This window comes from Rhizobium sp. M10, assembly GCF_002531955.1.
GTDB classification, from domain to species: domain Bacteria; phylum Pseudomonadota; class Alphaproteobacteria; order Rhizobiales; family Rhizobiaceae; genus Rhizobium; species Rhizobium etli_C.
Genome location: NZ_NWTA01000020.1, coordinates 1 through 91,859, shown reverse-complemented (window position 1 = coordinate 91,859; position 91,859 = coordinate 1). Strand labels below are relative to the sequence as shown.

The following is a 91,859-nucleotide window of genomic DNA, read 5'->3' as shown; positions in this document are numbered from 1 at the left end:
GGAGGTTGGGGAGGGCCATCGGCAAGAGGCGCAACGCTGCAGCTGTTGCCTCACCATCGTTGGATTTGTCGCGACGCTCACCCCACTCTCCGTCGTCCTCGGGCTCGACCCGAGGACCCATGCCGGACTTCTCGGCTGCGGCCATGGATTCCAGGCTCAAGGCCTGGAATGACGGAGGTTGGGGAGGGCCATCGGCAAGAGGCGCAACGCTGCAGCTGTTGCCTCACCATCGTTGGATTTGTCGCGACGCTCACCCCACTCTCCGTCGTCCTCGGGCTCGACCCGAGGACCCATGCCGGACTTGTCGGCTGCGGCCATGGATTCCAGGCTTAAGGCCTGGAAGGACGGAAGTTGGAGAGGGGGCTTCGCCGAAGGTACCACGGCGAGGTAAAACCACCTCCTATAGTAGATATGTAACGTGATTACCGGTCTGTGGTAGTGTCCCGCCATTCCCATCGAAAAGACTGGAGCTGCCATGAGAAATCCGTTCCGCCGAGAGCCAAGCTCTGCCACAGCCGGCGCGCTTGCCTATGGCGATGAGAATTTTCTCAAACTCGAACAGTTCCGTACCGACGCGCGTATCGCCAAGCGGGTTCCCGTGGTCCAGGGAGAAGCAGGACATGGTTGGTACGGGGGAGAGCCGAGGATGCCCTCCTATTTCTCATGGCCGGTCGGACCGGACGGCGAGCCGCTGATTTTCGTGGCGCAACTGGATTGCCGGGCGTTTCCCGCGGGATTATGGGGCGGCGTAGGCCCGCGCGAGGGATGGCTGCTGTTCTTCATCGGGCACACATCATACATCGAGCCCGATTATCGCGGGCAAAGCTTCCCGGTTCGGGTGCTGCACACAATGGAACTCGGCCCCGAACGGCCACAGCGCTTTATCGGCAGCGTCGAATGGCTTACAAATTACCCTAAAAACCTCTCGGGCAACGCCCCCGTCATGCTGCCGCGATGGCCGATCACTATTTACGAGCACGAAACGGAAGCGGAAGAACGCTACAAACGGTTCGTCGGCACGGGAGGTCGGGACGATCAAGGCCGTCCGGCACCTTCTCTCTGTCGATGGCCGGGCGGCGCGGCGGGAAACCCGCTGACGTGGGACGGAGTGGCAATACTCTTCGGGGCGTTACGCAATCGGCTCGGTAAAGTTGAGCAGCGCAACCATGACCTTCTGGAGAGGTTTCACAAGCAGATCGCCGCATTCGAGGCCTATCAAGCCGGCACTACGACGGACATAGGGGATGCCGATCAACTCCAGTTCGAATATACCGTGGCCAAACGCCGCCTTGATGAAGTCGCTGCAACGCACGCGCTGAACAGCGCTGCCCGCACCCGGCTCGAGGCAGTCATTGCCGCCCATCCGGCCGAACGCCATTCGGAACTTCTTTCCCCGGCTGATTGGGAGGGCCTATCTGACGAACTGGCAGCCATCGAATTCGCCGATGTCGAAGAGTGTCATGTCGCCCTTCCCGTTTCGAACGTACTTGGCCAATCCTACAGCGAGCAACGCTTCGAGCTGGAGCAGGCTACGAGTCTTGAGGACCTAAGGCGGAAAGTTCTCGCAATCGCATACAAGATCATGCTCATTGCCAAAAAGCTGCAGATTGCGGCTTCTAACCGCCTTCACCTGCTGAACGGCCGCGGCAACATGACGGCACAAGCATTGGCATTCCAAAGCGCATGTCTGGAATACGCCGAAAGGACACTCGATCAGACCCAACGCTACGCAGCGGCGGCAAAAAACGCACGTGAAGAACTGGATGCGCTTGTAGGACGATTAAGCAAACCGAACACCTCGCTGGAATCGTCCATCAATGAGGCGCGGGCTCTTGTCGCCGGCATCGTCGTCATGGATTTCAACGTTATGGAAATATCCCGGGGAATACCGGCAAAGCTGGACTACGAGGTCCGAATGCGGAGCCTGATCGACACGGGTGGCAGCTTCGACAACTGGTCGACGGAACTGGAAATCCATCGGAGATTCCATGCCCGGTTTCTTTACTGCGCCGATCCGCTCACGCTCCCGGAGCCGGTGCGCAGCCATTTTGAGCCCACCTGGTCTTCGGCAGCGCTCGATTGCCATGACGGGATGGGAGGGGTGCCACGTTGGGATTGGGTTTCCTTGGAATACTTCAATGCGCAGATGTATTACAGCGCCCGCGATCGGAAGAGATTTCGCCAGGAGAATGCATTGCTCGCGTCCGCATACGCAGCAGAACCACCCTTTGACAGGGACAATGCAGTTCTCCTGCAGCTATTCCCGGACGCGATTTTCGGCTGGCGCTGGGGCCGCCACCTGACACTGATCGCTCCTCGCCATGAACTGGCCCAAAGCAGCTTCGAGAACATTCGCGTCGTCATAAGCGGTTGAGCACCGCCTGTCGTCGTTCGCTCAGCGCCGTTGAAGCTGCCGGTGTATCGGCACAAGGTCCACCCCACCCTCCGTCGTCCTCGGGCTTGACCCCGGGGACCCACGCCGGCCTCCTCGGCTGCGGCCATGGATTCCAGGCTCAAGGCCTGGAATGACGGAGGTTGGAGGGGCCATCGGCAAGGGACGCAACGCCGCTGAGGACGGCGAGGGTAGCTGTACCCTGCTGCCGGGTTGGATAGAGGGATTGACCGCACGGCGGATGGTTGCAAAGATCTCCGCCTGTCGGCAACGAGGGGTTGGCATGTCTATCGCGAGCTTACCTGCACCACCCTATTACGTCGTCTGCTTCTCATCGCAACGAACGGAGGTCGAAGACGGCTATGGTGATGTCGGCGCTGCGATGCTGGAGCTGGCAAAGCAGCAGCCCGGATTTTTGGGTTTCGAAAGCGCCCGCCGTGCTGATGGATTCGGCATCATCAACTCTTATTGGCGCGACGAGGAAAGCATCCGGGCATGGAAAGCGGTTGTCGATCACGTCGAAGCGCAACGCCGCGGCCGGGCAGACTGGTATACGCGGTATGAAATCCGTGTCGCGCTCGTTCAACGCGCTTATGGATTCGAAGCGGAACCCGTCAAACTGCGCTGATCGTCGCCCTCGGATTGGGTGCCGTCCATGACGGGATTTAGGGCCGGTTTCCCTCCAGCGCTTCCACAAAACCGATCACGTCACCGACCATATTATCGTTGAAGATGTCGTTGTGACCGGCGCGGTCATGGATCACCATCCGCTTGGGCTCGGGTGCGAGGTGGTAGAGCGCTTGGCCTGAAGAAAGCGGGATGCTGTCATCGAGGCGGCCGTGGAGGAACAGCTTCGGTTGTCTGACTTTGCCTATATTGAGGTCCGAGCGAAAGGGATCCTTGAGAAGAGCCCCGACCGGGAGGAACGGATAATGCGTCTGCGCCACCGACAGAACCGACAGGTACGGAGACACGAGAATGAGGCCCACGGCCGGCCTCTGCCCGGCCGTATTCACGGCAACGCCAGTGCCAAGTGACCGGCCCAGCACGACGATCCCGCTTCCGGCCTGTGCCGAAAGCCAGTCGAACGCGGCGATGCCGTCTGTCAGCAGCCCTTGCTCGCTGGGTGAGCCGGTCGATCCGGGATAGCCGCGATAGGAAATCGCCAGCAGTCCAATCCCCCGCGTGGCCAGCGCCTGTGCGAGAAACGCGTAATTGTCGACGCGGTCACCGTTTCCGAAAAACAGCAGCACGCAGGGCTTGTCGCTGTCGCCCCTGATGTAGAGCGCGTGCAGCAGCTCTCCGTCGGGCGTCTTGATTTGTACCGTCTCGCCCCAAGTCGCGGGCTCCGGAAGTGGTGCGGCGCCGGCTCCGGGATAGAGCAGGGATCGCTGAGAGAGATAGACCAGAGCGACGATCGCCATGTAGGCGATGACCGCCAGCAGCGGCAGGATCAGCAGGTACCTTGTAGCGCTCACGACAGAATAGACCCGCGGTTTGGCAATGCCCGGAACGCGTTGCAGCGACCGCGGCCCGTTGCGGCGTGGTGTGCTCAGCGTAGCGGCGATATTTGCACAAAGCCTTCCAGTGGAGAAGAGGCATCGGCGTCCGGCGCATGTGTTCGCCCGCGGCGCGTCAGCTCATATCTGTCACGGCGTGCCTGTCAGCCCGGGAAAGGGTTTTGCCAGGCATCCAGTTCTTCAAGCCGTCCGTACCAGGCTTGGATATGCCGAAACTCGGCGAGGGGAATCCCGGCGGCGGTTGCATAAGGAAGTGCGGCGGCCAGTGCGAAGTCCGCCACGGTCAGTGTCTCCCCGACGGCGACGCTGTTGGTGGCCAAATGATCGTCGAGCACGCGAGCATGGAGCCGAAAACTCGTCTTCGCATCTTCGATTATGGCCACGTCAGGCTTCTCGCCGAACAACGGCTTGATCAGGGTTTCAAACCACAGCGTTGCCCCGTGCCGGGTAAAATGACTGGCATCCCAGCTCAACCAGCGCAGCACGTCGATCTGCCGGTGGTCATGCGGCCAGAAATCCGATGCGACGCTGTCGGACAACCTGCACATGATGGCGTTCGCCTCCCACAAGGTTCCGGTATCATCCTGCAGCACCGGGACTTTGCCGTTCGGGTTCAGCGCCAGGAATTCTGCGGTGCGCTGTTCGCCGCTTGCCAGGTCAACCCGGACGAACTCGACGTCGGCTTGCAGAAAGCGCGCGGCGGCGCAGGCCTTCCGGGGATTGAGCGTCTCGCAATAATAGAGCTTCATCGCCGCCTTATGCATGGTTCGTCCTCTCGGATTCGGTTCGAAGAAAAACGCTCAACCGCTCGAAGCTTTGCGACCAGCCGGCTTCATGTCCCTCAAGCGACGATGCGCTCTCAAACCCAGTTTGGCGAAAGGTCATTTCCGTGCCCCCGTCGTTTTCCCTGAAGGTGATGGTGACGAGTGTTTCCGGGCTGTTTTCGCCGGTTGCGCGCTCCCAGGCATGGGTGAAGACAAGCCTGTGCGGCGGCTCGACCTCCAGATATTTTCCGCCGACCCAATGCTCTTCTCCATCTGGTGCAATCAGGCAGGCGCGGTGTCTACCGCCGGGCCAGGCTTCAAGTCTGTCGCCCACCGCCTTGAAACCGTGAGGACCGCACCATTGGGCCATGGCTTTCGGGTCGGTCCATGCCCTAAAAACGAGATCGCATGGGGCATCAAACCTCCGGACGATAACCAGGTCGCGGCTGTTGTCGGGGTCGGTCTCCGGATTAGTCATTTTCGTATCCTTGTACCTTGGACAGATAGTCATCGAGACGATCGAAGCTTTGGTCCCAGAAGCGCCTGTAATCGGCGATCCAATCCGCAATCGTCTTCAGCGCGGCCGGCTCGAGGACGCGCGGACGCGAATTCGCTTCACGGCCGGAGCGGATCAATCCGGCTTGTTCCAGGACTTTGAGATGCTTTGATATGGCGGGCTGAGACAACTCGAAGGGATCAGCGAGTTCGGCCACGGTCGCCTTGCCCTTCGCAAGACGCCCGAGAATTGCCCGCCTCGTGGGGTCGGCGAGTGCGGAAAAAATCGCATCGAGCTTGTCATTCATATATCACCATCTAGCTATATAGCCATGTGGATATATTCTCGGCGGCGCGATGTCAAAGGAAATTTGCGCCCCGTGACCGGCGGCTTTCGCTTCCGCCGGCTTCGCCCGCTCACGGAACAAAATCCCCATGGCGATGGTTGGTATGGCGATAAGCACAAGACCATGGGAGGAAACCATGCATAAGTCTCTTCAGTTCATACTGGTCGGCCTGGCCGCCATGAGCGGGCTCACCGTCGCGCCGACGCTCGCCGCCGCGCAGGATTTGGAATTGCGCATCGGCCCCGGTGGCGTCGGCGTTTACGACCGGGACCGCGACCGTTACGACCGTTACGACCGCCGCGGGCCGCGTGGCTGCGATCCCGATGACGCGCTCGACATTGCCCGCAGCGAAGGCCTTCGCCGTGCCCAGATCGTCCGCATGTCGCCGCGCAGCATCGTCGTCCAGGGAATGACGCGCCGCGGGCCGGAACGCATGGTCTTCGCCAACCGGCGCGGCTGCCCGGAAATCTGACCGTACGAAAATGAAACCGGCTGCCCGGACGCCTCAGTGCGACATTGCTTCTTGCAACGTCGGCTGGCCGAGCGTGGACGGAAGCGGTTTTCCCGTCGAATTGCCGAACAACAGATGGAGCGGTTCGCCTGAACCGCGCTGACAATCACCGGAGGAATGCATCATGATGAGTGGTCAATTGAAGGCGCTTCTCGCCGTTCTTGCCGTTGCCGGCTATCAGAACAGGGACAAGATCGGCGAGCTGCTGCGCGGCCTGCAGAACCCGCAGCAATCCGGCGCGGGAGGCCAGCAGCCGGGCGGGCTCGGCGGTATTCTCGGCAGGCTCGGCGGTTCCGGCGGCCTGGGTGGCCTTCTCGGCGGCCTGACCTCCGGCGGCATCGTCAGCGGCGGTCTCGGCGATCTCCTGAAGACGTTTCAGCAGAACGGCCACGGCGACAAGATGGAATCCTGGGTGCGCCCCGGCCAGAATGCCGACATCAATGACGGCGAGCTTGCCGAAGCGCTCGGCCCGGATGTTTTGAACGAGATCGCCAGGAACACCGGCCTGTCGCACGAGGAGATTCTCGGCCGGCTGCGCCGCGATCTGCCCAAGGCCGTCGACGATCTGACGCCGGAAGGGAAGGTGCCGAGCGAAGAGGAGGCGTTCTTGTCTTCGGCGAGCCAGGCGACAAGCTCCGGGCGGCCGAGCGGCGTCTAGGCGCTTTCATTCGGCCGTGCTGCGGGCATCGCTGAAAGGCCCTTGCGAGATCGCCACCGGCCTCTTCAGGTTTGGATCGCAGAGATCGGCTCATACACCGTCTTCCGCTGGCTTGACCCGAGGAGCCAAGCACGTCTCCCAGGCCACTGGGTATGGATCCCAGCTCAAGGCCTGGGATGACGGAGGGTGGGGTGGTGGGTGCCAGACACGGCTGGGATGCGAACATGACATCGGGCGACCGGCCTTGAACTGCCCTGACACGCAAAGAGCTCTACTTTCCCAAGTGCTTGCGAAGAAACGTGTACACCGTGCGGATGGATTTTCCTGCGGCGTCACGATCGTATTTTTCGATATGGCCCAATACCCGCTTTCCCCCGGTGAACTCCGGGGCATCGAAACCGTGATACCTGCCCTTGTAGATATTGAGCTCGATCGGTGGGCCATTGTCGCTCAGACGGGCGAGCCTCTTCTGGCATCGTTCGGGCCGGCTCCAATTGTCCCTTTCGCCTGTTAAAATCAGGGTTGGCACCGTCGCATCGCCCCGGTCTGCGTCACAGGCGGGATAATAGGCAATCGCCGCTCGGAATTTGCGCTCCACAAGCTGCTCGTATCCGTCGATTTTCGTGGCATCCAGCGTCGCGGTGCCGCCTGCCGAAAAGCCCATCAAGGCGATGCGTCGGGCATCGACAAAGCCTGATTGCGACAGGAATTCCAAAGCGCCATAGGCGTCGAAGACGCGATCGGGAACATGGCTTCGACATGCGTCCTTGATGTTGCGGCTGGTGAAGCTGTCGACAACAAGCACCACATAACCCCATGAGACCAGCCGTTTCGGCCAAAGCTCCCTGACGCTCGAACGCAGGTGATCGCATCCATGCATGACGACGATTGCCGGAAAGGGGCCATCGCCCCGAGGCCGAGACAAATATCCGAGCAGCGGCGTGCCTTGCGGCTGAGGGAGAATTTCCCCCAGTTCCCGGGCTTTGCGGATTCGAAACGGGCTAAGCTTTACGGGCACGCTTTCGAACCGCACCAATTCCTCGGCATCGGCCGGGCTTTCAGCCAGCGTGACGCCAAGAAAAGTGACGAAGCTCAGAAAAAGTCTCGCGGTTTTCACAGGCTCCTCCACCCGTGTGATCGACAGCCTGCTGCTAATATAATCCTCGATGACCATGGATGGTATTGCTTGCCGTCCAAGTCCATGCTGACGGCAAAGGACGATGGATCGAGCGCATTCGGCCTGAATCGATTTCCGATTGCAGGAGGTGTGCAGGCAAGGTCACTGCCTTGTTTTCTTCGGTGTCCCACCTAAGGTACCGGTGGATTTTGATAGCATGATTTGGGGTGGGGCGAGTGCGGTTCCTGACAGCTGCGGTGATAGCAATCCTGATGAGCGGGGAAGGGGCAGCCGCGTGTCCTCTCAATGACACGCTGAAGCTCTGCGTGTTGAACGGTCAAAACCTGGCTGCCCTGCACAGCGGCATCAATCGAGGCGATTGGACCGTCGACACGCCTTCTCCTCTCGTCAGTCCGATCTCTGAGCCTCGAACCGGCCGCGAGCTCTATGCCATGTCGAGCGGGCTGAAGTTCGCCCTGTATTATCAGGAATACCGAAGCCTGTTCTCTGCCACCTGCGAGCTTGATTATTTCGGCGCCCTGGCGGCGGATCGTTCGGAGGACTTGCGGTGTTCGAGCGCCGAGTTCGAAGCCTTCGAAGCGGGCCTCTCGGCAGCCTCGGTGGGTTCGGTAACGACGGAGCGCAAGGAAAGCGGCACGTCCTATCTGATCGAGGGCCAGAACACCTGGATGAAGGTCGTCGTCGTCGGCAAGCGGAACGACGTCTTGAACACCTGGGTCGAGACGTCGGTCCTTACGCGGCGATAGGACAGCGGCGGATGTAGAAAGCCCGGCGTTTTCCGCCATCTCGCGGCGGTGCGCGAACCCGCCGGTCGCCCGCGACCGGCTGTTGATCACGTCCTGATGCGCCAAATCGAGGCTGCGAATTTCGTTCTCGGCTATTTCGTCGCCTCGTCGTGCAATGCCCGATGCGTCTCGATCTCTCCCAGATGGTCCACCACCCACATCGCAAGCTGCAGCAGCGGCGGGGCGAGCGAATGACCGAGATCGGTCAGGCCGTACTCGACCTGCGGCGGTATTGTCGGAAAGACCGTGCGCGTCACCATTCCGTCGCGTTCCAGCGCCTTCAGGGTGCGCGTCAGCATCTGCTGCGAAATCCCGCCGATCAGCCGCTTCAGCTCGTTGAAGCGCCGCGGCCGCTCGGCCAGCATCGTGATGGCCATGATCGTCCACTTGTCGCCCATGCGGCCGAGGACCTCGTTGACCTTTCGGCAGCTGGGGTGCGTGCCGGGCTGGTTCGGAGGGGTAGGCATATGCATGTGACCAGGCCTTAAAAATATGCGTTCTTGCGGGAGTGATAGTCAGCATAACATATCTGGTCAGCAAAACATACCAGCCTGAGGAGTAGGTTATGACTGACAAGAAAACCATTGCGCTGTTCGGCGCCGGCACGGGCCTCGGCGCTTCGCTCGCATACCGGTTCGGACGCGAGGGCTATCGGGTCGCGCTCGTTGCGCGCCGCGCCGGCCCGCTCGAGGAACGGGTGGCCGAACTGGCGCAGGTGGGCATCGAGGCGGCGGCATTCCCGGCCGATCTCACCGATCTCGCCGGCATTCCCGCCCTCGTTCGTTCCATCGAGGCACGGTTCGGACCGATCGACGCGGCCGTCTACGCACCGGTGCCGTCCGACGTCAATTTCGTGCCCGCGCTGGAGCTCGATGCCGCCAAGCTGCGGTCGATGGCCGATATTTTCACCTTCGCGCCGATCGAAGTGTCGCACACGGTGCTGCCCGGCATGCTGGCGCGCGGCGACGGCGCTGTTGTCATCGTCAGTGGACTGACGGCCGTCGTCACTATGCCCGGCATGAGCGGTGTCGGCCCGCTGATGGCGGCGGCGCGCAATTATGTCTTCACCCTCAACGCCGAGGCGATGCCCAAGGGCGTCTATGCCGGCACGGTGAATATCGGCGCCGTCATCGACCGCTCGGCCGGCCTTCGCGCCATGACATCGAGCGGTGTCGCACTCGACCCGCGGTTTCCGGTGATCGACCCCGACGAGATCGCCGAGGAAATCTGGAGCCTCGTCACCAGGCGGGACCGGGTCGAAGCGATCCTGCCGCCGCTGCCGCAGGTCTGATCGGGAGAGGGTCGTCGAGCCACCGGGTTTGCCAGGGAGCTCACCCCTTGCTCCGTCTTCCCCGGGCTTGACCCGGGGATCCATGTTGGCCTCCATCAGGAGCGGCGTGGATCCCAGGCTCAAGGCCTGGGATGACGGAGGGTGGGGCTGGTGTTTGAGTTCTGCAGGCGAGCAATTGGTGGAATTCTGGGGCCCATTGCAATTTCGCGAGATCGACAATCAGCGCTTGATCACCTCCCGGCGGATCATTTATCAATACCGCAAATCCAAGCTGCGAAGATTGAATCCAGAGGTGACGTTGGCGAATACGTCGATACCGCTCTTTGATCGCATGCGTCCTTCGAGGGCTTTCCAGCCAGCTTTGCCGAGCAGGTTTGCCACAGAGTCCACCCCTTGCTCCGTCATCCCAGGGCTTGACCCTGGGATCCACGTTGACCTCCATCAGGACCGGGCATGGATCCCAGGCTCAAGGCCTGGGATGACGGAGAGTGGGGTAGCGTTTCACCAAATCCACAGCCGGAGCGGCGCGTGGAATTCTGGCGTCCACTTGGTCGAGAAGGCTCGATTTCACACTGGCACGAGACCGACAATCAGCGCTTGATCACCCCCCGGCAGATCATTTATCACTACCGTAAATCCAAGCTGCGAAATTTGAATCCCGAGGGATATCGACGCTCAGTCGGCGTCGCCCTTCGGCGTCGCGCCCCTCAGATCATCGTTGATCCCGCCATATTTGTCCGCCTGAGCCCCTCGTGTTCGATCACATCGGGATCGAGCCGCGTCGGCATGGATACCACCCCTCACAAGGAGAACTGCAATGGACGCCTCGATTGCGCCGGCCTCGCGGGCAGCGGTGGTCACACCGAATGACAGTGCGATTGTCGGCGCGCGTGCGCTTTATATCGGCACGGCCGGCGATGTGGCGATTGCGCCGCGGCGCGACGTGGATCCTGTGATCTTCAGAAACGTGCCGGCCGGGACGATCCTGCCGGTGCATGCGGCGATCGTGGCGCTGACCGGGACGACGGCGTCGAATATCGTCGCATTGTTCTGAGCCTTCAGACGCGGATCCCATGGGCAGACCGAGCAAGTTCAGCCAGGCGCTGGCCGAGAAGATTTGCGATCGCATTGCCGACCGGGAAAGCCTGCGGTCGATCTGCCGCGACGAGGCGATGCCGGCGAAATCGACGGTGCTCTCCTGGCTCGCCGACGAGGACAAGGCGGCGTTTCGGGCGCGTTATGCGCTGGCGCGCGAGATCCTCGCCGACGGCTTCGTCGACGAGCTGGTCGAGATTGCCGACGACAGCAGCAATGACTGGATCGAGAAGAAGAATGCGGCCGGCGAAACCACGGGCTGGCAGGAAAATGGCGAGGCGATCCGCCGCTCGCAGCTGCGCATCGCCACCCGCCAATGGGTGGCCGAGAAGCTGCGGCCGAAGAAATATGGCGCCAAGGCCGAGCCCGAACAGGGTGTCACCGGCGAAGTCTCGCAACTGCTGGAAGATATCAATGGCAAGACGCGCGGACTTCCAAACGGCGGTTGACCGGTTCTCCGACTGGCGCTGGCGGCTGAACAATCTCTACTGGATCACCGACAAGGCGGGCAAACGCGTCCGGTTCGAAATGAACCTGATGCAGATGACCTTCTTCGAGGAGATGCATTATCTCAACGTGCTGCTGAAGGCCCGTCAGCTGGGGCTGACCACCTTCATCCAGATCTTCATGCTCGATGCCTGCGTCTTCAACCGCGATATCAGGGCCGGCACCATCGCCCATACGCTCGGCGACGTGCAGACGATCTTCCGGGACAAGATCAAATATCCCTATGACAATCTGCCCGAAGGCATCCGCAACGCCGTGCCTGTCGTCAGGACCAACCAGAGCGAACTGCTGCTCGCCAACAATTCGAGCATCCGCGTCGGCACCTCGCTACGTTCAGGGACACTGCAGTACCTTCACATTTCGGAATATGGAAAGCTCTGCGCCAAATATCCCGACAAGGCGCGGGAGGTGCGCACCGGCGCGCTGAATACGGTGCAGGCCGGCCAGCTGGTCTTCGTCGAAAGCACGGCGGAAGGCCAGGAGGGGCATTTCTATTCGCTTTGCGAGGATGCGCAGGTCAAGCACCGCCAGGCGCTGGAGCTGACCGAGCTCGACTTCAAGTTCCATTTCTTCCCCTGGTGGAAGGAGCCGCACTATGCGATCGCGCCCGAGGGCGTCATCATTAGCGACGCCTTCGCCAAATATTTCCGAGAGCTTGGCGAGCAGGGCATCGAACTGACGGAGGGCCAGAAGGCCTGGTACGTCAAGAAGGCCGAGATCCAGCTCGGCGACATGAAGCGCGAATATCCCTCGACGCCGGCTGAAGCCTTCGAAGCGAGCGTCGAAGGCGCCTATTATGCCGATCAGATGGCGATCGCCGACGCCGAAGAGCGCATCGGGGTTTTCCCGCATGTCGACGGTTATCCCGTCCACACCATCTCCGACATCGGCATGGACGATGCCAACAGCGTCTGGCTGTTCCAGGTGCTGCCCGGCCGGGTCAGGATGATCGGTTATTTCGAGCATACCGGCACCGGCATGGACGGCATGCTCGACGAACTGGAGCGGCGCGCGGCCGACAATGGTTATGTCTATGGCGTCCACAACATGCCGCACGACATCAAGGTCAGGGAATGGACGCGCGGCGGCATGACCCGCATCGAAATCATGCTGACGGAGGTCAGGGCCCGCGGCCTCGGCACGGTGCGCAAGGTCGAGCGCGCCTATGTCCATGACCGCATCAACGGCACACGGCGCATATTGGCAAAAGTCGAGTTCGACCAGGCCGGCTGCGCCGACGGCATCAAATGCCTGCGCAATTACCGCAAGGACTGGGACGAGGATCTCGGCGTCTTCCGTGACGAGCCGCTGCACAACTGGGCCTCGCATGGGGCGGATGCTTTCGGCGGTCTCGCCATCATCTTCACCGGCCTGGCGCCGGAACCGCTGAAGCCTGAGCCCAAGCGGCTGCCGACCTTCCAGACGATGACCTTCAACGAATTTGCCGATGCCACCCCCAGATCTAGCGAGCGTGTTTGATGGAAGACGAGATAACGGCTTTTGAGGGCGGAGAGCGCTGGGATCCGGCAAAGGTCGGCGCCCATTGGCAGCAGGAGCTCGAACGCGCGCAGCGCTATTTCAAGTCCTGGCATGACCGCTGCGTCAAGATCGAGAAGATCTATCTCGACCAGCAGTCGGATCAGACGAGCGCCGCCAAGCGCCGCTTTCCGATGCTCTGGGCCAATACCGCGGTGCTGCAGCCGGCCGTCTATGCCCGCGTGCCGCAGCCGGTCGTCGAGCGCCGCTTCAAGGATGCCGAGCCGGTGGCCCGCATCGCCTCGGAAATCGTCGAGCGCAATCTCGCCTATACAGGCGACGAGGCCGATATCGATTCGATCATGCGGGCGGTGCGCGACGATTTCCTGCTCTGCGCCCGCGGCACCGTGTGGCTGCGCTACGAGGCCGATTTCGAACCGCTCGACATGGGCGAGGCGCCGTCGGACCCGCCGGCGAATGGCCTGTCCGGCGAGATGGACGGCCCCTCCATGGAGGCGATCGCCGACGAGCGCGTCTGCATCGATTATGTCCACTGGTCGGATTTCCTGCATTCGCCGGCCCGCCGCTGGAAGGACGTCACCTGGGTGGCGCGGCGCGTGCCGATGACCGAGGAGGAGATGGAAAAACGCTTCGGCCGTGAGGCGATGGCCTCGGGGGCGGCGCAGGCGGCAGCAGGCGGCAAGGGCACCAGCCAGGCCGAGCGGGCCGAAAACGAAGGCAAGACCCATGTCTGGGAAGTCTGGTGCAAGAGCGAGAATTACACCGTCTGGATCGCCGACGGTTCGCCTGTCGCATTGGAAGTGTCCGAGCCGCCGCTGGATCTCGCCCATTTCTGGCCTTGCCCGCGCCCGGCCTATGGCACGGTCTCGACCAGCTCGCTGATCCCGGTTCCCGATTATGTCTATTACCAGCAGCAATGCGACGAGATCGATCTCCTCACCAAACGCATCAACAAGCTGACCGACCAGCTGCGGCTGAAGGTGTTTTATCCCTCCGGCGACGGCGCGATCTCGCCGGCGATCGAAAAGGCGATGCGGCCTGAAAACGACATGGTGATGGTGCCGATCCCGGAATGGGCGGCTTTCACCGACAAGGGCGGCTCGAAGGCGGTCGTGACCTTGCCGATCGACGAGGTGCAGAAGGTGATCGTCGCCTGCATGGCGGCGCGCAAGCAGCTGATCGAGGACGTCTACCAGATCACCGGCATATCAGACATCGTCCGTGGTGATACCCAGGCGTCGGAGACGGCGACGGCGCAGCGGATCAAGAGCCAGTGGGGCTCGATCCGCATTCGCGACCGCCAGGCCGAGCTTGCCCGCTTCGCTCGCGACATCATCCGCCTTGCCGGCGAAATCATCTGCGATCAGTTCCAGCCGGAAACGCTGATGCTGGTGAGCGGCATCAAGCTGCCGACGATGGCCGGGAAGCAGCAGGTCGAGACGCAGATGCAGCAGATGCAGATGGCGGCGCAGCAGACGGCGATGCGGGCGCAGCAGATGGGCCAGCCCGCACCGCCGACCCCGGAACTGCCGCCGCAGCTGCAGCAGATGATGCAGCAGCCGACGATCGACGAGGTGGTGCAGCTGCTGCGCAATGACAGCATTCGCGGTTTCCAGATCGAGATCGAGACGGATTCGACGATCGAGCCCGACGAGGACGCCGAAAAGCAGCGCCGCATGGAATTCGTCCAGATGGTCGGCGGCTTCATGCAGCAGGCCGGCGCGATGGCGCAGCAGAGCCCGATGCTGGTACCTGTTATGGTCGAAACACTGCTCTTTGCCGCCCGCGGCTTCCGCGCCGGCCGCCAGCTCGAAAGCATGCTGGAACAGGTGGGAGGCCAGCTCTCCCAGGCGGCGAGCGCGCCGAAGCCCGAGCCGCAGCCTTCGCCGGGCGAGATGCTCAAGCTGAAGACGGCTGAAGTGAAGGCGGGCGCCGAGCAGCGCAAGGCCGAGCTCGGTGTGGCGCAGGCTGAGATCGAGCATCGCGCCGCGGTCGAACAGGCGCGCGGCGGGATGGCGGCGCAGACGATCGACCAGATGCGCGCCGCGCAGTCCCTCTACCCGGGAGCAACAGCATGAGAGAACGCTATTGCCGCGTCTGCGGCGGCTGGCACGAACTCGACAAATGGCCGCACAACTGCCTGCCGGCGCAAAATCTGGCACAGTCGGATCTGCCGGCGCCGCATTTCGTCAGCGACAGCATCGACATCCAGTCGATGCATGACGGCCGGCATTACACCTCCAAAGCCAAGCTGCGTTCCGCCTATCGGGCGGCCGGGGTGGTCGAGATCGGCAATGAGAAGCCGCAGCCGATCGAAAAACCCAAGGCGGACCGGAAGGCGATCCGCAACGAATTGCGGCGGGTCTACGCCGAATACAACGCCTGACGCGTGTCGCCCGGAAGTGTGCAGCGGTTCCGGGATAACGACATGCACAAAGGCTTAAACGGGCATCAATCCCCGAAATAGGAACTTTCCCCACATGGATATGGAAGACTTCAACGAGGCCGGCAGCGGCAGCGACGATTTTGATGCGTCCGGCGACAATTCAGTCAATGATGGGCCGGTCAGCATCCGCGACAGCCTGAAGGCGGCGATCGACACCGTCGAAGGCCAGGCGGACGATATCCCGGCCCGGCCGCGCGACGGCGAAAACGGCCGCTTCCTCGCCAAAGGGCAGGAGCAGGCCGCTGCCCAACAGACGCCGCAGGCGCAGAGCCGGGGGCAGGGCGGCGAGCAGCCGGCCGCCATCGGCAACCGGGTTCCGCCCGGCTGGTCGGCGGAGGCGAAGGCCCAGTTCGCAAGCCTGCCGAACGAGGTGCAGGCGGCGATCGCCAAGCGGGAGCAGGAGGTCGATCGCGGCTTCCGCGTGCTGCAGGATTACAAGGGGCTGGAGGAATTCACCCCGATCGTCCGTCGGGCCGGCATGACCCATGCCGATGTCATGCGCCGGGCGATCGACTGGGAAAACGCGCTGATCCGCGATCCCGTCAACACCGTCCTCCACGTCGCCAAGGTGGCCGGGGTCAATCTTCACGCCCTGGTCAATGGGCAGACGGGAGAGGCCCTGCAGCGCCAGCCGGCAGGGCGTGAGCTCCAGCGCCAGGCAGGACCCGTCAATGTCGAGGCCACGGTCGAACATGTTTTGCGCAAGAGAGACACCGAAACTCAAGTCGATGCCTTTCTTTCCGATCCGGCCAATGCGCATGCCGAAGACGTTCTCGACGACATGGTCGCCCTTATCAATGCGGGGCGGGCATCGACCCTTCAGGACGCCTACGACGCCGCATGCTGGATGCGTCCGGATATTCGCCAGCAGTTGATCAGCCAGACTGCACCGGCCTTCGTCCGAGAACAGCATGCCCAGAGGGCCGCAGCGGCAGATCAAGCCCGCCGTGCCTCGCGATCCATCTCTGGCTCTTCCGCGCCGGGCCCGACCCGCGATGCGGCAAGAGGCCAGCCCACTTCCATCCGCGACTCGCTGCGCGACGCCATGCGTTTTTCGCGCGGCCAAGTCTGATCAAAGGCCAAGTCTGATCAAAGGAATGATCTATGCCCATTTCCCCCAACCTCTCTGAAATCGTCACCACGACCCTGCGCAACCGCAGCGGCACGGTCGCCGACGACGTGACGAAGAACAACGGTCTTCTCACCCGTCTCAACAGCCGCGGCCGCAAGAAGCCGGTTTCCGGCGGCCGCACCATCGTCCAGGAACTGCAGTACCAGGAAAACAGCACCTTCAAGCGCTATTCCGGCTACGATATCCTGAACGTGCAGCCGTCCGACGTCATCACCGCCGCCGAATACGACCTAAAGCAGGCCGCGGTCGCCGTCTCCATGTCCGGCCTCGAACAGCTGCAGAACTCCGGCGAGGATGCGATCCTCGACCTGCTGGAGCAGCGCATCGAGAATGCCGAGACGACGCTGAAGAACAACATCGCGCTCGATTGCTATTCCGACGGCACGGCCGATGGCGGCCGGCAGATCGGCGGCCTGCAGCTGCTGATCTCGACCTCGCCGACTTCGGGTACGGTCGGCGGCATCTCGCGCGCCACCTGGGGTTTCTGGCGCAACCAGAAATTCTCGGCCTCGGCCGATGGCGGCGCGGCCGCCACCAACGCCAACATCCAGAGCTACATGAACCGGCTCTATATGTCCTGCGTGCGCGGCTCCGATGCCCCCGATCTCGTCGTCGCCGACAACAACTTCTTCCGCCTCTACTGGGAATCGCTGCAGGCGATCCAGCGCATCACCTCGGCCGACAAGGGCATGGCCGGCTTCCAGTCGCTGCAATACATGGGCGCCGACGTGATCTTCGACGGCGGCTTCGGCGGCGGCGCGCCTGCCAACCAGATGTTCTTCCTCAACACGAAATACCTGTTCTACCGCCCGCATCGCGACCGCGACATGGCGCCGATCGGCGACGAACGCATGAACACCAATCAGGATGCCTTCGTGCAGCTGATGGGTTTTGCCGGCAACCTCACCATGAACAACGCCTTCCTGCAGGGCGTGCTGTTCGCCTGATTGAACGAAAGGAACAAGCAAATGTCGATCGCAACCATCCAGTCCGATCGTCTTGGCGCGAACCCGTTCGTCGTCGAAGGCCCGATCGTCTCCGGCTCCGGTATTCCCGGGCCGAACTTCGCCCTCGGGGCGGTTGCCGGCGGCGACCGTGAAGCCGAATGGGTCTATTGCCAGCTGGTGCTGGCCGCGCCGACGACCCTTCAGCCCGGTCAGTGGTTCCAGTGGAACAAGGACTATGTCGCTTCGCTGCTGACCACGGCCGGCGCCGTCGTCGGCCAGCGCTGCGGCGTCTTTTCCGGTGCCGCCCAGCCGCCGACGCTGACCGGCGGCCCGGTTGGCGCCATCACCCTTGCCGCCGGCACCTATCACCTCTGGCTGCAGCGCAACGGCCAGGCGCCGTCGCAGGTGGCGACCGCAACGGCGGCCCTCGTCGTTGCCGAAACCACCACCACCGCAGGCCAGGCGAGCGCCCCGGCCTCGGCAACCGTCGGCACCAGGGCGATCGCCAACGTCAACTTCGCCGCCGCCAACCAGACGTTTACGGCCAACACCGTCAACGGCTCCAGCCTGCTGACCGGTCTCGCCGGCCTCAGCGCCGGTTCCGGGCCGTTCATCGGCGCGGCCGTCGCCGGCACGGGTATATCAGGCGGCACGACGATATCAGGCATCACCTACAGCCCGAATGGCGTCGTCCAGAGCATCACGCTGTCGGCCAATGCGACGGTCAACGGCACTGCTATCACCATCACGGCGACGGGCGTGCTCGAGGCGACGCTGATGCGGCCGTTTCTGTCGAAGGTGAACTAAGCCAAGCCAGCCGATGTTTCTATGCGTGGCATGCCCCTCATCCGGCTGCCGCCACCTTCTCCCCGTAAACGGGGCGAAGGGGGCAAGCCGCCACGTCTCCGTCCCTCGCCAACGTTCAGCAGGGCACGTCCCCTCTCCCCGTTATTACGGGGAGAGGGTTAGGGTGAGGGGCAGCCATCGCCACGAACATCGCAGCTGGCGTGTCCCGCGCGCCTATCCCCATTTCCCCCGCCATCAACAGCGAGACCAGCACATGCCCGACAACACCGGAATCTACGCCTCCTTCAGCCTCGAACCGGTCGAACAGACCTTTCTGACCGAGAAAGAAGGCCGGCCGATTTTTGCCGACAAGGAATTCGTCCGCATCTTCATCGCCGGCGACAAGCACACCGAAGTCTATCGCGAGGTGACCGACAACGACAAAATCCGCTTCGCCGACGCCTATAAGCGCTTCAAGGAGGGGGCGGCGGCCCGCGAGCAGCTGACCGGCACGCCGCTGGCGCAATGGCCCTATTTGAAGCCCAGCCAGATCAAGGAGCTGGAGGCGGTCAATATCTACACCGTCGAGCAGCTGGCAGCGCTTTCCGACACCGCCAAGCAGAAGATCGGCATGGGCGCCAACGAGCTCACCGCCGCCGCCCGCGCCTATCTCGCCACCGCCGAAAACTCCAGCGCCGCTTCCGCCTTTGCCGCCGAAAACGAGCGGCTGAAGGACGAGGTGAGCCGCCTGCAGGCGCAGATGAAGGAGATGGCTGCGCGGTTCGAGGCGCTCGAAAGCGAAAGCGGCAGCAAGTCCCGCGGTCGGCAAGCAGCCTGATGAAGCGCTGACACAAGCGGCCCCCTCATCCGCCCTACGGGCCACCGACCGGGGTTGAGCCACTGGTCTCAACCCGTCCTTCGGACCCCCGCTGGGGAGAAGAGGGAATCGAGACCTCGCGGCATAACCCCTTCGCCCCAGCGGGGAGAAGGTGCCGGCAGGCGGATGAGGGGGCCACACGGCACACCTGCCACGTCACACCCCACGCCCACCGCTCTGAACCGGAGACCCCCTGCATGTCGCTCCTGACCATCATTCAGAACGTCTGCGCAGAGATCGACCTCGATCCGCCGACGGCCGTCATGTCCTCGGCGGATCCGCAGATCATGCAGCTGCGCATCCTCTCCACCCGCGCCGGCCGCGACCTGATGCGGGCGCATGACTGGTCGGCGCTGATGCTGCGGCGGCAATTCCAGGCGACCGGCGCCAACCCGGAGCCGGACGAGCCGCCCGGCGACTGGGACCGCTTCGCCGCCAATGCCAGGATCTGGAACGTCTCGCGCCTCTGGTCGCTCAACGGCCCGGTGGAGCCGCAGAGCTGGCAGCGCCAGACGATCCTCAATGCCAATCCGGTGCCGCAGATCTGGCGCATGGCCGGCGGCAAGCTCGACATCTACCCGAATGTTGCCGGCGAGACGATGGAATATGCCTATATCTCCGGCTTCTGGGTGGCCGTGAACGGCGGCGCCACCACCGCCGGCAACTGGGCCAACGACACCGATACGGCCCGCTTTCCCGAAGAGCTTCTCGAACTCTCGCTGATCTGGCGCTGGAAGCGGGCCAAGGGCCTCGACTATGGCGAGGAGCTCGCCAGCTTCGAACGAACCAAGGAAGCCGCCATCGGCGCCGATCGCGCCGCAAGCCCTGTCGATCTCTCGCTGCCGGCGCGGGGTGAAGGGCTCGAGAATTATTGGCCCGGCACGATCACGGTGCAGACCCCATGACCCGCACACCCTTTCCCCCGAACGGCCGCACCCGCCGCGTTTCGCCAGGCAAAGACTGGATCGCGCCGATCGGCGGCTGGCGAACCGACGTCGAGATGGCTGATATGCCTGAAGACGCGGCCTTCCAGCTCGACAACTTCTTTCCCGAGGCAAACCGGGTGCGCGCCCGCTATGGTTTCCTCGCCTTTTCCACCGGGCTCGGCGCCGACGTGCAGACGGTCATTCCCTATTCCGGCGTGACCAACCGGCTGTTTGCCGCCGCCGGCGACAAGATCTTCGACGTCACGGTGGGCGGTGCTGCCGGCGCGCCCGTCGTCTCGGGCCTTGCCAGCGCCCATTGGTCGGTGCAGCAATATACCAACCCGGCCGGCCAGGAATTCCTGCGCCTCGTCAACGGCCTCGATACGCCGCTGATCTTCAACGGCACCTCCTGGACGAATAATTTCCTGGTGGGCACGGCGGCACTCGCCACCCAGAATGTCGCCGTGCGCAACACGGCCTATACGCTGAGCTTCTTCGGCACCGGCTCGGTCACGCTGTCGGGCGCCTTTTCGGGCAGCTTGAACGGCACCGGCGCCGGCAACCGCGTGTCGCTCTCCTTCACGCCTGCCGCCGGCACGCTTGTCGTCACCGTGACGGGAACGGTCACCAATGCGCAGCTCGAAAAGGGCGCGGCCGCCACGCCCTATGTCGCCTCGACGATGATAACAGGCATATCCGACGCCTCGCTGCTTGCCGCCGTCACCGCCTATCGCTCGCGCCTGTGGTTCATCGAGAAGAACTCGACCAATGTCTGGTACCTCGCGACCGACGCCGTCAGCGGCGCGGCGACGGTTCTGCCGGTCGGCGGCAACATGAAATATGGCGGCACGCTGGTGGCGATCAATGTCTGGACGATCCCGGTTGCGACAGGCCTGCAACAATGCCTGGTGCTGATCTCCTCGGAGGGCGAGGTGATCGTCTTCCAGGGATCCGACCCCTCGAGCACGGCGAATTGGGGCCTGATCGGCACCTTCAAGCTCGGCCGGCCGCTCGGCAGCGACCGCTGCCTGCTGTCGGTCGGCGCGGATCTGGCGATCATGACGACGGACGGGATCGTGCCGATCACCAAGGCGGTGCAGCTCGATCGCGGCGCCACCAGCCTCGGGGCGATCACCGCCCGGATCGGCCCGACCTGGCGCGAAACGGTGGCGGCATCAGGCACGAGCTCGCAGGAGTGGCAGCTTTCGAGCTTTCCGGCGCGGCAGATGGCGATCGTCAACCTGCCGTCCTCCTACGGCCCCTATCAGTATGTGATGAACACCGAGACCGGCGCCTGGTGCCGCTTCGTCGGCATGCCGGCCTCCTGCTGGGCGACATGGCAGGACCGGCTGTTCTTCGGCGCGGCCGACGGCACGCTCTACGAGGCGGAAGTCGGGGCGAACGACAATGGCGCGGCGATCGACGCGCTGATGGTCGGCGCCTGGAGCCGCTTCGGCGACGGGCTCTCGACCAAGCTCTCGAAGCTGATCGGCGTGACGGCGCAGATCGGCGTTTCGACGCTGATGTATGGCGGCATTTCGGTCGACTACCAGACCAAGGTGCCGACCGCGCTGCTGTCGTCGGTCGAGAACAATGCGGCGGCGAAATGGGGAACGGCGGTCTGGGGTGTCGCGAAATTCCCCGGCATTTCGCTCGTGCGCAAATTCGCCTCCGCCGGTGGCGCCGGTTCGGCGCTTGCGCCGACGATCCGGGCGCTGATTTCAGGCTCGTCGGGCTCCGTCTCGGAAGCCGCGGTCGTCGGCGGCTCGGTGCTCTACGAGAGGGGCGCGCCGATTTGATCGTCAGCGAACCCAGCGCCGAGATCGCCGCCTGGGTCGGAGCCAGGATCGGCGTGGAATTTCACCCGCCCTATACGGCCCTTGCCCATGTCGACCGCGGCCGGATCATCGCCGGCTTCGTCTTCAACGTCTGGACCGGGCACGATGTCGAGATCTCGCTCGCCGCCGACCGGCTGTCGCTGACGCTGATGCGGGCGGTGTTCGACTATGTCACCCGCCAGCTCGGCTGCCGCCGCGCCACCTGCCGCACCCGCGCCGACAACAGCAACGCGCAGACGCTGCTTGGCCGACTCGGCGCTGAGCCGGAAGGCCGCCAGCGCGGCTATTTCGGCGATTGCGACGGCCTGCTTTACGGAATCATCAAAGAGGATTTTCCCTATGGTCTCCACGCCAAAGGCCCCGAAGGCGCCTGATCCGACCCAGACCGCAGCGGCGCAGACGGCCACCAACGTCGACACCGCCATCGCCAATGCCGGCTTGAGCCACACCAACCAGTACACGCCGGATGGTTCGCTGGAATACAAGGTCACCGGCTACCAGACGATGAAGGATCAGAACGGCAAGAGCTACCAGCTGCCGACCTATTCCGCCTATCAGACCTATTCGCCCGAGAACCAGGCGATCTACGACCAGACGCAGCAGACGCAGCTCGGCCTTGCCAGGCTCGCCAACGACCAGACCGGCAAGATTTCCGGCATCCTCGGAACCAATGTCGATCTCAGCGCCGGCAATGTCGACAAATATGTCAACAATCACTGGCAGTCCGGCTTCAACAACCAGTGGGACCGCGATCAGTCGAGCCTCGAGCAGAGCCTGGCCGACAAGGGCATCTCGATGGGCTCGGCGGCTTACGACAACGCCATGCGCGATTTTTCCACCCGCAAGCAGGCCGCCTCCGACCAATATCTCGGCGACATGTATTCGAATGCGCAGAATTCGATCCTGACCGAGCGCAACCAGCCGCTGAACGAGATTTCGGCGCTGATGTCGGGCTCGCAGGTGCATCAGCCGAACTACGTCAACACACCGACGACGCAGCTGCCGAACGTCGACCAGGCCGGGCTCATCAACGAGAACTTCAACCAGAAGATGGGCCTCTACGACCGGCAGGTCGCCCAATCCAATGCCGCAATGGGCGGCCTTTTCGGCCTCGGCTCCTCGCTGCTCGGCGGCTGGGCGATGAAATCCGACCGGCGGCTGAAGGAAGACATCAGACGCGTCGGCACGCTGGAGAACGGCCTGCCGGTCTACGCCTTCCGCTACAAGGAGGGGGGGCCGATGCAGATCGGCCTGATGTCCGACGATGTGCGCAAGATCCATCCGGACGCGGTGTTTGAACACGCGGACGGCTTCGACCGCGTCGATTACGAAAGGGCCGTGGCATGATGGACTTCCTCTTTAGCGGCGATACCGGCAAGACGCAGGACGAGATCACCGACAAGCGCAAGCGGCTGGCTTACGCCATGCTGCAGCAGGGCATGGATACGAGCCCGGTGCAATCGCCGTGGGAAGGGGTGGCGCGGCTGGCGGAAGGCGGGCTCGGCGGCCTGGCGCTCCGCCAGCAGAAGCAGGCGCAGCAGCCGGGAGCCTATGCAGGGACCGCCGCGCCAGCGGCCGCGTCTTCCGCACCCGCGCCCTTTCCCGGCTTCCTGTCGCTGCTCTTCGGCGGCAAGCCGATGAAGCCGGCCGGCGGCTGAAGCATCCTCCACCGATAGAAGGACGGCCGCCCGATCTGGATCGGCCTCGTGTCCGACGATCTACACAAGATTCATCCCGACGCAGTGTTCGACCAAGCAGACGGCTTCGACCGCGTCGACTACGAAAGGGCAGTGGCATGATCCCAACCAATTTCGGCGGCAATACCGGCAAAACACAGGAAGACCTCAGCGACGAGCGCAAGCGGCTGGCTTACGCCATGCTGCAACAGGGCATGGATACAGGCCCGGTCAAATCCCCCTGGGAAGGAGCCGCACGTCTCGTCCAGGCCCTGATCGGCGGGCTGGCGATCCGCAGGCAGGAGCAGCAGGCGGCAGCCGGCGAGCCTGGCAGCGGCGACTTCCCGCCGTTGCCTGACAACCCGCCCATTCCCGGCGAGAGACCCCTCTATCCGGATCCCGCGGCGGCAGAGGGCCGCCCCAGAGAGGCTGCGCCCCCGGCCGCTCAGCCCGGCGCCGGCCTCTTCGCCCCACTGCCTGATAATCCCCCGGTTCCGACGCCGAAACCTTATCGCGACCCGCTGGTGACAACGGATTATCGCCAGGAACAGCCGATGGCGTCCGAGCAGCCTGGCGACGATGCTTTCGCTCCGCTGCCCGACAATCCACCCATCCCGACGCCGCGGCCTTATCGGGAGCCGCAGGGGACGACCGGCCATCGCCGTGGATCGGCCGCACAGCCTGTCGACAGCGCCGTCTATGACGACTTCATGAGGACGGTGAAAACCAAGGTCTCGAATCCCTTTGGACTCGCCGCCATTGCCTCGACGGGGCAGGCCGAAAGCAGCTTCTCGCCGAAGAGAGCCAACGGCTCATGGTCCGATCCGAGCCAGAGCGGGAAGCAGGGCACATCGGGCGGCATCATGTCGTGGCGCGACGCCCGCCTGCAGAACCTCTACAACTTCGCGGCCGCCAGGGGCGAACAGCCCGGTGCGATTAGCCCGCAGACGCAGGCCGAGTTCTTCCTGCAGGAGGATCCCCGCTTGGTCGCCAGGCTGAATGCCGCAAGATCGGTCGAGGAAGCGCAGCGCCTGATGAACAGTGCCTGGCGATTTGCCGGCTACGATCAGCCGGGCGGCGAGGCTGCCCGCAGGACCGAGCAGGCAAATGGCTTTCTGCAGCAGTTTCTGGTGGACGGCGCTGGCGATCCCCTTGCGCCGCCGGCCAATCCGCCCATTCCGACCCCGAGGCCCTATCGCGACCCGCTGGTGACGACCGACTATCGCCGTGAGCAGCCGATGGCGGCCGATCAGCCGGGTGACGATGTCTTCGCTCCGTTGCCTGACAATGGACCCATTCCCTCGCTGAGGCCCGGCTATCGCGCCCCGGAGATGACGACCGACGAGCGCCGCCAACAGCCCGCGGCGCCGGCTGCCGGCGGCGGTGCTGCCGGATCCGCCAATGATGGCGGCGAACTCGAAACCATTCTGTCCGATCCCGTTCGTCGCGCCGAGCTGCCGCCCGGCATGCGCAACAACAATCCCACCAATTTAAAGTACGCCGGGCAGCGTAGGCCGGGGATCATCGGCCCCTCCGAGAACACCGACCAGGGCGATCCGCAAGTCCTCTATGCCACACCGCAAGCGGGCATGGAGCACAATGTCTGGCAGATCATGAAGAAGTATCGAGAAGGCATGCTGACGCCGAACCAGATCATCGCTGGAAAAAAGGGATGGACGCCCGACTCTTTTACGGCGGCTGCCAACATCGCGCGAATGATGGGCATCGGTCCTGACGACGATATCCGCCTGGACGACCCGGTCATGGCAAAGAAGTTCGTTCGCGCCCTCATCACGCAGGAGCAGGGGACATCGGGCGCTCTTTATCCCGACAGCATGATTGAAGCGGCGATCGCGGCACAGCCCGCCGCACATGCTACGCCGACCAACGTGCCCATTCCGACGCCGAGGCCGGAATATCCCGATTCGCAGATGACGACGGACGAACGCCGCCAGCAGCCGGCGATCTCGCCCGCTCAGCCCGGCGACGATCCCTTCGCTCCGCCCGCCAACGGCCCCTTCGCCCCGCCCGGCAACGTGCCCGTTCCGACACCGAGACCCAACCGCAGCGACCGGCAGACGACAAGGGGCACTCCCAGCCAGCAACCCGTCGACGTCGATGTTTTCAACGGCTTCATGGATACGGTGAAGAACGGCTATAAGCAGCGGGATGGATCGATCATCAAGGTCACCAACCCTTACGGTCTGGCGGCCATCGCCTCGACGGGCCAGTCCGAAAGCCAGTTCTCGGCCAAGAGAGCCAATGGCTCCTGGTCCGACCGGAGCAAGAGCGGAAAGCCGGGCACATCAGGCGCCATCATGTCGTGGCGCAATTCCCGCCTGCAGGCACTTTTCGACTTCGCTGCCGTCAAAGGCGAAAAGCCGGGGGCGATCAGTCCGCAGACACAGGCCGAGTTCTTCCTACAGGAGGACCCCCGCCTGATCGCCAGACTGAATGCCGCTCAATCGCTCGAGGAGGCGCAACGCCTGATGAACAGAGCCTGGCAATTTGACGGTTACGATGTTCCAGGGAATAAGGAGGTGGCAAACCGGCTTGCGAGAGCAAAGAGCTTTCTGCCGCAGTACCAGACGGACGGCGCTGCAGATCCCTTCGCCCTGTCTGAAAACCCGTCCATTTCAACACCGCGGCCGGACTCTCGCAATCCGCGGCAGACGATGAACCAAACCCGCGAAGGGCAGGGGGCCGCCCTCGTGCGTGCACTCCTGGCCCGAGGGCAAAGCGGCCTGTGGTAGCCTGATCGAAGTTCAGAGGCAGCAATGCGAGAAAGCCCGGTCGGCACCGCGGAGGCGGCAGACCAATAGCAGGACGTCCCAATGGCCTCGCAATCGCGGGGCTTTTTTCCTTTCGGAGCTAAGGAAATGCCCAGAAATCCATCTACCGGCGTCTATTCGAAACCCGCCGGAACGACCCCTTCCGTCGGTCAGGTCATCGACCCGGCGCCATGGAACGCGCTGACGACCGATCTCGGCAACGAAATCACCAACTCGCTGCCGCGCGACGGCTCGGCGCCGATGGCCGCGCCGCTCAAGGCCGCAAGCGGCACCGTTTCGGCGCCGGGCCTCGGCTTCGCCTCGAACCCGCAGACCGGTCTCTATCTCAAGGGCGGCGGAGTGCTGGGTTTCACCCAGAACGGCGTCGACATCACCTTCGATAAAGCGTCGGTCTATGCGGCGAAGTCAGGCGATTACACCGCGCTTGCATCCGACGACAACGCCGTCCACCGCTTTACCGCGGCCGCCACGCTCACCCTGTCCGCGGCGGCAACGCTCGGCGCAAACTGGCACTATTGCATCATCGCCGATGGCGGCGACGTGACGATTGACCCGAACGGGTCGGAGACGATCGACGGCGCGGCCACGCTTGTCCTCAAGGACGGCTACAGCGTCGAAATCATCTGTTCCGGCGCCGCTTTCTTCACCAACAAGCTCTTCGCCAGGATCCAGAGCAAAGCAGACAGTTCCGCCGTCGGCGATTTCATCGTCGGGCTCGTCCTTTCCAATAACAGCAGCAGCCCAACCACCCATGTCGATTTTTCCGCGGGCTCCGCCAGGTCGGGGGCAAGCTTCGTTGCCAGCGCCGCCTCGTTCACCAAGCGCGTGACGGGAACATTTGCGGCGGGAACCGGCGCGGGCGGCCTCGACGCCGGCGCCGTTGCGGCAAATGCGACCTACTTCGCCTACGCTTTGCGCAAGGACGCCGACCTGTCTTTCGACGTGGTGCTTTCGACCTCGGCGACGATCGCCGGCGTCACCCCGACGCTGCTCACCGGCTATACCATCGTCAAATGCATCGGCGTGGTGCTGACAGACGCCACCTCGCTTATTCGGCAGTTCGTCATGTATCCGCGCGACGAATACACCTTCGTGACGCCGATCAAGGATGCTGTCGGTGCCGCGATCTCTACGACCTCGACGCTTCTGGCGCTGACAGTGCCAAATGGAGCGCGCGTTAAGGCAAAATTGAGATTCCAGTATACCTCCACGGCTACGACGGCCTCGGCGCTTTTTTCAGATCCCTCGCAGGGGATATTGTTTGCAAGCATCGGCAATGACGGCGGCAACGTCGGCACTGTCCAAGTCGCCAGCAATTATGCCGTCGGCTCAGCGGATATATGGACAAACACCAGCAAGCAGATCCGCCAAGTCGCGGGCGCAGCCGGCAGTTTTTGGATGTGGACCGATGGTTTCTATTTCCCGTGTGGGAGGGCTGCATGATGCTTGTTGAAATGCCGGCTAAGTGCTTCGTCGCACCGGACTGTTCGAGGCCGTGAAGCCATAGGTAGCCCAGCAGGACGGGAACGCACGCCACTCTGAGAAAATTGGGTCATCGGCCCAAAGGTCCGCTTCGTTTCCTTGCTTTCACGCAGGCACTCGCACATCCGCGTTGAACCAGGCGGACTTCCATCGTATAGCGGGACGAAATGTGGGGCAGTGGTGATCAAATGACTTCGGTTTTAGAACAGTTGTTGAGCGTGTTTTGGCTCCGGCCGGAGACCGCTATCTGGAGGTATTTGGATATCGAGGCGATGAAAAGCTTCGAATTCGAAGGCAGATCGCTGGACTTTGGATGCGGAGACGGGCTGTTTTCGTTCATTAGAGCGGGAGGTCGGTTTAGTGCCGAATTCGACGCCTTCCAGAAGACGGAACAACTCGACCGATTCTATGAAAACGCTGATGTGTACGACGCGTACGATGAGAGTTTCGACCCTCTAGTCACCATGCCAGCATCATATCAGATAAGCGTTGGCTTCGATCACAAGGCTAACCTGTTGCGGAAAGCGGCAGCGCTGGGATTCTACAAGGAAACTATTGAAGGCGATGGGAACGGCCCTCTTCCTTTCGATGACGATTCTTTCAGATCTATCTTTTCGAACATCGTTTATTGGCTCGACAACCCGATAAGCGTTCTCACGGAACTGAGAAGAATCTTGGAGCCGGGCGGCGCGATTTGCCTGATGCTCCCGAACGACACGCTTCCGGAGTATAGTTTTTACAACTCTTTGTATGTTGAGACAAAAGACGAACGATGGAAGTGGCTTGAGCTTCTTGATCGCGGCAGACTGAGCGACAATATCAAGCAATCGAAATCGGATGAAGATTGGCGAGAAATTTTCGCAAGAGCGGGGCTTTCGGTTTCACACCACTCGCAGCACTTGCCAAAGACGATAATCCAGACTTGGGATATTGGTTTCCGGCCGATGTTCCCGGCGCTCATGAAGATGGTTAATGGCGTTGATCGTCAGAAGATGCCCGGCATAAAAGCTGAGTGGCTAAACGCTCTCAAAATGTTTGCCACTCCCCTCGCGGCTATGGGCGCCATTAACGACGAACGCAGTGCATTCCACTGCTATATCCTGTCAAAATAGTCGGCTCCGACCCTCTCAAGTCAGAGAAGGCGGCTCTGTGGGGTCGCCTTTTGCATTACAGGGATTTTTCAGCACCAAAATCGACGCCTTCGTCCAAGCGGCGTCTAACCTCCAAGTGCTCCAGCTTTGCCTTAGCCCGGCGCGCGGCGGCATGGCACGGTTTCTCGATCCAACGATAGAACGGATAAACCAGCGCTAGCGAAAGGGTGCAGACGACGATCGGCGGCGTTACTAACCATTCAACAGCGGTCGCGGCGATGATGTGGACGAGATAAATCGAGAAGCAGGCGGCGCCTATGGCTTCAAGCGTCTTTACGGGGCCTCGGTCTGCCGCACTCCTGATCTCGGCCATGATCCAGCAGGCCGCCAGCGCGGAAAATGGCGTCATGGTCAGGTAGAAGCCAGCGGGCGTGTTGATCGTTGCCCAATATAGAACGGACGCAGTCGCCGCTGTGACAGCGCGCCAGAGCCACACATTGCCGGCGAGTTTCAGGCGGTCGAAATTTTCAGCGAGATAGCAGCCGATCAGCCAGGCGGGAAGGCCGACGATCCAATTTAGCAGCGGCCCATATGATTTGGCATTGCCGTAATGATCTGGGCCTACGCCGATCGCAATGCCATACGATGCGATGACCGACGCGGCGATGATCAGCGGCCACCCGATGCGTCGAGCCGCCGGCAGGAACAGCGGATAAAGGCAATAGTAAACCGCCTCGCAGACGACGGACCAGAGTATGAAGCCGTCGATGGGATTGTATGCCCTAATGCCCAGTGCTTGCGCCATGATGAACGCCACCGCGGACGGTGGTACGATGCGAAGGAACCGGCCGGCGAGGAACGGGGCGGTTCGGAGCTCCTGCCGCCGGTATGGGTAATGAATGCAGAAGCCTGAAACCACGAAGAAGGCGATAACGGCGGGGTGGCCTGTGAAGATGTAACGCGAAATGCCAGGCATCGACGGCCCAAGCAAATGCGCAAACACAACAGACAGAGCAGCAACCGCTCTGACAGTATCCAAGCCTGCGATTCTATTTGAATGTTGTGATGATCTCATTTCGCTAACGTAACCGTTAAGCGAAAACTTTAGCAATAGACAACTATTAGTGTACCTCGCGGTACTAATATTAAGCGCTGGCTATGAAGTCAGTCCACTCACGCCCCACGACAACCCGGAGCCCACCCCATGCTCGTCCATAACTGGCGCGCGGTGCTGCGGCGCGCCTGGAGCGTCCGCCTGATGGCGCTTGCGCTCAGCTTCATCGTCCTCGAGCCCGTCATCAATTTCGTCGCCGGCACCTGGATGCCTCGCAACGTCTACATCCAACTCGGCATGTCGGTCATGACCGGCCTCTTGGCCGCGGCGGCGATCGTCGCCCGTATCGTCTTTCAACAGCAAATCTCAGGAGAACTGAATGGCAAACCGCCTTCAGAAGGGTAGTGCTGCGGCTGCCATGGCCGTGGCACTCGTCGGCAGCTTCGAGGGGCTGCGGCAGAATGCCTATCCGGATCCGGCGACCGGGGGGCAGCCCTGGACGATCTGTTATGGCAGCACCAATGGGGTGAAGCCCGGGGATCGCAGGACGGTGGAGCAGTGCAAGGCGCTGCTGGCGCTGGAGCTTCAGACCTATGCGCGCGGCATCGAAAGCTGCGTGCGCGTGCCGTTGCCGGATGCGCGTTTCGTGGCGCTGACCTCGTTTGCCTACAATGTCGGCGTCAAGGCGGCCTGCGGTTCGAGCGCGGTCCGGCTTATCAATCAGGGCAGGACGGCCGAAGGCTGCGAGGCGCTGCTGAAGTGGAACCGCGCCGCCGGCATCACCTTTCCCGGCCTGACGCGCCGCCGGCAGAAGGAACGTGCCTTCTGCCTGGAGGGCGTCTGATGTTCGGCCTCCTCGATACGCTGAAGATGGGCGCCGGCATCGCCGCCGGGCTGCTTCTCTATCACCTCTATGCCGTTGCGATCGGCTATCCCTCCGCGGCGCGCCAGGCGCGCGCCGGTTATGTCGTGCTGGCCGAGAAGGCTGCGGCCGACGCCAGGGCCGACGAGATGGAGCGCCAGCGCGATGCGGCGGCCCGCGCCGGCGAAGAGCATCGCAAGCGCCTGGAGGCGGCCAAGGCCGCCGAGCAGGCCGCCAGAGACACATTGGAAAATGAGATCCGATCCTATGAACTCGAGCTTTCGGAAAAGAACCGCGCTTGCGCTGTCACTGCTGCTGATCGTCAGTGGCTGCTCCGCCACTGAGCGCCTGAACCAGGCGGCAGTCGCCGAGGGGAGGGCTGCGGCCGGCCTCGTGCTGCCGCCGCTGCCCGACGATCTGAGAAGGCAGGAAGCGCATGCGCCCGTGCGCGAAGGCGAGCCGCTGATCGCAATCCTTGCCCGCGAGCGCCAGGCGCTCGACCGCGCCAATGCCCGCCAGGGGCGCACAGTCGAATTCTACGACGACCTCACCAGCCGATACGGAACACGCCGATGATGAATGCGATTTCGCTTGCCCTTGCCAATCCGCTGCTGAGCGGGACGGGCGGCAGTGCCGGAGATCCCGACCGCTACATGTTCTTTGCCACCCGCAACCGCATGCCGTCGGGTGGCATTGTCACCGCCGCCGCCGGCACGAATTATGTCTGCAGCAAGATCGTCGTCAACACGCCGCAATATAAGACGCGGACCTTCCGTTTCCACCTTTCCGGCTTCGCCTCGACGGAAGGCGGAAACTCGCCGCAGGAAACTGTCGTCACCGGCACGATCGGCGCGCCCGGCAATTCGGTCATCGCCGATGCCATGTTCATCCGCGTCGCCGGCATCTTCTACCAATGCAGCTTCGCCGGCTCGAACACGGTGACGGTCGCCGACCAGACGAACGGCGCCTGGACGGACGAGCTGACGGTGCCGGATGTTGCGCCGGAAAGCGAAATCGAAATCTGGCTGTTTTATCACACCGCCGTCGGCGAAAAGGTGTGGCCGGTCTATCGCATCCAGAAGCATCGCGGCGAACGCGTCTGGGGTGCGAGCGATCTCGACACGCTGCTTGCTTTCAAGGACACGCCGCTCGCCGACAGCACCGCCGCCCTCGATGTGAGCTATGGCCTGCAGGCGCAGCCGCAATATTACGGTCCCGATTTCATGGTCGCCAAGGGCGATTGGGACGGAAGGCCGGTCGCCCTCGGTTTCGTCGACAGCATCGGCGAGGCGCGCCAGGAATATTCCGCCGCCGCCGACGCGCGCGGCAATCTCGGCTGGCTGCGGCGCTGGCTCGACAAGGACGGCGGCGCCGGACGCATTCCGCATTGCCTGATCGGCATGCCGGGCGCCGGATCGGTGCGCGAATACACCGGATCCGGATCGTCCATCGCAACCCGGCGAAGGGATATCGTCCGCGAGATCAAGGCGTTCAACGCCAACAAACTGCCCTTCACCGTCATCGCCAACCAGATGGGGCAGAACGATACCTCGACGTCCTACAGCACCTGGTTCAATACGAATTACAGGGCCTTGGTCGGGCGCCTCCGGACGGAATATGCCGGCATCAACATTGTGGCGTTCCCGCCGATCGGCCGCACCGTGACGACGCGCACCGTCACCTTGACCTCTGTCGGAACGGTGGTCACTGCGACGATTTCTTCCGGCACTAACGGTCTGGTGTCGGGTCAGACGGTTACGATCGCGGGCGCGACGCAAACCGAGTACAACGGAAATGTCGTCATCACCGTCACAGGCTCGACGACCTTCACATATAGCTTCGCGGGATCGGCAACTTCGCCGGCAACAGGCTCGATCACGGCGAGCAACCTGTATCTGCAGGCATCTTTCCAGAGCTATTCGGCAAACAACACCTGGCCGGCAGATGGAACCGATGCATCGGGCAAATGGCGTCTGCATGACGATATCATGGCGCGGACGTCCGCATGCTGCGACGCTGCGATCGACACCTATTCTGCGTGGGCGTCCGCTGTGAAGGGCGGCGCCTGGCCGGGCATGTTGGAGCTTGCCAGCACGACCGTCACCACGCAGGCAGGGACAGACGGTGTTGCAACCTATTCGACGATCGAGGTCGCGGATGCGAGCGTCTTTCGCCCCGAGCAGGAGATCAACACCTATGCCGGACCCGATGGCATGGCGCGGATTTCGACCACGACAATCGCAAGTATCGCCGGCAATGTCCTGACGATATCGCCGGTACGTGCTGCGGTGCTGCCGGTCGGGTCCGTCGTGCGGCCGAGCGTGACGTCTGATGGCGTGCACCCGTACCCGGTTATGATCGACCGCATCGCCGGCGGCATTCCGCAATCCGAAAAACTGAAATTCAATTCATAACGGGTGCCGATATGACATCGAACGACGATATCCTGCGCGCTCTCGGGCGCGTGGAAGGAAGGCTGACCGGGATCGAGGAAAACGTCGCGCTGCTGCGCCAGGAGATGAGCGACGAAAAGGCCAATGCCCATGATTTCAGCGCGGTGATCCACAAACGGCTCGACGAGCAGACAAGGCAGATCGCCCATCTCGATACCAAAGTGGCGATCAGCGGCGGCGCCGATGCGCAGGTCCGCGCCGAGTTCAGGACGCTCAAGGAAACCGTCGAGAAGAACCAGGAGACGGTCGGCCCGGCGCTCGAGGAATGGAAACGGATGAAATCGATCGGCTACGGGATTTCAGGCGTGATCGCCTTTGCCGGGCTGACGACCGGCGGCATCATCGCCTATGCCAGCGACGGGGCGGTGGCGGCGCTCAGGCATTGGTTGAAGATCAGTTGACGTGGGGGCGCCGATCGACAGCAATTCCAGGCAAACTGCGCCTGATATATTGGCGCCATCAACGACTAGATAAGATCCCTAAATTTTAGACTTCACTAACGAACCAAACCCACGCCTTGTTTGTTATCCTCTTATAGGAGGAAACAGACATGAAGAGCATGAACAATCGCCAAGTTCGCATTCCCGGGCCCCGGGAGCATGATGTTGCAGAGCATTGCCGCAAGTTTGGGATTGGGCCGGCGGAGGAGAAGAAGCTGAAGAAGCTGCTCGGGTCTCACGCGCCGTTGCATGAGATCCAGGCCAATGCGCCGCCGCGCCAGCCGAAATGGCGGTGAATGCATGCGGCCGAGCTGTCTGATTTCCGAAGGCGGAAGCAGAAAAGGCGGCCTGGATAGATTGTGCGACGAAGTTTTACTCGGGACGCGCGACTATCGGTAACGGAATATTTCCGCATCGAGAAATAAGTTAGGAAATACTCCGCCGTTCAAGTATCTCCGCCGGGAACTTCCGGCACGAGCCAGTGTTTTGATCGCAGGGCCGCGTGGCAGGTTTTCGTCTCCTGTGTACCCCTGCTACCCCTGCAGGCGCTGCGCGGCCCACTGATACCGGCATTTCCGGCTGACGGTGGCGTGCGGTCGCCCGCGCCGTTTAATGCCGCAGCTCGCGCGACAGCATCAGAATGTAATCATCGGCAATATCGGCGACCACCATGGCCGCTTCCGCCGGCGGAAAGCCCCAGCCGACGGCCTCGGCGACAATCTTCATCACATGCGGTTCAAGCGCCTCGCGGCAGTCGGACAGAGTTTTGACATGCGGGCATTTGGCACGAAATTCCACGACATTGCTCATGGCATACCCTCCGTTTGAAATGTTACGCCCTTGATGCATGAAGCCGATCTTTCCTGGGAAAGAGGGGCTGCGGGTCCGGTGAGCCATCCCGGACAATTAGTAATCGTGAAAATACGATGGCATAGGGCGGCACGCATTCAAGCTGATGCTGATATTAAGGTAAGCCGGTAGGGTTAATTCGTCCGGCGGCAGCTGGCCAGTTTCCGCCCGCCTGTCAGGTAATGGCGCAACCTCTTGTTTCCCTGTCGCTTTCCGGCACGAAAAACCGCCGGTCTCGCCGGATATTCGCCGGAAGTCTCGGAATTTACCATGCGCAGCGGCAGGAATGGCCCGCAGGCCGCAGCCTTGTGCCGGAGCGGGACGGAGACAAGGAAAAGCCCGTCTTCACGGGCTTCCCATCTCCAATTTCGGATGTCGCAACGCGCAGCCGTCTCAGGCCGCGGCAAATGGCACGGCGACGAAGGTCTTGTTGCCGTCGCGCTCGACGAGCAGCAGCACCGATTTGCGGCCGGCCTTGCCGGCTTCGGCGATCGCGGCCTTGACATCGCGGGCATTGTGCACCGGCCGGTCGTTGACCGCGACGATGACGTCGCCCGACTGGATGCCGGCGGCGGCCGCCGACTTGTCCGGCTTGACGTTGGCGACCACGGCGCCGCTGACCGAGCGCGGCAGGTCGAGCTGCTGGCGCACATCGGGCGTCAGATCGGCAAGGCCGATGCCGAGGCTTGGCTGGCTGGAGGCCTCGCCCTGCGCTTCCGGGCTTGTCGCCGCGGCCTGCTTCTGGCCGTCGGCATTGGCGCCGACGGTGACGTTGAGATCGATCGTCTTGCCGTCGCGCCAGACAGCGAGCGATTCCCGCGTGCCCGGCGAAAGATCGGCGACGAGCCGCGACAGGTCCTTCGGCGTCTTGACGGCCTCGCCGCCGACCGAGGTGACGATATCGCCGGGTTTCAGGCCGGCCTCTGCGGCCGGGGTATCGGCGGAAACGGCGGCGACCAGCGCGCCGCCGGTCTTGTCGAGGCCGACGGCATCGGCGACGTCCTTGGTGACCGGCTGGATCTGCACGCCGAGATAGCCGTGATCGATCGAGCCGTTCTTCTCAAGCTTGGCGACGATCGCCGTGGCCTCATCGGAGGGAATGGCGAAACCGACGCCGACGCTGCCGCCGTTCGGCGAATAGATGGCGGTGTTGATGCCGACCACCTTGCCCTCGCGGTCGACGAGCGGGCCGCCTGAGTTGCCGTGGTTGATCGGTGCGTCGATCTGGATGAAATCGTCATAGGGTCCGCTGTGCAGGTCGCGGCCGCGCGCCGAGACGATGCCGGCCGTCACCGTGGTGCCGATGCCGAAGGGATTGCCGATCGCCAGGATCTGGTCGCCGAGCTTCAGCCGGTCGGAATCACCCCAGGCGATGGTCTGCAGCGGCTTGCCGGCGGCGATCTTCAGGACGGCGACATCGGATTTCGGGTCGGTTCCGATCAGCTTGGCCGGCAGTTCGCTGCCGTCGTCGAGCGTCACCTTGATATCGAGGGCATTGTCGATGACATGGTTGTTGGTGACGATGACGCCGTCGGGGCTGATGATGAAGCCGGAGCCGAGCGCCATCGCATGCTGCGAGGGCTGATTGCGCGGCGCCTGCCGGGGCAGGGGGATGCCCTGATCCTCGAAGAACTGGCGGAACTGCTCGTCCATTGGCGATTGCTGATCGGCGCTGACATCGGTCGTCCTCATCGTCGTGGTGATGGTGACGACGGCCGGCTTGTCGGCCTCGACGATCGCGGCGAACGAGCCGCCTGCGGCGAGAATGCCGCCGGTATCCGAAGGCGCGGCAAAAGCCTTGGACGTGTTGATCGCAAAAGGCAGGCAGGCCGCGCCGGCGATGATGGCGGCTCCGACGAGCGCGGCGGTGCGGTGTTGGCGGAGGATAGGTGACATGGCGGTAATCCCGTGGGCGATCGCCCCTTGGAAGAATATTGGCTTTTGATGGCGTCGTGGTTCCATGTCATGGGACCTGGCGTCGGATGGCGTATGGCGCCAATTCCTCTTGGGGGCACGCGCAGTCGTCGGGCGGCGGCGGCCGGGCGAATGAAAGAATTCGCGCTCGCCTATGATATGATCCCGTCGAACCGATTTACAAATTAAATATCGATCATGTTTATATTGCCGATTTGTAAGGTTTGACTTGGGTTTAACCTTCGTTTCCGGCCGCGGCTCAAGGCGGCTGCGGCGCATCGGCAAATGCCGGCTGGTTCTCTCCGGCATCGTCGCTTCCGCTCGGATTTCCATCGAAAACAATAGGCCTATTGGCAGCTGACGATTCCGCCGCCTGCGCGGAATATGGCGTCATCATACGATGTTAGTAGACTCTAAATTATTTCTTCTGCAGAAAGTAAGGGCGGAGAATCGCCGAGTCCCGCAGCGGCAGACGGGGAGCGATGAGCAAGTCGGTGGAGCGGGGGAGGAAGCCCAGGCGCGGTGCGCCTGTGAAGCTCAGCGATGTGGCGAAGAAGGTGGGCGTCAGCCCGATCACGATCTCGCGCGCGCTGCGCAATCCCGAAATCGTCTCCGAGGATCTGCGCGAGGAGATCCTGCGCGTGGTCGAGGAGATGGGCTATATTCCCAATCTCGCCGCCCGGGCGCTGGCCGGCCGCCACAACGGCATCGTCGCCGTCATCACGCCCGCCTTGCACCAATACGGCTTTACCGGCTTGATGGTCGGTATCGAGGATCGTTTCCGCGACACCGATCTCACCGTGCAATATTCCAATACGCTGCATCATGCCGAGGGCGAGGCCGGCCTGTTGAAATCCTTCCTGACGCAGAAGCCGGCCGGCGTCATCATCGCCGGCGCCGAATCCTACCGCGATCTTCTGCCGCTGATCGAAAACGCTAACTGTCCCATCGCCCATATCACCGATCTCAGCCAGGAGCCGCAGAAGCTGGTCGTCGGCCTCGATCATTATACGGCGGGCGCCGAACCCACCCGTTTCCTGTTATCGAGGGGCTACAAGAGGATCTCCTTCTTCGGCCGCGGCGCCGATGTCCGCTCGCGCCGGCGCATCCAAGGTTATGAGGATGTGATGCGGGAAGCCGGGTTGTACCAGGAAGATCTCGTCATCGGCGGCGATGCGCCAAGCCGGATCGGCCTCGGCAGGGAGCTGTTTGCCCGCGTGCTCGAGCGCGTGCCCGATGTCGATGCCGTCTTTGCCCAGAGCGACGAACTGGCGCTCGGCGTCCTCATCGAATGCAAGGCGCGGGGCATCCGCGTGCCGGAGGATGTCGGCATCTGCGGCTTCAACGATCTGGAATTCTCCGCCTTCATCGAGCCGTCGCTGACGACGGTGTACATCCCGCGCCAGGACATCGGCTACCGCGTCGCCGACATGCTGCTGCGCGCCATTCGCGACGAGCCGCTTGACGAAGAGAAGGTCGATTGCGGCTTTTCGATCATCGCGCGCGGCTCGACGCGCTAAACTCCTAAGACACCGCGTCAACAGACGTGGAGCCGCGCCTTGCTGCTAGGCACAGTCAGGATTATTCCGTATATGGACGTAATGACGATCACTGTGCTGAAAAATGGATAAGGCGGGACTGTTTTTCGACAGGATGCGCACCTTTGTTCGCGTCGCCGAGCGCGGCAACCTGTCGATGGTCGCAAAGGAGCTGGGCGTCGGCCAATCCACCGTGACGCGGCATCTCAAAGAGCTTGAGGAGGCCGTCGGCGTGCCGCTTCTCAGCCGCACCACGCGTCGCGTCACGCTGACGGAAGAGGGCAGCCGCTATTATGCCAACTGCCTTCAGATATTGCGCCTGGTCGAACAGGCTGCCGAAGAAGCCAGAGATGCACGTCAGGCGCCGGCCGGCGCGGTTCGCCTTTCCTGTACGGCAGCACTCGGCGTCATGCATGTCACGCGAATGATCTTTGCCTTCCAGGACAGGCATCCCGATATCCGCATCGACCTCAACCTGACGGACGAGCGGATCGACCTGGTTCGCGAAGGCGTTGACGTCGCGCTTCGTCTCGGACCGCTCGCCGACAGCTCAATGAAACTTCATGCGGTCGGAGAGAGCCAGCGGCTGTTGGTCGGCGCTCCGGCTTATTTGTCCGCCCGGGGACGGCCGGAGCGTCCGGCCGATCTGTCACGCTACGAAACCGTCGTGATGTCCAACGTCGCAGGCAGCAATCAGCTCCTTCTTTCCGCTCCCGACGGCACCCGGCTGATCATTCCGGTCGGCGGCCGGCTGCGCGTCGACCACGGGCTTGCGGCGCGCGAAGCCCTTGCCGCCGGACGCGGCATTGGCCCTACCCATCTTTGGTTGGTGCACGATCTTCTGGACGATGGCCGGCTCGAGGTGGTGCTCGAAGACTATCGGCCTTTGCCGGTTCCGGTGAGCTTGCTGATTGTTCCCGAGCGTGCAGCCATTGCCCGCGTTCGCCTCCTCGTCGACTTTCTTGCCGCAGAGATCGCCAAGCTGCCGGGCATCCGGCCAACGTAAGGCTTCAACCGCCGAAAGACCGCTTGTCGCCGCGCCACCCCGACGTCCGCAGAAATTGCTCCCAGCTGAGCGTCTCGGGGTTCAGGCGACGGCTCCATTCGAGATCGTGTTCCTTGCCGAAATAGCCGTACTCGACAGCGTATTCGACCATCCCGAGAATCTCTCGAACGAGAAATTCGTTGGCGGCGAACTCCGGAAAATAGGTCAGCAGCCCCTCTCTGGTGAAAGCATTTCGATACTCGGCCTTACGGCCGGTCACGCGTTGAAAGGTTTCGACCATCTGCCGCGGAGAAATGATATCGCCGACGACCGGCAGCGTTTTGCCGTTATAGCGCTCGGGGTTTGAGAAGATCTCGAGGACAACAGGCCCCGTCGCGGTCAGCGGATCGACGAAAGGCGCTGCGAAATCCTCGGGGAGATAAATCGGCAGGAGCAGGGTGTCGCCTTCCATGCGCGGCGCATAATATTCGAGAAGGTTGGTGTAGAAGAATGCCAGCATGATGAAGGAATGCGAGACCGGCAGGCCGCGAATGTGATCTGCCACGCGGGCTTTGTCGGTGAAGTGCGGCGCATATTTCGTCCCGCCGGTGATCTCCTCGACATTCTCGAGCGTGCTGAACACAATGTGCCCGACGCCGGCCTCCACGGCCGCATCCGCCAACTGCCGGCCGAGAGGCGCCTCGATTGCCTCCGGCGGGGCGATCGGCGGCGTCATCACAAACGCGCCATCCGCGCCCTTGAAGGCCGCAACGAGATCCTTCTGATGGCCGAGTTCGAGCGGCACGGTGACGATCTCAGCGCCGAGTTTTTTCAGACGCAAAGCTTCCGGCGAATCCTGTCTGCGCGTGAAAGCACGGACGCGGAAGCGCTGGCTTTCAAGAAGTGTCGCAACGACGCTGCGTCCCTGTTTGCTCGTTGCACCGGTAACCGCGATCAGCGGCTTGGTGTCTGTAGACATGGCTTTCATCCTTTCCTGTCGCTCGCCGCCGAGGAAATCGGCCGGCGTCTCTGCAAGGAAGGGCGGGTGGTCCATGCCGAACGCCCTGCCTCGACGCTGGGGACACTATCGAAACAGGAACTATGGTTACAGACGGCTGAAATGCATAAGATAATGCCATTTTATGGATAAATGGCGGCGTGGCCAGGCGGCAGTTCGTTGCGGCTGGTCGGAATGACCGTGTGTGAGGCAAGGATGGCCGGTGCTCTATCTCTGCCGAGCCACATCACTTTTCGCAAAGCCGTCGGCTGCCGGAATAGGGCTGATAGGTACAATCGGATGGGCGGAAGGAGCGGTAACTGCGCGAACAGGCGGTGATGTTGCAGGACTGCGGGGCGCCTTGACTGTCGACCACTGCTTCGCTCGATCGCACGCCGTTCAGCGTCGGTTCGCTCGCCGCCTCGCGCATGAAGTCCCGCCAGATATGCGCCGGCAGGCTGCCGCCCGTCACCCCCTTCATCGGCGCGTCATCATCATTGCCAACCCAGACACCGACGACGAGCGTGTCCGTGAAGCCGACGAACCAGGCATCACGATTGTCCTGGCTCGTGCCGGTCTTACCGGCCGCAAAGGTGCCGGGATCTGCGCCACGTCCAGTGCCGTGCTCGACCACCAACTGCAGGAGGCCGAGAAGATCGGACTGGTAGGGCGAAAGATCGACATTCGGCTTTGATTGCTGGCCAACGCGAAACGTCGTGGGCTGCCCGGCCGCCTGGAAGTCGATGATGCCCCAGGGCTTGACAGGGGCCTTGCCGAGTTGGACGGACGCATAGGCGCTGGTGAGGTTAAGCAGATTTACTTCGGATGTGCCAAGTGCCAAAGACGGCGTGTTGGCCAAGGGCGCATCGATGCCGAGTTCGCGCGCTGCGGCAATCACATTGTCCAGACCGACCTCTTCGGCAAGCGCCACCGACGCGGCATTGAGCGATCGCGCGAAGGCTTCGGCAAGCGTTACCCAGCCGCGAAAGTCGCCGCCGGAATTGTCCGGCGACCAGCCGTTGATGTCGATTGGCGCGTCCAGAACCCGGTCGGACAGAGTGAGCCCGGCCTTCAATGCTGCGTAATAGACGAACAGCTTGAAAGTGGAACCCGGCTGGCGCATCGCCGTGACGGCACGGTTGAACTGGCTCGCCTTGTAGTCGCGCCCGCCAACCATCGCGACGACCGCGCCGTCCGGCGTCATCGCAACCAAGGCGGCCTGCGATGCGCCGACCGTCTTTCCCTCACTGTCCAGGGCTCTTTTCACGACCCGTTCGGCGATCTGCTGCAACTGCGGCACCAGCGTGGTGCGCACCGAAGTCGAACCTGGCGAGGCGCCGGCGATTTCGCTTGCCTGCGGCGAAATCCAGTCGGCAAACCAGCTTCCGGAGCGCGGCGTGGGCGTCGTTGGGTGCAGCCTGGTAAAGCTCGTCTTGGCCTCGGCCGCCTGCGGCGCGGTGATCTTGCCATTGGCCGCCATGGCGTCGAGAACGACCATGGTGCGCTGCCGGGCGCCTTCGAAATTGTCGATGGGATTCCATTGGCTCGGCGCCCGCAGCAATCCCGCCAGCATCGCCGACTCCGGCAGGTTGAGGGCGCCGATGTCCTTGTTGAAATAGATGCGCGCGGCGGCAGGCATGCCGGTGGCGCCGGCGCCAAGATAGACGCTGTTGAGATAGCGCGTCAGGATTTCCGCCTTGCCGAGCTTCCACTCCAGCCAGAAAGCGATGACGACTTCCTGGATCTTTCGTTTTATGGTTCGGTCGCTGTCGAGGTATTGCAGCTTGATGAGCTGCTGGGTGATCGTGCTGCCGCCTTCCACCACCGAGCCAGCCTCGAGGTTGCGCAGAAGCGCCCTCCCGATGCCCCTGGGGTCGACGCCGAAATGATCCATGAACCGGCGATCCTCGATCGAAAGGACGGCATCGATCAGATAGGGCGGAAACTGGTCGTATCGGGCATACGGCCCTTGATAAGGCCCCTGTCTGACCAGCGGCGCACCGTCGGCGGTTTCCAGCACGACGACCGGCTTTAACGTGCCATCCCGGATTTCGCTCCAGGGCACGTCTTTCAATGCCCACACCAGCACGCTTCCGACGAGGAGGCAGACAAGAAGGATCGACCCGAGAGCGAATTTCCGCCAGCCCGCAATAAGCGATGCGCTCCGTCGACCTTCACGCGGCTTTGAACGCCAATCGCGAATACCGCGCCCGGCTTTGACCAAGGCTGTCGTCATCCATTTGTGGGGCGCCGACGCTATTCCAGGCCGCGTCGACCTCCGGAGCTTCGCCCTCCAAGACAATGCGGCCGTCTTGATCTTTGCCAAGGCAGAACTTGCCTGCACATCCTGGCGTATCGCACGCAACAGAGTTCTGGCGGCCTGCCTGGTTTGGTCGAAGGATCCATGGGACGGCTTCGCGTCGTCGCCTTGGGTGGTCGGCGAATCCGGGGCGGCCGGCGGCGCTGCCGAATCCAGGTTCTGATCGCGACCCGAGCTCGAACTGCTAACGCTTTCACCTGAGGATTCGGGAGAATTGGGCATCGGTTACCGCTAAAAAGGCCACGCAGCACGAGCTTTATAGCCGGGTGCTGCCGCGTGTTCTACCGCAAAAGGCCTCGACGGACTGCTCCTATGACATTGACGGCTCAAAGGGCGACTCGGGAAGCGACCGAGATCAATTCCTGGGAATTCGGTGCCTTGTATGTCTGAAGCCCAGCCTCCAGAACTTCAGTGAAGCTCCAGCGCACGATGCCCTCCCGGTCGATGAGGAACTGACCGACAAGCTGCCCGTGGTCGGCCGTCATCATCTGCTGATCGGCTTCCGTAATTTGATATCCTTCCTTCTTGTTAATAAATTCGTCCATTGCCATCGGGTTCATGGGCTCGGGCAACTCGCCCGGAAGATCGATCCGTATCGCCATGACCGTATCGATCCCGACCTCGCGCAAGCCGAAGGCTTGGTGCGAAGCCCGTACCGGGTCGGAAGCAGCGAGAAGATCGGGTATCGGATAGTACCGGAAATAAAGCCGCGCGCGTTCGACCGGCGTGTTTACAACAGCCAGGGATTGGACGCCTTTCTCACGCAGCATCGGGTTGAGATATGCCATGGCCGCGACATGGCGCCGGCAGAACGGGCAATGCAGGCCTCGAAACAAACCGATCAACAATGGGCTGCGGCCACGAAAATCATCAAGGGCGATCTTCCCCTCACGCGAGATCGCATCAAGCACAACGTTCGGAACCCGGTCGCCCGGTTGCAGCGGATGGTCGACAGAGAGCGTGGACATGGAGAACCTCCTCGCTCGGGGATCAGTCGAGAAAAGGCGCCACGTGCTTCGAGGTCGAGATTGAGCGTTGCAAGGCCTGACCTCTCGTCTTACCGCATCGCCAGGATCCGATCTAAGAATGGTCCCACATTGGCCCGCGGGCAAGCGTAAACAGCCAATCGTGGACCGAAAAAGCCCGTTTTCTGAAAACTCTGATTTTGTCGGCCGTAGAGGCCGTCACAGCAAAATGAGCTGAGTGAGCAGCCACACGGCACCTCGATCAGCCCTCATCCTGAGGTGCGCAGGCCAAAGCCGAAGCCTCGAAGGACGGGGGCGGGTGATGAGCAGCACTACGGGCGCATCTATTGTGAGGAGATGCCGGTGGCCGACCTCGTCCTTCGAGGCCCCTGCGGGGCACCTCAGGATGAGGTCGGAGAGAGGGCGTAGCCAGACTTATCGGAGGGTGGAGCGGACATCTGTCGAGCAGCCCACAGCGATCAGCCACCAACCACACGGCATCACGATCAGCCCTAATCCTGAGGTGCGCAGGCCAAAAGGCCGAAGCCTCGAAGGACGGGGGCGGGTGAGGAGCCGCACTCACTCCATCCGCTACCAGAGGAGATGCGGGTGGCCGCCCTCGTCCTTCGAGGCCCCTGCGGGGCACCTCAGGATGAGGGCGGAGGGAGCCCCTCAATCCCTATCAGATATCGCTTGCAGCACTCGACCAGAGCTCTGCCGCTTCGGCCGCCGTCATGCGGCGCACCTCGGCCTCGTGGCTGCGGCTGGCGAAGAGTTCGCTGGCCATGATCTGCTCGGCAAGATCGGCCGGCAGCGAGAGGATGACGCGGCCTTCGCCATTGTGCAGGCCGCCGAGTTCGCTGCGCTTGCCCGTCACCATGCCGCCGGCGACCGTGTTGTTGGTCTCCGGGTCGATCAGGATAAAGGAGCCGGACTGGCGGTTCTGCTCGTAGGGATCGAAGATCGCCGACTCGTCGAACACCAGCCGGACTTTGCCGATGGCGTTCATGTAGAGCCGCTGGGCGGCAGTCCAGCTGCCGGTCTTCAATTCCAGCTGGCTGAGCGGCTGCACCTGGACGCGCTGGCGGCGCGAGCCGCTCTTCAGCCAGTAGCGTTTGCCGGGTTCGATGCCCTCGGGCTGGAGGGCGACGATCTGCGCGTCGAAGGCGAGGCCGACCTGCGGCTGGGCGTCGATCGAGACGATCATGTCGCCGCGCGCCACGTCGACCTGGCGGTCGAGCACCAGCGTGATCGCATCGCCGGCAACGGCAGCGTTGCGCACCAAATCGAAGGTGACGATCTTGGAGACATTGGCGACCATGCCGGACGGCAGGATCATGACGCTGTCGCCGGGTTTGACAGAACCGCCGGCAACCGTGCCCTGATAGCCGCGGAAGCTTTCGCCCGGGCGCGACACGCGCTGCACCGAGAGGCGGAAGCCGACCGTCTGCGACGAGCGAACGGTCGCAAGCTCCAGCGTCTCCACCAGCGTCGGGCCGCTGTACCAGGGCATGGCGGCCTGGCCGGAATAAACGACGTTTTCGCCCTTCAGCGCCGACATCGGAATGGCGGTAATCTGCTTGACGCCGAGCGACAGCGCAAACTCCCGGAATTCATGGCTGATCTTGTCGAAGCCGGCGCGGTCATAGCCGGTCAGGTCGATCTTGTTGACGGCGAGCACGAACTGCTTGATGCCGAGCAGCGAAGCGATCGTCGCATGACGGCGCGTTTGCTCGAGAATGCCGAAGCGCGCGTCGACGAGCAGGATGGCGAGATCGGCGGTCGAAGCACCGGTCGCCATGTTGCGGGTATATTGCTCGTGACCGGGCGTGTCGGCGACGATGAAGGAGCGCTTGTCGGTCGAGAAATATCGATAGGCGACATCGATGGTGATGCCCTGTTCGCGCTCGGCCTGCAGGCCATCGAGCAGCAGGGCGAAGTCGGGCAGGCCGAGATCGTTCTGCTTGCCGGTGGAATCGCGCTGCAGCGTGGCTGCCTGGTCTTCCTTGACCGCCTTGGTGTCCCAGAGCAGGCGGCCGATCAGCGTCGACTTGCCGTCATCGACGCTGCCGCAGGTGATGAGCCGCAGCGGGCGCGAGTCGCGCTGGGCCTTCTGCGGCTCGGCCGCGGGCAGGCTGACGGCGGTGGCGGCCGAGACGGCGGTGTTGGCTGCGGTCATCTCAGAAATATCCTTCACGCTTCTTCTTTTCCATGGAGCCGGACTGGTCGCGGTCGATGGCGCGGCCCTGGCGTTCGGACACCGTTGCGATTTCGAGTTCGGCAATCACCTCTTCCAGCGTGGTCGCCTGTGAGCGGATGGCGCCGGTCAGCGGGAAGTCGCCGAGGGTGCGGAAGCGGATCATGCCTTCCTGGCGGACTTCGCCGGGCAGCAGTTCCAGGCGCGGATCCTCGGCCAGGATCATCATGCCGTCGCGCTCCACGAAAGGCCGCTTCCTGGCGTAATAGAGCGGAACCAGCGGAATGTCCTCGGCCTGGATGTAGCGCCAGATATCGACCTCGGTCCAGTTCGACAGCGGGAAGGCGCGCACGCTTTCGCCCTTGCGGATCATGCCGTTGTAGACGTTCCAGAGTTCCGGCCGCTGGTTGCGCGGATCCCAGCGGTGATCGGGCGTGCGGAAGGAATAGATGCGCTCCTTGGCGCGGCTTGCCTCCTCGTCGCGCCGCGCGCCGCCGAAAGCGGCGTCGAACTGGCCGGCATCGAGCGCCTGGCGCAGGCCCTCGGTCTTCATGATGTCGGTGAAGGCGGCCGAACCATGGGTGAAGGGCGTGATATTTTCGGCCGCACCGCGCGGATTGATATGCTCGATCAGGTCGAGGTCATACTTCTTCGCGGTCTCGTCGCGGAAGGCGATCATCTCGCGGAACTTCCAGCCGGTGTTCACATGCAGGAGCGGGAAGGGCACTCGGCCGGGATAGAAGGCCTTGCGCGCCAGATGCAGCAGCACCGAGGAATCCTTGCCGATCGAATAGAGCATGACAGGACGCTCGAATTCGGCCGCGACCTCGCGGAAGATATGGATGGATTCGTTTTCCAGCGCCTTCAGATGCGGGTCGAGCGGCGCCTTGGCGCTCTGCGGGTTGCTGAGTTCCGTATCCGGACGGCTATCGGGCATGTCTTACTCCAGGCTATCGGTCGTTTGCGGCTGCCCGCAAACAAGTCCGTGATGTTGGCTTTCCCAAAGGCTGCGGCGGTCGCCGCGCCCTGATTGGGAAAGCCGTGAGGGTTGATTACTGCGCGGCGATCACCGAAGCCTCTTCGGCGACATGCAGGCCGCATTCGCGCTTTTCGTCCTGCTCCCACCACCAGCGGCCGGCGCGCTCCGGCTCGCCGGGCTTGATCGCCCGCGTGCACGGCTCGCAGCCGATCGAGGGATAGCCGCGGGCATGCAGCGGATTGACCGGCACGCCGTTGTCGGAAACGAAGGCCTTGATCGCCTCGATGTCCCAATCGGCGAGCGGATTGATCTTCACGAGGTGCCGTTCGGTGTCATATTCGGCAAAGGGCGTCTCGGCGCGGTTGGCCGATTGGCCGCGGCGCAGGCCGGTGATCCAGATCGTTGCCCCTTCGAGCGCGCGCGCAAGCGGCTTCAGCTTGCGCACGCCACAACAGGCATGCCTGGCTTCGACGCTCTCGTAGAAACCGTTGAGGCCGTATTTGGCCGCATAGGCGTCGATATCGGCCTTTTCGGGTGTGAAGCGCTGAATGTGGATGTCGTACTGGGCTTCCGTCTCTTCGATCAGCGACAGCGTCTCGGCAAACAGCCGGCCGGTCTCAAGCGTCGCGATGTCGATCGGCAGGCGGTGTGTGCCGATCTCGGCGCTGATCACCTGGTCCTCGATGCCGAGCGAGGTGGTGAACACCACGCGCCCGCCAAGGCCCGCCACCAGCGACAGACGCCCGGCAAGGTCGAGACCCGCCAGCTTGTCGTTCAGCGCCTCGGCTTCCGCAATCGGCCCTTCTTCCGCAATCGTATTGTCAACAGTCATGGGAATCCTGTCCTTTGTTGAGCAGGAGTATCGCAGTTCGCGCATGCATCGCACAGAAAAAGGGATTTCGAAAGCTGCGGCCACAGGAGCAAATATCTCTCCGAAGCTGCCGCAATGCAAAAAAACAGCCGCCCGGGGGGCCAAAGTCCCCGCCGACAGCTTGTATGTCTACAAAAATAGTAGAGTTACACGCAGCCTGTCAATTCGAAATCTGAAGTGATGCCGAAAAAGGTGCGGAAGGCGGGGTTTTGGCGTAGATTGCAAGGGCTTGGCCGAGCGTAAAAAACAAGGCCAGAAATGCTTGTCCCTCAAGGCTTTCTCTAGCGCGTTCAAATTCCGTTCATGCTGGTTGTGCCATAGAGGCGAATGTACTCGTGAAGCGGCGCGGGATTGCGCGCCGCCTGTGTGTGTCGACGGTCTGAGATGATTACGCAAAAGGCGAAATATGCGCTGCGGGCGCTGACGGTTCTGGCGGATGCCGATGCCGACGAACCGGTGATGATTTCCGATATCGCCGCGCAGCAGAAAATTCCGAAGAAGTTCCTCGAACAGATCCTGCTTGACCTGAAACATCACGGCATCGTCGTCAGCCGCCGCGGAAAGCAGGGCGGTTATCTCCTCCTGAAACCCGCTCACACCATCACCTTCGGCGAAATCCTGCGCATCATCGACGGCCCGATCGCGCCGCTGCCGTGCCTGTCGATCACCGCCTACCGCAAATGTGACGATTGCGATGGCGAACAGACCTGCGAAATCCGCCACGTCTTCGCCAAGGTCGCCGACGCCACCCGCAAGGTGCTGTTCTCCACGACCATCGCCGATGCCGTCGGCCCGCGGCACGGCGCCGAAGTCACCCGCCTGCTCGCCTGAGCATCGCGCTCGAGGAGTCTGCGCGACGTCTTCTTCAAGATTTGGTGAAATGCCTTTTCTCGCCGCTGCGATGCTCCACCTGCCTGTTCATTCGGGTAGGGAGAAGATCCATGTTTGCATTTTCGACAAAGCATCTGCTGGCCGCCGTTGGTCTGTCGGCTGCCCTTGCGACGAGCGCTGCCGCTCATCACGGCTGGTCATGGGCCGAGGCGGACCAGATCGAGCTTCGCGGCACCATCGAGAAGATTTCCATGGGCGGGCCGCATCCGACGCTCGATGTCGCGACCGCCGATGACGGCGTCTGGCGTGTCGAGCTCGGCAATCCGCGCCAGACGGAGCGCTCCGGCTTCGTCGAGGGCGTCGCCAAGCCCGGCGATCAGGTGATCGCCCTCGGCAACCGTTCGCAGGATCGCAACGAGAAGCGGATGAAGGCCGTGCGCATCACCATCGGCGACAAGCGCTACGATATCTATCCCGATCGCATCCGGACGAACTGATCCGTCGTGATCGCCGTTCTCGAATGGCTGTCGGCCACGATGCCCGCGGTTGCGCTCCGGCGCTCCGCAACCCTCTACATGTTCGTCAATGCCGGGCATATTCTGGCGATCGGCCTTCTCGTCGGCGCCATCCTGCCGCTCGATCTCAGGCTCGCCGGCTTCTTTCGCAAAGTGCCGGCGGAGATCATCGCGCCGTTTCTGTCGCGCGCGGCGGGCATCGGCCTTGCCGCGGCCGTCGCCACCGGCTTCTGTCTCTTCAGCGTGCGGGCGGTCGAATATGCCGCCAATCCCGCTTTTCTCGCCAAGCTCGCCCTGATCGGGCTCGGCCTTCTCAATCTCCTTGCCGTCCAACTCGGGCAAGGGTGGAAGACGCTCATGACAACCGGCCTGATCCGGCCCGGCCTGCGCTTCTCCGCAGCCCTGTCGGCGGCAACCTGGATCGCCGCCCTATTGGCGGGGCGATGGATCGGATTTCTCTGAGGATATCCTCGATATGAAACGTCGCTATAGCAACTTGCTATCGCGGGATGATTGGGCTAAATTTGGCATAGCAAAATGCGATGGACGCTATTCCGGTTTATGCACGTCATCACACAGAAAAAGATCTGGGAGGCGAAAGACCGATGGCCTCAAGCGGCCAATGCTCTGGATACTTGGTATCGACTGATGAAGGCGGCGGAGCCGACAGACTTCGCCGACATGAAATCATTGTTTCCGGCAACAGATAAAGTCGGACAGCATCACGTATTCGACATTGGTGGCAATAAGATCCGCCTGATCGCGGTCGTGCATTACAAATTCAAGAAGATCTATATAGCGGATTATGGATCACGCGGAATATGACAAAGGAGCATGGAAGGGTTAGGCCAATGAGCGCACTTGTAAAACTCGTAAGCGAGCACTGGACGCATGTGGCTCCTCTTCTTGCCATGCCGATCAACGAGGCTGAGTATGATCGTCTGGTGGAGCAGCTTGATGAGATTCTCGCCGAAGTGGGTGACGATGACGATCATCCTTTGGCCTTGCTTGCGTCTCGCATGGCGGACCTTGTTGAGGCCTATGACGAGCAGAACCGGCCGATGCCCCCCGCGACCGGAGCCGATGCACTTCGTTATATTATGGAGGAGCGGGGCCTCAGCCAGTCCGAGGTGCCGGAAGTCGGCGCTCAGTCTGTCGTTTCCGAGATCCTCAGCGGGAAACGGCAAATCAATCTCAGGCAGGCGCGCGCGCTGAGCGAGCGATTTCTCCTGCCTGCATCAGTCTTTCTCTCGCTCTGACAGACGCTCACAGCGCTCAGCCGAGTTCCTGGGCAAGTCCGATGAGAAGCCCTTCAGGGCCACGGATGTAGCAGAGCCGATACGCGTCCTTGTACCGGACGACTTCGCCGACGAGCTGTGCGCCGCGGCTGCGGAGCCGTTCGAGCGTCTCGTCGATATCGTCGACGGTGAACATGGCGCGGAGGTAGCCGAGGGCGTTGACCGGGGCGTTGCGGTGATCCGCGACGACATCAGGCCTGAGGAAGCGGGAGAGCTCGAGCCGGTTGTGTCCATCCGGTGTGCGCATCATGGCGATCTCGACATGCTGATCGCCCAGTCCGGTCACGCGTCCGGCCCATTCGCCTTCGATCGTGGCCCGCCCTTCGAACTCGAGGCCGAGTTCGCGAAAGAAATCAATCGCGCCTCCAAGATCTTCGACGACGATTCCGACGTTGTCCATCCGCTTGAGCGCCATGTTTCCAGTCTCCCGAGTGTCGTTGCAACCTACAGGGTGTCGTCTGGTCTGACAACGGACGCTTGATCAGGCCCCGCCATCACCGATCGCTGACCGCCGCCCTTGGATTGATCCAGGGTTCCTGGTTCGAGCGCGCCAGCGGCTGCTTGCCGAGAATGTGGTCGGCGGCCTTCTCACCGGTCATGATCGACGGGCCGTTGAGGTTGCCGTAGGTGACGTGCGGGAAGATCGAGCTGTCGGCGACGCGTAAGCCATCGACGCCGATCACCCGGGTCTGCGGATCGACCACCGCCATCGGATCGTCCTTGGCGCCCATCTTGCAGGTGCCGCAGGGGTGATAGGCGCTCTCCAGATGCTCGCGCAGGAAGGCGTCGATCTCTTCGTCGCTTTGCACACCTTCTCCTGGCTGGATCTCTGCCCCGCGATAGTCGTCGAAGGCCGCTTGCCCGAAGAGCTCGCGGGTCAGCCGCACGCAGTGGCGGAATTTCTCCCAGTCCTCGGCGTGGCTCATATAATTGAAGCGCAGCACCGGATCGGCCTTGGGATCGGGCGAGCGCAGCGTCACGCTGCCGCGCGATTTCGACAGGTTGTAGCCGACATGCACCTGGAAGCCATGGCTTTTGGCGGCCGCCTTGCCGTCATAGCTGATCGCCACCGGCAGGAAATGGTATTGGATATCGGGCTGTTTCAACCCCGGTGCCGAGCGCAGGAAGGCGCAGGCCTCGAACTGGTTGGAGGCGCCGAGCCCACCCTTCGACAGCAGCCATTGCGCGCCCGCAACGCCTTGCCAGAACCACGGCAGCCAGGAGTAGAGCGACACCGGCTTGGTGCTCACCTGCTGGAAGTAGAATTCCATATGGTCCTGCAGATTGGCGCCGACGCCCGGCCGGTCGGCCTTCACCGCGATGCCCATCTCTTTCAGATGCTCAGCCGGGCCAATGCCCGACAGCATCAGCAGCTTCGGCGAATTGAAGGAGGAGGCCGAGACGATCACCTCGCGGTTGGCCTTGACGACCTCGATCCTGCCGCCGCGTTCGATTTCGACGCCGGTCGCCCGGCCGTCCTCGATGACGATCCGGCGCGCCACACCGTAGACGATCCCGACATTGTCCCGCTTCAGCGCCGGTTTCAGATAGGCATTGGCGGCAGACCAGCGGCGGCCGGCAAAGATGGTCTGCTCCATCAGCCCGAAGCCTTCCTGCTTGCTGCCGTTATAATCCTCGGTCGTCTCGAAGCCCGCCTGTTTGCCGGCCTCGATGAAGGCGCGGAACAGCGGATTGGTGAAGCCGCCGCGCTGGACATGCAGCGGCCCGTCGGTGCCGCGCCAACCCTCCTCGCCGCCATGCGAATGCTCCATCCGCTTGAAATAGGGGAGGACGTCGGCATAGGCCCAGCCGCTGGCGCCGAGTTCCTCCCAGCGGTTGAAGTCTTCCGCATGGCCGCGCACATAGACCATGCCGTTGATCGAGGAGGAGCCGCCGATCACCTTGCCGCGCGGCGCGGTGATGCGCCGGTTGTTGAGGTTGGGTTCCGGCTCGGAAAGATAGCCCCAATTATAGCGCTTCATGCTCATCGGCCAGGCAAGCGCCGCCGGCATCTGGATGAACGGCCCGAAATCGCTGCCGCCCGCCTCGATGACGAGGACGGAATTCTTGCCGTCTTCCGACAGGCGATAGGCGAGGGCGGACCCCGCCGAGCCCGAGCCGATGATGACGAAATCTGCTTGCATGGTCCTGTCTTTCTCGATTTGCCCTTCGGCCGGCTGTTTGTTCGCCGCGCCTGCCCCTCATCCGGCTGCCGCCACCTTCTCCCCGCGCGCGGGGAGAAGGGATCATGCCGCAGCCTTTCCGTCCCCCGTGGGCCTTTCGTCTGGCACGTCCCCTCTCCCCGTCAGAACGGGGAGAGGGTTAGGGTGAGGGGCAGGCACGGCTGTTGCTCAATAAGGCGCCACCACCGGCCCCATGCCGACGTAAACCGTCTTCAGCTCGGAATAATGCTCCAGCGCCGCCAGCGAATTCTCACGGCCGAAGCCGGATTGTTTCGAGCCGCCGAAGGGGATCTCGACAGGGCAGAGATTGTAGGTGTTGATCCAGAGCGTGCCGGCCTCCAGCCGGTCGACGACGCGGTGGGCGCGGGTGAGGTCGGCGGTGAAGACGCCGCCGGAGAGGCCGAATTCGCTGGCATTGGCGCGGCTGATCACCTCGTCCTCATCGTCGAAATCGAGCACGGACATCACAGGCCCGAAGATCTCTTCCCGGGCGATGGTCATCTCGTCGGTGACGTCGGCAAAGACCGTCGGCTGCACGTAATAGCCTTCGCCGGAGACATTGTTGGGAATGCCGCCGCCGGCAATCAGGGTGGCGCCCTCGGCCTTGCCCTTCTCGATATAGGCGATCACCTTCTCGCGCTGCGCCCAGGAAACCATCGGGCCGATCTGCGTCGCCTCGTCCATCGGGTCGCCGATCAGCATCGCCTCGGTGCGCGCCTTCAGCCGCTTCAGGAACTCGGCCTTAACAGCCTTCTGCACGAAGACCCGCGTGCCGTTCGAGCAGACCTGGCCGGTCGAATAGAAATTGCCGAGCATGGCCCCGCCGACCGCCGAATCGAGATCGGCGTCGTCGAAGACGATCAGCGGCGACTTGCCGCCGAGCTCCATCGTCACATGCTTGAGGCTGCCAGCTGCTGCCGCCGCCACCCGGCGCCCTGTTGGCACCGATCCGGTCAGCGACACCTTGGCCACATCGGGATGGTTGACGAGCAGCGGCCCGGTGTCGCGGTCGCCCTGGATGACGTTGAAGAGCCCCTTCGGCAGCCCCGCCTCGTGCAGGATCTCGGCGATCTTCAGGGCGCCGAGCGGCGTGTTCTCCGACGGCTTGAACACCATGGCATTGCCTGAGATGAGCGCCGGCGCGCCCTTCCAGCAGGCGATCTGCTGCGGATAGTTCCAGGCGCCGATGCCGACGCAGACGCCGAGGGGGACACGCTTGGTATAGGCAAAATCCTGGCCGAGCGGGATATGCGAACCGTTGAGCCCGGCTGGTGCTACGCCGCCGAAGAATTCGAAGGCGTCGGCGCCCGAGGTCGGATCGGCGACGATCGTCTCCTGGATCGGCTTGCCGGTGTCGAGCGTTTCCAGTTCGGAGAGCTCGCGGTTGCGTTCGCGCATGATATCGGCGGCCCGTTTCAAGATGCGGCCGCGCGCCATCGGGCTCATCGCCGCCCATTCCGGCTGGGCGCGCTTGGCCGCGGCGATCGCCTTCTCGACGATCGCGGGCGTTGCCGCGTGCAGCCGGGCGATCACCTCGCCGGTGGCAGGATAGAGGCTCTCGATGACGGTGCCGTCGCTATCCTCAACATATTCGCCATCGATGAAGTGCGAGGCTTTCGGCTGGGCTTTCATGTCATTTGTCCCTAGGTGGTTCGATGTGGTCGTCCCTTCTCCCCCTGGGGGAGAAGGTGGCCCGCGGGGCCGGATGAGGGGCGGCAGTCTCGGCCTTTCGGCCATTCGCTCCGGCGTCGGAGGCGCTGGCCAGAAGCGCGTTCACATAATCCTCCGTCAGCGCGATCGAGGCTTCGATGCCGATCGGCGCCGATTTCAGACTTTGCCTGATATAGAGCCCGTCGATCATCGCCGCAGCGCCCTCGGCGACACGTTCTGCGGCATCGCCCGGCAGCAGCGCCTTGAGATCGGCAAGCAGGTTGGAGCGCAGCCGCCGGGCATAGATCACCAGGAAGCGGCGCGTCTCCTCCGAGCGCTGCGCCTCGGCATAGAAGGCAAGCCAGGCGGCGATCGTCTCGGGCGCGAACTGGTCGGCATGGAAGCTGACGCGGATGACGGCCGAAAGCCGCTCGCGCGGCGTCCGCGCCGCCTTCAGCGCCGCCACCGTGTCGCGGCGCAGCTGCCGCAGCAGCGAGCGGATCGTCTCGATCAGCAACTGCTCCTTGCTGCCGAAATAATGATGGGCAAGGGCTGGCGACACGCCGGCCTGGCGGGCGATGTCGGACATGGTGACGGCAAGCGAGCCGTGATCGCCGATCACCCGCAGCGCTGCGTCGACAAGCGCCTTGCGGCGCACCGGCTCCATTCCGACCTTCGGCAAAACCGCCAACTCCCCTGAAATTTCAGCGAAAGCGCGTCGCGTCAAATATGAAGCATGCGACGCGCTTCAGCCCCTTGTTTTGATGCATGCGCTGTCCCGGAACCGCTGCACACGTCCGGGCGACAGGCAGTAGAGTATTTTTGATTGACTGATCAATCAATAAAAATCTTTCGCGTCTGACGCTGGTTCGGATCTTTTCGCGAGATTTTGCTGCAACATATTCAAAATCATCCGGGAGGTGCGTTATGACAGATGTCTTTGACGGAGTGCCGAAATCCCAGCTGCAGTCGAAATGGCTCTGGTTCGTCGGCCTCGGCGTGCTGCTCTTCGTCTGCGGGCTGATTGCCCTCGGCAATCTGATGCTCGCGACCGTCGTCTCCGTCTATTACGTCGGCATGCTGATGCTGTTCGGCGGCGTCATCTATCTCGTCCACGCCTTCCAGGTGCGCGGCTGGGATCACGTGCTCTTCTGGGCGTTGAGCGGCCTGCTCTATGTGCTGGCCGGCATCTGCGCCTTCGTCAATCCGATCCTGACATCGGCGGCGCTGACGCTGTTTCTGTCGCTCGCCCTGGTCATCGCCGGCGTCTTCCGCACCTGGGTCGGCAGGCGCATGAAGCCGGCCAAGGGCTGGGGCTGGATCGTCGCCAGCGGCGTCATCACCGCCCTTGCCGGTTTCGTCATCGCGCTCGGCTGGCCGGTCAACAGCCTTTGGGTCCTCGGCCTGTTCCTGGCTGCCGATCTCATTATCCAGGGCTGGACGATGATCGCCTTCGGCCTCGGCATCCGCGGCTGAAGCCTTTTTGCTAAGCCTATTTTGACAAGGACATGACAGGGGATTAGACTTAAGGGGTATGGACCGCTCGCCAAAAGGGTGTGGTTCTGTGTACGATCGCCGCAAATGGTCATGCATCCCCCAAAGGCAGGGTTCTGCCTGAATAAAAAAGGGAGGAAGTTCATGCCGATGGTCACCGTTTCCATCTCTCCGCAACAGGCAGCGGGCATCCGTGCCGCCGTCGATAATGGCGGCTACGCCTCGAGCAGCGAGGTCGTCCGCGAGGCGCTGCGCCTCTGGGACAGCGCCCGCAAGCTCGGCGAAATCAAGGCCGATCCCCTCGATGACGAGAGCGTTGCCTCGGGCGGCAGATGCGTCGCCGACATGTTTGCCGATCATGAGGCGCAGCGCCGTCGCTCCGCCTGAACTATTGCATGTCGCCCGGAAGTGTGCAGCGGTTCCGGGACAACGACATGCATAAAAACAAGTGGCTAAAGCGCGTCGCATGAATCCAAATTCTGCGACGCGCTTTAGCCTCTGATTGCATGGGGGGAATTCGAATAAACGCGGAACGCGCAGCGATGGTTCGCGTCTTTCACAAAACTTTCACACTGGCGAAAGGGTTCATTGATCCTTCTGCCGCATGGTCCTGGCTCAAGAAGAACAAATCACAGCGGAGCTCGGCCGAGATGAAAACCGGCACATCCCTGGCTGCCCCCGTCGAGCCCGACGTCCTGCGCCGTTATGCCAGCGACCAGATCGTCACCCTTGCCAAGCTTGTGGTCGAGAATGCCTTCCAGCCGATCGTCGAGGCCGGCACCGGCACTGTGTTCGGTTATGAATCCCTGATGCGCGGCCAGGAACGCATCGGCTTCGACACGCCGGCCGACATTCTCGACGAAGCCCATCGGGCCGGCCAGCTCTTACAGCTCGAACAGATGCTGGCGAGCCGCGCGCTCGCCAAATTCGCGACGCTGTCGAATTTCTCCAGCGCCACGCTCTTCCTCAATCTCGATGTCCGGCTGATCCCGCATGGCGAGCGCCTGGTCGAAAACCTGCTGCAGCATCTGAGGACCGCGAATATCCCGCCGTCTTCGATCTGTTTCGAATTCTCCGAGCGTTTCGACAATACCAGTGTGCCGGAATTTTCCGCCCTGGTGTCGAAGCTGCGCAAGGCCGGCTTCAAGCTGGCGATCGACGATTTCGGCGTCGGTCACGGCGAAATGAAACTGCTGTGCGATTATTCCGTCGATTATCTCAAGATCGACCGCCATTTCGTTGCCGAGATCGACCGCAGCCCGCGCAAGCGCCATCTCTTGAAGAGCATCGTCAACATCGCCCATGTGCTCGGCACCCGCGTCATCGCCGAAGGCATCGAGACCGAGGCCGAATTCATCGCCTGCCGCGAATATGGCGTCGACCTCGTCCAGGGCTGGTTCATCTCGCGGCCAACGACGCACATGTCGGAACTGGCGCCATCCTTCCCGCATCTGCAGGAGCTCGGGAAAAGCAAGCGGGGCAGCCAGTCGCTCGACGAGATCCTCATCCGCAAGCAGATCGAGCTCTTGCCGGCGGTCTACGAAAACGACACCATCGACAGCGTCTTCGAGCTTTTCCGCCGCAATCCGCGCCAGGCCTTCTTTCCCGTGCTCAACGCCAACAGCGAGCCGCGCGGCATCATCCACGAACATCACCTCAAGGAATATATCTACCAGCCCTTCGGCCGCGATCTCCTGAAGAACAAGATGTATGAGCGCAGCATTTCGCATTTCGTCGAGATGGCGCCGATCGTCGGCCTCGACAGCGATGCCGAGCATCTGATGACGATCTTCGCCAATATGGAAGGCAGCAACTGCCTGATCCTGACCGACAATATGCGTTATGCCGGCGTCGTCTCCGCCGCCTCGCTGATCAAGGTCATCAACGAGAAGCAGTTGAAGACCGCCCAGGACCAGAACCCGCTGACCGGCCTGCCGGGCAATCGCGCCATCCGCGATTTCATGCGCCAGTCCGGCCGCGACGGCGATGAGGTCCGCCATTTCTGCTACTGCGACTTCGACAATTTCAAGCCGTTCAACGATGCCTACGGCTTCCATCTCGGCGACCATGCGATCTCGCTGTTTGCCGCGCTGATGCGCCGTTATTTCTTCGCCGAGCGGCATTTCCTCGGCCATGTCGGCGGCGACGATTTCTTCATCGGCGTCGTCGGCTGGACGCAGGACGAGCTGACGGAAATTCTCGACCGGCTGATCAGCGATTTCCATGACGACGTGCTCGACCTCTATTCCGAAGAGCACCGCGCCGCCGGCCGCATCCTCGGCCACGACCGCACCGGCGCCGAAGCCCTGTTCCCGCTGATGCGCTGCTCGATCGGCGTGCTCGAACTGCCGGAAGGCCTCGTCATCGACGATATCAACCGCGTCAGCGCCGAAATCGCCGTCATCAAATCGGCCGCCAAGGAGAGCGAGGAGGGCCTCGCCTTCCACGTCCTAGGCGAGGCGAATTGACGCCCTTGCCGCTTCCAACCTTTCCAAGCCGGCGGTGCTGATTTAATTCCCCTGTTTTGGATCAGGGAGGATCGCACCATGCCATTGCCTCAGGAAATGCGTTTCGTCGATCTCAGCTCCTTCGGCGGGCCGGAGGTGATGACGATCGCCAAGTGCCCGCTGCCGGTGCCCGAAGAGGGGCAGGTGCTGGTGCGCGCCGAGGCGATCGGCGTCAACCGCCCCGACATTGCCCAGCGCCAGGGCAGCTATCCCCCGCCGAAGGATGCGAGCCCGATCCTCGGCCTGGAACTATCCGGTGAAATCGTCGCCGTCGGCCCTGGTGTCACAGATCATGCCGTCGGCGACAAGGTCTGCGGCCTTGCCAATGGCGGCGCCTATGCCGAATATTGCCTGCTGCCGGCCGGCCAGATCCTGCCCTTTCCCAAGGGCTTTGATGCGGTGAGGGCGGCGGCCCTGCCGGAAACCTTCTTCACCGTCTGGGCCAATCTCTTCCAGATGGCCGGGCTGACGGAAGGCGAGACGGTGCTGATCCATGGCGGCACCAGCGGCATCGGCACGACGGCGATCCAGCTCGCCCGCGCCTTCGGCGCCGAGGTCTACGCGACGGCGGGCTCGAGCGAAAAATGCGAGGCCTGTGAAAAGCTCGGCGCAAAACGGGCGATCAACTACCGCAGCGAGGATTTCGCCGCGGTGATCAAGGCCGAGACCGGCCAGGGCGTCGATATCATCCTCGACATGATCGGCGCTGCCTATTTCGAGCGCAATCTCGCCTCGCTCGCCAAGGACGGCTGCCTGTCGATCATCGCCTTCCTCGGCGGCGCCGTTGCCGAAAAGGTCAATCTCTCGCCGATCATGGTCAAGCGGCTGACGGTCACCGGCTCCACCATGCGCCCGCGCACGGCGGAGGAAAAACGCGCCATCCGCGACGACCTGCTCGCCGAAGTCTGGCCACTGCTGGAGGCCGGCGCCGTCGCTCCTGTTATCCACAAGGTCTTTGCCTTCGAGGACGTGGTTGCGGCGCACCGGCTGATGGAAGATGGCAGCCATGTCGGCAAGATCATGCTGCGTCTGAGTTAGCGCATGATGCGCTAATTCAAAATGATAGAATGTCCCTAGCGCTTCCTGTCGGACGCGCGGCGATCTAGCGTCAGTGAAATGCCGACGGCCAACACGCCCGGCAGCGCCATCAACAGATAGAGCCAGTGCGCCGCCGACAGCGCGCCCGATGTGCCGCCCGGTTCGACGAGGCCGGCGCCATTGGCGATGACGCCGGCGAAGGCCGCGCCGAAAGCGCCGCCGAGCGAACTCATCGTCGGGATCGCCGACGAGGCCTTGTCCTGTTCGTTGCTGGCGACGAGTTTCAGCACCATGGCGACGAGATGCGCCCAGCCGAGGCCGATGCCGAAGCCCATCATGAAGATGGCGACCGCCGCCGGCACGATCAGCGGCAAATGCCCCTGCGCATTGTCCCTGGCAAGGAGGAGGGCGAGCGAAGCGGTCGCCGCCGTCTCGATCAACGCGCCGGCAACGATCGCCGCATGGGCTTGGCCGCCGGTCAGGGAGCTGCTGAGGAAAGCGGCGAAGGTCCAGCCGAGCGCGACGAGCGCCACGAGATAGCCCGACATCAGCGGTGTCACCCCATGCAGGCTCTGCAGGAAATAGGGAATGAAGACGTCGCTGACGAGCACGACGGTCAAGGCGAGCATTGCCAGGTAGACGCGGCAAATCGGTTTCGACAGGCTGACGGCGCCGGACGGCAGCAGCCGGTTGCGGCTTCGGGCCTCGATGAGCAGCATGGCCGATACCGCGATGACCGAGGCGGCGATGAGGGCGGCTTTCATAGCTGTCGCCTCGATTGCGCCGGCGGCGCTGATCATCAGCACGGCGGCCAGAAGCAGCCCGATCTGGGCAACCGGCGTCTTGATCTGCTCGCGGTCGTCCTCGACCTCCGGCAAGAGCCGCGGCGCCAGCGCCGCCATCACGAGGCCGAGCGGCACGAGCACGATGAAGGCATAGCGCCAGCTGCTGCCGGTGGAAAAGAAGCCGCCGAGCGTTGGGCCGATGACGGTCGAGATCCCCCAGATTGCCGCGTAAAGCGTCGTGGCCTTCTGCCACAACGGTTCGGGATAGACGAAGCGGATGAAGGCGTAGCCGAGGGCCGCAAGCGCCCCGGTGCCGAGCCCCTGCAAAGCCCGGCCGATCAGCACCACCGGCATTGACGGAGCAATTGCGGCGACCAGGCTGCCCACGCCGAAGATGAGGGCGGCGATCACATAGACGCCGCGCAGCGTAATCCCCCGCGGCCGCATGGCGACGAAGATCGAGCCGAGCACGGCGGCGGCGACGAACAGGCTTGTCACCCAGGAAAACAGGGCAAGGCCGCCGATGTCGCGTACGATCGAAGGGGCGATGGTCGCGGTGATGTAGCTCTCGACCGCATAAAGCGTCACGCCGCCGGCCAGCATCAGCGTTGCGGCCAGATGTTCGGGAAGGAAGAGGCGGAAGACGGAACTGACGTTCGGAATGGCGATGGTCTGGTCGATTTCGGACATGGGGCGATCCTCGACGTTTTTGCTGGCGGGAAATAATTTTCCAAGTTATAAATTGGAAAATTGCATGCCGCCCGGATTAAAACAAGACTTGACTTGGAAAATATGCGCCAGTCCCCAGCCAACCGGATTTTGATCCTGATAAAGACCGAGGGTCCGCAGCTTGCCGCCGCAATCGGCGATGCGCTCGGCATCTCCGGCGAGGCCGCCCGCCAGCAGCTGGCGAGGATGGCGGAGGAGGGGCTGGTGGAGCCGGTGACCGTCGCCGCCGCCGGCCGGGGACGCCCGCGTCAGCTCTGGCATCTCACCGCAGCCGGCAACCGCCGCTTTCCCGACGGTCATGCCGAATTGACGGCAAACCTGCTCGCCACGCTCACCGAACAGCTGGGGCCGGCAGCGCTCGACACCGTCATCTCCGCCCGCGAGGCCGAGACGCTGGAGCGCTATCGCCAAGAGCTGGAGACGGCCGGCGACCTCGCCACCCGCGTCGAGGGCCTTGCCGCCATCCGCACCCGCGAGGGCTATATGGCCGACAGCTGGCGGGAGGCCGACGGCTCCTTCACGCTGGTCGAAAACCACTGTCCGATCTGCGCGGCGGCCACCGCCTGCGCCGGCTTCTGCCGCTCCGAACTCGAAACCTTCCGCGCCGTCCTCGGCGCCGAGGTCGAGCGCAGCGAACACATCCTCGCCGGCGCCCGCCGCTGCGCCTACCGCATCACGCCGCGTTGAGGCCTGTCCCGCGCAGAGATCGCCGCCTGCCCCTCATCCGGCTGCCGCCACCTTCTCCCCGTAAACGGGGCGAAGGAACATGCCGCGCCCGCTCCGTTCCTACATGCCTCTCGTAGGGCATGTCCCCTCTCCCCGTAAAACGGGGAGAGGGTTAGGGTGAGGGGCAGACGGTTTTCGGTACAGCGCCACATGATGCCGGCGCCACATTCCCTCCGCTACTGCAGCGTTGACCATGCCGCGCACGAGCGGCTTTACATCTTAGGCCGGCTGCCGCACCTGCCGCCTGCTGCTTTCGAGATAAAGCAAGGCTGCGATCGATGCCAAGCCCGCGACAGCGCCGACGAAGGCGGTGCCGGAATAATCGGTGACCGATGTGCCGAAGGCGAAAATTGCGGCGCTCATGCCGGTGCCGATGAAGGTATTGAGCGAGAGTAATGAGGTTCCGAGCCCCGGCCGGTCGGCGATCAGATCCTGCAGATAGGTGATCGGCACACTGAGGATCGCCGCCGCTCCGCAGGCGTTGAGAAGGAGCAGCGCATAGATGTGCCAGCGCGCCGAGGCGAAGCCGAGCAGCATCAGATAGGCGCAATAGATCAGCGCCCCGAAGGCAAGCACATGCACGGTGCGGAAGCGCCGTTGCGCCATCCCCCAGATGACCATGAACGGCATTTCGAGAAAGGCCGTCAGCCCGGCGATGAAGCCGACATCGACCACGGTTCCATCAGCCGCATTCGTGATGATCAGCGGCGCAAGCATGCCGTTCAGCCGCTGCAGCCCGAAGAGCAGCGACATGACGATGACGCGCACCAGCACATAGGGCATGAATATCCGCTTCAGCGAAACCAGGAATCCGACGGGATCGGGGGCGGGGCCGGCCGTGCCGTTGCCCGGCGCGAAGAAGAAATACAGGCAGAAGCAGACGAGGCTTGCGAAGGCCGCGATCCCATAAGCCGGCGTCATCGACGTCGAATTGACGAGATAGAGGCCGATCAGCCCCGGCGCCAGCGCCCAGGAGCCGGAAAACAGCGCCCGCACCGTTGCCGTGACCGCCGCTGCCTCGCCGCGCTCGATCTGGTTGGTCCTGGCGCGCAGGCTGGCGAAAAGCAGCGAATAGGTGGAATTGCTCATCGGCACCAGCAACAGCGTCGAGATGATGAAGATCGCCGGGCTGTGGATGATCGCGATCGATCCGAAACCGAGCATGCCGGCGACCGAAAGTGCCAGCACCAGCGGCCGCCGCTCCTTCAGCCGGTCCGACCAGATGCCGAGCGTCAGGCTCGTCGTGACGTTGACGATCGCCGAGAAGAACACCAGCGCCGAATAGGTGCCGTTGCTGAGGCCCAGTTCATTGATGCCGATGATCGACTGGTAAGGCACGGTCGAGGCATAGGTGAAGGCGAGCGCGACGAGCGTCACGGTGGGAATGCGGATCCTGTTGTCGCGCAGAATCAAGGAAAGAGTGGATGACATTCGGGCGGTTCCTGATGCACCATCTTTAGCCGCGTCCGATGCATCAGAGAAACGATAGTTTTCGATCGTTTCAGTCAATTCCTGTGATGATTGCTGCGTCAGATCTGCGCCGTCAAACTGGAGAGCCAGAAATCGATTTGCCCTAAGGGAAGAACGCTTCCGAGGAAACCGGTCAGAACCGACGCAATCGATATCAAAGCCAACCCCAGAAGCGCTCCGAGGATGATTCCAACGCTTGTCCTTTTGGGTCGGCGCGCCAACCAGCACGCCAGACCGAGAGAGACGAGCGTGAAAAATACCCACAATATGGACGCTGAAATGGATAGACCTGATTGCAAGATGATACCTTCGAATGTGACGCGGTTGCAGGATAGCGTCGCTACGCGTCCGATCTCAAGGCTTGCATTCACGCGGCGCGGACATCAATACGGCTGGAGCCCAGCGCAAGATCTGGGATGACCGGGTGTGTGGGCGCTTCGGCGTAAATGCGCGCCGTTCTGGCCGATTGACTCTACCAATTTTCTGCCTTTAGTGCTCGCTTGGGTTGATCATTTGGATGGGACGATGAAATTTCGTATTCTTGGCGTTGTCGCGCTTTCTTTCGCCGTTACAGGTTGCACGCACACAGCCCCCGACGGTCGGCCGCTCGTTCAGCACTTCTTTCGGAATCTCGTGATGAACGGATGTGGTTTCCAGATGACATGGGAATCGGCGAAAAAAGCCACAGATACGTTTAAGCCAGTCATCCCGACCGACAGAGAACGCCTGACCGACAGAGGCCTCATGAGGGCTGCAATCGCGGTTTGCGGCAAAGCGCAGTCCGGACGTAAGAGCAAAGCCATCGAAGTCGAGGTTCCCGACAGCGGCGGTGTCCTCAGGAAAATCGTCGTTGAAAGAGAATAGGCGCGGACTGCTCTCCATCCACCGTCGTCCTTCGGCTTGACCCCGGATCCATGCCGCTGCTGTTGGTGGATGCGGTATGGATGCTCGGCTCAAGGCCGAGCATGACGGAGGGGTTGGCTAAACCCGTTGGCTTTCGCGCCCTGACGCGTTATGCCTGCCGCATCCCGCCAGCACCAGGATGAGAGCCCATGACCAATCCCGTCGCCGTCGAAGTCACCCGTGGCCTGCTCGTCGAAAGCCGTCATCGCGGCGCGGTGGCGGTCGTCGATGGCGATGGCAGCCTCGTCTTCTCGCTCGGCGATATCGAAGCCGCTGTCTTCCCGCGTTCGGCCTGCAAGGCGATGCAGGCGCTGCCGCTCGTCGAAAGCGGTGCGGCCGACGCCTATGGTTTCGGCGACAAGGAGTTGGCGCTCGCCTGCGCCTCGCATAATGGCGAGGACGAGCATGTGGCGCTTGCCGCCTCCATGCTGGCGCGGGCCGGCCGCAATGCCGAAGCGCTGGAATGCGGCGCCCATTGGTCGATGAGCCAGAAGGTCCTGATCCAGCAGGCCCGCACGCTCGAGGCGCCGACCGCGCTGCACAACAATTGCTCGGGAAAACACGCTGGCTTCATCTGCGTCTGCTGCCACCGGGATATCGATCCGAAAGCCTATGTCGGCTATGAGCACCCGCTGCAGGTCGAGATTCGCGCATCGATGGAAAGCCTGACCGGCGCCGTGCTCGGCGCCGAAAGCTGCGGCACCGACGGCTGCTCGATTCCGACCTATGCCGTGCCTTTGCGCAGCCTTGCCCACGGCTTTGCCAAAATGGCGACCGGCAACGGCCTGGAGCCTTTGCGCGCCAAGGCATCCCGCCGCCTGATCGAGGCCTGCATGGCCGAGCCCTTCTATGTCGCCGGCTCCGGCCGCGCCTGCACGAAACTGATGCAGTTCGCCCCGGGCCGCATCTTCGTCAAAACAGGCGCCGAGGGCGTCTTCTGCGCCGCGATCCCGGAAAAGGGCATCGCCATCGCGCTGAAATGCGAGGACGGCGCAACCCGTGCTGCCGAAGCCATGGTGGCCGCCACGCTCGCCCGCTTCTTCGAGACGGAAGACGGCGTGCATGCCGCCCTGACGGGTTTTGCCGCGACTTCGATGCGCAATTGGAACGGCATCCATGTCGGCGATGTCAGGGTTACCTCGGCCTTGGCCGAATGACTATGCCGCGGCGATCGTGACATTGAGATCGCGATAGGGTTTCAGCCGCTCGTCGCCCATCTCCGCCGGCACGATCAGCCCGGCCACCTCGGAAATTGCAAGCACCGGGCAGGGCGAGACGAGGTCGAACTTCTCCTGCGTCAGCAGCACATGGGTTTCGGCCGAGCAGCGGGCGATATGGCGTTTGATCGCCGCTTCCTCGAAATCGCCGGTGGATAGCCCGTGCACCGGATGGGCGGCGGTGACGCCGAGGAAGAACAGGTCGGGGCGCAGCTGCGAGATCGCCGCCATCGCCGCCGCCCCCGTCGCCACCATCGAATGTTTGTAGAGCCGTCCGCCGGCAAGGATCACCTCGGCCGTCGGATGGTGCTCCAGTTCGGCGGCGATCGTCGGGCTGTGGGTCGCAACCGTCAGCGGCATGTCGCGCGGCAGGCGCCGGGCGATCTCCGCCGTTGTCGTGCCGCCGTCGAGAAAGATCATCTGCCCCGGCTTGACCATCGCGGCCGCCGCCGCCCCGAGCCGCGCCTTGATCTCGGACGAGACACTGCGCCGCGCGGTGAAATCGGGCAGATCGGGTGAAAGCGGCATCGCTCCGCCATGCACGCGTTTCAACAGCCCCTCCGCCGCCATTTCCCTCAAGTCGCGCCGGATCGTGTCCTCCGAAAGCGAAAAATCCTCGGCGACGCGCTTGGCGATCACTTGGCCGTCACGGCGCAGAATATCGAGAATGAGGGTTTTGCGTTGTGATGTCAGCATGGGCTCTCTGCACGAAATTGAACGAGATGGCGTAATCTTGCACGAAATGACTCGAAATTCAAGAAATATCGTGCATTTTCACGATATCCCGTGCATGAGGCCGGGAGTGCTCAGTGATGGAGTGAAAGATGCTGATTTTGATTGCCGGGCCTTACCGGTCGGGAACGGGCGACGACCCGGAAAAGATGGCCGCCAACCTGAAGCGGCTGGAGGAGCCTTCGCACAAGCTGTTTGCCGCCGGCCACGTGCCGATGATCGGCGAATGGGTAGCGCTGCCGATCTGGCATGCCGCCGGCGGCAGATCGGTCGGCGACGCGCTCTACGAGGAAATCTTCCACCCGGTCGCCGGCCGGCTGCTTCAGCTCTGCGAGGGTGTGCTGCGTCTGCCTGGCGATTCCAAGGGCGCCGACAATGACGTGCGCATCGCCAGGGAACGCGGCATCCCGGTCTGGCATCGGCTGGAGGATGTGCCGGGCTGCGGCTGAGGGCGAGAGTTCGTGGGTGTGGGCTGCCCCTCACCCTAGCCCTCTCCCCGTAAAACGGGGAGAGGGGACGTGCCCTGCGCTAGGTCGGTGAGGAACTGAGAGCTCGCCGCTTGTCCCCTTCGCCCCGTCAGAACGGGGAGAAGGTGCCGGCAGGCGGATGAGGGGCGTCCCACCCAGTGTCAGAACAGCAATCCGCTAGTTTCAGCATCGCGACGGCTGCGCTATACCAATTCTCGAAAGGGAGACGAGAACCATGCTGACATTGTATTACGCCTCGGGAACCTGCGCGCTCGCAAGCCTGATCGCCCTGGAAGAATCCGGCCTTGCCTTCGAAACGAAGAAGCTCAGCTTCGCCAATGGCGAGCAGCGTTCGCCGGACTATCTGAAGATCAACCCGAAGGGACGCGTGCCGGCGCTGATCACCGACCGCGGTGTGCTGACCGAAACGCCGGCGATTCTCGGCTTTATCGCCGAAAGCGCGCCGGCCGCCAAACTGGCGCCGCTCGGCGATGTTTTCGAGATGGCGCGGCTGCAGTCCTTCAACAGCTATCTCTGCTCGACCGTGCATGTGAACCATGCCCATCGCCGGCGCGGCTCCCGCTGGTCCGACGATCCCTCAGCGATCGAGGCGATGAAGGCGAAGGTGCCGCAGAATATGGCCGATTGTTTCACCCTGATCGAAGAGACGATGTTCAAAGGTCCCTGGGTGATGGGCGAGACCTATTCGCTCGCTGACCCCTATCTCTTCGTCATAACCGACTGGCTGCCGGCCGACGGCGTCGATCCCGCCCGCTTCGCAAAGGTCAGCGATCACCACGCCCGCATGCTGCAGCGCCCCGCCGTTCAGCGCGCGCTCGCTTACGATCGGGGTTGATGGCTAAACCTGAAGCCCGCGGGGCAGGGTGACCGCCGAATCCCGGAGGTCATGCCCAGGTCTCCCAGGGATCGATCACCGATGCGCCCGTATCATTGAAATCGCCGACATTGCGGGTGACGACGATCAGATCATGGACGATGGCGGTCGCGGCGATCAGCCCGTCGATGTCGCCGCGCGGCCGGATCGCGGCGATTCGGCCCCATTCCACGGCGATCTGATCTGTTACCGGAAGGATGCGGGCGCCGTGGTCATGGCGCAACTTGCGCAGCCACTCGGCAAGGTGGGCTGCCGCCTTCGGATCCGACTTCTGTTTGAGGGCAATGCCGCGCATGATCTCGCCAAGGGTCAGGGCGCTCAGGTGGATGCTCAGCGGGTCGACGGAGCGCAGCCAGGCAACCGCCTGCGGCGTGCCGCGCCGCGCCTCCGAGACGATGTTCGTATCAATCAGATACATCAGAAGGTCACGCCGCGGCTAGGGATCTTCGCCCGCGTTTCCACGGCGTCGGCAAGCTCGTCGTCCCAGGCAGGACCGCCCAGTAGATCGTCGACCAGCGTCGGGCGGCCGGCGCGCAGGGCGTCGTAATCGCGGGCGGACAAGACGACAGCCGCGCGCTCTCCGCGCAACGTAACCACCTGCGGCCCCTCATCTCGCGCCCTCTGTACCACTTTCGAGAACTGGTTCTTGGCGTCCTGCAACTGCCATTCCATGCGAGGTCTCCTGGCTAGACTGTCTAGCTATCTAGGCCCGAAAAGGCGGCGGGTCAATGCGCGTGTCATTGGATCCGCCCCTCAGCGCAGTACCGCCCGACCTACTTCCGCTCGACAGCCAGCACGATCGGCATGGCCCAGTTGGCCTCGGAAATCGGCCAGCGGAGCAGGCTTACTCTATCGCCGTCCGCCTGAGACTCCCACCTTGCGTAGAATTTTTGCCGATAGCCATTCAGCCGAACACTCCGGCAGGCGAGAGGACCGCCGTCAAGATTGAGCGCGACCTTGAGATTGAGCGGCGAGGTCTTGAGAAACTCTGCCAGCCGGTCGAGGGAAAAGAACGCGTCCTTTGTCGTCCCGATGACGACACGCCCCAAATCGTCCTTGGCGACAAAGGTACGGTTCGCCAGCCAGCGGCTTTTCACATTCACATGCGTCTGCCCGTCATCGCCGATCAGGAGCGGATAGGAGACCATGGCGTTCGACGCGCCGGCAAAAGCTGCCTGCCAGTCTTGATGCGTCAGATCGCGGATATCGGCCGTGTCTTTGCCGGCAATGAAGGCGCCCGCCTTCGCGTCATATTGCTGAGGACCCATCGCAATGCCCTCGCTGACGAAGGGCGTGTCGGGCCTGCCATGCATGTCATAATAGCTGCCGTTTACGATGAGCACGGCGTTAGGCAAAGCCTTTTCCCATTCGTCGATGCCGGTATCGCCCGCAGCCGCATTATGCGTGACGAATCGAAAGCGGGCCGGGTCAACTCTGCTGAGAAAGATCCGGTCGACTTCGCGGCCATCGGCAAGAACCGGCAACTCCGCCACCTCGAACCCCGTCTCCGGCTCCTGCCAGACCAGCGGCCCGGGCAGAACGGCCGGGATCACGGGGCTCAACGCCAAACGCATGGAGGCGGAGAGGCGCTCGTCGTCAGGTTTCATGTCGGTCCAATAGGTTCCACCGCGCCGCAGGACGGTGTTGAAACCGTAAACACCCGCGACCTGCCAGAGCCAGCCGGCGCCGACGACAATCACGACCGTTAAAATTGCTAGGAGTCCGAATAGGATTTTTCGAATTGCTGGCACTGAAATCTCTTTGCTGAAACAGATAGGCTCGCGACGCCGGAATTGACGTGGCGTCGGGCGAATGCAGGTGCCAAGTAAGGTTTTTCTACGACCGATCCGCAAATACCCTCAGCCGCCAAAGCGGACGCACCTCTCAAGCTCCGAGAAAAACGTGATCGTCGAACTGACTGCCGATGGTTTCGCCGCCTTGCGCCCACCACGCCCGCATGCTGCAGCGGCCCCGCGGTTCAGCGCGCTCTGGCCTATGATCGGGGCTGACGCCCGAAACGATTGGCCAGCTTCTTCGGCGCCCGGAACAGCCAGGCGCCGATCAGCCGCAGCCGCAATTCGTCATCGCCGATCAGGGCGGCGCGCAGCGGCAGATGCGGCCAGCCGACATAATGATCGGTCTGGAAGTAGATGTCGGGCGCCATTTCCAGGAGATGATCCTTGTCGTCGAGCGAAATCGAGATGACGATCGTCTCGGGGTTTTTCACCGCCACAAAACTCTTGCCGGCAACCTTCAGCGCCGGATTGCCATAGGAGGTGCTCTCCTCGACGTCGGGCAGGCCGGCTTCCGCCGCCAGCCGCTTCAAGCGCTCGAAGATAAGGTCGACATCGCCGGCCATTGTCCCGCCCTTTTTTCTCGGGCGGAGCCTAGCATAGTTTCACGCGCATTTCGCCAGCGCGGGTCTCTCCTGCGGGGGAATGACGATCTCCGCGCCGAGCGGCAGATCGGCGAGTTCGCGCAGCGACATACGCTCGACGTCGGGATGGCGCAGCGGATCCTCCTCCCAGGTCGGGGTATTGGCGGGTTGCGTGCTGTTGATAGCAGCAATAGGCTTCAAGAAAAACTTCAGCAACGACACGGCAGTCCTCGCTTTCTCCAGCGGTGCTGGATCATGATCCTATGCTGCAATGTCGGCTTGCGCGGACGGATTTTCAATTGAGTTTACCGCGGCGCTGCTATAGAAAAACTATATGAAGAACCTCAACACGGTCCATCTCAACGGCCTCAGGGCGCTGGAGGCGGTCGGCCGTCTCGGCTCGCTGCAGGCGGCCGCCGACGAGCTTGGCGTCTCGGTCGGCGCCGTCAGCCAGCAGGTGATCAAGGCTGAGGCGCAGCTGGGGCAGGTGATCTTCGAGCGCACCGCCCGCGGCATGATCGTTACCGAAGCCGGCCGGCCGGTGCTTCATGCGCTCGACGAGGGTTTTGCCCGTCTTTCGGCGGCGGTGTCGATCGCCAGCCGCAAGGACGATACAATCCTGACCATCTCGGTGGCCCCGGTTTTTGCCGCCCGCTGGCTCGTCTGCCGGCTCGATCGTTTCGCCGAGCGCCATCCCGACATCAAGCTGCGGCTGGACGCGACCACCAATCTCGTCAGTCCGGCGCTCTGCGATGTCGATATCGGCATCCGCGTCGGCACCGGCAAATGGCCTGACGTGAGGGCCGAACTGCTGCTGCCACAAGAGGTCTTTCCGGTCTGCTCGCCGGAGATGGCGGCGAAATTGAAAGAGCCCGCCGATATCCTCGCCCTGCCTGCCATCATCGATGGTCGCGCCATGTTCAGCTGGGAGGTCTGGATGCGCGAGGCGGGGCTATCGGGCGCGACGCTTGCGACCCGCCACGTCTTCAACGATGCCTCGCTCTGCCTCGATGCGGCGATTGCCGGCCAGGGCGTCATGCTCGCCTGGCAGACGCTTGCTGCCTTCGCGCTTGCCGAAGGCCGGCTGGCGGCCCCCTTCGGCATTCGGGCGCGCACCGGCTTCGGCCATTATTTCATCACCGCCGAGGGTGCGCGCGAGCCGAAGAAGGTCAAGGATTTCAAGGCCTGGATCCGCGAGGAAATGGCCGGCACGCTCGCCTTGTTTCGATAGATCAGACCTCGACCGGCTCCTTGCTGCGCGCTGCCTGCATCGCCTTGTAGGCGGGACGCGATTGGCAGCGCTCGATCCAGGCCTTGATATCAGGATGCGCATCGAACAGCGCCGTCTCGCTCTGGGCGTAGCGCAGCACCTCGGCGATGTTGAGATCGGCAACGGTGAAGCGGTCGCCGACGATCCACTGCCGACCGGCAAGGTGGCCTTCGAGCGCAGCAAGTGGTCGGCGCAGCCCGTAGCAGGCGGCGGCGATCGCTTCCTTGCCCTCCTGGCTGTTTTCGAGCCCGTTATCATAGGTGAGCACGATCCTGACCGAATGCGGTTCGACCTGCGAGGCCGCCCAGATCGTCCACATCGTCAGCAATCCGTCTTCTTCGACGGTTTGTCCGGCAAGCGGCCCGCCATGTTTGCGGGCGAGGTAGAGGTTGATCGCCAGCGACTCGTGCATGACGAGGTCGCCGTCGCGAATGCTGGGGATCTGCGCCATCGGATTGACGGTAGCGAAATCGGGCGAGTGGGTGTTGAGCGGCGCTTCCTCGGAGAGCGGATCGGCGAGCCGCCTTGCCTGCAGCACCGGCACGGAGCGGAATTCGAGCCCGAGTTCATGCGCCATCCAGTAGACGCGCGAGGCGCGCGATCGATAGACTCCGTAGATTGTCAGCATGGCCATACCCCTCCGATGTGTCGGAGAAACCGTAAACGCCGGATCTCTCTGGAAAAAGTCCTCGCCGCTGATGGGACGATGAAAGCTTTTGATGCGGCTGCGTAATGCCGGAAATCGCCGGCGGTCGGAAGCACATTTCAGGGTCTGGGGAACAATGAGAAGGCCGGTGGGTTCGACCCTAAAAGCAGGGGCGCGGGCTGAGACAGGAGGAATGTCATGACGGGGAAGAAGACGCATGAACAGCAGCTTCGCGTCATCGAAAAACGCGAGAAAACGGCAAATGCCGACAAAGATTTCGACGCCGCAGCGGATCTGCAGCGCAATGCGCAGGCGAGGCAGGCGCATCGGAAAGGCAATGATTTGAAGCCCGCCCCGGATGCGGGCAGCGACGATCGCACGATTATGCGCGGCCGCAATCAGGAAAGTGAACATAAGAAGGGAGGCGGTCGTTCCTGAAGGAGACAAAGGAGCCTGAAGGACAAAGGAGAAAGATAAAGGAGAATGTCATGACTTTGACATTGATCAGCAAGGCCTTTGCGCAGGATCAGCCGATCCCGAAGAAATATGCGCGCGCCGGCGAGAATCTCTTTCCACCGCTCGCCTGGAGCGGCGCTCCCGCCGAGACCAGGAGCTTTGCACTGGTGGTCGAGGATCCGGACGCCCCGCGCGGCACTTTCCGCCATTGCGGCATCGCCAATATCCCGGCGCAGTGGACGGCACTCGGCGAAAGCGCCGATACCGCACCGGAGCAGGCGCCGCGCTTCTACAAGAACGATTTCGGCAATGCCCGTTACGACGGCCCGCAACCGCCGCAAGGCGATCGCCCGCACCACTATATTTTCCGCCTCGCCGCCCTCGACGTGCCGACGCTTTCGATTCCGGATGCCGCCGGCATCAACGCCATGTGGGCGGAGGCAAGGAAACACGCATTGGCGGAAGCGAGCGTGACTGGCACCTATCAGACGCAGTAACCAAGGGTGTGGCAATGCCTGCTCCACGCGGGGGCAACCGGCAATAGCGCGAAGCGACTTGCCGGGAGTTGCGTCAAGCCGAAGATCAATCCCAGCGAAGGTGCCGGCGAGTTAGGCGCGGCGCAATTCCTTGATATCGTCCGGATGCCGATCGAGCATTCGAAAAAGGTTGACCACAGCGGGTGGCGGACTGACTTTTCCGGTCTCATAGCGTGAGAACGCATTGTGCCCACCGCCGGTCAACGCCGATGCTTCAGTCTGATTGATGCGGAGTTTCTTGCGAATTCGACGCAGATCCTCGCCGACCGCTTGCCTATCCTGCAAGACCAGCGCATCGCCGGCTTGAGCATAACGTTCCGCACTGGGCTGGTCATACTCGATCTCGCCGCATGAGCCGCAACGAAAACCCGACAAACCGCCGACCTCCGCTTTCAGATCGCGAAACGTAACTTGATGGGTTTCATCGAAGAATGGCGTCATTTCGGACTTTGCGTCACAGCAAACACATATCCTGGCCATTGCTACAACTCCTTGAATTGGATGACGGGTGCGCCATCCTCCCTCAGCGTGACTTTTGACATAAGCTTTACCAACAGGCGTATTGGCGTGATAAACATCCTGCCAAACGGTGTTGTCTTTATAAGTCGTCATCGACTTATAAAGATGGCCGCTCTTGAGCGCGCAGATGACGTCGATCATTTCCGAAACGGTGAGCCCCATTGCCCTCCCGCCGTCGATGGCACTTTTGGTGAAGGCTGCCGCCCTCCGATCCATGACAACGGCGATGACGGTGGCGAGATTATAGTGAGCCCTGCGTTTCTCCACAACTAAATTACCCTCTCAGGGTAAAATTTCAAGTGCGCATAGCAATGGCTCAAAATGAGGTCTCCTAGAACGCCGCGGGTTGCATATAACAGCCGCTACTTCACAGGAGTGAAGCAAAAACAAAGAGATATAGTATCCCTGTGTCGCTGAGAAGCAATCCTCTTCTCAGGACACGCGGTTTCGCTCGACGGTGAGCTGGGCATAGGGCGAGCCGCCGTCCGCCATCTCGCCGGAGACTTTTTTCTCCCACTCGAAGCCGAGAACCGCGCCGTCCGTGGTTTCCTGGAAGACGTTGTCGGTGATGACGGCGGTACCGGCGCCGGCGGCGACCGAGACGGCGCAGCCGACCGGGGCCTTGCGCACGACATTGCCGCTGACGACGACATTGCGCAGATAGGCGCCCCAGCCGATCTGCAGTCCCCAGCGCGGTGCGCCCTCGATCACATTGGCCGACACCAGCGTATCGGCCTCCGCTGCAATGCCGATGCCGAAGCCGACCTCGTGCTGGTAGGGGCCTTTCAGCGTCAGGTTGCGCACGACGTTGCCGGTGACGCTCGCGAGCCTGCCGCCTTCGTCGAAGTTGGCGATCGAAATGCCATTGGCCGCCCCGTCGATCAGGTTGGCGGAGACCACAGCACCCTCGAAGGCGAATTCGACATAGATCGCCGTCTCACCGGAGCGCCGGCACTGGTTGCTGCTGATCTGGATGTCCGAGGCCGAATTGGCGCGGATCGCCGTAAAGGCGCAGTCGGAAATATGGTTATTGACAACCATCACCCCGTCGGCGCGGAAGATGTTGATGCCGTTGCCGTTCTGGCCGGTGCCGCCGTCATTGGCGCGGATGTTGGAAATCCGGTTGCCGGAAACGACCGTGCCGTCTTCCGCCTTCTTCCAGCGATGCACGAGAATGCCGCCATTGCCGCAATCGGCGATCGTATTTCCGGTGACCGAAAGATTGGCGGAATCGACCGCGTAGAGCCCGGCTTGGGCCGCACCTGAGATGCGGCTGCGCTCGATCCGTCCGCCGCAACGCTCCAACTGCAGGCCGTGCTTGCGGCTGCCGCCGATTTCGCAATTGTCGATCAGCACCTCGTCGACGCCGGTAAATTGCACGAGCCCGCCGGCATAATCGCCGAGCCAGCGGTTGCCGCCGTCGATGACGAGATTGGAAAGCTCGATGCGCCGCACATTCTCGGCCGCGAAGAGATGGCCTTCACCGGTATAGACGATCCGCGAAGCGCCGGGCACGCCCGTGATGCGGGTATTGTCGGGCAAGGTGAGATTGGAGATCCGGTAGGTGCCGGGCGGCAGGAAGACCGGCACGTTCTCGGCCGCCGCCTGTTTGATCATCTGCTCCAGGTTGCGGGCCTTGCGGTCGCCGCTTTCGGGAATGGCGCGATATTCCACCGCATCGATCGCACCGCGCAAATCGGGCTGGGCAGCAGCCGTCAGCGGCGAGGCAAACGCGCGCGACGTCCCGCCCGCAACCGCCGAGACGGCGAGAAAGAGAAGCATGTCGCGGCGTGAAGGCATTCCGGGCGCTCCTGTCATGGCCCGCCTCTAGCAGGAAACGTGCCATCCCGCCTGTCTTCTTTTGGCACAGACTTTTCCCCGGCGCGCGAAATTGCGGTTGCCGCCGAGGTTGAGGGCAGGATCTCGCCGCTTATTTTGGCGTGTTGTTCACTCTGTCACTTAAGCAAGCCGAAGGACTTCAGGACTACTTTGAAGGGAAATGACGACTGCGGGGCCGGGGAGAATGGGGTAATGCACGAACCAAGTGCCAGGCGATGGGAATCGGCCGAGGCCCTGACGGCCGAAACGCGGCGCTTCGTTGCCGCGACCGAGGCAATGATGGCGTCGACCGCCCACCACCTCTCCGAAGGCGTCGAGAACCTGCGCCTGAAAGCGATCATCCACGAACTGCCGGATTTCCTCTACGTCAAGGATCGTGACAGCCGCTTCGTCTTCGCCAATGCCGTCACCGCCAGCAACCTTGGCTTCGGGAGTGCCGATGAGATCACCGGCAAGCGCGATTTCGACCTGTTCGATTTCGAGGTGGCGCGCCGTCATTTCGATATCGAGCAGCAGATCATGGCGACCGGCCAGGCCCGGATCGACATGGAGGAAACGGTCGTTCTTCCCGGCAGCCCCAGGCCGGTCTGCCGGCTGACCTCGAAGATTCCGCTGCGCAACGATCGCGGCGAAATCATCGGGCTGATCGGTGTTTCCCGCGATATCACCGAACGCAAGCTCCAGGAAGATCTCCATCGCGGCCAGGCGAAACTGCTCGAAATGATCGCCCGCAACGAGCCGTTGCCGATGATCCTCGAAGCGCTGGTGCTGATGATCGAGGCGCAGCTGACCGGCATCGACGGATCGGTGCTGCTGCTCGACAGCGAGGGCACCAGGCTCTATCACGGGGCAGCTCCCAATCTGCCCGGCGGCTACAGCCGCCTGATCGACGGCGTCACCATCGGCCCCAAGGTCGGCTCCTGCGGCACCGCCGCCTGGCGCGGCCAGACCGTGATCGTCGAGGACGTGATGAGCGATCCGCTCTGGGAGGATTTCCGCGCGCTGATTGCCCCCTTCGGCTTCCGCTCCTGCTGGTCGACGCCGATCGCCACCTCTGAGAATAATGTGCTCGGCACCTTCGCCCTCTATTCCAGGGAAGTCCGCCGTCCCACCGAGCATGAGATGAAGCTGGTGGCGCTCGCCACGCACATCGCCGGCATCGCCATCGAGCGCAAGCGCGTCGATGACCGCATCCATTTCATGGCCCATCATGATGATTTGACCGGCCTGCCGAACCGCGCCTTCCTGAAGGAAAGGCTGGCCAGCATCCTCGATCAGGCCCGGCGCAACAATCGCAAGGTCACCGTCGCCTATATCGATCTCGACAATTTCAAGGACGTCAATGACGGCCGCGGCCACGCCGCCGGCGACGAAGTGCTGAAGGAGATCGCCACCCGCATGGCCAACAGCGTCCGCGCCTCGGATATGGTGGTGCGGCTCGGCGGCGACGAATTCCTCGTGGTGCTCGTCCACCAGTCGAGCCACGACGCCGGCATCGCGCGGCGCCTGCGCGAATTGCAGAAGGCGATCAACCGGCCGATGCGCGGCGAGAGCGGTGACATCGCCATCACCGCGAGTATCGGCGTTGCCGCCTTCCCCGTCGACGGCGCAACCGCCGAAGAGCTCCTCGCTAATGCCGATCGCGCCATGTACCGGGCCAAGCAGCTCGGCCGCAATACGCTGCAGCATCACGATGGCGCCGGCACACCGGTCGGCATGCCGCTCGGCGAGCAGGAGGAGCTCCACCAGGCGATAACAGGCGATCAGCTGTTCCTCGAATATCAGCCGCAGGTCGATGTCGCCACCGGCCGCATCACCGGCATCGAGGCGCTGGTCCGCTGGAACCATCCGGCCAAGGGCAGGGTGCCGCCGGTCAATTTCATCCCGCTCGCCGAAGAGACCGGCCTCATCGTTCCCCTCGGGCTCTGGGTGCTGAACGAGGCCTGCCGCCAGGCGCGCGCCTGGCAGGATTTGGGCCTGACGCCGCTGACGATCGCCGTCAACGTCTCGGCCAAGCAATTCGCCGATCCGGATTTCGCAAGCCATGTCGCCGAGGCGCTGGAGCGCCACGGCCTGCAATCCCATTGGCTGGAGCTCGAGGTCACCGAAAGCGTGGTGATGCAGGATGCCGAACGCGCGCTTGCGATGATGGCATCGCTGCGGGCGCTCGGTGTGCGCCTGTCGATCGACGATTTCGGCTCCGGCTATTCCAGCCTTGCGGCGCTGAAGACCTTCCCCTTCGACCGGCTGAAGATGGATCGTTCGCTGGTCGAGGCGCTGCCGGGCGACAAGACCGCCGTCGCCATCGCCTCGGCGGTGATTTCGCTGGCGCAGACGCTGAAGCTTTCGGTGCTTGCCGAAGGCGTCGAAACCGATGCCCAGATGGATTTCCTGCGTCACGCGCGCTGCGAGGAGGCGCAGGGGTATCGCTTTTCCAAGCCCGTCTCTCCGGAAGAGATCCCGGCATTGCTGCGGGCGCGGGACCTCTGAACGTCATTTCATAAGCCTGCTGATCGCCGCGATCTAAACTCGAATGATATTGAGGCGCAGAGCACTGACGACTGCCTGCGTTCTTGTCGTACAGCCGAGCTTCTTGATCGCGCTGCCGATGTGATTGTTGACCGCATTTTCGGTGAGATCGAGAAGCTTTGCAATTTCGTTGCCCTTCCTGCCGCCGGCGGTGAGCCTGAGACAGTCCAGTTCGCTCCGCGTAAACTCGATGGGTTTGTGCTTCTCGTTCAATGTGAGCTGCGAGAGCCGGTCATAGATGAGCGTGGCGATGAACAGGAGCTTCGCCATTTCGATCATGCTGAAATTCCGAGAACCCGAAATCGACATGGCGCCACGTCCGCCCGCCGCGTCGTGAACGGGGAAATAGGCCCCTTTTTCCATGCCATATCGGTTGAACAGCTCGATGACCGTCGACTTCTTGCCTCCTCCACGATTGGTATTGATCGCTTCGACATCATAGTTGAAGGGGCTGGTCGACCTCATCATCCGGCGGATGACCGGGCTGTCGATCATCAGATTATGGGCATCATAGTAATCCACCATTTCCGCCGGCCAATTGGTGATGATCTTGGTCGCGCCGATCTCAACTATGTCGACCGTCGGCAGTGTCATGAACAGGAAAGCATTCATTCCAAGGTCCTGTGTGAGGCCCTTCATATATTTGAACACTTCGTAATGCGTCTTGAAGCCTGCAGCGACTTCCTCAATTCGATTGAACTCATCCTCGAGCATCATGTCTTTCTCCGATCAACAATCGCATCCAGCGCTTCGCGGCCGACGTGTCCAGCAACTGATTCTGCACGCTCGAAGGACGATGAAATATGCACTTGCAGCGGGAAAACAGAAAGGCCGTTCACCGCCGGAAATACGGAGATAAGGGGCGGATGATTGCTTAACAAAGAGTAAACCGTTCTTAGAATTTTCAGGGCGGCGCAGGTGGAAAAAACGCTGTCTTCACGCTCGAAATCCCCGCCGGAACTTGCTGTGTCGAAGCCGACCTTTCGAAGAGCTTTGTTCAAATAACTGATTTTATTTGTAATTCTTCTGCTTTTGGGTTCAGCAGCGGGGGCTGCTGTCGGGGCAAAGGTGGGGTTAATGCAAACTTAAAGAATTTATCGGATTCTATTCCCAGATCGCTCATCTAACGCAAGTCCGGTGGGGTCGCGGCAGTCATTGGCTTAAGAGCTGAGTTAGGGGGACAGCATGAAGACACTAGGATTCGGCTTCGGTTCGGATGCCAAGGCCGTACTGGCGGCGATGAGCAGGTCACAAGCCATCATCGAGTTCGACCTCACCGGCAAGATTCTGACGGCCAACGCCAATTTCTGCGCCGCGCTCGGCTACGAATTGTCAGAGATTGTCGGCCAGCACCACCGGATGTTCGTCGAGCCGGCAGAAGCCTCGTCGGCCGACTATCGCGAGTTTTGGGCAAAGCTCAGCCGAGGCGCGTTTGATCAGCGGCAATACAAGCGCATCGGCAAGGGCGGCAGGGAAATCTGGATTGAAGCTTCCTACAATCCCGTCTTCAGTGGCGGAAAGCCGTATAAAGTGGTGAAGTTCGCGACCGATATCACCAGGCAGAAACTGCAGAGCGCCGAAGATGCCGGCAAGATAAACGCGCTGTCGCGCGCCCAGGCTGTTATCGAATTCACGCCGAAAGGAGAGATTCTGACAGCGAACGAGAATTTCCTGTCGGCGCTCGGTTATCAGCTTGCCGAGATCCAGGGCCGCCACCATTCCATGTTCTGCGAGAGCGCCTACGCAAACAGCGAGGATTATCGCCGGTTCTGGGAGCGCCTGGCAGCGGGTGAATTCGTGGCGGATGAGTTCCTGCGCATCGGCAAGGGCGGCAAAAGGATCTACATCCAGGCCACCTACAATCCGATCCTCGACATGAACGGTAAGGTGTTCAAGGTCGTCAAATTCGCGACTGACGTTACTGCCCGCGTCAACAATGTCGATCAGCTTGCGGCATCTTTGATGGGCCTGGCCGGCGGCGATTTGACCCAGGAGGTCGCAACACCATTCATTCCGACACTGGAAAGGCTCCGCACCGATTTCAACGCCGCGGCCACCAAGCTGCGCACAGCGATGCAGGTCGTGGCTCAAAACGCGACGGGCATCGCTGCCAGCGCCCAGCAGGTTCGTTCAGCCTCGGACGATTTGTCGAAGCGTACGGAACAGCAGGCGGCTTCCGTCGAGGAAACCGCAGCCGCCCTTGAAGAGATCACCACAACAGTCTCCGATTCGAGCAATCGTGCCCAGGAAGCCGGCCAGCTGGTTCGAAGGACCCGCGAGAACGCCGAGCGTTCCGGCGCGGTGGTCCGCAGCGCCGTCGATGCGATGGGCAAGATCGAGACATCGTCCGCAGAGATCGGCAATATCATCGGCGTCATCGACGAAATCGCCTTCCAGACCAATCTCCTGGCACTGAACGCGGGCGTCGAGGCGGCGCGCGCGGGCGATGCCGGCAAGGGTTTTGCGGTGGTCGCGCAAGAGGTTCGCGAGCTTGCTCAGAGATCGGCCAAGGCGGCAAAGGAGATCAAGGAGCTGATCGGGGCCTCCAACGAGCACGTGAAGCGCGGAGTGACGCTGGTCGGCGAAACCGGCAAGGCTCTCGAAGAGATCGTCGCCCAGGTTCAGCAGGTCAACAGCAATGTTCTTGCGATCGTCGAGAGTTCAAAGGAGCAGGCGACGGGGTTGAAGGAAATCAACACTGCGGTAAACACCATGGACCAGGGCACGCAGCAGAATGCCGCTATGGTCGAGGAATCGACGGCTGCCGCACATAGCCTCGCCAAGGAAGCCGACGCGCTTTTCCAGCTGCTGGGCCAGTTCAATATCGGCGGCCAAGCCTCGCGCCAGCAGCGCCCCGCCGTGGCAACGGCCGCTTCCAGGTCCGTCGCATCGGCACCGCGGGCAATGGCTGCAAAAGTGGGCGCAGCCTTCCATGGCAACGCGGCAGTCGCCGGCGGCGACTGGGAGGAGTTCTGAGGCGGGTGGCGGCTCCGCCTCATTCCAGGAGCCGTCCGATCGTCTCGATCTCATTCGTCCAAATGCCTGCCGCATAGTTTTGCGGCAGTCGCGCCAACTGCGCGGGGTCGTCGATACCGGTGGAAAACTCACCGCCTCGATAAGGGCCGAGCACGAAAACTTCGGTGCCGGCATCCTGCATCCGGTTGAGGAAGCGATCGGGCCAGCCCCAGAGCCAGGGCGCGATATTGATCGGCACCAGCATCATCCGCTGCTTGCAGGCATCCGGTAGCAGGCCGGTCCAGCCATAGCCGATATAGCCGGTGAGGCAGCCCTTCAGGCTTTGGCGCGAGGCGGTCTTGATATCGGGCACGCGCCGGCGGATGACGTCGATCGGTTCGTCGCCGCCATAGACGATGATCTCGGCCCGGCGCTCGGTGGAAAGTCCGTTGAGCACGGCGGCGAGCTTTTCGCCCTCGGAAGGATCGCGGCTCTTGACGTTGATCAGGAAGCGCCGATCCGGAAAGGTCGACAGTACCTCGGCAAGCGTCGGCATCATGCCGATGCCGCGGCCGCGAAAGGGAAAGCTCTTGCCGCCATCGGCGGTGTAGCCATAGCCGATGTCGAGCTTCCTCATGTCGGCCATCGCATGCTCGCGAGTGACGCCGTGGCCGTCGGTGCGGCAGTCGAGCGTCCAGTCGTGGAAGACGGCGAACTGCCCGTCCGTCGTCGGGTGCACGTCGATCTCGACGATATCGGCGCCGGCGGCAAAGCCCGCCTGCATCGAGCGGATGGTATTCTCGAGATAATCGTGTTTCGGCGGCAGCATGCGGCTCGCCGTGCAGGTATCATTCTTCAGATCGGTCTCGTCGAAGCGCTGGGCGATGCCGCGATGGGCGAGCAGCACCGGGCTTCCCGGCCGATGCGCGGCAAGCAGGCTGGTATTATTGAGGTAGATGCCGGCCGCGGCGAGCGCGATTGCGCCGGCGCAATAGAAAAGCTTCCTGCCCATATTGCTCCCCCTGATTGCATCGAAGGACGCAACAGCTAGAAAGCGATTCTGGTTGTTCTTGGGCTGTTTTCCGGCTTTTCTATGCTGGCCGCCGATAAACCCGAAAGGACTGTCATCGCCATGGAACGACACGACGACGAGCTCATCCATTTCGAAGCCCACGGCGCTGACCCCTTGCCGCCGGCCGCAGTCGAAGGCCATGTCGGGCGCGAGGGCGCCCGCATCTGGTATGCGAGCTACGGCGCCGGGCCGGCCGTCATCCTGCTGCACGGGGGCCTCGGCCACAGCGGCAACTGGGGCTATCAGGTCCCGGCGCTGCTCCAAAGTGGCCGCCGCGTCGTCCTGATCGACAGCCGCGGTCATGGCCGCAGCACCCGCGATGCCCGTCCCTACACCTATGAGCTGATGGCCGCCGACGTGCTTGCCGTCATGGACGAACTCTCTCTGGAACAGGCGGCATTCGTCGGCTGGAGCGACGGCGCCTGCATCGCCCTGATCCTCGCCGCGGCGGCGCCGTCGCGCGTCGAGGGCGTCTTCTTCTTCGCCTGCAACATGGATCCGAGCGGCACACGGGAATTCGTTCCGACCCCGGTCATCGACCGATGCTTCAGACGCCACGCCAAGGATTATGCGGCCTTGTCCGCCACGCCGGACGATTTCAATGCCTTCGTCGAGGCGGTGAGCCTGATGATGCGCACCGAGCCGAACTATCAGGCCGCCGACCTCGGCCGCATCGGCGTGCCGGTCGCAATCGTGCTCGGCGAACACGACGAATTCATCAAAGCCGAACATGCCGAATATCTCGCCAGCAGCATTCCGAATGCGCAGATGATCTACTTGCCCGGCGTCAGCCATTTCGCGCCGCTGCAGCGTCCCGCGCAGTTCAACGCCGCAATTTTATCCTTCCTCGACGGGATAAGGTGATGAAGCTCGCTTCCTCTGGCCTCGCGCCCATTTCCCGCTATCTCTTGCGGTATGAGAGCTGACGCGCTGCTTTATCCCGCCCCGGAAGGGCTCTATTGCCCGGAAGGCGGCTTTTATGTCGATCCCGTGCGGCCGGTCGAGCGGGCGCTCGTCACCCACGGCCATTCCGATCACGCCCGGCCGGGCCATGTGAACGTGCTTGCCACCCGCCAGACGCTCGACATCATGCGCCTGCGTTACGGCGACGGCTTCTGCGCCAGCGAGCAGATTGCCGGTTTCGGCGAGGAACTGCTGATCAACGGCGTCAAGGTGAGCTTTCATCCCGCCGGCCATGTGCTCGGCTCGGCCCAGATCGCCATCGAGAGGAACGGCACCCGCATCGTCGTTTCCGGCGATTACAAGCGCCGCCCCGACCCGACCTGCGCGGCCTATGTGCCGGTTGCCTGCGATGTCTTCATCACCGAGGCGACCTTCGGCCTGCCGGTCTTCCATCATCCCGATCCGCTCGACGAGACCGGCAAGCTGCTGGCCTCGCTCCGGCAATTTCCCGAGCGCACCCATCTCGTCGGCGCCTATGCGCTGGGCAAGGCCCAGCGGGTCATCCGGCTGCTGCGCGATGCCGGCTACGTCGAGCCGATCTATATTCACGGCGCCATGGAGAAGCTCTGCGATTATTATGTCGGGCAGGGCATCGATCTCGGCGAGCTGCGGCCGGCGACCATCGAAAGCAGCGACAAATCCGCCTTCAGGGGCGCCGTCGTCATCGGCCCGTCCTCGGCCTTCGCCGACCGCTGGGCGCGCCGCTTCAACGAACCGCTGCCGGCCTTCGCCTCCGGCTGGATGATGGTGCGCCAGCGCGCCAAACAGCTCGGCGTCGAACTGCCGCTCGTCATCTCCGATCATTGCGACTGGCCGGAACTGACCGAAACGATCCGCGAGCTGCACCCGGCCGAGGTCTGGGTGACCCACGGCCGCGAGGAGGCGCTGGTGCGCTGGTGCCAATTGCAGGGCATCAAAGCCAAACCGCTGCATCTGGTGGGTTATGAGGATGAGGCGGATTGAGATGAGTTGCGAGCTGGATCAAAACCCCTCCCCAACCCTTCCCCACAAGGGGGAGGGGCTTAACGTGTCGCGCCGTCCCGTCGTAAAATCACCGCCGGGAACGCTGAGGCCGAAAGAGGGCAGGGCAGTGCCACAGGTTAGTCCCTCTCACCTGTGGGGAGGGGTTGGGGAGGGGTCTTGTTGCCAAGCCCGGAGGCCGACATGAAAGCCTTCGCCGACCTCCTCGACCGCCTCGTCCTCACCCCCAGCCGCAACGGCAAGCTGAAGCTGCTGACCGACTATTTCCACGATACGCCCGATCCCGACCGCGGCTATGGTCTGGCCGCCATTGCCGGCACGCTGGAGGTGCGCAACGTCAAGCCGGCCATGCTGCGTGAACTGGTGCTGGAGCGCATGGACGAGGTGCTGTTCCGCTATTCCTACGATTATGTCGGCGATCTCGCCGAAACCATCTCGCTGGTCTGGGACAATGAACGGGATATCGACCGCTCGGCCCTTGCCCAGCCGCGCCTCGGCGAGGTCGTCACCCGCATGAACGGGCTCGGCCGCACCGAAGTGCGCGGCTATGTCCGCGATCTGCTCGACCGGTTGGACTCCTCCGGCCGCTTCGCCTTCATCAAGCTTGCGACCGGCGCCATGCGCATCGGCGTCTCCGCCCGGCTCGCCAAGCAGGCGCTGGCCGATCTCGGCGGCAAGGACGTCACCGAGATCGAAACCCTCTGGCACGGCCTGCAGCCGCCTTACGAGACGTTGTTTCAATGGCTGGCGGGCGGCGGCGACAAGCCGGCGCTGGCGACACCTGCGATTTTCCATTCCGTCATGCTCGCCAATGCGGTGGAGGAGGGGGATCTGGCCGGTCTCGTCCCGGGCGACTACGCCGCCGAATGGAAATGGGACGGCATCCGCGTCCAGCTTTCCCGCTCCGGCGATCGGCGCAAAATCTATTCGCGCTCCGGTGACGATATCTCCGGCGCCTTTCCCGATATTCTCGATGCGATCAATTTTTCCGGCGTCGTCGACGGCGAGCTGCTGGTCGGCGGCACCGCCCGCTCCAACAGCCCGACGCGCACCTTCTCCGACCTGCAGCAGCGGCTGAACCGCAAGACGGTGACGGCGAAGATGCTCGATGACTATCCCGCCTTCATCCGCGCCTATGACCTGCTGTTTGACGGCGAGGAGGATATTCGCGGCCGCGCCTATGTCGATCGCCGCGAGCATCTGGCCGGGGTCATCGACCGCGCCCCCCATGACCGTTTCGATCTCTCGCCGCTCGTGCCTTTCTCGTCCTGGGAGGAGCTCGACGCTTTGCGCGCCGCCCCGCCCGATCCGGTTATCGAGGGGGTGATGATCAAGCGGCGCGACAGCATCTACCAGGCCGGCCGCATGAAAGGCCCCTGGTTCAAGTGGAAGCGCAATCCTTACAATGTCGATGCGGTGCTGATGTATGCCCAGCGCGGCCACGGCAAGCGCTCGAGCTACTATTCCGATTTCACCTTCGGCGTCTGGGCAGACGACGAGGACGGCGAGCAGCTGGTGCCGGTCGGCAAGGCCTATTTCGGTTTCACCGATGCCGAGCTCGAGCTGCTCGACAAGTTCGTGCGCAACAACACCACCGAGCGCTTCGGACCGGTGCGGGCCGTGCGCGCCGACAGGGATTTCGGCTTCGTCGTCGAGGTCGCCTTCGAGGGCATCAATCGCTCGACGCGGCACAAATCCGGGGTGGCCATGCGCTTTCCCCGCATCGCCCGCCTTCGCCCCGACAAGCCTCCCTACGAGGCCGACCGGCTGCGCACGCTGATCGCCATGATCGAAGCCAAGCCCGGGTGAGCCGGTGGGCCTGCGCAACAATGACGCAGGGCGATATTTTCAACAGGATGTGTATTGGCGCCAGCGCGTTTTCCGGTGCAAATCTTGCGGGCCGGGGAAATGATTTGGGTGCTGCGTCATGAGCTCGCATGAACAAAATTCCTTTTTCCGGCAACGCCGTGCCGTGCTGGCCGGTCTTGCCGGCGCGCTCGTCCTGCCGCGCATAGCGGCCGCTTTCGATGTCCCGGATGAACCACGCCTTGCCAGGCACGACTACGCCGAGGTCCGCCGCCACTTCCGCACGAAGCTCCTGCAGAAGGGGCCGGCGCCCGATCAATACGAATCGCTGGCCGCGGCTGCCGACGCCGAGAAGATCTTCTACCGCTCCGGCTATGGCGGCGAGCTTGAACTGGTCGCCTGGGTGTCGAAATACAAGCGCGACCGTGCGGCGAAGCCCGCCGTGCTCTTCCTGCATGGCGGCAATGCCATGGGCACCGGCCATTGGCAGCTGATGAAGCCCTATATGGATGCCGGCTATGTCGTGATGATGCCGTCGCTGCGCGGCGAAAACGGCCAGAGGGGCAATTTCTCCGGCTTTTACGACGAGGTCGATGACGTTCTCGCCGCCACCGAGCGGCTGGCGCATCTGCCGGGCGTCGATCCCCAGCGCCTGTTCATCGCCGGCCATAGTATCGGCGGCACCCTGACCATGCTGACGGCGATGAGCACCCATAAATTCCGCGCCGCCGCGCCGATTTCCGGCAATCCGAACGCCTTCCGCTTCTTCAGCCGCTATCCTCAGGACATTCGCTTCGACGACAGCAATGCGCATGAATTCGAGGTGCGTTCGGCGCTCTGCTACGCCCACAGCTTCAAATGCCCCGTCCGGGTGGTTCACGGCACGGAAGAGGCGCATTTCAACGACCGCGCCGACCTGCTCGCCCGCCGTGCCCGCGCCGCCGGCACCCATATCGAAACCGACACCGTCGCCGGCAACCACACCTCGGCGCTGCCGGCCGAGATCGAACAGAGCATCCGCTTCTTCCACGGGGTGGCGGCCTGATTTCGCCGCCGCTTCAAATGGAGGGCGATCGGCCCTATATTGCTAGAATGACGACGGATGCAGAAACCATGATCGTGCCGAACGACTTCCCCGAGTTGAGATCGCTCGCTTGGAATCGCGATCCCGCGCGCGCCATGCCTGCCAACGAGGCCTTCGCGCTTTATGAGCGGAATTGGCGTTTCATCGATACCGGCAGGTTGACCGAACGGGAGAAGCAGCTGATCCGCGATCTCACAGCGACATACGGCAACGGCGTCCTGCTCGTCTCCTGATTTTCCGTTTTTTTATCCTTCACCTTTAGGCTGGACGGAAATTGGGTGGTCATCATGGAATTCAGACGTCCGGAACATCGCACCATCGCTGCGGCCCTTCGGCTGGTGGAGGCTGATTTTTTGTTGGCCAACAAGTGTTGGTTTGCCGGCGGAACAGCCATTGTCATGCATCTCGATGAATATCGGTTGTCGCTCGATGTCGATTTTCTCTGCGCGGATGGCGAGGGATATCGCGTCTTGCGTATGGCGGCGGTCGAAAGCGGAGTAGGAGCTTTTTTTGGGGCGCCGGTCACGACGCTCAGGGACTTCAGGACAGACCAATACGGGCTGCGTACGGTCCTTACCCTCGAAGGCCAGCCTATTCGCTTCGAAATCGTGCGCGAGGCGCGGATCGCACTTGAAGGTAGTTTCGATTCGCGACTGAACGTTCCAACGCTGTCGCTGCCCGATACGTTCGCCGAAAAACTGCTCGCCAATGCTGACCGCTGTCAAGACCGGTCTGTGGCCTATCGCGATGCTATCGATCTCGGCATGCTTCTCACCCGCTATGAGGAGATTCCCGCTGTTGCCGTTCGGAAGGCGACGGAAGCTTATGGCCAGGACATTAAACGCAAGATCGGCTGGGTTCTCACCAGGCTTGAGGACGAGACGGAATTGAAACATGCCGCAAGCGTTCTGCAGATGGACGGCGATCTTGCGGTACAGGCGATCACCGCCCTTCGCGGCGAAGCGCAGCGGCTCTGGTCGTTTTAATCTCGCGGCTTTTCCCGCGCCCACACCAGCCTCGCGCCAGCCGCGGATGCCATCGTCGCGGAAGATATCGCTGTCTCGCCGATCGTTGATAAGGGTGGTTCGATGAATTTTCTGCGCCGGGTCTTCCCGATTGCCGGGCTCGTGATGGTCGCTGCCTCGCTCAGCGGCTGCAACATCCTCATTCCCGATGTCGCCGCCGATTCGCCCGCCCGCTTCGTCCAGGAAACTTCGCCGGTCTTCTATCAGCCGCCCGGCGTCGATCCGCGCCGGGTGCGGCCGATCCCCGATCAGCCGGTGCCGCAGACGCGCGAGCTTTACAAGACCCAGTTCCACCAGACCTATGGCCTGCCGGTCACCAATCCGGTGCATGCGGCGATGTATGGCGAGCTGCGCGACGAGGATTTCACCCTGCCGTCGATCCCGGTCAGCCGCGTGCAGCCGCAATTCCTGCGCCAGGAGGTCGATTACCAGACGACCGAGCGTCCCGGCACCGTCGTCGTCGATACCAAGGCGCGTTTCCTTTATTTTGTCGAGGGCAACGGCAAGGCGATGCGCTATGGCGTCGGCCTCGGCCGCGACGGTTACGCCTGGTCGGGCCGCGGCGTCGTCCAGTGGAAGCAGAAATGGCCGCGCTGGACGCCGCCGGCCGAAATGGTCTCGCGCCAGCCCGATGTTCGTGCTTTTTCCGCCGAAAACGGCGGCATGAATCCGGGGCTCCAGAACCCGCTCGGCGCGCGCGCCATGTACATCTTCAAGGACGGGCAGGACACGCTCTATCGCATCCACGGCACGCCCGACTGGCAGTCGATCGGCAAGGCAACATCGTCCGGCTGCGTGCGCATGCTGAACCAGGACGTCGTCGATCTCTATGATCGCCTTCCCGCCAAGGCCGAGATCGTTGTGATGTAGCGCTGCAACAGCGCTGCCCATATCGTCCGCTCCATCAGGAACACGTCTGCGTGAAGCTATGGTTTATTTGGCGCAAGCCGATAGATTTCCTTATGTCGTTATCCCAGGATTCCCGCATCAAAAGGAAATCAGTCCCGCGTCATGAGTTCCGATAGACATCTTTCCCGCCGTAGCTTTCTTTCCCTTTCGGCTCTGACCGCAGCCTCCGCGCTCACCGGCTGCGCCTCCTCCGCCAACACCGTGACATCGGGCGACACGTCGATCATCTACCGTTCGCCCATGCGCCTGTTTCAGTCGCCGGGAGCGTCGAGCGTGCCGAGCGGGCCTGAGCTTGCCGTCATGTATGGCCCCGTCGAGGACGGCGGTTTCCTCATTCCCGCCGTTCCCTATGAAGAGATCGATCCGCGCTACTATCGCCAGCGCGTCGTCGATCCCACCGGCCAGCCGCCCGGCACCATCGTCGTCGATACGCCGTCGCGCTTCCTCTATCTCGTCCAGGCCGATGGCATGGCGATGCGTTACGGCGTGGGCATCGGCCGCGAAGGATTTGCCTGGCAGGGATCGGGCGTCATTCAATGGCGTCAGAAATGGCCGCGCTGGAAGCCGCCGAACGAAATGGTCGCCCGCCAGCCGGAACTCGTCAAATATTCGATCGAGAATGGCGGCATGGAGCCCGGCCTGAAGAACCCGCTCGGTGCCCGCGCGCTCTATATCTTCTCGAACGGCGAGGACACGCTCTACCGCCTGCACGGCAATCCCGACTGGCGCTCGATCGGCAAGGCCGTCTCCTCCGGCTGCGTCCGGCTGCTGAACCAGGATATCATCGATCTCTATGACCGCGTTCCGACGAAGGCGCCGATCGTCGTCTGGCAATGATTCCGCCGGGGCGGCCGCCGGCGGCCGCCCCTGCCTCTCTTTCGGCTGGCAATTCCCCGCTCGGAAAAGTTTTATTTCTGATTTAGCATTGCTTAATTCGACAAAAGGCCTACATGGTGCCTATCGAATTTTGCTTGTGACCTTTGTCCATGCGCCAAGAGCGCTTCGTCAGATCTCGTCTCAACATCGATATTGCCCGTGGACATCCTTCCCGGGCGCGCGCACAAACGGTTGAAAGGAGATCGTTATGAATTCAGGCGTCGTCAAGTGGTTCAATGGTACCAAGGGTTTCGGCTTCATCCAGCCCGATGATGGTTCCACGGACGTTTTCGTCCACATTTCGGCAGTCGAACGCGCCGGCATGCGCGAACTCACCGAAGGTCAGAAGGTCCGTTACGACCTCGTTCGCGACAAGCGCTCGGGCAAGAACGCGGCCGACAACCTTCAGGCCGCATGATTTGTCATTCGCCCTACAGCGCCGCGCGTCTTTTTAAGACGGGCAAAGGACGCTGTAGCACTTTGGCTGGCCACGGATGTGACAGCGAGCTGACCACGGATGTACTGGCAGCGAGCTTACCAAACTGGCAGCGGAAGGGCTGAGTGACGGGAAGAGGTCGGGTCCGCGCCCGGCCTTTTTGCTTTGATCGCGGTCTTAGATCGACCAATTGAACAGCCGAAGAGTTGAGGGACACTGCAATGGGCAGGCCAAACTACAAAGTCGGCGACACGATAGTGCTGAAATCCGGCCTCACGCGCACCGCGAAAGCCGAGAAGCGATGCCGGATCGCCAGCATTTTGCCCAACGACCACGGGCATGTGCAATATCGCGTCCGGTTTGACGCCGAGAATTTCGAACGCCGCATCACCGAGGCCGACATCGATACCGGGAAATCACCATGCGAGGCGTCCCCCGAGGCGGTGACCAAGTCGGACGGCGCCGGGTCCTGGCTCAAATCTTCGAGCATCAGGATCGGGAAATAGCCCCGCGTTTTATTATCGACAGTGCGGCGTCGCCGCCGAAGAAAGGATATCATCTTGCAGGTACTCGTCAGGGATAACAACGTCGATCAGGCACTGCGCGTGCTCAAGAAAAAGATGCAGCGGGAAGGTCTGTTCCGGGAAATGAAAGCGCGCAGCGCCTTCGAGAAACCCTCCGAGAAACGCGCCCGCGAAAAAGCCGAAGCCATTCGCCGCCAGCGCAAGCTTGCCCGCAAGAAGCTGCAGCGTGAAGGCCTGCTGCCGGCGCCGAAGAAGGTTCTTCGCGCCCGCTAACCCGGCCGTGAACAACGGCCCGGCCGCGGCATCGCGGCCAACGTGGAATCCCGGCCGGCCGTGGATTGCGGCCCGGCCAAGGAATCACGGCTTGCACTGCGGAGCCATGGTTCAAACACTGTCGTTACCTGGGAAAGGGGCACATGACCGCCACCAAGGGAGAATTCTTCAATCCCGCCAAGCTGTCGCCCCGCGACAAGGCGGAAGCGACCGATCACACGGCGCGCGCCATCATCGCGGCCGAGGCCTCCGCCCGCGACAAGAAGACGGAAAAGCTGAAGGCGTTGCGCCTGCAGCAGGCGGCCGAGGCGGAAGCGGAAGCGGAAGCTGCGCCGGCAAAGAAGCGCCGGCCGTCGGCCAAACCCGCTCAGCGGCGGCCTTGATCCCGCCCAGCAGGGGTCGTTAAAGCCCGTCACGCAAAAACTGTGCAGCGGTTTTGCGGCAACGACATGCGTGAAAATAAAGAGCTAAAGCGCAGGAAGCGAATCTGAAAGATCGCGATGCGCTTTAAGCATGTCGCGCAAAAGTGTGCGCGGTTTTGCGGCAACGACATGCGTAAAATAGAGAGCTAAGGCGCAGGGAGCGAATCTGGAAGATCGCGATGCCCGCTTTAGCGCCGTCAGCCGCCGGCGAGGCCGGCCCGGCCGAGATTGGCTCGCAGCCGATGCAGCATGTCGCGCATCTCACCCAGTTCCTCCAGTGTGCAGCCGGCGGCTTGTCCGATCGCCGTCATGATCGTATCGACCTCGGCCTTCATCGCCTGGCCCTTCGGGGTCAGCGACACGATGACCTGGCGCTCGTCGCGCAGGTCGCGGATGCGCTTGATCAGCCCGCTTTGTTCCAGCCGTTTCAACAATGGCGACAGCGTGCCGGAATCGAGGTCCAGCTGCTCGCCGATCGTCTTCACCGGCAGTTCGCTGCGCTCCCACAGCACCAGCATCACCAGATATTGCGGATAGGTGAGGCCGACCCTGTCGAGGATCGGCTTGTAGGCGCGGGTAAAGGCGTGTGCCGTCGCGTAGACCGCGAAGCACAGCTGCTTTTCCAGCCGCTTCTCCTCCTCCGGTATCTCCATCGTCTTTGCCGTTTGCGCTTTCATATCCACCATCCCAGAGCGTGATGCCGAAAAGTGTGAGCGGTTTTCGGACGACATCATGCTCTCACTTTTACATAGAGCAGGATTCAGATTTTAGGCCGAGCCGGCCTAAAATCGTCCCGCCCTAAGGCTGCGATTGTCTTCTTTTCGACGCCGAAATGCAATTTGCAAAATTCACTTGCGTGCAATTTAATTGTGCGATATTAAAAATCCAACCCCGATCGAAGGGCCAACCAAAGGAGATTGTCATGCCTATTCTCTATACGACCCAAGCCTCTGCCACCGGCGGCCGCGCCGGCCGCGCCGTTTCCGATAACGGCGTCCTGGACGTGACGCTGACCGTTCCCAAGGAGCTCGGCGGCGACGGCGCGACCGGCACCAATCCCGAACAGCTTTTCGCTGCCGGCTATTCCGCCTGCTTCCTCGGTGCCCTGAAATTTGTCGCGGGCCAGCAGAAGGTCAAGATTCCGGAGGAAACGACGGTCTCCGCCAAGGTCGGCATCGGCCCGCGCGAAGACGGCACCGGCTTCGGTATCGACGTGGCGCTGACGGTCAACATTCCCGGTCTCGACCGCGAAACCGCCGAAAAGCTCGCCGCCGCCGCCCACATCGTCTGCCCCTACAGCCACGCCATGCGCACCTCGACCGAGGTTCCGGTCACGGTTGCCTGATGGAATAAGCAGCCGGAAGATCGGCGAGGCGGCCCCTTGCATGTTCAATTTGCGCTGATTGTTGGATGATCGGTGCGCACTCCGGCGGATGGCCGGGACCGCAGGCCCCTTGGCTTGAACCGGGGATGAGATTGGTCCGGCCGTCCTCGCGTTTGTCCT

General features: G+C 62.5%; 98 protein-coding genes. 64 read left to right on the top strand and 34 right to left on the bottom strand.

Annotation, left to right across the window (positions count from 1 at the left end; all coding sequences use genetic code 11):
* Positions 1–475: 475 nt before the first annotated feature.
* Positions 476–2,374, top strand: a complete 1,899-nt coding sequence (locus CO671_RS25595; RefSeq protein ID WP_097608268.1) for a DUF1963 domain-containing protein — start codon at positions 476–478, stop codon at positions 2,372–2,374.
* Between the two features lie 301 nt (positions 2,375–2,675).
* Positions 2,676–3,020, top strand: a complete 345-nt coding sequence (locus tag CO671_RS25590) for an antibiotic biosynthesis monooxygenase (protein WP_097608267.1) — start codon at positions 2,676–2,678, stop codon at positions 3,018–3,020.
* A gap of 37 nt (positions 3,021–3,057) precedes the next feature.
* Here CO671_RS25590 and CO671_RS25585 read toward each other — a convergent pair whose 3' ends face one another.
* From CO671_RS25585 to CO671_RS25570, 4 genes are all read right to left on the bottom strand, one after another.
* Positions 3,058–3,870: an alpha/beta hydrolase gene (locus tag CO671_RS25585; protein ID WP_097608266.1), complete on the bottom strand. Its 813-nt coding sequence runs from the start codon at positions 3,868–3,870 to the stop codon at positions 3,058–3,060.
* Positions 3,871–4,055: 185 nt separating this feature from the next.
* On the bottom strand, positions 4,056–4,676 hold the full coding sequence (locus CO671_RS25580; protein WP_170965051.1) for a glutathione S-transferase family protein: 621 nt from the start codon (positions 4,674–4,676) through the stop codon (positions 4,056–4,058).
* Positions 4,669–5,154: an SRPBCC domain-containing protein gene (locus tag CO671_RS25575; protein WP_097608265.1), complete on the bottom strand. Its 486-nt coding sequence runs from the start codon at positions 5,152–5,154 to the stop codon at positions 4,669–4,671. Before CO671_RS25575 ends, CO671_RS25580 begins: the two co-directional genes overlap by 8 nt.
* Complete coding sequence (locus tag CO671_RS25570; protein ID WP_097608264.1) at positions 5,147–5,479, bottom strand: metalloregulator ArsR/SmtB family transcription factor; 333 nt, start codon at positions 5,477–5,479, stop codon at positions 5,147–5,149. The genes CO671_RS25575 and CO671_RS25570 overlap by 8 nt, the downstream gene beginning before the upstream one ends.
* 175 nt (positions 5,480–5,654) lie before the next feature.
* On the opposite strand from CO671_RS25570, the gene CO671_RS25565 reads away from it, so the two are divergent.
* Both CO671_RS25565 and CO671_RS25560 read left to right on the top strand, forming a co-directional pair.
* On the top strand, positions 5,655–5,990 hold the full coding sequence (locus CO671_RS25565; RefSeq protein ID WP_097608263.1) for a hypothetical protein: 336 nt from the start codon (positions 5,655–5,657) through the stop codon (positions 5,988–5,990).
* A 163-nt stretch (positions 5,991–6,153) separates the two neighbouring features.
* Positions 6,154–6,687: a YidB family protein gene (locus CO671_RS25560; RefSeq protein ID WP_097608262.1), complete on the top strand. Its 534-nt coding sequence runs from the start codon at positions 6,154–6,156 to the stop codon at positions 6,685–6,687.
* Between the two features lie 271 nt (positions 6,688–6,958).
* On the opposite strand, the gene CO671_RS25555 is transcribed toward CO671_RS25560, so the two are convergent.
* On the bottom strand, positions 6,959–7,861 hold the full coding sequence (locus CO671_RS25555; protein WP_170965050.1) for a dienelactone hydrolase family protein: 903 nt from the start codon (positions 7,859–7,861) through the stop codon (positions 6,959–6,961).
* Between the two features lie 179 nt (positions 7,862–8,040).
* Here CO671_RS25555 and CO671_RS34285 point away from each other — a divergent pair, with 179 nt between their 5' ends.
* The gene (locus CO671_RS34285; RefSeq protein WP_245425036.1) at positions 8,041–8,571 is read left to right on the top strand and encodes a hypothetical protein; all 531 of its coding nucleotides are present in this window, start codon (positions 8,041–8,043) and stop codon (positions 8,569–8,571) included.
* Positions 8,572–8,702: 131 nt separating this feature from the next.
* Here the strand turns inward: CO671_RS34285 and CO671_RS25545 are convergent, their stop codons facing one another.
* Positions 8,703–9,083: a helix-turn-helix domain-containing protein gene (locus CO671_RS25545; protein WP_097608261.1), complete on the bottom strand. Its 381-nt coding sequence runs from the start codon at positions 9,081–9,083 to the stop codon at positions 8,703–8,705.
* Between the two features lie 92 nt (positions 9,084–9,175).
* Between CO671_RS25545 and CO671_RS25540 the strand changes: the two genes are divergently transcribed.
* The 18 genes from CO671_RS25540 (at position 9,176) to CO671_RS25455 (ending at position 29,014) form a co-directional block, all read left to right on the top strand.
* A complete protein-coding gene (locus tag CO671_RS25540) occupies positions 9,176–9,901 on the top strand; it encodes an SDR family NAD(P)-dependent oxidoreductase (protein WP_097608260.1) in 726 nt (241 codons plus the stop codon).
* Positions 9,902–10,718: 817 nt separating this feature from the next.
* On the top strand, positions 10,719–10,955 hold the full coding sequence (locus CO671_RS25535; protein WP_010028072.1) for a hypothetical protein: 237 nt from the start codon (positions 10,719–10,721) through the stop codon (positions 10,953–10,955).
* A gap of 19 nt (positions 10,956–10,974) precedes the next feature.
* Positions 10,975–11,445, top strand: a complete 471-nt coding sequence (locus CO671_RS25530) for a terminase small subunit protein (RefSeq protein ID WP_097608258.1) — start codon at positions 10,975–10,977, stop codon at positions 11,443–11,445.
* The gene (locus CO671_RS25525; protein ID WP_097608255.1) at positions 11,411–12,982 is read left to right on the top strand and encodes a terminase; all 1,572 of its coding nucleotides are present in this window, start codon (positions 11,411–11,413) and stop codon (positions 12,980–12,982) included. The genes CO671_RS25530 and CO671_RS25525 overlap by 35 nt, the downstream gene beginning before the upstream one ends.
* Entirely contained in the window at positions 12,982–15,078 is a 2,097-nt protein-coding gene (locus CO671_RS25520) for a hypothetical protein (protein ID WP_097608253.1), read from the top strand. The genes CO671_RS25525 and CO671_RS25520 overlap by 1 nt, the downstream gene beginning before the upstream one ends.
* Positions 15,075–15,386 carry a hypothetical protein gene (locus CO671_RS25515; protein ID WP_097608251.1) on the top strand — a complete coding sequence of 104 codons (312 nt, stop codon included), beginning with the start codon at positions 15,075–15,077 and terminating at the stop codon, positions 15,384–15,386. Before CO671_RS25520 ends, CO671_RS25515 begins: the two co-directional genes overlap by 4 nt.
* A 94-nt stretch (positions 15,387–15,480) precedes the next feature.
* On the top strand, positions 15,481–16,518 hold the full coding sequence (locus CO671_RS25510) for a hypothetical protein (protein WP_097608249.1): 1,038 nt from the start codon (positions 15,481–15,483) through the stop codon (positions 16,516–16,518).
* 32 nt (positions 16,519–16,550) lie between these two features.
* Positions 16,551–17,525 (top strand): phage major capsid protein, encoded by a 975-nt coding sequence (locus tag CO671_RS25505; RefSeq protein ID WP_064681819.1) that lies wholly within the window; start codon positions 16,551–16,553, stop codon positions 17,523–17,525.
* Positions 17,526–17,546: 21 nt separating this feature from the next.
* Positions 17,547–18,332 carry a hypothetical protein gene (locus CO671_RS25500; RefSeq protein ID WP_097608246.1) on the top strand — a complete coding sequence of 262 codons (786 nt, stop codon included), beginning with the start codon at positions 17,547–17,549 and terminating at the stop codon, positions 18,330–18,332.
* Between the two features lie 253 nt (positions 18,333–18,585).
* Complete coding sequence (locus CO671_RS25495) at positions 18,586–19,149, top strand: hypothetical protein (protein WP_010031475.1); 564 nt, start codon at positions 18,586–18,588, stop codon at positions 19,147–19,149.
* Between the two features lie 236 nt (positions 19,150–19,385).
* Positions 19,386–20,093 (top strand): hypothetical protein, encoded by a 708-nt coding sequence (locus CO671_RS25490; RefSeq protein ID WP_097608243.1) that lies wholly within the window; start codon positions 19,386–19,388, stop codon positions 20,091–20,093.
* Entirely contained in the window at positions 20,090–21,913 is a 1,824-nt protein-coding gene (locus tag CO671_RS25485; RefSeq protein WP_097608240.1) for a hypothetical protein, read from the top strand. Before CO671_RS25490 ends, CO671_RS25485 begins: the two co-directional genes overlap by 4 nt.
* Positions 21,910–22,326: a GNAT family protein gene (locus tag CO671_RS25480; protein WP_097608236.1), complete on the top strand. Its 417-nt coding sequence runs from the start codon at positions 21,910–21,912 to the stop codon at positions 22,324–22,326. The genes CO671_RS25485 and CO671_RS25480 overlap by 4 nt, the downstream gene beginning before the upstream one ends.
* Positions 22,292–23,299 carry a tail fiber domain-containing protein gene (locus CO671_RS25475; RefSeq protein WP_097608233.1) on the top strand — a complete coding sequence of 336 codons (1,008 nt, stop codon included), beginning with the start codon at positions 22,292–22,294 and terminating at the stop codon, positions 23,297–23,299. The genes CO671_RS25480 and CO671_RS25475 overlap by 35 nt, the downstream gene beginning before the upstream one ends.
* On the top strand, positions 23,296–23,610 hold the full coding sequence (locus tag CO671_RS25470) for a hypothetical protein (RefSeq protein WP_245425035.1): 315 nt from the start codon (positions 23,296–23,298) through the stop codon (positions 23,608–23,610). The genes CO671_RS25475 and CO671_RS25470 overlap by 4 nt, the downstream gene beginning before the upstream one ends.
* A 137-nt stretch (positions 23,611–23,747) precedes the next feature.
* Entirely contained in the window at positions 23,748–26,381 is a 2,634-nt protein-coding gene (locus CO671_RS33855) for a phage tail tip lysozyme (RefSeq protein ID WP_170965049.1), read from the top strand.
* A gap of 126 nt (positions 26,382–26,507) precedes the next feature.
* Positions 26,508–27,863, top strand: coding sequence for a hypothetical protein (locus tag CO671_RS25460; protein ID WP_097608277.1), 1,356 nt, complete (start codon positions 26,508–26,510; stop codon positions 27,861–27,863).
* Positions 27,864–28,090: 227 nt separating this feature from the next.
* The gene (locus tag CO671_RS25455) at positions 28,091–29,014 is read left to right on the top strand and encodes a methyltransferase domain-containing protein (protein WP_097608276.1); all 924 of its coding nucleotides are present in this window, start codon (positions 28,091–28,093) and stop codon (positions 29,012–29,014) included.
* A 55-nt stretch (positions 29,015–29,069) separates the two neighbouring features.
* Here the strand turns inward: CO671_RS25455 and CO671_RS25450 are convergent, their stop codons facing one another.
* Positions 29,070–30,068, bottom strand: coding sequence for an acyltransferase (locus CO671_RS25450; RefSeq protein ID WP_097608231.1), 999 nt, complete (start codon positions 30,066–30,068; stop codon positions 29,070–29,072).
* Positions 30,069–30,197: 129 nt separating this feature from the next.
* Here CO671_RS25450 and CO671_RS25445 point away from each other — a divergent pair, with 129 nt between their 5' ends.
* The 7 genes from CO671_RS25445 to CO671_RS25415 all read left to right on the top strand — a co-directional run bounded on the left by CO671_RS25445 (position 30,198) and on the right by CO671_RS25415 (position 34,098).
* Positions 30,198–30,452 (top strand): hypothetical protein, encoded by a 255-nt coding sequence (locus tag CO671_RS25445; protein ID WP_097608228.1) that lies wholly within the window; start codon positions 30,198–30,200, stop codon positions 30,450–30,452.
* Positions 30,427–30,891, top strand: coding sequence for a lysozyme (locus tag CO671_RS25440; protein ID WP_097608225.1), 465 nt, complete (start codon positions 30,427–30,429; stop codon positions 30,889–30,891). The genes CO671_RS25445 and CO671_RS25440 overlap by 26 nt, the downstream gene beginning before the upstream one ends.
* Positions 30,891–31,253, top strand: a complete 363-nt coding sequence (locus tag CO671_RS25435; RefSeq protein WP_097608223.1) for a hypothetical protein — start codon at positions 30,891–30,893, stop codon at positions 31,251–31,253. Before CO671_RS25440 ends, CO671_RS25435 begins: the two co-directional genes overlap by 1 nt.
* A 4-nt stretch (positions 31,254–31,257) precedes the next feature.
* Complete coding sequence (locus CO671_RS25430; RefSeq protein WP_097608275.1) at positions 31,258–31,485, top strand: hypothetical protein; 228 nt, start codon at positions 31,258–31,260, stop codon at positions 31,483–31,485.
* Positions 31,482–33,323: a hypothetical protein gene (locus tag CO671_RS25425; RefSeq protein ID WP_097608220.1), complete on the top strand. Its 1,842-nt coding sequence runs from the start codon at positions 31,482–31,484 to the stop codon at positions 33,321–33,323. Before CO671_RS25430 ends, CO671_RS25425 begins: the two co-directional genes overlap by 4 nt.
* Positions 33,324–33,334: 11 nt before the next feature.
* Complete coding sequence (locus CO671_RS25420) at positions 33,335–33,763, top strand: DUF1515 domain-containing protein (protein ID WP_097608218.1); 429 nt, start codon at positions 33,335–33,337, stop codon at positions 33,761–33,763.
* 149 nt (positions 33,764–33,912) lie between these two features.
* Positions 33,913–34,098, top strand: coding sequence for a hypothetical protein (locus CO671_RS25415; protein WP_004669502.1), 186 nt, complete (start codon positions 33,913–33,915; stop codon positions 34,096–34,098).
* A 313-nt stretch (positions 34,099–34,411) separates the two neighbouring features.
* Here CO671_RS25415 and CO671_RS25410 read toward each other — a convergent pair whose 3' ends face one another.
* Positions 34,412–34,612, bottom strand: a complete 201-nt coding sequence (locus CO671_RS25410; RefSeq protein WP_010028409.1) for a hypothetical protein — start codon at positions 34,610–34,612, stop codon at positions 34,412–34,414.
* A 432-nt stretch (positions 34,613–35,044) separates the two neighbouring features.
* Complete coding sequence (locus CO671_RS25405; protein ID WP_097608215.1) at positions 35,045–36,547, bottom strand: DegQ family serine endoprotease; 1,503 nt, start codon at positions 36,545–36,547, stop codon at positions 35,045–35,047.
* A gap of 500 nt (positions 36,548–37,047) precedes the next feature.
* On the opposite strand from CO671_RS25405, the gene CO671_RS25400 reads away from it, so the two are divergent.
* Together CO671_RS25400 and CO671_RS25395 are read left to right on the top strand one after the other, a co-directional pair.
* Complete coding sequence (locus CO671_RS25400) at positions 37,048–38,085, top strand: LacI family DNA-binding transcriptional regulator (protein ID WP_097608213.1); 1,038 nt, start codon at positions 37,048–37,050, stop codon at positions 38,083–38,085.
* A gap of 103 nt (positions 38,086–38,188) precedes the next feature.
* Positions 38,189–39,109 carry a LysR family transcriptional regulator gene (locus CO671_RS25395; RefSeq protein WP_097608212.1) on the top strand — a complete coding sequence of 307 codons (921 nt, stop codon included), beginning with the start codon at positions 38,189–38,191 and terminating at the stop codon, positions 39,107–39,109.
* A gap of 4 nt (positions 39,110–39,113) precedes the next feature.
* Here CO671_RS25395 and CO671_RS25390 read toward each other — a convergent pair whose 3' ends face one another.
* The 6 genes from CO671_RS25390 to CO671_RS25365 form a co-directional block, all read right to left on the bottom strand.
* The gene (locus CO671_RS25390) at positions 39,114–40,067 is read right to left on the bottom strand and encodes an NmrA/HSCARG family protein (RefSeq protein WP_097608274.1); all 954 of its coding nucleotides are present in this window, start codon (positions 40,065–40,067) and stop codon (positions 39,114–39,116) included.
* A 265-nt stretch (positions 40,068–40,332) separates the two neighbouring features.
* Entirely contained in the window at positions 40,333–42,627 is a 2,295-nt protein-coding gene (locus CO671_RS25385) for a PBP1A family penicillin-binding protein (RefSeq protein WP_097608210.1), read from the bottom strand.
* Positions 42,628–42,731: 104 nt separating this feature from the next.
* Positions 42,732–43,373 (bottom strand): peroxiredoxin-like family protein, encoded by a 642-nt coding sequence (locus CO671_RS25380; protein WP_097608208.1) that lies wholly within the window; start codon positions 43,371–43,373, stop codon positions 42,732–42,734.
* A 679-nt stretch (positions 43,374–44,052) separates the two neighbouring features.
* Positions 44,053–45,549, bottom strand: a complete 1,497-nt coding sequence (gene cysN / locus CO671_RS25375) for a sulfate adenylyltransferase subunit CysN (RefSeq protein ID WP_097608206.1) — start codon at positions 45,547–45,549, stop codon at positions 44,053–44,055.
* A gap of 1 nt (position 45,550) precedes the next feature.
* Entirely contained in the window at positions 45,551–46,504 is a 954-nt protein-coding gene (gene cysD / locus CO671_RS25370; protein WP_010034611.1) for a sulfate adenylyltransferase subunit CysD, read from the bottom strand.
* A 115-nt stretch (positions 46,505–46,619) separates the two neighbouring features.
* Positions 46,620–47,378 carry a phosphoadenylyl-sulfate reductase gene (locus tag CO671_RS25365; protein ID WP_097608204.1) on the bottom strand — a complete coding sequence of 253 codons (759 nt, stop codon included), beginning with the start codon at positions 47,376–47,378 and terminating at the stop codon, positions 46,620–46,622.
* A 423-nt stretch (positions 47,379–47,801) separates the two neighbouring features.
* Between CO671_RS25365 and CO671_RS25360 the strand changes: the two genes are divergently transcribed.
* From CO671_RS25360 to CO671_RS25340, 5 genes are all read left to right on the top strand, one after another.
* A complete protein-coding gene (locus CO671_RS25360; protein ID WP_010034604.1) occupies positions 47,802–48,248 on the top strand; it encodes an Rrf2 family transcriptional regulator in 447 nt (148 codons plus the stop codon).
* 110 nt (positions 48,249–48,358) lie between these two features.
* Positions 48,359–48,745, top strand: coding sequence for a DUF6152 family protein (locus tag CO671_RS25355; RefSeq protein WP_010034601.1), 387 nt, complete (start codon positions 48,359–48,361; stop codon positions 48,743–48,745).
* A gap of 6 nt (positions 48,746–48,751) precedes the next feature.
* Entirely contained in the window at positions 48,752–49,225 is a 474-nt protein-coding gene (locus CO671_RS25350) for a DUF6644 family protein (RefSeq protein WP_097608202.1), read from the top strand.
* 99 nt (positions 49,226–49,324) lie between these two features.
* The gene (locus CO671_RS25345) at positions 49,325–49,588 is read left to right on the top strand and encodes a type II toxin-antitoxin system HigB family toxin (RefSeq protein WP_245425034.1); all 264 of its coding nucleotides are present in this window, start codon (positions 49,325–49,327) and stop codon (positions 49,586–49,588) included.
* Positions 49,589–49,614: 26 nt separating this feature from the next.
* Positions 49,615–50,022, top strand: coding sequence for a transcriptional regulator (locus tag CO671_RS25340; protein WP_097608201.1), 408 nt, complete (start codon positions 49,615–49,617; stop codon positions 50,020–50,022).
* A 16-nt stretch (positions 50,023–50,038) separates the two neighbouring features.
* On the opposite strand, the gene CO671_RS25335 is transcribed toward CO671_RS25340, so the two are convergent.
* The 4 genes from CO671_RS25335 to betI all read right to left on the bottom strand — a co-directional run bounded on the left by CO671_RS25335 (position 50,039) and on the right by betI (position 54,561).
* Positions 50,039–50,476 carry a VOC family protein gene (locus CO671_RS25335; RefSeq protein ID WP_097608200.1) on the bottom strand — a complete coding sequence of 146 codons (438 nt, stop codon included), beginning with the start codon at positions 50,474–50,476 and terminating at the stop codon, positions 50,039–50,041.
* A 79-nt stretch (positions 50,477–50,555) separates the two neighbouring features.
* The gene (gene betA / locus CO671_RS25330) at positions 50,556–52,205 is read right to left on the bottom strand and encodes a choline dehydrogenase (protein WP_097608198.1); all 1,650 of its coding nucleotides are present in this window, start codon (positions 52,203–52,205) and stop codon (positions 50,556–50,558) included.
* Between the two features lie 207 nt (positions 52,206–52,412).
* Positions 52,413–53,876 (bottom strand): betaine-aldehyde dehydrogenase, encoded by a 1,464-nt coding sequence (gene betB, locus CO671_RS25320; protein WP_097608197.1) that lies wholly within the window; start codon positions 53,874–53,876, stop codon positions 52,413–52,415.
* A 1-nt stretch (position 53,877) separates the two neighbouring features.
* A complete protein-coding gene (gene betI / locus CO671_RS25315; protein ID WP_097608196.1) occupies positions 53,878–54,561 on the bottom strand; it encodes a transcriptional regulator BetI in 684 nt (227 codons plus the stop codon).
* A gap of 260 nt (positions 54,562–54,821) precedes the next feature.
* Between betI and CO671_RS25310 the strand changes: the two genes are divergently transcribed.
* The 4 genes from CO671_RS25310 (at position 54,822) to CO671_RS25295 (ending at position 58,933) form a co-directional block, all read left to right on the top strand.
* On the top strand, positions 54,822–55,370 hold the full coding sequence (locus CO671_RS25310) for an HdeD family acid-resistance protein (RefSeq protein ID WP_097608194.1): 549 nt from the start codon (positions 54,822–54,824) through the stop codon (positions 55,368–55,370).
* 162 nt (positions 55,371–55,532) lie between these two features.
* Positions 55,533–55,775, top strand: a complete 243-nt coding sequence (locus CO671_RS25305) for a ribbon-helix-helix protein, CopG family (protein WP_010032767.1) — start codon at positions 55,533–55,535, stop codon at positions 55,773–55,775.
* Positions 55,776–56,038: 263 nt separating this feature from the next.
* Positions 56,039–57,856 carry an EAL domain-containing protein gene (locus CO671_RS25300; RefSeq protein ID WP_170961455.1) on the top strand — a complete coding sequence of 606 codons (1,818 nt, stop codon included), beginning with the start codon at positions 56,039–56,041 and terminating at the stop codon, positions 57,854–57,856.
* Positions 57,857–57,934: 78 nt separating this feature from the next.
* Positions 57,935–58,933 (top strand): NAD(P)H-quinone oxidoreductase, encoded by a 999-nt coding sequence (locus tag CO671_RS25295; RefSeq protein ID WP_097608191.1) that lies wholly within the window; start codon positions 57,935–57,937, stop codon positions 58,931–58,933.
* Between the two features lie 35 nt (positions 58,934–58,968).
* Here CO671_RS25295 and CO671_RS25290 read toward each other — a convergent pair whose 3' ends face one another.
* Entirely contained in the window at positions 58,969–60,408 is a 1,440-nt protein-coding gene (locus CO671_RS25290) for an MFS transporter (RefSeq protein ID WP_097608190.1), read from the bottom strand.
* 102 nt (positions 60,409–60,510) lie between these two features.
* Between CO671_RS25290 and CO671_RS25285 the strand changes: the two genes are divergently transcribed.
* Positions 60,511–61,134: a metalloregulator ArsR/SmtB family transcription factor gene (locus CO671_RS25285; protein WP_097608273.1), complete on the top strand. Its 624-nt coding sequence runs from the start codon at positions 60,511–60,513 to the stop codon at positions 61,132–61,134.
* Between the two features lie 258 nt (positions 61,135–61,392).
* Here the strand turns inward: CO671_RS25285 and CO671_RS25280 are convergent, their stop codons facing one another.
* Entirely contained in the window at positions 61,393–62,604 is a 1,212-nt protein-coding gene (locus CO671_RS25280) for an MFS transporter (RefSeq protein ID WP_097608188.1), read from the bottom strand.
* A 564-nt stretch (positions 62,605–63,168) separates the two neighbouring features.
* Between CO671_RS25280 and CO671_RS25270 the strand changes: the two genes are divergently transcribed.
* Together CO671_RS25270 and CO671_RS25265 are read left to right on the top strand one after the other, a co-directional pair.
* Complete coding sequence (locus tag CO671_RS25270) at positions 63,169–63,507, top strand: hypothetical protein (protein WP_010029430.1); 339 nt, start codon at positions 63,169–63,171, stop codon at positions 63,505–63,507.
* Between the two features lie 188 nt (positions 63,508–63,695).
* On the top strand, positions 63,696–64,703 hold the full coding sequence (locus CO671_RS25265) for an asparaginase (protein WP_097608187.1): 1,008 nt from the start codon (positions 63,696–63,698) through the stop codon (positions 64,701–64,703).
* Here the strand turns inward: CO671_RS25265 and CO671_RS25260 are convergent, their stop codons facing one another.
* Positions 64,704–65,459, bottom strand: coding sequence for a DeoR/GlpR family DNA-binding transcription regulator (locus CO671_RS25260; RefSeq protein ID WP_097608185.1), 756 nt, complete (start codon positions 65,457–65,459; stop codon positions 64,704–64,706).
* A 128-nt stretch (positions 65,460–65,587) separates the two neighbouring features.
* Between CO671_RS25260 and CO671_RS25255 the strand changes: the two genes are divergently transcribed.
* Both CO671_RS25255 and CO671_RS25250 read left to right on the top strand, forming a co-directional pair.
* A complete protein-coding gene (locus tag CO671_RS25255; RefSeq protein WP_097582755.1) occupies positions 65,588–65,944 on the top strand; it encodes a DUF4406 domain-containing protein in 357 nt (118 codons plus the stop codon).
* 253 nt (positions 65,945–66,197) lie between these two features.
* Positions 66,198–66,818 carry a glutathione S-transferase family protein gene (locus tag CO671_RS25250; RefSeq protein WP_097608183.1) on the top strand — a complete coding sequence of 207 codons (621 nt, stop codon included), beginning with the start codon at positions 66,198–66,200 and terminating at the stop codon, positions 66,816–66,818.
* Positions 66,819–66,867: 49 nt separating this feature from the next.
* Here CO671_RS25250 and CO671_RS25245 read toward each other — a convergent pair whose 3' ends face one another.
* From CO671_RS25245 to CO671_RS25225, 5 genes are all read right to left on the bottom strand, one after another.
* The gene (locus tag CO671_RS25245; protein WP_097608182.1) at positions 66,868–67,275 is read right to left on the bottom strand and encodes a type II toxin-antitoxin system VapC family toxin; all 408 of its coding nucleotides are present in this window, start codon (positions 67,273–67,275) and stop codon (positions 66,868–66,870) included.
* Positions 67,275–67,529, bottom strand: a complete 255-nt coding sequence (locus CO671_RS25240) for a type II toxin-antitoxin system Phd/YefM family antitoxin (protein ID WP_097608180.1) — start codon at positions 67,527–67,529, stop codon at positions 67,275–67,277. The genes CO671_RS25245 and CO671_RS25240 overlap by 1 nt, the downstream gene beginning before the upstream one ends.
* A 101-nt stretch (positions 67,530–67,630) precedes the next feature.
* On the bottom strand, positions 67,631–68,608 hold the full coding sequence (locus CO671_RS25235) for a phosphodiester glycosidase family protein (RefSeq protein ID WP_097608179.1): 978 nt from the start codon (positions 68,606–68,608) through the stop codon (positions 67,631–67,633).
* A 242-nt stretch (positions 68,609–68,850) separates the two neighbouring features.
* A complete protein-coding gene (locus tag CO671_RS25230) occupies positions 68,851–69,216 on the bottom strand; it encodes an MmcQ/YjbR family DNA-binding protein (protein WP_097608178.1) in 366 nt (121 codons plus the stop codon).
* Between the two features lie 39 nt (positions 69,217–69,255).
* Positions 69,256–69,456, bottom strand: a complete 201-nt coding sequence (locus CO671_RS25225) for a hypothetical protein (RefSeq protein ID WP_097608177.1) — start codon at positions 69,454–69,456, stop codon at positions 69,256–69,258.
* Between the two features lie 112 nt (positions 69,457–69,568).
* On the opposite strand from CO671_RS25225, the gene CO671_RS25220 reads away from it, so the two are divergent.
* Positions 69,569–70,465: a LysR substrate-binding domain-containing protein gene (locus CO671_RS25220; RefSeq protein ID WP_097608176.1), complete on the top strand. Its 897-nt coding sequence runs from the start codon at positions 69,569–69,571 to the stop codon at positions 70,463–70,465.
* Position 70,466: 1 nt separating this feature from the next.
* On the opposite strand, the gene CO671_RS25215 is transcribed toward CO671_RS25220, so the two are convergent.
* Positions 70,467–71,132 carry a glutathione S-transferase family protein gene (locus tag CO671_RS25215; RefSeq protein ID WP_097608271.1) on the bottom strand — a complete coding sequence of 222 codons (666 nt, stop codon included), beginning with the start codon at positions 71,130–71,132 and terminating at the stop codon, positions 70,467–70,469.
* Positions 71,133–71,348: 216 nt separating this feature from the next.
* Between CO671_RS25215 and CO671_RS25210 the strand changes: the two genes are divergently transcribed.
* Entirely contained in the window at positions 71,349–71,588 is a 240-nt protein-coding gene (locus CO671_RS25210) for a hypothetical protein (protein ID WP_097608175.1), read from the top strand.
* 50 nt (positions 71,589–71,638) lie between these two features.
* Complete coding sequence (locus tag CO671_RS25205; protein ID WP_097608174.1) at positions 71,639–72,103, top strand: YbhB/YbcL family Raf kinase inhibitor-like protein; 465 nt, start codon at positions 71,639–71,641, stop codon at positions 72,101–72,103.
* A 111-nt stretch (positions 72,104–72,214) separates the two neighbouring features.
* Here CO671_RS25205 and CO671_RS34280 read toward each other — a convergent pair whose 3' ends face one another.
* A complete protein-coding gene (locus CO671_RS34280) occupies positions 72,215–72,928 on the bottom strand; it encodes a type II toxin-antitoxin system MqsR family toxin (RefSeq protein ID WP_245425032.1) in 714 nt (237 codons plus the stop codon).
* A gap of 165 nt (positions 72,929–73,093) precedes the next feature.
* Entirely contained in the window at positions 73,094–74,461 is a 1,368-nt protein-coding gene (locus CO671_RS25190) for a TIGR03808 family TAT-translocated repetitive protein (protein ID WP_097608172.1), read from the bottom strand.
* A 231-nt stretch (positions 74,462–74,692) separates the two neighbouring features.
* On the opposite strand from CO671_RS25190, the gene CO671_RS25185 reads away from it, so the two are divergent.
* Complete coding sequence (locus tag CO671_RS25185) at positions 74,693–76,990, top strand: EAL domain-containing protein (protein WP_097608171.1); 2,298 nt, start codon at positions 74,693–74,695, stop codon at positions 76,988–76,990.
* 33 nt (positions 76,991–77,023) lie between these two features.
* On the opposite strand, the gene CO671_RS25180 is transcribed toward CO671_RS25185, so the two are convergent.
* On the bottom strand, positions 77,024–77,746 hold the full coding sequence (locus CO671_RS25180; RefSeq protein ID WP_097608170.1) for a LuxR family transcriptional regulator: 723 nt from the start codon (positions 77,744–77,746) through the stop codon (positions 77,024–77,026).
* A complete protein-coding gene (locus CO671_RS33445; protein WP_141514489.1) occupies positions 77,743–78,030 on the bottom strand; it encodes a hypothetical protein in 288 nt (95 codons plus the stop codon). The genes CO671_RS25180 and CO671_RS33445 overlap by 4 nt, the downstream gene beginning before the upstream one ends.
* A 184-nt stretch (positions 78,031–78,214) precedes the next feature.
* Between CO671_RS33445 and CO671_RS25175 the strand changes: the two genes are divergently transcribed.
* Positions 78,215–80,005 (top strand): PAS domain-containing methyl-accepting chemotaxis protein, encoded by a 1,791-nt coding sequence (locus tag CO671_RS25175; protein ID WP_097608169.1) that lies wholly within the window; start codon positions 78,215–78,217, stop codon positions 80,003–80,005.
* 19 nt (positions 80,006–80,024) lie between these two features.
* Here CO671_RS25175 and CO671_RS25170 read toward each other — a convergent pair whose 3' ends face one another.
* Positions 80,025–80,996 (bottom strand): glycerophosphodiester phosphodiesterase family protein, encoded by a 972-nt coding sequence (locus CO671_RS25170; protein WP_097608270.1) that lies wholly within the window; start codon positions 80,994–80,996, stop codon positions 80,025–80,027.
* 120 nt (positions 80,997–81,116) lie between these two features.
* Between CO671_RS25170 and CO671_RS25165 the strand changes: the two genes are divergently transcribed.
* The 12 genes from CO671_RS25165 (at position 81,117) to CO671_RS25110 (ending at position 90,316) form a co-directional block, all read left to right on the top strand.
* Positions 81,117–81,920: an alpha/beta hydrolase gene (locus CO671_RS25165; RefSeq protein WP_010033683.1), complete on the top strand. Its 804-nt coding sequence runs from the start codon at positions 81,117–81,119 to the stop codon at positions 81,918–81,920.
* A 51-nt stretch (positions 81,921–81,971) separates the two neighbouring features.
* Entirely contained in the window at positions 81,972–82,982 is a 1,011-nt protein-coding gene (locus CO671_RS25160; RefSeq protein ID WP_097608168.1) for a ligase-associated DNA damage response exonuclease, read from the top strand.
* A 201-nt stretch (positions 82,983–83,183) separates the two neighbouring features.
* Positions 83,184–84,809 carry a cisplatin damage response ATP-dependent DNA ligase gene (locus tag CO671_RS25155; protein WP_097608167.1) on the top strand — a complete coding sequence of 542 codons (1,626 nt, stop codon included), beginning with the start codon at positions 83,184–83,186 and terminating at the stop codon, positions 84,807–84,809.
* A gap of 118 nt (positions 84,810–84,927) precedes the next feature.
* Positions 84,928–85,851 carry an alpha/beta fold hydrolase gene (locus CO671_RS25150; protein ID WP_097608166.1) on the top strand — a complete coding sequence of 308 codons (924 nt, stop codon included), beginning with the start codon at positions 84,928–84,930 and terminating at the stop codon, positions 85,849–85,851.
* A 47-nt stretch (positions 85,852–85,898) separates the two neighbouring features.
* Positions 85,899–86,123 carry a hypothetical protein gene (locus CO671_RS25145; RefSeq protein ID WP_097582789.1) on the top strand — a complete coding sequence of 75 codons (225 nt, stop codon included), beginning with the start codon at positions 85,899–85,901 and terminating at the stop codon, positions 86,121–86,123.
* A 54-nt stretch (positions 86,124–86,177) separates the two neighbouring features.
* Positions 86,178–86,876, top strand: a complete 699-nt coding sequence (locus tag CO671_RS25140) for a nucleotidyl transferase AbiEii/AbiGii toxin family protein (protein WP_010031764.1) — start codon at positions 86,178–86,180, stop codon at positions 86,874–86,876.
* A 102-nt stretch (positions 86,877–86,978) separates the two neighbouring features.
* Positions 86,979–87,785, top strand: coding sequence for a L,D-transpeptidase (locus tag CO671_RS25135; RefSeq protein WP_097608165.1), 807 nt, complete (start codon positions 86,979–86,981; stop codon positions 87,783–87,785).
* A gap of 141 nt (positions 87,786–87,926) precedes the next feature.
* A complete protein-coding gene (locus tag CO671_RS25130) occupies positions 87,927–88,661 on the top strand; it encodes a L,D-transpeptidase family protein (RefSeq protein ID WP_097608164.1) in 735 nt (244 codons plus the stop codon).
* A gap of 247 nt (positions 88,662–88,908) precedes the next feature.
* Positions 88,909–89,118, top strand: a complete 210-nt coding sequence (locus CO671_RS25125; RefSeq protein WP_004676036.1) for a cold-shock protein — start codon at positions 88,909–88,911, stop codon at positions 89,116–89,118.
* Between the two features lie 239 nt (positions 89,119–89,357).
* A complete protein-coding gene (locus tag CO671_RS25120; protein ID WP_097608163.1) occupies positions 89,358–89,642 on the top strand; it encodes a cold-shock protein in 285 nt (94 codons plus the stop codon).
* 54 nt (positions 89,643–89,696) lie between these two features.
* Complete coding sequence (gene rpsU / locus CO671_RS25115; RefSeq protein ID WP_003569533.1) at positions 89,697–89,933, top strand: 30S ribosomal protein S21; 237 nt, start codon at positions 89,697–89,699, stop codon at positions 89,931–89,933.
* A 143-nt stretch (positions 89,934–90,076) separates the two neighbouring features.
* Entirely contained in the window at positions 90,077–90,316 is a 240-nt protein-coding gene (locus tag CO671_RS25110) for a hypothetical protein (protein WP_097608162.1), read from the top strand.
* A 236-nt stretch (positions 90,317–90,552) separates the two neighbouring features.
* On the opposite strand, the gene CO671_RS25105 is transcribed toward CO671_RS25110, so the two are convergent.
* Positions 90,553–91,041 carry a MarR family transcriptional regulator gene (locus CO671_RS25105; protein ID WP_097608161.1) on the bottom strand — a complete coding sequence of 163 codons (489 nt, stop codon included), beginning with the start codon at positions 91,039–91,041 and terminating at the stop codon, positions 90,553–90,555.
* 236 nt (positions 91,042–91,277) lie between these two features.
* Between CO671_RS25105 and CO671_RS25100 the strand changes: the two genes are divergently transcribed.
* Positions 91,278–91,700 carry an organic hydroperoxide resistance protein gene (locus tag CO671_RS25100; RefSeq protein WP_064681889.1) on the top strand — a complete coding sequence of 141 codons (423 nt, stop codon included), beginning with the start codon at positions 91,278–91,280 and terminating at the stop codon, positions 91,698–91,700.
* Positions 91,701–91,859 lie beyond the last annotated feature (159 nt).

Coding starts and splice junctions, on each gene's coding strand:
- CO671_RS25155 (WP_097608167.1), top strand. CDS start 83,184: ATGAAAGCCTTCGCCGACCTCCTCGACCGCCTCGTCCTCACCCCCAGC.
- CO671_RS25525 (WP_097608255.1), top strand. CDS start 11,411: ATGGCAAGACGCGCGGACTTCCAAACGGCGGTTGACCGGTTCTCCGAC.
- CO671_RS25500 (WP_097608246.1), top strand. CDS start 17,547: ATGTCGATCGCAACCATCCAGTCCGATCGTCTTGGCGCGAACCCGTTC.
- CO671_RS25295 (WP_097608191.1), top strand. CDS start 57,935: ATGCCATTGCCTCAGGAAATGCGTTTCGTCGATCTCAGCTCCTTCGGC.
- CO671_RS25335 (WP_097608200.1), bottom strand. CDS start 50,476: ATGGCGCTCAAGCGGATGGACAACGTCGGAATCGTCGTCGAAGATCTT.
- CO671_RS25510 (WP_097608249.1), top strand. CDS start 15,481: ATGGATATGGAAGACTTCAACGAGGCCGGCAGCGGCAGCGACGATTTT.
- CO671_RS25355 (WP_010034601.1), top strand. CDS start 48,359: ATGTTTGCATTTTCGACAAAGCATCTGCTGGCCGCCGTTGGTCTGTCG.
- CO671_RS25460 (WP_097608277.1), top strand. CDS start 26,508: ATGCCCAGAAATCCATCTACCGGCGTCTATTCGAAACCCGCCGGAACG.
- CO671_RS25440 (WP_097608225.1), top strand. CDS start 30,427: ATGGCAAACCGCCTTCAGAAGGGTAGTGCTGCGGCTGCCATGGCCGTG.
- CO671_RS25425 (WP_097608220.1), top strand. CDS start 31,482: ATGATGAATGCGATTTCGCTTGCCCTTGCCAATCCGCTGCTGAGCGGG.
- CO671_RS33855 (WP_170965049.1), top strand. CDS start 23,748: ATGATCCCAACCAATTTCGGCGGCAATACCGGCAAAACACAGGAAGAC.
- CO671_RS25530 (WP_097608258.1), top strand. CDS start 10,975: ATGGGCAGACCGAGCAAGTTCAGCCAGGCGCTGGCCGAGAAGATTTGC.
- CO671_RS25445 (WP_097608228.1), top strand. CDS start 30,198: ATGCTCGTCCATAACTGGCGCGCGGTGCTGCGGCGCGCCTGGAGCGTC.
- CO671_RS25395 (WP_097608212.1), top strand. CDS start 38,189: ATGGATAAGGCGGGACTGTTTTTCGACAGGATGCGCACCTTTGTTCGC.
- CO671_RS25470 (WP_245425035.1), top strand. CDS start 23,296: ATGATGGACTTCCTCTTTAGCGGCGATACCGGCAAGACGCAGGACGAG.
- CO671_RS25230 (WP_097608178.1), bottom strand. CDS start 69,216: ATGGCCGGCGATGTCGACCTTATCTTCGAGCGCTTGAAGCGGCTGGCG.
- CO671_RS25175 (WP_097608169.1), top strand. CDS start 78,215: ATGAAGACACTAGGATTCGGCTTCGGTTCGGATGCCAAGGCCGTACTG.
- CO671_RS25405 (WP_097608215.1), bottom strand. CDS start 36,547: ATGTCACCTATCCTCCGCCAACACCGCACCGCCGCGCTCGTCGGAGCC.
- CO671_RS25150 (WP_097608166.1), top strand. CDS start 84,928: ATGAGCTCGCATGAACAAAATTCCTTTTTCCGGCAACGCCGTGCCGTG.
- CO671_RS25105 (WP_097608161.1), bottom strand. CDS start 91,041: ATGGTGGATATGAAAGCGCAAACGGCAAAGACGATGGAGATACCGGAG.
- CO671_RS25260 (WP_097608185.1), bottom strand. CDS start 65,459: ATGCTGACATCACAACGCAAAACCCTCATTCTCGATATTCTGCGCCGT.
- CO671_RS25560 (WP_097608262.1), top strand. CDS start 6,154: ATGATGAGTGGTCAATTGAAGGCGCTTCTCGCCGTTCTTGCCGTTGCC.
- CO671_RS25245 (WP_097608182.1), bottom strand. CDS start 67,275: ATGTATCTGATTGATACGAACATCGTCTCGGAGGCGCGGCGCGGCACG.
- CO671_RS25185 (WP_097608171.1), top strand. CDS start 74,693: ATGCACGAACCAAGTGCCAGGCGATGGGAATCGGCCGAGGCCCTGACG.
- CO671_RS25145 (WP_097582789.1), top strand. CDS start 85,899: ATGACGACGGATGCAGAAACCATGATCGTGCCGAACGACTTCCCCGAG.
- CO671_RS25285 (WP_097608273.1), top strand. CDS start 60,511: ATGCGCCAGTCCCCAGCCAACCGGATTTTGATCCTGATAAAGACCGAG.
- CO671_RS25515 (WP_097608251.1), top strand. CDS start 15,075: ATGAGAGAACGCTATTGCCGCGTCTGCGGCGGCTGGCACGAACTCGAC.
- CO671_RS25485 (WP_097608240.1), top strand. CDS start 20,090: ATGACCCGCACACCCTTTCCCCCGAACGGCCGCACCCGCCGCGTTTCG.
- CO671_RS25190 (WP_097608172.1), bottom strand. CDS start 74,461: ATGCCTTCACGCCGCGACATGCTTCTCTTTCTCGCCGTCTCGGCGGTT.
- CO671_RS25255 (WP_097582755.1), top strand. CDS start 65,588: ATGCTGATTTTGATTGCCGGGCCTTACCGGTCGGGAACGGGCGACGAC.
- CO671_RS25240 (WP_097608180.1), bottom strand. CDS start 67,529: ATGGAATGGCAGTTGCAGGACGCCAAGAACCAGTTCTCGAAAGTGGTA.
- CO671_RS25455 (WP_097608276.1), top strand. CDS start 28,091: ATGACTTCGGTTTTAGAACAGTTGTTGAGCGTGTTTTGGCTCCGGCCG.
- CO671_RS25170 (WP_097608270.1), bottom strand. CDS start 80,996: ATGGGCAGGAAGCTTTTCTATTGCGCCGGCGCAATCGCGCTCGCCGCG.
- CO671_RS25435 (WP_097608223.1), top strand. CDS start 30,891: ATGTTCGGCCTCCTCGATACGCTGAAGATGGGCGCCGGCATCGCCGCC.
- CO671_RS25545 (WP_097608261.1), bottom strand. CDS start 9,083: ATGCATATGCCTACCCCTCCGAACCAGCCCGGCACGCACCCCAGCTGC.
- CO671_RS25160 (WP_097608168.1), top strand. CDS start 81,972: ATGAGAGCTGACGCGCTGCTTTATCCCGCCCCGGAAGGGCTCTATTGC.
- CO671_RS25305 (WP_010032767.1), top strand. CDS start 55,533: ATGCCGATGGTCACCGTTTCCATCTCTCCGCAACAGGCAGCGGGCATC.
- CO671_RS25280 (WP_097608188.1), bottom strand. CDS start 62,604: ATGTCATCCACTCTTTCCTTGATTCTGCGCGACAACAGGATCCGCATT.
- CO671_RS25135 (WP_097608165.1), top strand. CDS start 86,979: ATGAATTTTCTGCGCCGGGTCTTCCCGATTGCCGGGCTCGTGATGGTC.
- CO671_RS25360 (WP_010034604.1), top strand. CDS start 47,802: ATGATTACGCAAAAGGCGAAATATGCGCTGCGGGCGCTGACGGTTCTG.
- CO671_RS25250 (WP_097608183.1), top strand. CDS start 66,198: ATGCTGACATTGTATTACGCCTCGGGAACCTGCGCGCTCGCAAGCCTG.
- CO671_RS25450 (WP_097608231.1), bottom strand. CDS start 30,068: ATGAGATCATCACAACATTCAAATAGAATCGCAGGCTTGGATACTGTC.
- CO671_RS25365 (WP_097608204.1), bottom strand. CDS start 47,378: ATGACTGTTGACAATACGATTGCGGAAGAAGGGCCGATTGCGGAAGCC.
- CO671_RS25310 (WP_097608194.1), top strand. CDS start 54,822: ATGACAGATGTCTTTGACGGAGTGCCGAAATCCCAGCTGCAGTCGAAA.
- CO671_RS25110 (WP_097608162.1), top strand. CDS start 90,077: ATGACCGCCACCAAGGGAGAATTCTTCAATCCCGCCAAGCTGTCGCCC.
- CO671_RS25205 (WP_097608174.1), top strand. CDS start 71,639: ATGACTTTGACATTGATCAGCAAGGCCTTTGCGCAGGATCAGCCGATC.
- CO671_RS25385 (WP_097608210.1), bottom strand. CDS start 42,627: ATGCCCAATTCTCCCGAATCCTCAGGTGAAAGCGTTAGCAGTTCGAGC.
- CO671_RS25270 (WP_010029430.1), top strand. CDS start 63,169: ATGAAATTTCGTATTCTTGGCGTTGTCGCGCTTTCTTTCGCCGTTACA.
- betA (WP_097608198.1), bottom strand. CDS start 52,205: ATGCAAGCAGATTTCGTCATCATCGGCTCGGGCTCGGCGGGGTCCGCC.
- CO671_RS25415 (WP_004669502.1), top strand. CDS start 33,913: ATGAAGAGCATGAACAATCGCCAAGTTCGCATTCCCGGGCCCCGGGAG.
- cysN (WP_097608206.1), bottom strand. CDS start 45,549: ATGACCGCAGCCAACACCGCCGTCTCGGCCGCCACCGCCGTCAGCCTG.
- CO671_RS25265 (WP_097608187.1), top strand. CDS start 63,696: ATGACCAATCCCGTCGCCGTCGAAGTCACCCGTGGCCTGCTCGTCGAA.
- betB (WP_097608197.1), bottom strand. CDS start 53,876: ATGAAAGCCCAGCCGAAAGCCTCGCACTTCATCGATGGCGAATATGTT.
- CO671_RS25125 (WP_004676036.1), top strand. CDS start 88,909: ATGAATTCAGGCGTCGTCAAGTGGTTCAATGGTACCAAGGGTTTCGGC.
- CO671_RS25580 (WP_170965051.1), bottom strand. CDS start 4,676: ATGCATAAGGCGGCGATGAAGCTCTATTATTGCGAGACGCTCAATCCC.
- CO671_RS25290 (WP_097608190.1), bottom strand. CDS start 60,408: ATGTCCGAAATCGACCAGACCATCGCCATTCCGAACGTCAGTTCCGTC.
- CO671_RS25520 (WP_097608253.1), top strand. CDS start 12,982: ATGGAAGACGAGATAACGGCTTTTGAGGGCGGAGAGCGCTGGGATCCG.
- CO671_RS25380 (WP_097608208.1), bottom strand. CDS start 43,373: ATGTCCACGCTCTCTGTCGACCATCCGCTGCAACCGGGCGACCGGGTT.
- CO671_RS25575 (WP_097608265.1), bottom strand. CDS start 5,154: ATGACTAATCCGGAGACCGACCCCGACAACAGCCGCGACCTGGTTATC.
- betI (WP_097608196.1), bottom strand. CDS start 54,561: ATGGAGCCGGTGCGCCGCAAGGCGCTTGTCGACGCAGCGCTGCGGGTG.
- CO671_RS25340 (WP_097608201.1), top strand. CDS start 49,615: ATGAGCGCACTTGTAAAACTCGTAAGCGAGCACTGGACGCATGTGGCT.
- CO671_RS25165 (WP_010033683.1), top strand. CDS start 81,117: ATGGAACGACACGACGACGAGCTCATCCATTTCGAAGCCCACGGCGCT.
- CO671_RS25475 (WP_097608233.1), top strand. CDS start 22,292: ATGGTCTCCACGCCAAAGGCCCCGAAGGCGCCTGATCCGACCCAGACC.
- CO671_RS25495 (WP_010031475.1), top strand. CDS start 18,586: ATGCCCGACAACACCGGAATCTACGCCTCCTTCAGCCTCGAACCGGTC.
- CO671_RS25590 (WP_097608267.1), top strand. CDS start 2,676: ATGTCTATCGCGAGCTTACCTGCACCACCCTATTACGTCGTCTGCTTC.
- CO671_RS25565 (WP_097608263.1), top strand. CDS start 5,655: ATGCATAAGTCTCTTCAGTTCATACTGGTCGGCCTGGCCGCCATGAGC.
- cysD (WP_010034611.1), bottom strand. CDS start 46,504: ATGCCCGATAGCCGTCCGGATACGGAACTCAGCAACCCGCAGAGCGCC.
- CO671_RS25345 (WP_245425034.1), top strand. CDS start 49,325: ATGCACGTCATCACACAGAAAAAGATCTGGGAGGCGAAAGACCGATGG.
- CO671_RS25490 (WP_097608243.1), top strand. CDS start 19,386: ATGTCGCTCCTGACCATCATTCAGAACGTCTGCGCAGAGATCGACCTC.
- CO671_RS25410 (WP_010028409.1), bottom strand. CDS start 34,612: ATGAGCAATGTCGTGGAATTTCGTGCCAAATGCCCGCATGTCAAAACT.
- CO671_RS25570 (WP_097608264.1), bottom strand. CDS start 5,479: ATGAATGACAAGCTCGATGCGATTTTTTCCGCACTCGCCGACCCCACG.
- CO671_RS25420 (WP_097608218.1), top strand. CDS start 33,335: ATGACATCGAACGACGATATCCTGCGCGCTCTCGGGCGCGTGGAAGGA.
- CO671_RS25140 (WP_010031764.1), top strand. CDS start 86,178: ATGGAATTCAGACGTCCGGAACATCGCACCATCGCTGCGGCCCTTCGG.
- CO671_RS25220 (WP_097608176.1), top strand. CDS start 69,569: ATGAAGAACCTCAACACGGTCCATCTCAACGGCCTCAGGGCGCTGGAG.
- CO671_RS25120 (WP_097608163.1), top strand. CDS start 89,358: ATGGGCAGGCCAAACTACAAAGTCGGCGACACGATAGTGCTGAAATCC.
- CO671_RS25215 (WP_097608271.1), bottom strand. CDS start 71,132: ATGCTGACAATCTACGGAGTCTATCGATCGCGCGCCTCGCGCGTCTAC.
- CO671_RS25555 (WP_170965050.1), bottom strand. CDS start 7,861: ATGGTCATCGAGGATTATATTAGCAGCAGGCTGTCGATCACACGGGTG.
- CO671_RS25300 (WP_170961455.1), top strand. CDS start 56,039: ATGAAAACCGGCACATCCCTGGCTGCCCCCGTCGAGCCCGACGTCCTG.
- CO671_RS25100 (WP_064681889.1), top strand. CDS start 91,278: ATGCCTATTCTCTATACGACCCAAGCCTCTGCCACCGGCGGCCGCGCC.
- CO671_RS25180 (WP_097608170.1), bottom strand. CDS start 77,746: ATGATGCTCGAGGATGAGTTCAATCGAATTGAGGAAGTCGCTGCAGGC.
- CO671_RS25595 (WP_097608268.1), top strand. CDS start 476: ATGAGAAATCCGTTCCGCCGAGAGCCAAGCTCTGCCACAGCCGGCGCG.
- CO671_RS25540 (WP_097608260.1), top strand. CDS start 9,176: ATGACTGACAAGAAAACCATTGCGCTGTTCGGCGCCGGCACGGGCCTC.
- CO671_RS25210 (WP_097608175.1), top strand. CDS start 71,349: ATGACGGGGAAGAAGACGCATGAACAGCAGCTTCGCGTCATCGAAAAA.
- CO671_RS25505 (WP_064681819.1), top strand. CDS start 16,551: ATGCCCATTTCCCCCAACCTCTCTGAAATCGTCACCACGACCCTGCGC.
- CO671_RS25130 (WP_097608164.1), top strand. CDS start 87,927: ATGAGTTCCGATAGACATCTTTCCCGCCGTAGCTTTCTTTCCCTTTCG.
- CO671_RS25535 (WP_010028072.1), top strand. CDS start 10,719: ATGGACGCCTCGATTGCGCCGGCCTCGCGGGCAGCGGTGGTCACACCG.
- CO671_RS25400 (WP_097608213.1), top strand. CDS start 37,048: ATGAGCAAGTCGGTGGAGCGGGGGAGGAAGCCCAGGCGCGGTGCGCCT.
- CO671_RS25390 (WP_097608274.1), bottom strand. CDS start 40,067: ATGTCTACAGACACCAAGCCGCTGATCGCGGTTACCGGTGCAACGAGC.